This window comes from Streptosporangium vulgare, assembly GCF_042428775.1.
GTDB classification, from domain to species: Bacteria; Actinomycetota; Actinomycetes; order Streptosporangiales; family Streptosporangiaceae; genus Streptosporangium; species Streptosporangium vulgare.
In genome coordinates, this window is sequence record NZ_JBHMBS010000002.1 from 227,352 (window position 1) to 337,761 (window position 110,410).

Sequence of the window (110,410 nt, forward strand, 5' to 3'; positions counted from 1 at the left end):
GACCTCCTGCTGGACGTGGCGGGGGGCCGCCCGGTGTCGGCCTGCCGCCGGGTGCTGACTCCCAAGGGGGCCTACGTCATCGTCGGCGGACCGGGCGGCCGATGGCTGCGGCCCGTCGGTCACATGATCTCGGCTCTCGCGACCGCGCCGCTCGTGTCCCAGCGGACGGTCAGGACGGACGTGGTCCAGTGCACGGAGAACACGAGGAACCTGATGACGCTGACCGAGCTCGTCGAGGCCGGGAAGGTCACCCCGATCATCGACCGGCTCTACCCGTTCGAGGAGATCCAGGCGGCCGTCAGATACCAGGAGGAGGGGCACGTACCGGGAAAGGTCGTCATCACGCTCTGAGACGACGGGCCCGCCACCCGTACGGCGAACGGCCCGCCTCCCCGGGGAGTCCGCGTCGGACGGTTCACGGTCGGACGGTTCACGGTCGGACGGTTCACGGGGAGGAGCCGCTGGGACAGCGCTCCTCCCCGCTCTCCGGTCAGCCGCAGGCGGGCGAGACCGCGCCGGTGAGCGCCCGGTTGGCGTCGCGCACCCGCTTGGCGTCGGGCTTGGTCACGGCCCTGTCGTAGGTCATCAGCCCGTTGATCTCGGTCTCGACGTCGGTGGTCTGGGTGTAGATCGCCGCGCTGAGCCCGTTACAGGCGTGCAGCCTCTCCAGTTCCCTGTTCATCGCGACGTACCGCGCGGTGAGGGCCTCGGAGTCGGGCTCGGTCGCGTAGCCCCAGCCACCGCCGGTCCAGGTGTGGCCGATCACCGGCAGGGCGAGCCCGCCGTACTCGCCGAGAACGGAGGCCCTGGTGGCGCTCGGCTGTCCGGGACTCCCGGGGCCCGGGTAGATGTGGTAGTCGGCCACGTCGCCGTTGCCGCCGTCGACCGCGCCGCAGCAGTTGACACCGCTCATGTTGTTCACCAGCCGGGAGGGGTCCCAGCCCTTGACCTGGTCGGCGAGCCTCGCCTGGTCGTACTGGCCCCAGCCCTCGTTGAGCGTCACCCACATCACGATCGACGGGCTGCCGCGGTGCTGGTCGACCATCTCGCGCAGCTCGGCCTCGAACTGGGCGCGCTCGGCCGCGTTCGAGGTGCCGAACATCGACGGCATGTCCTGCCAGACGAGCAGCCCGAGCCGGTCGGCGTGGTGGTACCAGCGATCGGGCTCGACCTTCACGTGCTTGCGCACGGCGTTGAAGCCGAGCCTCTTGGTCTCCTCCAGGTCGTACTTCAGCGCCCTGTCGGTCGGCGCGGTGTAGATGCCGTCGGGCCAGAACCCCTGGTCGAGCGGGCCGATCTGGAAGACCGGCTCGCCGTTGAGCAGGATCCTGGTCCTGCCGCCAACCTGGCCCGTCGAGATGGTGCGCATCCCGAAGTAGCTCCGCACCCGGTCGGCGCCCTTGAGCTCGACGGTGAGGTCGTAGAGGAACGGGTCGTCCGGCGACCACAGCCTCGGGTTCGGGACGGGGAGCCGCAGCTCCGTGCCGACGGGTCCCGAGACCGTGCCGACCACCCGGTTCCGGTCGCGGGCGGTGACGACGGCCACCCGTCCGGCGGCACCGGACGCCGCCACCGTCACCTTGAGGGCCTGTCCGGCGACGTCGGGCGTGGTGTGCACCGCGTCGATGTGCGCCCTGGCGACGGGCTCGATCCACACCGTCTGCCAGATGCCGGAGGCGGGGGTGTAGAAGATGCCGCCGGGATTGAGCCGCTGCTTGCCGACCGGCTGGCGGCCGGTGTCGGTCCCGTCGGCGACGCCGACGACGAGTTCCTGCTCGCCCCCGGGCCTGAGCGCGTCGGTCACGTCGACCGTGAACCGGTCGTAGCCGCCCTTGTGCGTGCCGACCTGCCTGCCGTTGACGTAGACGGTCGACTCCCAGTCGACGGCGTCGAGGTGCAGCAGCAGCCGGTCCTTCTTCCAGGACCGCGGCACGGTGAAGGTGCGGCGGTACCACATCCGGTCCTCGTGCCTGCCGATCCCGGAGAGCGTCGACTCCACGGGAAACGGCACGACGATCCGCTCGGCCAGGTCACGGCCGGCCGGGACCGCCTCGCCCGCCTCGGCGGCGGCGAACTGCCAGACGCCGTTGAGGCTGCGCCACCTGTCCCTGGTCAGCTGCGGGCGAGGGTACTCGGGCAGCGGGTTACGCGCATCGACGTCCTTCGCCCAGCGCGTCCGCAGGGTGTACGTCGAGTCGTTGACCACCGGCGCGTGGGCGAAGGCCTCCAGCGGGGTGCCGTCGGCCCGGACGATGCCGCCCTGCCCGTCGTAGGAGGCGCGTACGGTGTTGCCCGCCCGGCCGGGCACCGCGAATCCGAGCTTCAGCCTGATCTTCGTCTCACCGTCGAGCGCGGCCGACGTGACCGGCCATCGGGTCCCCGCGACGGTCAGTCCCAGATGCTCGTACGCCCCGGCGGGCAGCGGCTTCAGCCGGACGTCGCCGAAGTCGAGCGTGACGGTGTCGCCCCCGGCGCCGACCGCGGCCGCGGCCGGTCCCGGCGGGTCGAAGCCCTCGGGCAGGAAGAACGCCCCGGCGGGCACGATCTCCTTGGCCTGGCTCGGGCTCTGCCAGCGCAACCGCAGATGGGCGCCGCCGAAGTGCTCGAAATACTCGATCCTGATGTCGTACCGTCTCCCGGCCTCCAGGGCGACGGGGGTGCCGACCTGCTCGACGTCCCAGTCGTCCACCCAGTGGTCGATCACCACCTGACCGTCCACCCAGAGCCGGAAGCCGTTGTCACCGATCATCGAGAACGTGTACGTCTCGGAGTACTCGGGCTCGATCTGACCCGTCCAGCGGACGGCGACGTCGTCCTCCCTTCCGGTGAGGTCCCTGAGCACCGGGTTGAGGTCGGCCAGCTCGATGGCCGGATCGACGACCGTGGCCTTGAGCTCGGCGAAGTCGAACGTTCCCGGAGCGGAGGTGAGGTAGTAGTCGCCGCGCAGACCCTGCCCGCCGGCACGGGCCCACGCCGTCGGCGTCACGACGACCTGCCAGGCCAGGGCGAGGATCATGGTCAACAGGAGGGGGGTTCGTCCGCGCATACGGTGATGCCTTCCCGGTCACAGTCGAGCAGATGGCGATCCGTTGTGACCCAAAAGAAACATCCCTGATGATCCCCGGTCAAGATATCTGATCAAACTCGTTCATATTCGGTCAGAGACAACCTCGCCCTCACAGACCGCCCGTGAACCGCGCAAACCGCCGGGTCCGCCACCCTCGCCGTCCCCACCGGCGCGGGCATCGCGACGATGACGGCCCAGGATCCGGGGGCAGGAGACCCCGATGCCACCGAGACTGGAACATCCATCGGAGCTCCACAGGCCGCCGCGGGCCGAGCGGGAGATCACTGATCGGATTCCGGCCTTCGGCTTCAGACCTCGGTGTCCTTCGGATGACGAGGTGATGCGTGGACGACCCAGACGGTTCGGGTGGCGTCATCGATGACATAGCGGACGCGTCCGCCGCTGGTGACCTCGAATTCCCATTGCTCCAGTTCCTGGCCATTGTGGCGATGAGTCGCGAGATCGCCGCGCAGGCGATGTTGGCGCTCATGATCCGCCCGAGAGCGTGGATCAGCGCGCAGCGCCTCGAAACACCGGCGTGTGTTGCCCAGGGCGTGACGGCACAGTTCCTCCCATCCCTTGACCGCGTCGCCAGTACCGAACCGGATATCCCATTCGCCGTCCGGAGGCGGGACCGTGACCCGGTCACCACGCTTCGGACTCACGCTGAGACCCCTACCGGTCCGAAGTCGCCGCTTGTGGCCTCGCGAGCCTGGGCGTAGCGCGCGGGGTCGGCCTTGATCCGAGCGGTCGCCCGCCAGCCCGCGATGACCTCCTGGGTGGTGACATCGACATCCAGCTCCGCGGCGTCGGAGAGCGCCTCCACCAGTTCCAGGGTGAAGGCACGCAGTTCGGCGGAGGTGAGGTGGCGAACCCAGGGGAAAACCTCGGGCATGGCGATGACCAGCGTGCGGGCGGTCGGATCGTGCTTGATGAGGGCGAGGAACAGGCGGGACGCGGTGGCCAGCGTCTGCCCGCGCTGATCCTCACGATCGGCGGCGGTCAGGTAGAAGTCGGGGGCGTCTCGGTGAGTGATGCGCACTCGACCGAGGCGTGCGGCGCGCTCGGCGACAGCCCGAGGGTTTCTCGACAGGTCCGAGAAGGTGACGGCGTCGGCGTTACTGGTGCTCACCCAACCATCGTAAGTCAGAACACATTCTGATAGACGGTGAACCACGGACAGGACGACCTGCCGTCGCCTGCCGTCGAACCGGGCAGGCCGAACCGTCAGACGACTCACCCCTCCGGCTCTGATCCTGCGTCAAGACGGGTCACAGGGCTTGGCGCCGGTGCCGCCACGGCCACGGTGGCCGGCGTGCCTTCGTCGATCCCGTACTCAGAGCCGCTCGGGCGAGAGGGGCGAAGCGCCTGCGCGAAAGCCGTACGACGGGAAGACGAGGGGAAGACGACGACCTTCGCAGGCCGTGCGCCTGGCAGGCGCCTTCGCTCCGCCGGGCTGGTCGCCTGTCCGCACCCTGTGTCAGGGTGACCAGCCTTTCGGTGGAGTGGGACGGCGCCCCCTCGCGGGCCGTCACCGTCGTCCCCCCGACTGGCGCGAACGCTCCGTCGGCTGAGCACGAACCCGGCCACACCCTGTTCGCCCGGCGGCACCGGCCGTCAGGGGCGCGCCTTCACGGGCCTTTGCCCCTGGCGCGGAAGGCCGCCGTCTTGACGCGGTTCTGGCAGGTGGTGCCGCAGAACCGGCGGGTGCCGTTACGGGAGACGTCCACGTAGACCCGGTCGCAGTGCGGCGCCGTGCACACGCCGAGACGGTCGTGGTAGTCGCTCCCCAGCACGATCGCGAGACCGGTGGCACAGCTCGCCGCCCAGTCGCCCGCCATCGTGCCACCCGGGCCGTGGAAGTGCAGGTGCCACGGCTCCCCGTCGTGACGTTCGAGCATCGGCCGGGCCCGGGTCTCCTCAAGGAGGTCGTTGACTCGCCGGGCGGCGGCGTCGACGTCCCCCGCCGTGACGGCGTCGAAGACCGCGCGCAGCCGGGCCGCGATCCCGTCGAGCTCACCGGCCTCCGCCTCGGTGACCTCCCGATGGTCCGGATAGCCGGTGCGCAGGCCCTCCGTGGCGGCGGCGGCGAGATCGCGCGGCGGCGGGAAGTCGCGGCCCCGCCTCTCTCCCGGGGTCAGCTCGTTGACCAACCCCACCGCCACCCGGACGATCGCATCAGCGTGACTGTTGAAATCCACTTGACCGGTTACATCCTCGCGTTCTAGTGTGTAACTGTCATAAGCTTATACGACAGTCACAAGGAGACGATGGTGCTCACCCACGATGCCGCACTCCGGTGGATCGCACGATGGGACCGCCAGCAGGAGGGCTACCTGCCCGACCGCGAGGAGCGCTTCACCGCGCTGATCGACGCCGTCGAGGCGGCGGGCCGCCCCGATCCGCTGGTCATCGACCTCGGCTGCGGGCCGGGCTCGCTGTCCGCCCGCCTCCTGGAGCGACTGCCCGAGGCGAGGGTGATCTCGGTCGACGCGGACCCGCTGCTGCTCGGCCTCGGCCGGGCCGCCTACCCGCACCTCACCTTCGTCTCCCTCGACCTGCGCACCCCCGGATGGACGGAGTCCCTGGGCCTGGACGGACCGGCCGACGCCGCGGTGAGCACCACCGCGCTGCACTGGATCTCCGGACCGGACCTCAGGAAGATGTACGCCGAGCTGGCGACCGTGCTGCGTCCGGGCGGGCTCCTGCTCAACGGCGACCACCTGGAGACCGACGACACCACCCCGGCCGTCGCCCGCCTCGAACGCGCCGTGCACGACCGGGAGGCCCGGCGCGCGTTCGCCGGCGGCCGTCCCGAGGACTGGCGCCAGTGGTGGGAGGCGGTCGCCGCGGACCCCGCCTTCGCCGAGCTCCACACCGCACGCACCACCGCGGGCGCCGACCATCACGGCTCGGAGTCCTCCCTGCTCTCCGAGCACGTCGAGGCCCTCCGCGACGCCGGGTTCGCCGAGACCGGCACCCTCTGGCAGCGCGGCCACAACCGTCTCCTCTGCGCCGTCCGCGACTGATCCGGCGACCCCGCGACCCGTCGGCCGGTCATCGTCCGGCACCGCCGGCCGGCTGATCGGCGTGGTGAGGAACCGGCCGAAACGGACGCGGTACCGCCCGCCCTCGTCATCGTCCTCATCACCTGCTTCATCACCGCCCGCATTACCAGGACCGGTCCGGACTCCTCCCTTCGCGCCCCGGCCGTTGAACTATCCAGCCCCATTTTCGGCATGAAGTACGCATATCCCCACAAAAGCCGGGATTTATGATTCCTTAGTAAGGTTCGCTGGATGCGTACCCTTTTCATAGCGTTGGCGACCGGCGCGCTCGTGAGCACGTCCCTCACCGGGACCGCGAGCGCGAACTCGGCGGGACCCGTACCGACCGGCGCCGCCGCCTTGACCGGAAACCCGATTTACAAAACCGGCAGGTTCGCCCCCCGGACCTGCGAGGAGCCGTCCGTCCGGGGCGGCGATATCGAATCCGTCCGGATTTATGCCGACACCATGGCCGCCTGCCTCGGTAAGGCATGGCAGGCGCAGTTGAGAAAGGCCGGAATCCCGTTCAGCGCTCCGAAGGTGAGAGTCGCCTACGGAGACCGGATCAAGACCGCCTGCGGCGTCTACCGTCCGGGCGACACGTTCGGCCTGTACTGCCAGAAGAACAGGACCGTCTACCTGATGGTCACCGAGTACGGCATAACGGGTGAGGTCGATTCGCCGCAGATGCTCGAAAGCCTGTCCATCGGATACGGCTACCACGTCCAGCGGCTGATCGGTGTTCTCGCCCAGGAGGCCAGGGTCGCCAAGAAGCTGTCCAAGGCCAAGGCCCTCGCCCTGAGCAGCAGGGTCTCGCTGCAGAACATCTGCTTCGTCGGCGCCTTCGTCGGCAGCGTCTGGGACTCCCTGGACAACAGCAAGAAGAGCGGTCACAAGTCCTTCGTCAACCGGCACACCATGGAGAGCGACGTCGAGGGGAACGGTACGACGAAGAACCGGATCTACTGGCTGGGGCGCGGTTTCGACGCCCAGTCCCCCGGCGCCTGCAACACCTTCGAAGCCCCGGCGTCCAGGGTGGCCTGACCCGGCGGCGGCGAGTCCCCGGGCCTAACCCCGGCCGCCGCCCCGGACGGTCGGCTCACGGTTTCCCATGTTCTCCACCTTGCCCGCCGGGGGCGCCTTGACGGTCACCCGGCTCCCCCACCCGGTGTAACGGGTCTCGACGCTGAGCCGCCTGTCCTCTCCCACCGCCGCGCTGACGTGGGTGCTTCCCGGATAGACGGTGACCAGTCGCCGGGGGAGCCGGTCGGCGCCCAGGGTGAGGGTGAAGCGCAGCACCGCGGTCTTGTCGTTCCCGGACAGCCTGCTCAGGCTGACGTTCCGCATCCAGGGGGAGATCTTCTCAAGCGCGCCGAAACTGATCGCGCCCGAGTAGGTGAGGCCCGTTCGCTTCCCCTTCGCGATCAGGGCCTTCAGGGTCGCGGGCTCGGCCACGTTCACCAACTGCCCGTACCAGCCGGTGAAGCCGGCGTTCATGCCGTTCGGGTGCTTGATCCAGGTCTTGCCCTTCGACGGCGCCCAGGGACCGCCGGAGTAGTAGCTGGTGGTGCCGATCCTGATCGTCCGCTCCGGCTTGGTCAGCCTCCAGATCATGTTGATGGGCATGTCGGCCTCGGCGACGGTGCGCCGCGCACTGGTGTCCGAGGCGACGATCCCGGCCTTGCCGAACTGGAAGGAACCGGTGCGCTTGAGGAAGGACGTGTTTCCCTCGAAGGCCAGCAGGGTGGTGACGTCGGTGAACTTCACCCCCTTGCCCGCGGCGAACCGGCTCTTCAACGCCGCGACCGGATCCGCCGGGGCGGCCTGAGCAGGCGTCACGGCGACGAATGTGGTGGCTCCGGCCGCGGCAGCCACGGCGACGCACGCGATCGCTCGCTTCATCATGATCTCCTTTTGACCTGATACGGGAAGGAGATCCTGTCGAACCTTGATCACGAGCACGTCTCAGAACCAGGACTCCGGCGTAGTCGGGATTCGTTGTGAGGACGGCCCACCGGGGCGGCCCACCGGGAGCGTGCCGGAACCCGCCGGACGCCGCATGCCACCGTCACCGGTCCACGAGACCGCCCGCGGAGGGACGGCTCCGGCCGGTCGGCCGCTTACGGATGAACCATTCGGCCACGGCGAGGTTGATCACCCAGCCGGCGGCCACGAGCAGCGCCCTGGGGAACTCGCCGGGCGTCCCGAAGATCAGGAACCAGGGCAGGTGGGTCAGCGCCTGCGTGCCCGCGCCCAGGCCGATGGCGTAACCGCGAATCATCCAAGCACGATGCCGGGCCACGTCCCGCCGCCGGATCGCGGCGAAGCCGAGAACGATGGACAGGAGCATGGCCGAGCCGAACACGAGCCGGAAGCCGGCGAGGAGATCACCGTCACCGACGGGCCGGGGATAGAACAGGGTCATCCACAGGCCCGAAAGCGCCGCGACGATCCCGCAGAGGACCAGGACCCGCCCGGCGGCGCGGTGCCAGCCCGGCCTCCGGCGGCGGAAACGGGGGGCGAACTGGAAGGCGCCCAGGATGCTGTACACACCGACGCTGAGAATGTGCAGCACCACGGGCAGGGGCATCGCGAAGAACCGCGCGTTCTCCGGTGTGATCTCCGCACCGCCCGCCAGTTCGGTCAGGCGGACGGCTCCGGCGATCATCGGAACGGCGCCGAGCGCGATCAGGCCGGTGCACAGGAGCCAACCCGGCCTGACGGAGGGGGCCGTGGCGACTTCGGCACGGCCACGGACGGCGAAGGTCTCCGCTGTCTTCCGGTCATCCGCCGGTCGGCCGCTTCGCCGCGGCCGCGAGGACGGGGGGCGTCCCGTCGGGCTCTCATCGGTCATGGTCCGATCGTGACGGCCGGGACGGCGGCGGCTCATCGGGAGAACGGCCTGACCCGAGCCGGCCGATCGTCCACTGACAGGGCGTACTTTCGGCCGAAGCCCCGTGAGGTCGCCGGTCCCGTGAGGTCGTCAGTCCCGTAAGGTCACCGGTCCCGTAAGGTCACCGGTCCCGTAAGGTCACCGGTCCCGTGAGGTCACCGGTCCCGTTGGGCACCGCACGGACGGGTCACCCGGCTTGACGCCGGTGACATCGGTGCCGCGCCGGTCGCCCGGGTTCCGTGTCGCGTACCGCCGGTGACGGCGGTTCACTTCACGCGATCACGTCGGCGGACGGAGTGAGCGGGGCCAGCCGTTTGCTGAGCCCGAGGACGGCCTGGGCGGTCCGTGGGTCGGCGGCGGGGGCGAAGGGGGTGACGGGACGGGCCCTGGGGCCGATGACCAGGCCGGTCCGCCCGTCGAGCGAGGCGTCGGACGCGGCGAGGATCGACGGCCGTGCCGCCACCGCCGCGGAGCCGGACGTGGCGTGTTCGAAGACTCGCCGGAGCAGCGGCCAGAGCGGTCGCAGCCCCGGCGAGACGATTCTGGACGACCGCATGGTGCCGTCGGTCATATCGGTGGCCGCGCCACCCGGATCGGCCGCGAAGACCGAGATGCCGGTACCTCGCAGCCGCTCCGCCAGATCCAGCGTGTAAGCGAGGTTGGCGAGCTTCGCCCGGCCGTACCAGTGGAAGCCGTAGTAGCCGCCCGGCGGCTCGACGGCGTCGAAGGAGCGTTTGGCGCCCCGGATCGAACCCGAGGTGACGTTCACGATCCGGCTCGGCCCTCCGGCCCGGAGCGTCTCCAGCAGCGACTCGGTCAGCAGGTACGGAGAGAGGTGGTTCACGGCGAACGACGCCTCGATCCCGTCCACCGTCTGTTGCCGGTCGGCGAACATCGCCCCGACGTTGTTGACCAGGACGTTCAACGGCCCCTCCTCGGCCAGGTGGGCCGCGAGCGCCCGTACGGCATCGAGCGACGCGAGATCCGCGGCGACGAACCTCGCCTTCGGACCGGTCGCGACCGCGTCGATCCGCTCGACCGCGCGGGCGCCCCGCTCGGCGTTCCGGCCCACCACGGTCACCGCGTGACCGCTCGCCGCCAGCCCCATCGCGGTCTCCAGGCCGATTCCCCCGGTCCCCGCCGTCACCACAACCCGTTTGCTCATGGTCTCACCCCTCGCCGGCCACCAACGGATAGCTATCCACTTTCCGAGCCGTACCGTAGCACAAGCGGATGACTATCCGATTGAAAGGGTCGGGCGTGCGGCGGGCGGACTTTCGAACCGGGAGTCCCGGACCGCCGTCAACGCGAGGGGCGCGGATCCCGGGGAGACGCCAACGGAGGGAAGCGCAGCCCCCAGGGGATTCCGGACCACCGTCAACGCGAAGGCGCGGCCCCCGAGGAGATCCCGGAGCACCGTCAAGGTGGAGAGCGCGGACCCTCGAAGAGGTTCCGGATCGCCGTCAGCGGGGAGGGCGCAGCCCCTCAAGGAGAACGCCGAGGTAGACCTCGGCGTACTTGGCGTCGTTGTCGCCGGAGCGGACCGCGTGCTCGATGCCGCAGAGGAGGCGGCGGACGTCGTCCGCCTCGATGTCGTGCCGGATGGCCCCCGCACGGCGGGCGCGGTCGAGCAGCCGCGCGACGGCACCGTCAAGCTCGGCCTTCATCGTCGAGGTCTGCGCGTCGGCGTCACTGGCCGATCCGAGCACCGCCGCGAACCCGGCATCGTCCAGCGCGCGTCCGAGGGTGAAGCGCAGGAGGCGGTGCAGACCAGCGAGCGGATCCTCATCGGCCGCCGCAGCCTGCGCCTCACGGACAAGCTGCTGAAAGCGTTCCGCCAGCAGCACTTCCAGCAGCGCGTGCCGGTTGGGGAAATGCCGGTACACGGTCCCGACGCCCACTCCCGCGAGCCGGGCGATGGTGTTCAGCATGAGCGAGTCGTCGCCTTTGGCCATCTGCTCCCTGGCGACCTGCAACACCCGTGCGCGGTTGCGCGCGGCGTCCGCGCGCAACGTCGGCCCTCGCTCGGCACTTGGTGTCACAGGCTCAGCCTAATGGTTCGCAAACCAGCGGTGGCCTGCGAGGTTCGCGTGGCCGAACGGGAAAACCCGAGGCCGGGACGGGCGAGCCGGGCCTGCCCCCGGAGGCCGCCGGGCCGGCGACCGTCAGGGACACCCCGGACGGGACGGCGTTCGTCGCCGTGCCGTCGGGTCGGGAATCGGCAGGTACGACCACCTCCCGAATGTCGCGACCTCTGGATGGCCGGGCATCGCACCGGGAGGATCGAGGAACGACGGCGACCGTCACAACGGCCGCCGACCCCGCGGCCGACGGCCTCAGCCGGGCAGCGGCCCCAGATCACGCACGACCCGGGCGAAGGCGCGGATGAGGTCGTTCTCCGCTTCGCTGAGCCACACCAGCCCGAACGGCAGCGCGTCCATGTCCCTGACGGGCAGGTAGACGATGTCGGGACGGGAGTAGTAACGGCTCACGTGGACCGGGAAGAGGGAGACCGCGTTCCCCATGGCCGTGTGCATGAAGATGTCCTCGATGTTGCTCACCGGCTCCGTGCGGTCGATCGGCCGGCCCTTCGGGGTGAGCTCGGGAATGTAGCGGTCGAACCAGTAACCGGGCACCGACTCCGCGACCACGTGCTGGTAGTCGCTGATCGCCTCCAGGGATACCGAAGATCGCTTGGCGAGGGGGTGGTCGGCGGCCACGGCCAGCACTCTCGGCTCGGCGAAGAGCAGGGGGCCCACGGTCAGGTCGGGCTCCTCCACGGGGAACCAGGTGACCAGGACGTCGGCCTCCCCGCCACGCAACTGGGCGAACGGATCCGCGTAACCCGACATCCGCAGGCGGAGCTCCCACTGCGGGTGGCGGGTGTGGAACGTCTCCCAGTACCGGCGCAGTTCCTGGAGGTTGGTGGGGAACAGGCTGATCCGGAGCGTCCCCGTCTTGCCCCGGCCGGCCAGCCGGGCCCGCTCCAGGCTCCGCGCCAGGCCCGAGTGCAACTGGCTCAGGTCGTCCCGGAGCTGCTCACCCACCGGCGTCAGCCGTACGTTGCGGCTGTTGCGCACGAAGAGCTCGACGCCGATGGCCCGTTCCTGTTTCTTGATCGCCTGGCTGACGCGGGGCACGGAGACGTGCAGCCGCTCAGCGGTCCGGCCGAAGTGCAGCTCCTCGGCCAGGGTCAGGAAGATCTCGATGTCCCGTAGCTCCACGTGGCTCCCGTCCGTCGCCCCTCCGCCGAGATCGTTCGCTGGGTGCGTAAGTACGACATGTCGGGCTATTGGAGATTATCGAGCTCCAAGCACCCTCGCGAGAAACGGCCACATCGGCCACGGAACCAGGCCGGGCCGAGAGCACCAGCCGAGGCGATCCCCCGATGAAGGCCCGCCCGGCCACGGCGGCCCACCGGCACCGCCTGACCGCCTCCCGGCACGCGTGTTCAAGGGTGCGCCCCCGGCTCACGGGAAAGAAAAATCAGGGGTTAACAGATCGCATGGCAGCCGTCACACTGACGATGTCGTCGCGAACGACACCCTTTCGACGTGAACCGTATTTCCTTGTTCCTTGGTTTCGAGCCGAGACGTGGGAGTTCACTCATGCGCTCATCGTTGTTGCGCGTGTTGACCACGGTGGTCATCACGGCCGCGGCGGTCCTCGTGCCGGCGGAGCCCGCGTCCGCGGGAATCTGGCAGCTCACCGACGGGTTCGAGCCCTCGACGAATCCGGCGTCCAGCTGGACGTTGACCGCGAACGGGCATTGCGGCGGGCCCACGTTCGGCGGCCCGTCGAGCACGCCGCGTACGGGGAGCGGCTGGGCCCACATGACGGCCTTCACGGCGCACGGCTGGTGCGCGCTCGGGCGGACCGTTCATCTCACGCCGGTGAGCATCCACCCGGGGGCACGCTGTACCGCCGGAGTCTGGACGGAGCTGTGGGGGAACGAGGCCTCGTTCAACCTTGAGGTGATCGACCCCGACACGTGGACGTACATCGCGCTGAGGTCGATCACCCAGGACTGGGTCCACGGCTGGGAACTCCAGACGGTGAGCTGGACCGCGCAACGCTCCGACGTCGTGCTGCGACTCACCGTGGGACAGCAGCACCCGTACTGGCACGCCGCGGAGGTCGATCTCGACGACGTCGTGGTGCAGTGCGCCTACTGATCGGCTGGGCCGTCCGGCTCGGCCGGCACGCCGAGGACGTCGCGGCGGCGTTCGTCGCCGACGCCCCGGCCGCGCGCGGTACATGATCACCGGACATGGAGGAGACCCCCGAACGGCCGAGGCCGCCGGGGGTCTCATCCGTCGGACCACCCGTCCGAAGAGGTCACCGGCCCGTCAGGACCCCGGGCGGCAGGGGCACCCGCGTTGACACCGGCCCCGACGGGCGTTCGTCCGTGTGACCCATCAGCGCGTGACCCGTCAGCCTGCCGGAGGTCGGGGACGGGTCAGCGTTCGTCTGGTGGGGGTCAGCTCACAGTAGTACCAGTCCCCGGAGTGCCCTTCCCGCCCGGCTCGATGGCGGCAACCTGGGGGTGCCGGGGGTGTAGCGAAACCCGCAGGTGTCGCTGTCGACGAGGCTCCTGGCCGCGCCCCGGCCGCCCGTCGGCGGTGTGACCGACGGCTTGAGGCGCCACTTCCGCCGTTGCGCATCCGCGCACCAGCGATCAGACGGCACAGGGCCGTTCCGGCCGTCAGGTGCTCTCGGTCGGATCGGCCGGACCGGAGTCCTGCCCGCCGTTCTCCTCGGGCGAGGTCTTGTGTCGTGAGGCCGGCACCACGATCTGTTCGGTGTCCTTGTCACGGGTCACCCAGAGATAGACCAGCGCGCCGACGAACAGCACGATCGAGGTCCACTGGTTGATCCGCAGCCCCAGGAGCGTCACCGCGTGGTCCACGCCGCCCACCGGGTCGATCCGCAGCCCCTCGATCCAGAACCGGCCGAACGTGTAGCCGGCGACGTAGAGGGCGAACAGGCGGCCGTGGCGCAGTGTGAACCGCCTGCCGGCCAGGATCAGCGCGAAACCGAGCGCCGCGTCCCACAGCGACTCGTACAGGAACGTCGGGTGGTAGAGCACGCCTGGCTCGCCGCCGTGCGCCTGGTCGATCTCCAGGCCCCACGGCAACGTGGTCGGACTGCCGTACAGCTCCTGGTTGAACCAGTTGCCCCAGCGGGCGATCGCCTGCCCGAACGCGATGCCGGGCGCGACCGTGTCGGCCACGGCGCCCAGGGACAGCCCCCGGCGGCGGCAGGCCAGCCACACGCCCACGCCTCCCAGGGCGACCGCGCCCCAGATGCTGAGCCCGCCCTCCCAGATGAACAGTGCCCGGTAGGGCTCCTTGATCGCGCGCGGGCCGAAGTAGGTCTGCCAGTCGGTGATGACGTGGTAGAGGCGGGCGCCGATCAGGCCGAAGATCACTCCAGGGATCGCGATGTCGCTGATCGCGCCCTTCTCGCCGCCGCGGGCGCGCCAGCGGCGCTCGCTGAGCCAGACACCGAAGACGATCGCGACGATGAAGCACAATGCGTAGGCCCGGATCGGGATGAATCCGAGATACCAGACCCCTTCGGAAGGGCTGGGAATCGAGGCAAGGGGCATGCCGGTGAGGCTAGTCAACGTGAGACCACTTGGCCGTCTTCGCGACCTGATCGCAAGCCTTCCGCGACCGAACAGTGCGCGACGCGGGCTTTCGTGCTCGAAGCGACAGTTCAGGCCCCTTTGAGCGGCTCCCGGCGTCAGACCGAAAACCGGCCTCGGCCAGGTACCAGGCGGTCTCGACATCGGCGGGCGACCACCCCCGGTTCTCACGCCCGCAGAGCGTGCGCGCCCCCTCGCCCACGGCACCTTCACCCCGCGATGAGCGAATCGCTGGACTCAGGCGAAAGCGGCGCGGTGATCGTGTACCCAGGTGGAGAACGTACGGGGTGGACGGCCGAGCACCTGTTCGACCTGCTGGGTGATCCTGGCGTTACCGCCGCGCGCGACCGTTCTGGAGCCGTTGACCACGATCTCGGCGAAGGCTGGATCCAGGCCCGCGGCCAGCAACTGCTCACGGTAGGCCTCCAGCGGCACGTCCGTCGTGAGGGCGCGGCCGAGCCCCTCGCCCAGGATCGCGGCCTGGTCGGGAACGCTCGGCGGTTCGGGCCCGGTCAGCGTGAGCACGCTGCCCGCGTGATCGTCTGACGTCAACGCCCGGCGGCTGGCCGTCAGCGAACGTCATCTGCGTGATCTCATCCGCGACGGCATCGGCGTACCGCCCAAACGCATCGAGCGCATCGCACGCGTGCGCAGGGTGCTGGCCCACGGCGGGACCCACGCCGAGCCCTGGTCGCACCTGGCCGCGACGACCGGCTACTACGACCAGTCCCATATGGGCGCCGAGTTCCGCACCCTGAGGGGAGTGCCCCCCACGGCCTTCTTCGCAGGCCGCCTCCCGTCGCTCCGTCCCTGCTGAGGGGGCCGGCAGGTCCCCGGTCGAGTCCGGACCCCGCCCCCTGACCCGATGATGCGGCCGGCGGAATGCCGTAGGCACGCAAGGGGCCCACGAGGGGAGTCCGGCCGCCCGCCGCACGGCGAGCGGCAGCCACGTGAGCCGCAGCCACGCGAGCCGGAAAGAGCTCGGGCCTCGATGCGCGTCAGGTGTCCCGGTCTCCGTTGAGGACGCGGGTCACCCACTCCAGCGACCCCGTGCGAAGCGCCTCGTCCGCGAGGCGCTTCGCGGACGCCGTCTTCAGCGCGGCGAGTGAGCTGTCGATCCACGGCTGGACGTTCTGGTGCCCCTGCTCGCGGTACTCGACGGCCTGGATCAGGCATTCGAGCTTGTCGGCGTCCCGGGCGCAGACCGCTTCGAGACTGGTCTTCTCCTCGTACTCGCCGACCGCGCCGCTCACCATCTCCGCCACCGGCTCCGGAACCCCGCGCACCTGGTCGGCGGTGACCTCCTCGTTCGGCGCCGCCTTCAGGTACCGCTTGCCGATGTAGGGGATATCGGTGACGCGGGTCTCCTGCGTGTCGTGGAACAGGCTCATGAACGCCGCCCGCTCCGGGTTGCCGCCCTCCAACGCGGTGATCACACTCGCGATGACCGCCGTCCGGAAGGAGTGGTCGGCGATGCTCTCGGGATCCCGTACCCCCGCGACCAGCCAGCCCGTGCGCTTGTAGCGCTTGAGCAGCCCGATCTCGTACAGCAGGCCCGTCAGCCTCGGCAGTTCCTCCGCCATGGAAGTCCCCTCTCCCCCTCGGTGGATCATGCGCCGAGCGTAGATGACCGCCTCCGGTTCTCGTCGGAACCGCGGCGACACGGTGGCCCCGCCGCGCCGGCGGGCTCAACGGCTGAGATCCGCCACCTCGCGGGCCTCGTCGGCCGGATGAGCTCGGTGGTCCACGGCGATCCACCGTCATTCCGCCTTGTCCGGGGCCGTTGTCACCCGGTTGGTCACCCGGTGGTCACCCGGCCCGGAGCGCTTGGCCGTGCTCCAGGTAGACGGTCTCGCCCAGCTCACGAGCGGTCACGGCGGCCTTCACCCTGCGCGCCAAACGTTCGACCAGGAGACCGTCCACATCCTCGATCGGGTGGAAGCCGAATGCGGTCAGCTCGTCGTCAGCGAAGGTGATCAGGCCGAGCGTTTCGGCGTCGAGCACCCCGCCGTCGAAGACGAAGAGGATTTTGTCCCCCTCGTCCGGATGAGGCGCCCAGTCGGCCACCAGGAGACGCCCGATCGGTGGCCGGATGCCCAGCTCCTCGCCGACCTCCCGCTCACACGCCGCGTACGGTGTCTCCCCCGGTTCGACATGGCCTCCCGGGATCTCCAGCTGTTCCCGGTAGGACGGCTGGACCAGCAGGATCCGCCCGGCCTCGTCGAAGAAGAGTGCCCCGGCGGCGGCGCGGGCCTGGGCGAAGGGCGGCTTCTCCTGGTCGCTCATGATCTCGACCATACGGGAATCGGTGCCGTCACACGGCGTGCGGGCGGCGGGTCGGGCCGGTGAACCAAAGCGGCGACCAGGGAAGCGGTGACATCCGTGCTGAGCTGGACGGCGGTGCCGTGGCGACCGTTCGGTGCCTGGCACCGTGACGCAACGCTCCGAGAGCCCTTGGCCGCGAACCGTGCCGGGTGGCCGACGACCTCCGGTAGCGGTTCGCTTCAGGCGACAAATCACGCTCGCCATGGTGACCGGCTAACGACCGTCGTGACCACCTGATCGTTCTCCCCGTCACTCCCCCAAGGGGCGGCAACTCACGATCTTGCGCACGGTTCACCCCCGCTGATCCATTCACCAGCAGGCGCGACGTCCATCTCGGAGCCCCGGCGCCGATGCTGCATGAGGTTCCCCCTGCGGGACGGACGCCTCATTCGGTGGGCGGTCAGCCGACGGATAGAGCGGGCTGAGGCTGGTCGAGCCATTGCTTGTCGAGGCGTACTCCGGTGTGGTGTTCCACCATCGCCATCACCTTGGTCTTGTACCTGGTCGGCGGCCTGTACCGGCCGATACCACGGAGAATCGCGGCCTCTTCTCGCAAGGAGCCGGGGTCGATGCCATGCAGCCAGTCGGGGTTGAAATCGAGCATCTCGGCCAGCACCTTCCCCTGAGCGGCGTAACTGAGCATGCGTCTGCCGGTGAGGTTCCAGGACACATGCCACACGCGGGCGCTCTCGCTGAGCCGCTCCAGGACATGGGGATCTCCGGCATGGCTGAAACCGTCTGCCTCGAAGAGCATCATCGCCGCCCCTGACCGGCCGAGGGAGACGACACCGGAGAAACCCGGTTCGAGTTCGCTGAGTTCGGGATGGCTGTCACCGGTCAGGCGTGTCGCGGCTTCCCGCACAGAAAGTCTCCCCGAGACGGGCAGGATGACGGTCCATGCCATCCCCTCCTCCAGCCATCCGACTTCTTTGATCAAGCGCCTGTAGTGCGTTACCGCGTGCTGGAGATCCATGGGCTCATTGTCGGCCTGTTCACGTCCCCGGTGCGACGGACCGAGTCGGCACGCAGGACTCCGCCAGAGAGGTGCTTTCCACGTGGCCTACCGTGGCTGGTGATGTCCTTGTCGCGTCTGAGATCGTTCACATGGGGACGTTGGCGCGTGGGCGGTGCGCCCGCGACCGGTCGAAGAGACGCAGCGCGGCCGGCGACCGCCCGACGCGCGGCGAGACGCCGCAGGCGGACTGCCTTGCTCCTGTGGTGATACTTGTCGCCGAAAACGGCTCTGGCCCATGTCCTACTTCGGTTGATGCTTGACAGTGCGGCTTCGGTTGATGCTTTACACCCCTTCGGCTGACCTGCCTTCCTGGTGATCGGTGACGATCGCGTGGGGAGGCCCGGGTTGGCGCTGGTGGAGTTGAGCGTCATGGAGCAGCGGTATCGCGCTGTGTTGGAAGTAGAGGCGGGCTGTCCGGTGACCGAGGTCGCGCAGCGCTATGGGGTCTCGCGCCAGTCGGTGCATGCGTGGGTGCGCCGGTATCGGGCCGGTGGGCTGGCGGGGCTGGCTGATCGCTCGCATCGGCCGCGGGAGTGCCCGCATCAGACGAGCGCCTCGGTGGAGGCGCTGGTGTGTGAGCTGCGCCGTTCTCATCCGCGGTGGGGTCCGCAGCGGCTGGCCTATGAGCTGGGGCGACGTGACATCGATCCGGTGCCGTCGCTGGCCACGGTGTATCGGATTTTGGTGCGTAACACGCTGATCGTTCCGGGGCAGCGGCGGCGTCCCAGGTCGTCGTATGTGCGCTGGGAGCGTGAGGCGCCGATGGAGTTGTGGCAGCTGGATGTGATGGGCGGGGTGATGCTGGCTGATGGCCGGGAGTGCAAGTTGATCACCGGTATCGATGATCACTCCCGGTTCGTCGTGATCGCGCAGCTGGTGGTGCGGGCCTCGGGGCGCGCGGTGTGTGCGGCGTTCGCGAACGCGATGCACATCTTCGGAGTGCCAAGTGAGGTGCTGACCGATAACGGTAAGCAGTTCACCGGCCGGTTCACCAAGCCGCGGGCCACCGAGGTGTTGTTCGAGCGGATCTGCCGGGAGAACGGCATCACCGCGCGCAATACCCAGGTGCGCTCACCGACCACGACCGGGAAGATCGAGCGCTGGCATAAGACGGTGCGCGAGGAGTTCCTGGCCGCCCATGAGCCGTTCGCCAGCGTGCGGGCCGCTCAGGATGCGTTGGATGCGTGGGTCGCCGATTACAACACCGTCCGGCCGCATCAGGCGTTGGACATGGCTTCGCCGGCCGGCCGTTTTGCCGCTCGGGTGCGGGGTGGTGAGGCTGCGGTGCAAGAGCTGGCGTTGCGGCTTCCGGCGGATCTGGCCGCGCTGCCGGGCCTTTGTGCGCCGACTGGTGAGGCGTCGGACGCGCTGGTGGCCGAGGCGGTGCCGGTGGCCGTGGAGGTCGACCGTGTGGTGCCGCCGAGCGGCAACCTGACCGCCTGCGGACGACAGGTCTGGCTCGGGCGGGCGCGGGCCGGGCAGCAGGTCACCATCTGGGCCAGCACCACCACCATGTGCGTGTTCCTCGGCGAGGACCTGCTCAAGACGCATCCGGTGACGCTGACCGGCACCGATCTGGGCCGGTTGATGGCCGTCGGCGGGCGAGCGGGCCGACCGGCCCCGGCCATCGCGCTGCCGTCGGGACCTCTGGCGGCTGATGCGGTGGTGGAGGTCGATCGGATGGTCAACAACGCCGGGTGCGTGGGCCTGGCGGGCAAGCTGCTCAGCGTCGGGGTGCCGCTCGCCGGTCAGCGGGTGACATTACGCATCGACGCGCAGACGGTTCAGGTGATCGCTGAGGGGGTGCTGGTGCGCACTAGGCCGAGCCCGTTGACACCCTCGCAGCGAGGCCGGTTGCACGGCGCCCGCCTGGCCCAACGTCCCAACGCCGCCGTCGGCCGCTTCCCGACGGTGGAGCGGGTGGTGGCCGGCAACGGCACCCTCATGGTCGCCGGTTGCAAGGTCCAGGTCGGCCAGGTCCACCGCGGCAAGGTCGTCACCGTCGTCCTTGAAGAGACCCGATTTCGGGTGCTGTTCGAAGGCGAGGAGTTGTCGGAGCACCCTCGAACCATCGTCAAGGAGGTCAACCGGCTGCGAGCAAGCGGCCACATCGACTACAGGATCTAGGCCAGGTGGAAAGCATCACCCGACATCGATCCGTCAATCATCAACTGAAGCTTTACAAACGGCTCTGGCCCAAGACCACCACCGGACACACCGGGTGATCAAGGGCCAGGATCTGGCTGAACCCGCAGTGCTACGCCTCGCCGGAGGTCAGGCCGACCGGGCACGAGACCCCGGTCCCGGCCACCGTGCACTGCCAAGTGGCCGGTGGGCCTCAGACTCCGATGACCTTGACGGTTTTTCCGCAGAGCTTGTACATGTCGTCCTCGTCGGAGGTGAGGACGATCACCGGCTTGACCGCACGCAAGGCGGTGGCAGCCACCACGGCATCGATGGCGTACTTGTGACCGTGCAGCCGAGCCTCGCGAAGAAGCTCGATCGCCCGCACACAGATGTCCTCGGTCACCGGCTCGACCTTCAGCCGGGACAGATGCCATGTGAGGCGATCATTCTTCACTCGGACGTCCTGAGCCTCGATCGGCGTCATCGCGCTGACGACGACTCGGAAGTCGTTGTCCTGGGCCTCGCGCACGATCGCGGTCACCCTCTGATCGGCCTCGCACCACCTGACGAGGCTTTCGCAGTCGAGGACCACGGTGCCCGCGCTCAGCTTGCTTCGTGTGCGCGCCATCCGCCCTCTTCCTGGAGCTCGGGTGCGGATTTCACGCTGCGAAACAGCTCCGCCGCCTCATCGCGCAATCCTTGCGGAATCGGCCCACAGGCGGCCTCGTTCGCCTGAAGTGCCTCCTCCAGGAGATCCCGCTCGATCTGACGTTCAACCGCGGCATCGACATAGGCGGAGAACCCGCGCGCTCCAACGCGTTCCCTGACCGCCCGGATGTTCCCCGCGCGCAAGGAGACACTCACCTTGGCCGCCGGGCCGTCCCCCGGGGCGAACTCCCGCTCAGGCACACTCATGCAGTCAGTTTACTACTTCAAGTAGCAAATGGCTGGGAAGTTCACCACTCACTTGGATCGAGCGGTCGAGCTCTACTCCTCTGCGGGAACCAAGCCCCTCCGGCAAACGCCCCACTCGGATGGATCACCTGGATTGACGTTGGTGCCGCAGTAACGTTCAGTGCATTTGCACCATGAGGGAACCCTCCGCGAGAGTCTCCGGTCACGAACCGACGCCGGGTAGCCGACGACCTTCGCAAATTGTGTGCCCGGCAGGCGCTTCCACCCCCTGGGCTGGTCACCTGTCCGCGCCCTGTGTCAGAGTGACCGGCATGCTCGCGATCACCGTACTGACAGAGGACGGTCACCGGCACGTCCGGGCAAGCGCTGGGAAACTCGCCGAACTGGTCAACCGGCTGGGCGGTCAGAACGATAGGTTCCTGGTCATCCAGCGGATTCCCGACCTACCCGAAGTCTTCATCCAGGTATGGCACGAGGATGAAGGCGACTATGAGCTGGAACACCGCGACGGGGCATCCGACCGGCACTTCCAGGCGGTAGTCGACAGGCCCGAGTCGGTGATCGCGGCCATGACCCGCTGGGCTCGCCTTGAAGACGAATGGGGCTCCGGCCTGAATTGGACCCCGCTGGACCTGGGCCTCCCCGAACCTCCACCGTCTCTCGAACTTGACGAGGACGAGCGCAAGGAGCTCGATGCGCGCATCCGTGAAGTGATCGTGGGCGGTTACGCGACACGGGCACAACTGGCCGAGATCGCACAGGACTATCTCGTGTCAGGAGACCGCCGACCGGTCTCTCCCGAACAGGCACGCCGGTTAGTGGACCGAATGTGGCTGGAGCGCGTCGATGCGCAGCGTGACCCGCTGCGCATCGACGCGCAGACGGTCCGGGTGATCGCCGAGGGGGTGCTGGTGCGCACCAGGCCGAGCCCGTTGACGCCCTCGCAGCGGGGCCGGTTGCATGGCGCCCGCCTGGCCCAAAGCCCCAACGCCGCCGTCGGCCGCTTCCCGAAGGTGCAGCGGGTGGTGGCCGGCAACGGCACCCTCATGGTCGCCGGCTGCAAGGTCCAGGTCGGCCAGGTCCACCGCGGCAAGGTCGTCACCGTCGCCCTTGAAGAGACCCGATTCCGGGTGCTGTTCGAAGGCGAGGAGCTGTCGGAGCGCCCTCGAACCGTCATCAAGGAGGTCAACCGGCTGCGAGCAAGCGGCCACATCGACTACAGGATCTAGGCCAGGTGGAAAGCATCACCCGACACCAATCCGTCAATCATCAACTGAAGCTTTACAAACGGCTCTGACCCAAGATCGACACCGGATGTTCCGGGTGATCAAGGGCCAGGATCTGGTTAAATCCGCAGGTCTACGCCTCGCCGGAGGTCAGGCCGACCGGGCACGAGACTCCGGTGCCGCCGATCCCGCAGTAGCCGTTAACGTTGCGGTGAAGGTACTGCTGGTGATACTCCTCGGCGAAGTAGTACTCCCCCGCCGGGGCGATCTCGGTGGTGATGGGGGCGTAGCCCGACTCGGTGAGCACCTTCTGGTAGGCGTCACGCGAGGTGAGGGCCGACTTCTCCTGCTCGGGTGAGTGGAAGTAGATCGCCGAGCGGTACTGCGTGCCGACATCGTTGCCCTGGCGCATGCCCTGGGTGGGGTTGTGGGCCTCCCAGAAGACGCGCAGCAGCTCCTCGTACGACACCTTGGCGGGGTCGAAGACGACGCGGACGAGCTCGGTGTGACCGGTCTGGCCGGTGCAGACCTCCTCGTAGGTCGGGTTCTGGGTGTAGCCACCCGCGTAGCCGACCGAGGTGGTGATCACGCCCGGGGTCTGCCAGAAGATGCGCTCGGCGCCCCAGAAACAGCCGAGGCCGAAGTCGGCGATCTCGCTTCCCTCGGGGTACGGCGGAGCGAGCGGGGCGTCGAGGACCGCGTGGCGGCCGGGTGTCGTGATCCGCGTGGGGCGGCCCGGGAGCGCGTTCTCCGGGGACACCATCGTCGTCTTGTCCTTGCCGAACAACCAGCCCATTGTGAACCTCCTCCTGACACGTTCTCACCAGGAGGCAACCGTCGGCGACCTTCCCGTGTTCCCGTAAGCTCCGCTTAACAGAGTGGAAAGTACTACTAAATTGTATTAAATCAAGTAAGCAGCGAAGATAGGCATCATGCCTGAAACGCGCCGTGGAGTCCTGTACGGCATCGCCGCCTACAGCATGTGGGGCCTGTTCCCGCTGTACTGGCCGCTCCTGAAGCCCTCGGCCGCCCTGGAGATCCTGGCGCACCGGATCGCGTGGTCCCTGGTCGCCGTCGTCGCCATCCTGGCGGTACGGCGCCACTGGTCCTGGTTCCGTGAGCTCCTGCGCACCCCCCGGAAGCTCGGCCTCCTCGTCCTGGCGGCGGTGATCATCACGGTCAACTGGGGCGTCTACATCTACGCCGTCAACAGCGGGCACGTGGTCGAGGGCGCGCTCGGCTACTTCATCAACCCGCTGGTCAGCGTGCTCTTCGGGGTGCTCCTGCTGAAGGAGCGGCTGCGGCGGTGGCAGTGGGCCGCGGTGGGGCTGGGCGCGGTGGCGGTGGTCATCCTGGCCGTCGACTACGGGCGTCCGCCGTGGATCGCGCTGGTGCTGGCCGTCAGCTTCGGCACGTACGGGCTGGTCAAGAAGATCGCCGGGGTGGGCTCGGTGGAGAGCATGACGGTCGAGACGCTGGTGCTGCTGCCGCCCGCGCTGGCCTACCTGCTCTATCTGGGGCAGCAGGGGACGAGCACGTTCGGCAACGCGGGGGCGGGCCACGCGTTCCTGCTGGCCGGGGCCGGTGTGGTCACCGCCGTCCCGCTGCTCTGCTTCACCGCCTCCGCGATCCGGATACCGCTCACCACGATCGGCCTGCTGCAGTACATCGCCCCGATACTGCAGTTCCTGTGCGGGGTGTTCGTCATGCGGGAGGTCATGCCGCCCAGCCGCTGGCTGGGGTTCGGCGTCATCTGGCTGGCATTGTCGGTCTTCACCTGGGACAGCCTCCGGACGGCCGCCCAGGCCCGCCGGGCGGCTCCCGAACCCGTTCCAGTGCGAGAACCCGCATAAGCCCATACAAACCTGCGTAAGCCACGTAGGAGGCCGTGGCGCCAGGACGAGCCGGGAGGGTCAGGAGCCGCGTACGGCGAGGACCAGCGGGGTGAGATCCGGGTCGACGCCGGCCTGCTCCAGGGCGGCGGCGAGGGAGCGCTCGTAGGTGGGGGTGGCCCCGGCCAGGCGGGCCCGTCCCTCGTCGGTGATCACCGAGTAGACGCCGCGGCGGTCGTCCGAGCAGAGGTCGCGGCGGGTCATCCCGGCCTCCTCGAGGCGGGCGACGAGACGGGTCACCGAGCTCTGGTTGAGCCCCACGGCCTCGGCGAGCTCCTGCATGCGCATGCAGCCGCCGGGAACGGTGGCGAGCCGCCCCAGCGCGCGGTACTCCGACAGGCCGAGGCCGTGTCCGCGCTGGAGTGCCTTGGCCAACTCCGCCTCCACGCGCGCGTGCAAGAGGGCGAAACGGTCCCACGACATGGTGATTCCTCCTGGAGTGTTCTGTCGGCAGGAGTCTACATGCACGTACAATATTTGCTTGGACATGCAAGGAACATCGTGGAAGACGTACGAAAAAACCCGGCCCGGCCGGGTGGGCGAGCCGGCTGACGACCGTGCACGGGCGAGGTGACGACCGTGCCCGCGGTGGCCGGCCCGAACGCTTCACGACGTGGTCGCACAGTGTCAGGTTAACGGGACCAGGTCAACGGGACCGGTTCGGGCCGGCGGGACAGGCCGGACCACTCCGCGAGGTGAGCACCTCCGAAAGCCACCGAACCGCCCCACCACGTGGTCGCACCCACCCGGCGGGCCGAACCCCGCCGGGCACCGGGCAGGCGGTGGTCAGCCGGAACGCTCCACCACGTAGTCGCACAACGCCAGGTAGGCGGCGCGGGCCGGGATGTCGGGGAGGCCGGCCAGGGCCTCACGGGCACGGTCGGCCCAGGCGAGCAGCTCGGCGCGGGCGCGCTCCATGGCCGGGTCGGCACGGAGCAGGCGCAGGGTCTCCTCGACGTCCTCCTCCGCCACCGGACCGGCCAGCAGCTCGCGCAGGCGGGCGCCCTCGGGGGCGTCCGAGGCGAGGACGTAGAGCACCGGCAGCGTCCGGATGCCCTCGCGCAGGTCGGTTCCGGGGGTCTTGCCCGACTCGACGGCCTCGGAGGCGACGTCCAGCAGGTCGTCGCTGAGCTGCCACGCGACGCCGATCGCCTCGCAGGCCCGGGTCAGCCGCTCGACCACCTCGGGCGAGGCGCCGCTGAGCAGCGCGCCGAACCGGCCTGAGGTGGCGATCAGCGAACCGGTCTTGTCGGCCAGCACCCCGATGTAGTGGGCCACCGGGTCGTCGCCGGGGCGGGGGCCGATGGTCTCGCGGATCTGGCCGCGCACCAGGCGGGAGAACGTCTGGGCCTGGATCCTGATGATGTCGGAGCCGAGGTCCGCGAGGATCTCCGACGCCTGGGCGAACAGGTAGTCGCCGGTCAGGATGGCCACGGTGTTGTCCCAGCGGGCGTTCGCCGACTGGGAGCCCCGGCGGACCGGGGCCTCGTCCATCACGTCGTCGTGGTAGAGGGTCGCCAGGTGGGTCAGCTCGATCACCACGGCCCCGGGCACCACGCCCGCGGCCTCCGGCGCGCCGAACTGGGCGGCGAGCAGGACCAGCATCGCCCGGAACCGCTTGCCGCCGGCCTCGATGAGGTGCTTGGACGCCTCCGTGACGAAGGCGTCGTCGCTCTGCACCGAGGACCGCAGCAGCTTCTCGACCGCTGCCAGTCCGTTTGCGAGGTCCTGCGCCAGCCGCTCGTCGACGAAAGGAAGATCAACAACCGGTGGCGCAGCCATGAAACGTTACTCCTCTAGCGAATGAACAACGCGGACGCAGCCTGATCCGCGAGATCGAGCACCGGCTGCGGGAAAATCCCCAGCACTACCGTAGCCGCTGCCGCGAGGGCGACCACAGCCGAGGTGCCCACCGTGGGAGCCGCGATGGACGGCCCGTCGGCGGAGGGCTCGCTGAAGAACATCAGCACGATGACGCGGACGTAGAAGAACGCCGCGATCGCCGAGCTGACCACGCCCACGACGACGAGCGGCAGGGCGTCCCCGGCGACGGCCGCCGAGAAGACGGCGTATTTGCCGAAGAAGCCGCTCGTGAGCGGGATGCCGGCGAAGGCGAGCAGGAAGAGGGCGAAGATGCCCGCCAGGACCGGGGAGCGCTTGCCCAGGCCGGCCCACCGGGACAGGTGCCCGGCCTCGCCTCCGGCGTCGCGGACCATGGTGACGACCGCGAAGGCGCCGACCGTGGTGAAGCCGTACGCGGCCAGGTAGAACAGGATGGCCGACAGGGCCTGGGCGTTCTGCTCGGCGGCGCCGACCGCGACGATGCCGGTGAGCAGGAAGCCCGCGTGCGCGATCGAGGAGTAGGCGAGCATGCGCTTGATCTCGGTCTGGGTGATGGCCAGGATCGCGCCGACGATCATCGTCAGGATCGCGACGCCCCACATGACCGGCTTCCAGTTCCATTCGAGTCCGCCCAGAGCCACCCAAAAGACCCTGAGGACGGCTCCGAAGGCCGCGACGAGCACGGTGGAGGCCATCAGGGCGGTGACCGCGGTGGGCGCGCCCTGGTAGACGTCAGGCTTCCACGCCTGGAACGGCGCGGCTCCGATCTTGAAGAGCAGGCCGATGCCGAGCATCGCGGTGCCGATCAGCAGCAGGGTCTCCTGGCCGCTGACCGCGCTGAGCGAGGCGCTGATGGCCCGCAGGTCCACCGACCCGGCGTAACCGTAGATCAGGGCCATCCCGTACAGGAAGAAGGCCGAGGAGAACGCGCCGAGCAGGAAGTACTTGACCGAGGCCTCCTGCGAGAGCAGGCGGCGACGGCGGGCCAGGCCGCAGAGCAGGTACAGCGGCAGGGACATGACCTCAAGGCCGACGAACATGATCAGCAGGTCGTTGGCGGAGGCGAAGAGCAACATGCCGCCGACCGAGAACAGCAGCAGCGGGTAGACCTCGGTCTGGGCGTACCCGCTGAGGATCGCCTCCTCCTCGTCGGGGCTTCCCGGCACCGCCGCCGCCTGCGCGACGAACTGCTCCTCGTCGTTGATCAGGAGCGTGCTGACCAGGGCGAGCACCAGGATGACGCCCCAGATGAACAGGGAGGGGCCGTCGACCGCGACCGAGCCCATCGCCGCCGGGGCGTCCGGCAGGCCGTTGACCGCGTTGAGCACGGTCATCAGGAACGCGCCGACCAGGGCCAGCAGCGTGAGCGGCATGTGGATCGACTTGCGCAGGTAACGGGGCGCGAACGCCTCGATCAGCACGCCGATGATGGCCGCGCCGAACACGAGCAGCATCGGCGAGAGCAGCGCGTACTCGATTGTCGGGGGTTGGATGATGGCGTCGTTCACTGCCCGGCCCCCTTCTGGTCCGCCACGGCGGGTTTGGGCTGTTCGAGGTTGATACTGCTGAGCGTCTTGTCCACCGCCGGATTGATCACGTCGAGCACCGGCTTGGGGTAGAAGCCCAGGACGAGGAGCACCGCGACCAGCGGGGCCACCACGAAGATCTCACGCAGGTTGAGGTCGGGCAGACCCAGCGCCGGCTTCTTCGAGGAGACGGGCTCCTTCGGGGAGTCGGGCAGCACGTGCGCCGCCTCCTCGGGAGAACCGGGCACGGCGTACGCCGGCTCCTTCGGGGCGCCGGTCATCATGCGCTGGTACATCCACAGGACGTAGACGGCCGCCAGGACGACGCCGCTGGTCGCGATGATCGCCGGGACCGGGTAGCGCTGGTAGGTGCCGAGCAGCACCATGAACTCACTGACGAACGTGGACAGACCCGGCAGGGAGAGCCCCGACAGGCCGGCGATCAGGAAGGTGCCCGCGAGCAGCGGGGCGACCTTCTGCACGCCTCCGTAGTCGGCGATCCGGCTGGAACCCCGGCGGTAGATCAGGAAGCCGGCGATCAGGAACAGCGCGCCGGTCGAGAAGCCGTGGTTGACCATGTAGAGGGTGGCGCCCGCGCCCGCGTTCGAGGTCATCGCGAAGACGCCCAGCGCGATGAAGCCGAAGTGCGAGATCGAGGTGTAGGCGATCAGGCGCTTCATGTCGGTCTGGCCGATGGCCACGATCGCGCCGTAGACGATGCCCACGACCGCCAGCACGATCACCAGCGGGGTGAAGAACTTCGACGCCTCGGGGAACAGCTCCAGGCAGAAGCGCAGCATCCCGTACGTGCCGACCTTGTCCAGCACGCCCACCAGCAGCACCGCGGCGCCGGCCGGGGCCTGCGCGGCGGCGTCGGGCAGCCAGGTGTGGAACGGCCACAGCGGCGCCTTCACCGCGAACGCGATGAAGAAGCCCGCGAAGAGCCACTTCTGCGTCGTCGGGTCCTGAACGGCCGCGATGAGCTCGGGGAACATGAAGGTGTTCTTCCCGGCGACCACGTAGAGCGCGATCACCGCGACCAGCATGAGCAGGCCGCCGAAGAGCGAGTACAGCAGGAACTTCACGGCCGCGTAGGACCGCTGCGCTCCGCCGTACGACCCGATCATGAAGTACATCGGGATGAGCATGGCTTCGAAGAAGACGTAGAAGAGGAAGACGTCGGTCGCCGCGAAGACGCCGATCATCATCGCTTCCAGCACCAGCAGCAGCGCGAAGTAGGTCTTCACCGACCGCTTGGGCGGGGCCGCGGCCCCGGAGCCGTCGGCGTCGTGCCAGGACGCGAGGATCACGATCGGCACGAGGACCGCCGACAGCGCGATCAGCACCAGGGCGATGCCGTCGACGCCGACGCCGTAGTGGACGCCGAAACGCGGGATCCAGTCGTAGACCTCGGCGAACTGGAAGCGCGTCCCGGAGGCCGGATCGAACTGGACCGCGAGAACGACGGTCAGCGCGAGCACGACCAGCGAGACCACCAGGGCCAGCTGCTTGGCGAGCTTGTCACTCTTGACAAGGGAGACACCCACCGCGCCCAGAACGGGCACGGCCATCAGGGTCGAGAGCCAGGGCATCACATGTTCCCTACGTAGAGCAGCGCGCCAACGACCACGGCGGCACCGAAGAGGATGGACAACGCGTAGGACCGCACGTAGCCGGTCTGGATGCGACGCAGCCGCCCGGAGGTCCCGCCGATCCCCGCCGCCAGGCCGTTGACCAGGCCGTCGATGCCGCGGTTGTCGAAGAACACCGCGATGCGGGCCAGCCACTGGCCGGGGCGCATGAACAGCGCCTCGTTCAGCGCGTCGCCGTACAGGTCACGGCGGGCGAAGGTGGTGAGGAACGAGCCGCGCGGGGCGACCGCGGGCACCTCGGCGGCACCGTAGCGGAACCAGGCGAGGACGACGCCGACGGCGACCAGCGCGAGCGTGGCCAGGCCGGGGACGCTGAAGGGGTGGAAGCCGGGGAGCTCCTCGGGCAGGCCGACCGCCGGGGCGAGGAACTTCATGAACCGGTTGTCCAGGACCAGGAAGGCGCCCAGGCCGATCGAGCCGATCGAGAGCAGGATGAGCGGCACGGTCATCACCGAGGGCGACTCGTGCGGGTGCGCGTCGTCGGCCCAGCGCTTCTTGCCGAAGAAGGTCATGAAGACCATCCGCGACATGTAGAAGCCGGTGATTCCGGCGCCCACGACCGCGAGCCAGCCCAGGATCTGGTTGTGCTCCATCGCCGTCTCGATGATGCCGTCCTTGGTGAAGTAACCGGACAGCAGCGGGAAGCCGATGATCGCGAGGTAGCCGACGATGAAGGTGGCCGCGGTGACCTTCATCACCGAGAACAGCCCGCCGTACTTGCGCATGTCGACCTCGTCGTTCATGGCGTGCATGACCGAGCCCGCCCCGAGGAACATGTTGGCCTTGAAGAAGCCGTGCCCGATCAGGTGCGCGATGGCGAAGGCGTAGCCGACCGGGCCGAGGCCCGCGCCGAGCATCATGTAGCCGATCTGCGACATCGTCGAGCCCGCGAGGCCCTTCTTGATGTCGTCCTTGGCGCAACCGATGATCGCACCGGCGAGCAGCGTGGCCACGCCGACGATCGTCACGACGAGCTGCGCGGTCGGGGCCGCCTCGAAGAACGCGCCCGAGCGGACGACCAGGTAGACGCCCGCGGTGACCATGGTCGCGGCGTGGATGAGGGCCGAGACCGGGGTCGGGCCCTCCATCGCGTCCAGCAGCCACGACTGCAGCGGCAGCTGGGCAGACTTGCCGCAGGCGCCCAGGAGCAGCAGCAGGCCGATCGCGGTGATCGTGCCCTGCGAGGCGCCGCCGGAGGAGATCGCGCCGCTCACGGTCTCGCCGGACAGCTCGCCGAAGGCGACCGTGCCGAACGTCGTGAAGACCGTGAAGATCGCGATCAGCAGGCCGAAGTCACCGACGCGGTTGACGATGAAGGCCTTCTTCGCCGCGGCCGCCGCCGAGGGCTTGAACTGCCAGAACCCGATGAGCAGGTACGAGGCCAGGCCCACGCCCTCCCAGCCGATGAACAGGGCGACGTAGTTGTCGGCCAGCACCAGCAGGAGCATCGCCGCGACGAACAGGTTCAGGTACGCGAAGAACCTGCGCCGGTCGACGTCGTGCGACATGTAGCCGATCGAGTAGATGTGGATCAGCGATCCCACACCGGTGATCAGCAGGGCGAAGCTGATCGACAGCGGGTCGATCAGCAGCCCCATGTCGGCGACGCCGGGGATGAACTGGTAGAGCGCGACACCCTGCCGGCGCTGGGCCTCGGGCAGGCCGAGGATCTCGGCGAAGGCCGCGACCGCCACCACGAAGGCGCCCAGCGACATCGCGACGCCGAGGAGGTGACCCCAGCGGTCGGTGCGGCGCCCGCCCAGCAGCAGGACCGCGGCGCCGAGCAGCGGGAGTGCGATCATGAGCCAGGAGACTCCGATCACGCCCCCGGAATGCTGGATGATCTCAGCGGGTTCCACGGCCACCTCTTAGTACTTCAGCAGGTTGGCGTCGTCCACCGACGCGGACCTGCGGGTTCGGAAGATCATCACGATGATGGCGAGGCCGATCACGACCTCGGCCGCGGCCACCACCATCACGAAGAACGCGATGATCTGGCCGTCCAGGTTGCCCTGCTGCCTGGCGAAGGTGACGAACGCGAGGTTGCAGGCGTTGAGCATGAGCTCGACGCACATGAACACCACGATCGCGTTGCGCCGCACCAGCACACCGACGGCGCCGATCGCGAACAGCAGCGCGGAGAGCACCAGGTAGTGAGTGGTCACTTGCCGTCCTCCTGCTGGAGTGCCGCGTCCCTCACATGGACGGGCTCGTCGTCCGGGTCGGAGTCGCGGCCCTGTGCCGCGTCCTTCTCCAGGACCTGCTTGATGAGCGCCGCCTTCGCCGGGTCGGTCGGCGCGAAGCCGTCCTCGATCTCGTGCCGGGCGAGCACCCGGTTGATGGACTTCTCCGCGACCGTGCCGTCGGGCAGCAGGGCCGGCATGTCGATCGCGTTGTGCAGCGCGTAGGTGCCGGGCCCCGGCAGCGGCGAGGGCTGCGGGCCGGTGAAGCGGGCGCGGGACAGGTCACGCTGGGTGGCCTTGGGCCGGACGCGCTCGCGGTGCGCCAGCACCATCGCGCCGAGCGCGGCGGTGATCAGCAGCGCCGAGGTGACCTCGAAGGCGAAGACGTACCTGGTGAAGATGAGCTGCGCCAGGGAGGGCACGTTGCCGCCGGCGGTCTTCACGGCCTCGGTGAGGCCGGTGGGCGCGGCGTAGGCGGCGTTGCCGACGCCCAGGGCGAGCAGCGCCGCGAAGGACAGGCCAGCGACGGCCGCCCAGAGACGCTGTCCCTTGATCGTCTCGACCAGCGAGTCGGCGGAGTCGACGCCGACGAGCATCAGGACGAACAGGAAGAGCATCATGACCGCGCCGGTGTAGACGATGATCTGCACCGCGGCGAGGAAGGGGGCGTCCTGGACGGCGTACAGCACGGCCAGCGACAGCATGACGACGCCCAGCATCAGCGCCGAGTAGACCGCCTTGCGGCTGAAGACGAGCCCGAAGGCCGCCCCCACCGAGACGACCGCCAGAACCCAGAACGTGATGGTCTCACCCATTGTTGCGTCCCAGCCGGTAGTAGTCCTCTTCGGTCTCGCCGAGACGCATGGGGTGCGGCGGGACCTCCATGCCGGGGCCCAGCGGCGCGAGCAGCATCTCCTTGGTGTAGATGAGGCTCTCACGGCTGCTGTCGGCGAGGTCGTACTCGTTGGTCATCGTGAGTGCCCGTGTCGGGCACGCCTCGATGCACAGGCCGCACAGGATGCACCGCAGATAGTTGATCTGGTAGGTGCGCCCGTAGCGCTCACCCGGCGAGAACCGCTCCTCGTCGGTGTTGTCCGCGCCCTCGACGAAGATCGCGTCGGCCGGGCAGGCCCAGGCGCACAGCTCGCAGCCGACGCACTTCTCCAGGCCGTCGGGCCAGCGGTTGAGCTGGTGCCGGCCGTGGAAGCGCGGAGCCGTGGGCCGCTGTTCCTCGGGGTAGTTGACCGTCTCGACCTTCTTGAACATCGTGTGGAAGGTCACGCCGAATCCCTTGATGGGATTCAGCCAATCAGTTGCTCCCACTGGGAACCTCCTTGCGCGCTACACCGTGGTAGTGCGGCAGGTCGAGCGGCGGCACCGGGAAGCCACCGGCGGACGGCTCGGCTTGGAGTTGCTCGAACTCGGCCTGGACCTGGGCGGCCCTGGTCTCCTTGCGCTTCTGCAGCACGCTGTCGAAGCGCCACCAGATCCCGAGGCAGCCGATCACCACGACCGCGAGCACGATGAGCACGAGCGAGCGGTCGACGCTCTCCAGCCGCATGGCCTTGACCGTGGCGACGAGCATGATCCAGGCCAGGTTGACCGGGATGAGGATCTTCCAGCCGAGAGCCATCAGCTGGTCGTACCTGACGCGCGGCAGCGAGGCGCGGCACCAGACGAAGAAGGAGAAGACCAGCACCATCTTGAGGAAGAACCACAGCAGCGGCCACCAGCCGGTGTTGGCCCCGTCCCACATGGAGATCGGCCACGGGGCCTGCCAGCCGCCCATGAACAGGGTGATGGAGACCGCGGAGACCACGAAGACGTTGACGTACTCGGCGAGCATGATGACCGCGAACTTCAGCGAGTTGGAGTACTCGGTCTGGAAGCCGCCGACCAGCTCGCCCTCGCCCTCGGGCAGGTCGAAGGGGACCCGGTTGGTCTCGCCCAGCATCGTGATGATGTAGATCAGGAAGGACGGGATCAGCAGGATCATGTACCAGGAGGGCAACGGGATCTGCAGGCCGCCCAGCGTGAGCGCCCCGCCCTGGGCCTGGGCCGCGACGATCTCCGAGGTGGAGAGGGTCCCGGCGAACAGGAAGACCCCGACGAACGACAGGCCCATCGCGATCTCGTACGAGACCACCTGGGCACTGGCCCGCAGGCCGCCGAGCACCGAGTAGGGGGAGCGCGAGCCCCAGCCGGCCAGCACGATGCCGTACACGCCGATCGAGGCCATCGCCAGCACCAGCAGCACCGCGACCGGCAGGTCGGTGAGCTGCAGCGGCGTCTCGACCCCGAACATCCAGACCTTCGGGCCCATCGGGATGACGGAGAAGGCGAGGAAGGCCGGGACCGCGAGGACGACCGGGGCGATGAAGTAGATCACCTTGTCGACGGTCCGGGGCATCAGGTCTTCCTTCAGCCCCATCTTGAGACCGTCGGCCACCGACTGGAGCAACCCGAACTTGCCCGCCCGGTTGGGGCCGTACCGGTTCTGCATGCGGGAGATGAGCTTGCGCTCGAACCACACGCCGAACAGCACGCCCAGCATCAGGACGATGAAGATGACGGCGGCCTTGATGATGCTGATCCAGAGCGGGTCCTTGCCGAAGTCGGCGAGGCCCGGGAAGTTCGGATCGGCCGCTAGAAGAGTCCGGGCATTCATTACCGCTCCTCGTTGGCTTCGCCGGCGGCACGTGCCTCGCCGGCCGTCGTGCCGGTGGCACGCTCGTCGGACCCGGTCGCAGTGGCCGTGCCCGTGACAGTGCCCGTTACGGTGCCCGCGACGGTGCTCGCCGGGCCCGGCGTGACCGGGCCGGCGGCGGCGGGCGCGACAGGAGCGGCTCCGCTGGAGGCCCCGATCGTGACCACGTCACCGGCGACGGCGCGCAGGTCCCGGGTGACCGAGCGGCCCGCGGAGTTGGCGGGCAGCCACACCACCCGGTCGGGCAGGTCGGCGATCCGCACGGGCAGGCTCAGCGAGCCGCGCTCGGTGCCGACGACGACCTCGCCGCCGTCGACCAGGCCGTTCTCGGCCGCGGTGGACTCCGACACCAGCGCCACGGCCGCGCGGGCGGTGCCCGCCAGGTACGGCTCCCCGGCCTGCAGGCGGCCGTCGTCGAGCAGCAGGTGCCAGCTGGCCAGGACGGCCTCTCCCGCCTCGGGCCTGGCGGCGGCCCGGCCGGCGGCCTCGGGGGCGGCGGCCCTGGGTCCGCGCCACGCGCCGATCGCGCTGAGCTCGCGGCGGGCGGCGGCGGGGTCGGGCAGGCCGAGGTGGACGTCCATCGCGTCGGCGATCGCGGAGACGACCCGCAGGTCGCTCATGATCCCCGGAACCGGGAGCGCCTCGGCGAAGGTGCGGCCGCGTCCCTCCCAGTCGACGAAGGTGCCCGACTTCTCGGCCACCACGGCGACGGGGAGCACCACGTCGGCGCGGTCGGTGACCGCGCTGGCGCGCTGCTCCAGGCTCACGATGAACGGGGTGTTCTCCAGGGCGAGCAGCGCGGCCTGCGGCGCCGGCAGGTCGTAGGGGTCGACACCGGCGACGACGAGGGCGTCCAGCTCGCCGTCGAGCGCCGCCGCCAGCATGGCGGTGGTGTCGCGGCCCTCGCCCTCGGGCAGCGAGGCGACGTCCCACGCCCTCGCCACCTCGGCGCGGGCGGTCTCGTCGCCGACCGGGCGGCCGATCGGCAGCAGGTTCGGCAGCGCCCCGGCCTCGACGGCCCCGCGCTCACCGGCTCGGCGCGGGATCCAGGCGAGGCGGGCGCCGGTGGAGTCGGCGAGGCGCAGCAGCGCCGACAGCGCGCCCGGCACGGTGGCGAGCCGCTCACCGGCCAGGATGATCGCGCCCGGCTGCCTGATCGCCTCGGCGGCGAGGGCGTCCACGGCGGCCAGGTCGTCGAGGACGGCGGTCTCCGAGCCCGGCACCGCCGGGATCAGGGTGCCGCGCATCTTGGCGAGCCCGGGGCCGGCGAACGGCGCGACCGAGAAGACCTTCAGGCCCTTCTTGCGCGCCGCCTTGCGCAGGCGCAGGAAGACGATCGGCGACTCCTCGTCGGGCTCGAAGCCCGCCAGGAGCACCGCGGGCGCCTTCTCCAGGTCGGCGTAGCGGACCTCGATGCCCTTGCCCGCGACGGCGTGCGCCAGGAACCGCGCCTCCTCCTCGGAGTGCGGCCTGGCGCGGAAGTCGATGTCGTTCGTGCCGAGGGCGATCCGGGCGAACTTCGCGTACCCGTACGCCTCCTCGACGGTGAGGCGACCGCCGACCAGCACGCCCGCGCGCCCGCGGGCGGCGGACAGGCCCCTGGCGGCCGCGGCGAACGCCTCGGGCCAGGAGGCCGGGACGAGGCGGCCCTCCTCGTCACGGACGAGGGGGGTCCTCAGCCGGTCCGGCTGGGTCGCGTAGGTGAAGGCCCAGCGGCCCTTGTCGCAGTTCCACTCCTCGTTGACCTCGGGGTCGTCCCCGGCCAGGCGGCGGGTGACCTTGCCGCGCCGGTGGTCGGTGCGCAGGGAGCAGCCGCTCGCGCAGTGCTCGCAGGCGCTGGGCGTGGAGACCAGGTCGAACGGGCGGGCCTGGAAGCGGTACGCGGCACCGGTGAGCGCGCCCACCGGGCAGATCTGCACGGTGTTGCCGGAGAAGTAGGACTCGAACGGGCGTCCGTCGGCGGTGGCGACCTGCTCCTTGGCCCCGCGCTCGAAGAAGTCGATGAGCGGGTCTCCGGCGATCTCGTCGGAGAAGCGGATGCAGCGCGCGCACTGGACGCAGCGCTCACGGTCGAGCAGCACCTCGGAGGAGAGCGCGACCGGCTTGTCGAAGGTCCGCTTCTTCTCCACGAAGCGGCTCTCGCCCTGGCCGTTGGACATGGCCTGGTTCTGCAGCGGGCACTCGCCGCCCTTGTCGCAGACCGGGCAGTCGAGCGGGTGGTTCAGGAGCAGCAGCTCCATCACGCCGCGCTGCGCCTTCTCGGCGACCGGGGAGGTGAGCTGGGTCTGCACGACCATGCCCTCGGCGACCTCGATCGCGCAGGAGGGCTGCGGCTTGGGGAAGCCCCGGCCGTTGCCGGCGTCGGGGATGTCCACCAGGCACTGGCGGCAGTTGGCGGCCGGCTCCAGCAGCGGGTGGTCGCAGAACCGGGGGATCTGGATGCCGAGCAGCTCGGCCGCCCGGATGATCAGAGTGCCCTTCGGGACGCTCACCTGGAAGCCGTCGATGGTGACGGTGACCAGGTCCACCGGCACCTGCTGCGCCGGGGTGGTGGCTTCGACGGTCATGGCGTCTCCTCCGTCGGCCTCATGACCGAGACGGTGCTGTGCTTGCCGGTTGCCTGGGTCCGCGCGCTCACTGGGCACCCCACACCGTGGACGGGGCGTGATCGAACGGGCAGCCGCCGATCTCGAAGTGCTTGAGGTATTCGTCGCGGAAGTATTTCACCGACGAGTGGATGGGGCTGGTGGCCCCGTCGCCCAGGGCGCAGAAGGAGCGTCCCAGGATGTTGTCGGCGATGTCGGTGATCGTGGTCAGGTCCTCTTCGGTGCCCTGGCCCTTCTCCAGCCGCTTGAGCACCTGCTTGAGCCAGTAGGTGCCCTCCCGGCAGGGGGTGCACTTGCCACACGACTCGTGCGCGTAGAACTCGGTCCAGCGCAGCACGGCCCGCACCACGCAGGTGGTCTCGTCGAAGATCTGCAGGGCCCGGGTGCCGAGCATCGAGCCCTTCGCGCCGACGGACTCGAAGTCCAGCGGGACGTCGAGGTGCTCGTCGGTGAAGATCGGGGTGCTCGACCCGCCGGGGGTCCAGAACTTGAGCCGGTGGCCCTCGCGGATGCCGCCGGACATCTCCAGCAGCTCGCGCAGCGTGATGCCGAGCGGGGCCTCGTACTGGCCGGGCCTGGTCACGTGGCCGCTCAGCGAGAAGATGCCGAAGCCCTTGGACTTCTCGGTGCCCATCCCGGCGAACCAGTCGGCGCCGTTGGCGATGATGGAGGGAACACTCGCGACCGACTCGACGTTGTTGACGACGGTCGGCGAGGCGTACAGGCCCGCCACGGCGGGGAAGGGGGGCTTGAGCCGAGGTTGGCCGCGATAGCCCTCCAGCGAGTCGAGCAGCGCCGTCTCCTCGCCACAGATGTAGGCGCCCGCCCCGCTGTGCACGACCAGCTCCAGGTCGAAGCCGGAGCCGAACAGGCCGGTGCCGAGATAGCCCTTGGCGTACGCCTCGGCCACGGCGGCCTGCAGGCGGCGCACGACGTGCAGCACCTCGCCGCGCACGTAGATGAAGGCGTGGTTGGCCCGGATCGCGTACGCGGTGATGATGACGCCCTCGACCAGCGAGTGCGGGTTCGCCATCATCAGCGGGATGTCCTTGCACGTGCCGGGCTCGGACTCGTCGGCGTTGACCACCAGATAGTGCGGCTTGCCGTCCCCCTGGGGGATGAAGCCCCACTTCATGCCGGTGGGGAAGCCCGCGCCGCCTCGGCCGCGCAGTCCGGAGTCCTTGACGGCCTGGATGACGGCGTCGGGGTCCATGCCCAGCGCCTTCTTGGCCGCCGAGTAGTCGCCGTAGCCCTCCAGGGTGAAGGAGTTGGGCTGGTCCCAGTTCGCGGTCAGAACCGGGGTGAGAGTGGTCACTTCGTCTCCTCGCCTGGCAGCCCGTCGCTCCGTGACGAGGCCGCGCCGTGCCTGCCGGCACGCTCGTTACACCCGCACGCGCCGGTCTGACCGGCGCGCCCGCTCGTGGTGGCTCCGCTCCGTGGCACGCTCACGCCTCCGGAGCCTTCCATCCCTTGGCCTTGGCGATCTTCAGGCCCTCCAGGGAGGCCCCGTTCGCCGAGGGGCCGTCGCCGGCCAGGCCGTCGGGCAGGCCCGCGAGCACCCGCGAGGCCTCCTTGAACGTGCAGAGCTTCTTCGGTCCCCGGGTCGGGGAGAGCTCCTTGCCGTCCCTGAGGTCGTCGACGAGCTGCTTGGCCGAGGCCGGGGTCTGGTTGTCGAAGAACTCCCAGTTGACCATCATCACCGGGGCGAAGTCGCAGGCGGCGTTGCACTCCAGCCGCTCCAGCGAGACCTTGCCGTCGGGGGTCGTCTCGTCGTGGCCGACGCCGGCGTGCTCGGACAGCTCGTCCCAGATCTGGTCGCCGCCCATGACCGCGCAGAGCGTGTTGATGCACACGCCCACGTGATACTGGCCCATCGGCTTGCGCTTGTACATCGTGTAGAAGGTGGAGACGCCCACGACCTCGGCCTTGCTCAGGCCGAGCATCTCGGCGCAGAACTCGTGGCCGTCGTCGGAGACGTAGCCGTCCTCCGACTGCACCAGGTGCAGCAGGGGCAGCAGGGCCGACCGCGGCTTCGGGTAGCGACCGATGATCTCCTTGGCGTCGCGCTCCAGGCGCTCCCGCACTTCCGGCGCGTACCCCTTGGTCACGGTCGCGCTCACCTCCTCGTTCGAGGGCTCGCCGCCCAGGGCGGTGCTCGTCCCGAGGGCGCTCCCGCCCGTCAGGCCGGTGCCCGTGCTCGCGTCGAGCCCCTCGTCCGCCGCGTTCGCCGACCGGCCCGCCGGGCCCTTGCTGGAACTCATCGGTCGACACCTCCCATCACCGGGTCGATCGAGGCCACCGCCGAGATGACGTCGGCGACCATGCCGCCCTCACACGTCGCGGGCATGGCCTGCAGGTTCGTGAAGGACGGGTCGCGGAAGTGTACGCGGTAGGGGCGGGTCCCGCCGTCGCTGACCACGTGGGCGCCGAGCTCGCCGCGGGGCGACTCGACCGAGGCGTACGCCTGCCCCGCCGGGACCCGGAAGCCCTCGGTCACCAGCTTGAAGTGGTGGATCAGCGCCTCCATGGAGCCGCTCATGATGTGCGCGATGTGGTCGGGCGAGTTGCCCAGGCCGTCGGGGCCGAGCGCGAGCTGCGCGGGCCAGCCGATCTTCTTGTCGTCGACCATCACCCGGTCGTTCTTGAGCGGCCCGGAGAGGCGGTCGAGCGCCTGCTCAATGATCTTGAGCGACTCCTCCATCTCGGCCACCCGTACCAGGTAGCGGCCGTAGACGTCGGCGGTCTTCTCCGTCGGGACGTCGAACTCGTAGGTCTCGTAGCCGCAGTAGGGCTGCGACTTGCGCAGGTCCCACGGCAGGCCGGCGGCCCGCAGCATCGGGCCGGTGACGCCCAGCGCCATGCAGCCGGTGAGGTCGAGGTAGGCGACGTCCTTGGTGCGGGCCAGGTACACCGGGTTCGCGTCGAGCATCTTGCGCATGTCCTTGATGCGCCCCGGCATGACCTTGAGCAGCTCGCCGACCTTGTCGACGGCGCCGGCGGGCAGGTCGACGGAGACGCCTCCGGGCCGGACGTAGGCCATGTTCATCCGCAGGCCGGTGATGTACTCCATCACGTCGAGCACCATCTCGCGCTCGCGGGACCCGAAGAGGAACGGCGTGGTCGCGCCCAGCTCCATGCCGAAGGTGCCGATCGCCACCATGTGCGAGGAGATCCGGGTGAGCTCCATCATCATCACGCGGATGGCCTGGGCCCGCTCGGGGATCCGGTCGGTGATGCCCAGCAGCCGCTCGACGCCCATGCAGTAGGCGGTCTCGTTGAAGATCGGCGCCAGGTAGTCCATCCGGGTGACGAACGTCGTGCCCTGGGTCCACGTCCGGTACTCGAGGTTCTTCTCGATGCCGGTGTGCAGGTAGCCGATGACCGTGCGGGCCTCGGTGACCGTCTCGCCGTCGAGGTTCAGGACCAGGCGGAGCACGCCGTGCGTGGACGGGTGCTGGGGGCCCATGTTGATGACGAGCTGCTGGTCCTGCTGGCCGGAGAGGGTCTCGACGAGCTCGCTCCAGTCGTTGCCCGAGACGGTGTAGACCTTGCCCTCGGTGGCCTCGTCGTACGTGTCGTCGTACGAGGACCCGATGGTCTCCTTCGTCTCCTGGTAGGGGACGCTCATGTGTAGGACCTCCTCTGGTCCGGCGCGGGGATCTCGGCGCCGCGGTACTCGACCGGGATGCCGCCGAGCGGGTAGTCCTTGCGCTGGGGGTGGCCGTCCCAGTCGTCGGGCATCATGATGCGGGTCAGCGCCGGGTGCCCGTCGAAGACGATGCCGAAGAAGTCCCAGGTCTCGCGCTCGTGCCAGTCGTGCGTCGGGTAGACCGAGACCGTGGAGGGGATGTGCCGGTCGTCGTCGGGGCAGGAGACCTCGACGCGCAGGCGGCGGTTGTGCGTGATCGAGCACAGGTGGATCACCGCGTGCAACTCCTGGCCCGCCAGGTGGGGATAGTGCACCCCCGAGACGCCGAGCGAGAGCTCGAAGCGCAGGGCGGGGTCGTCGCGCAGGATCTTGACCACGTCGAGCAGGCGCTCGCGCCTGACGTGGAAGGTGAGCTCGCCGCGGTCGACCACCACGCGCTCGACGGCGTCGCCGAGGTCGCCGCCGAGGGCGCGCTCCAGCTCGTCGGCGACGGTGTCGAAGTAGCCGCCGTACGGGCGGGCGCTGGACAGCTCGGGCTTGCGCCGCACGACGAGGCGGCCGTAGCCGGAGGTGTCGCCGGTGCCCGAGGCGCCGAACATGCCCAGGTGCGCGACCGGCTCCTCCGGCACCTTGGGGAGGTTGTCGGTGGGTTCGCTCGTCATTTGGCGGTCCCCTGGTCGATCAGCGGCAGCGTCCGCAGGGCCTGCAGTTCGAGCTCGTCGATCTGCTTGGCGCGGTGCGCGCCGAACTTCGTGTTCTGGATCTTGTCGTGCAGCTTGACGATCGCGTCGATGAGCATCTCGGGCCGCGGCGGGCAGCCGGGGAGGTAGATGTCGACGGGGACGACGTGGTCGACGCCCTGCACGATCGCGTAGTTGTTGAACATGCCGCCGCTGGAGGCGCAGACGCCCATCGCGATGACCCACTTGGGCTCGGCCATCTGGTCGTAGATCTGGCGCAGCACCGGGGCCATCTTCTGCGACAGCCGTCCCGCGACGATCATCAGGTCGGCCTGGCGCGGAGACGCCGAGGCGCGCTCCATGCCGAAGCGCGCCAGGTCGTGCTTGGGACCGCCGGTGGACATCAGCTCGATGGCGCAGCAGGCGAGGCCGAACGTCGCCGGCCAGACGGAGTTCTTGCGCGCCCAGCCCGCGACCTGCTCGACCGTGCTGAGCATGAACCCGCTCGGAAGTTTCTCTTCAAGACCCATATCTAGTCCCAGTCCAGACCCTTGCGGCGCCACACGTACGCGTAGGCCACGAGCACGGTGACGATGAACAGCAGCATCTCGACCAACCCGAACATCCCGAGCTGGTCGAACGCGACCGCCCACGGGTAGAGGAAGATGATCTCGATGTCGAACACGATGAACAGCATCGCGGTGACCATGTACTTCAGCGGGAAGCGGCCTCCGCCCACGGGCTGGGGCGTCGGCTCGATACCGCACTCATAGGCGTCGAGTTTCGCGCGGTTCCAGCGCTTGGGACCGGTGAAAGGGGCGATCGTCACCGAGAAGATCGCAAATCCCGCCGCGAGAACGGCGAGCACCAGAATGGGTGCGTACACGTCCAGTGTCATTGCTTCGCCTCCTCTCCCATCTCCACGCGCGCCGGCGCGTAGCTCTGCGTTTTGGTGTATTTCGAAAGTCTAGGCAGGGCGATCATCGCCCCCGGTTCCAGGTGTCCGGCCCTCGTCGCTCTCATGCCGGTGGCGCCACCTTCGACAGGGCGTTGATGATGCGGTCGGACGCGTCTCCCCGCCGGTCGGTGAGATTAGCAAGGAGCTTGAGGGCGAACCGCATCAGGTGGGGGTGTGGCAGCGCGTGACGCGTCGCGAAGTTCATCACACCGCGGTGCCCGATCAGCTCCACGAATCCCCTGCCGAGGGTGAAGTAACCACCGTATGCGTCTTTCAACGTCTGAGGGTAGGCGCGCAGTACGCGCTCCCGCTGCGCGGGGGTGACCCTGCCGAGCGCCTGGACGATCGTCTCGGCGGCGATGTGGCCGGTCTCCATCGCGTACGCGATGCCCTCGCCGTTGAACGGGTTGATCATCCCACCGGCGTCGCCCACCAGCACCAGGCCCCGCGTGTAGTGCGGCTGGCGGTTGAAGGCCATCGGCAGCGCGGCCCCCCTGATGGGGGTGGTCATGTTCTCCTCGACGTAGCCCCACTCGGGGGGCATGCCCTTCACCCAGCGCTTGAGCAGGTCACGGTAGTCCATGCCCTTGAAGGACTCGCTGGTGTTCAGCAGCCCCAGGCCCACGTTGGAGGTGCCGTCGCCGACGCCGAAGATCCAGCCGTAGCCGGGCAGCAGGGTGTCGCCGTCCCACAGCTCCAGCCAGGTCTCCAGGTAGTCGTCGTCGTGGCGGGGGCTCTCGAAGTAGGTCCGCACCGCGACACCCATCGGGCGGTCCTCGCGCTTGTGCAGGCCCATCGCCAGGGAGATACGGGTGGAGTTGCCGTCGGCGGCGACCACCAGCCGGGAGCGGTAGGTGACCTCCTCGCCGTCGCGCTTGGCGGTCACGCCGACGATGTGCCCGCTGCGGTCGTCGAGGACCGGGGCGGTGACGTTCACCCCCTGCAGCAGGCGGACGCCCGCCTTGACCGCGTTGGCGGCCAGGATCTCGTCGAAGTCCTGGCGGGTGCGCACCAGGCCGAAGTCGGGGAAGCTCGACAGCTCCGGCCAGTCGAGCTCGAAGCGCATCCCGCCGCCGACCACGCGCAGGCCCTTGTTGCGGACCCAGCCGGGGGCGTCGATGTCGATCCCCATCGCGATGAGCTGCTTGACCGCTCGGGGCGTGAGCCCGTCGCCGCAGACCTTCTCGCGGGGGAAGGTGGTCTTCTCGAGCAGCAGGACGTCGAGCCCGGCCTGCGCGAGGTGGAATGCGGTTGTCGAACCGGCGGGCCCGGCGCCGACGACGATGACGTCGGCGTCAGCCTCAGCGACTTTCCGCTGTGTGGCGGCTGGCACGGTCACGGGACCTGTCCTGTCCTACACGCTGTGGGGGCCTCGGGGTAAGGGGCCTTTCGTTCCTTTGTGAAGAGCTTCACAAACTTGTCGGGCCGAAGTCTAACGCCTTTGCGGGGCAAAGTGTCAGGCGGGTGTTGCCCTTGTCGCCAATCTTCCACGGGGGGCGCTACGCGGGCTTGTACGCGCGGTGCAGGGCCACGATCCCGAGGCTCAGGTTGCGCCAGGCGACCCGCTCCCAGCCCGCTCCCTGAATGATCTTCGCCAACCCCGCCTGGTCCGGCCAGGCCCTGATCGACTCCGCCAGGTACTCGTAGGAGTCGTCGTTGGAACCGAAGAGCTTCGCGGCCTGCGGCATCAGCTTCATCAGGTACTGCGAGTATACGAGGTCGAAGGACCTGGGCGTCGGGTGCGAGAACTCCAGGATCACCAGCCGCGCGCCCGGCCTGGCCACCCGGTACATCTCACGCAGCGCCTGCCCGGTGTCGTGCACGTTGCGCAGCGCGGTGGAGATCGTCACCGCGTCGAAGACTCCGTCGGCGAAGGGCAGCCGCAGCGCGTCGCCCGCGACGAAGCTCACCCCCCGCACCCCGCCCCCGGAGATCCCCGAGCCGCCCCTGCGCCTCACCCCGGTGCTCAGCATGCCGAGCGAGAAGTCGGAGGCGATGGCGCGGGCGCCCAGCGTGGTGAACGCGTCGGTCGACGTACCGGTGCCCGCGCCGAGGTCGAGGACCAGCTCCCCGGGGCCCGCGTCGACGGCCGCGGCGGCGGCCTTTCGCCACAGCCGGACCTGGCCCAGGGAGATAACGTCGTTGACAAGGTCGTACCGCCTGGCCGTGCGATCGAACATCGCGGCGACCTCGTGCGGCTGCTTGTCCAGAGAAGCGCGCGTCATGACTCCCACCCTAGGCCCGCCCCGACAATCCACGGAAAGTAGTCATTCCATTACTCAGAGCATGCTAAAAATTGTCGAATGTTTGCCAGAGCCACTTACGCGCTGGTCGCGGTCCTGACCCTGGTTCCCCCCGGGATCGCCGCCGCCGGCACCACGAAGCACAGCAGGGTCGTCTCGGCCGATCCGGTGAACACCACTCCCCACGTGCTCGACGGGATCGTCAACGCCATCGCGCTGGTGGACGGCACGGTGGTGGTCGGCGGCTCGTTCGGCGAGGTGCGCGAGGCCGGGAGCTCGAGGGTGCTTCCACGAGCCAACCTCTTCGCCTACGACCTGGCCACCGGCCGGATCCTGCCCGGCTTCGCGCCGCGCCTCGACCGCCCGGTCCAGGCCCTGGCCGCGGGGGTTCACGGCACCGTCTACGCCGGCGGGCGGTTCACCAAGACCGGCGGCGCGCGGACCCGGGGCCTGGCCCTGCTCCGGCTCTCCGACGGCTCCCCGGTCCCCCGCTTCGGCGCCCAGGTCAGTGGCGGCGCGGTCACCAGCCTGGCCAGGCTCGGCCGGCACCTCTACGCGGGCGGCGACTTCACCTATGTCGGCTCCGCCGCCCGTACGGCGCTGGCGAGGCTCGACGCCGTCACCGGCGAGGCCGACCCGTCCTTCACGATCGAGCCGGGCGCGCCCAGGGGAGGCAGGACCAGGGTCCACGCGCTCTCCCTCGGTCGCGGCAGGCTGGCGGTCGGCGGCGACTTCACCACCCTCGGCGGCCTGCCGCGGGCCCAGCTCGGCCTGATCACCGTCACCGCCCCGGCCGCCTCCGCCGCGGGCCTCGCCGCCTCACCGGCCACGGTCGCGCCGTGGCGGACCGACGCCTACCGGGGCCGGTGCATGGCCGACTTCCCCGGTTACGTGCGGGGCCTGGACTTCGCCCCGGACGGGAGTTATCTCGCCGTCGTCACGACCGGCGGGCCCGGGGGGCAGGAAAGGATGTGCGACACCGCGGCCCGGTTCGAGACCGGCGCCCCGTCCGGGACCGGCGCGGTGCGGCCGACGTGGGTGAACCACACCGGGGGTGACTCCCTGTACGCGGTGGCGGCGACGGGCGCGGCCGTCTACGTCGGCGGGCACCAGCGCTGGCTGGACAATCCGTCCGGCCACGACTCGGCGGGTCCCGGGGCGGTGGCGCGGCCGGGGATAGGCGCGATCGATCCGCGTACCGGCAGGGCCCTGGCGTGGAACCCCACACGGGACCGCGGAATCGGGATCAAGGCATTCCTCGCGTACCCCGGCGGATTACTGGTTGGTAGTGACACAACTCGCCTTGGTCACGAGTACCATGCCCGAGTCGGCATGTTCCCGTTGCCGATCACTCCCGATTCTTAGTGATTCGCTCGCTCATCGCGTCTCTCTGCTTCGAGAGCAGGACGTAACTGGCCACACCGCTGATCAGGAATGCGACGATCAGCAGGCCCAGCGGCTCACGCAGGCCGAGGATATAGAGCACTCCCAGAGTCACGGCCAGCAGACCGGCCCGGGACGCGGTGTAAACGATGACGGGACGCACGGTGTCAAGGCTACGTCACCCTGTCCCGACGATCGCGATCGCGGTGGTTGCACGGGTAACTCTTCGCATCTACTGCGAGCGCTGCTAGTCTTCCCAAGAGATCTGTTTCGTAAAGAAACACCCACGAGAGTCCCAAAAAGGCTCTATCATATAACAATCGGGCAGGCAGTAGATAACAACCCGTGATCTTTGTTGAAAACCACGGATAAATCAGGCTTCGCTCGGCACACTGGTTACCTGTCCGCCCGCTGGCAGGAAGCGGGATGCGAGGGGGAGAGATTGTGGAGAGTAGCAGCGAGCGTCTGCTGACGCCCGGAGAGGTTGCCGCCCTCTTCCGGGTCGACCCAAAGACGGTTACACGCTGGGCCGCGGCAGGCCGCATCAGCAGCATCCGTACCCCCGGAGGGCACCGGCGTTTCCGCGAGTCGGAAGTGCACGCCCTTCTGCGTGGAGAGGACGTTTTGACGGCCGAACGGCCGACAGGCGAGTCCCCGCGCGTCTGACGACTTAGGACGTCACACCATCGGTGATCCTGCGCGCCTTACCCGGAAGCCGCAGGGTCACCGTGGAGTCGTGTGAAGTACGACACGACACGGACGGTGACCTCCCCCGTCACCGGGCCACCCGCCCCGCCGGGCCCGCCGCCGCGTTCCGCACCCGGAACCACCCGGCGCGCTCCGGCCCCCGATCCCCCCGGCACCGCCCCCCGCCCGGCCTCGAAGCCGGCCCGGGTCTCCCGTTCGGCGGCTCGCGCGAAGGAGCCGAGGACCACGCGGCCTTCCGGGGCCCCTAAGTCTCCTGCTCGGCCTTGAAGGCCAGGAACTCCCGCTCCAGCTCGTCGTTCTCCTCCAGCCACCGCCGCCGCCGCTCGGCCCACTCCTCCTCGGTGAGCGACTCGGCCAGCCAGCGGTCGTAGTCGGGATCCCCCGGAGAGACCTCCACGTAGGCATTGCCGATCAGGCGCCCGTCATCGCTGGCCAGGGTCTGCGGCACGCGCAGGGTCCCGTCAGCGAGTCTGATGACGTACATCCCAGATCACCTAGATTCCGTAGCGCCGGTTGAAGAACAACATGACGTTGAGCGCCATCCGCGTGTCGCCGCCCAGCATGTCGACCAGCGCGGGGCGCTGCCGGGAGACGATCGCGGCGAAGGCGTCGGCGAAGAACTCCTTGCGGCCCAGGTCGCCCGGCTGGAGATGGAACCCCGAGGCCAGCGCGGGAACGCACTGGGCGTAGAGGGCGGCGAACTCCGGGGAGTCGGAGACCCAGTCGCCGTGGGGGGCGTCCACGTCGTCCAGGGCGTGCCCGACCTCGTGCATCATCACGTCGGGGGTGGGCGAGGGCCGGTCTCCCACCACGATCTTGCGGTCGCCGTACGCCCCCGCGCAGACGTCCCAGGTCGCCCGGCCCGAGGGGAGCGGCGCGCCGCGCAGGTAGCCCATGTCGTCGAGGTCGGGCACCCCGCCCGCGCCGACGTAGATGCCGTCGAGGCCCTCGGCCAACTTGTTCTTCAGCACGTCGGGCAGCCTCGCGAGGCTCTCCACCGCCCGTACGACCTCGGGGGGCGGCGTCTCCTTCCGCGAGTCCCACTGGCGGTGCAGGATGCGCTCCAGGCGCCCGCAGTGGCGCAGGCCGTCACCCAGGTCCGGGGTGTCGGGGGAGTTGGGCTGGGCCCGGGGATTCTCGTCGTCGAGCTCGAAGTCCTTCCAGGTGTACTGCGGCCGGTCGGCCACCGGGGCCGTGACCGTCCCGACCCGGCGCTCGGCCTCGCGGGGGACCTCACGCGGAGCCTCCCTGAGGGCACTCTCCGCACGCGTGGCCGGACCCCGCTGCCACCACCGCCGTCGATGGCGGCCCTTGTCGCCCGAATGTGCCATCACACCCCCTGGGGAAGTGGCAACGGGTCCACGGTAAGGGGTGGGGGCCCTGCCAGTCATCCGTAACGTGGAGCCGGACCGCAGCAGGTCCCACGATGGCTTACAGTTCGGGCATGCCCCTGCTTGTCGGTCTGGCGATTCTCGCCTTCTGGCTCTACTGCCTGTTCGACGTCATCACCACGCCGGACGAGGAGTCCAGGAACCTGCCCAAGCTCCTCTGGGTGCTCATCGTGGTGCTGATGCCGATCGCCGGAGGAGCCTTCTGGCTGCTGCTCGGCCGGCCGACCGGCCCCAGGGCGCCCCGCTCGCTCCTGGCCGAGGAGCGGCCTCGCGGCGAGGCTCCCAAGGGTCCCGACGACGACCCCGACTTCCTCAAGGACCTCGAACGCCGCCTGCGCGACGACGACTGATCCCTCCGGTCCCTCCCGACGCCGATCGGCCGGCCGGCCGCCACGGCCGACCGGCCTGGAATTCCGCGCGGAAACCCGCCGGGAATCCGGGGTGAAATCAGCGTGAACCCCGGCGTGGAAATGCGCCGGAAAATTCCGGCGCGAAAATTCGGCCCGGGGAAATCTCGGCATCGAGAATCATCTCGGTGCCGAGAATCACCGGGGAACTCAGGGAACCTCGGCGTAGGAGTGCAGCCCGCCGAGGAAAATGTTCACCCCGACCAGGTTGAACAGCAGGCAGGCGAAGGCGACGAGCTGCACGATCATGGCCGCCTTTCCCTTCCAGCCCGCGGTGGCCCTGGCGTGCAGGTAGGCGGCGTAGGCGATCCAGGTGATGAACGCCCAGATCTCCTTGGGGTCCCAGCCCCAGTAACGGCCCCACGCCTTGTCGGCCCAGAGCGCCCCGGCGATGACGGCGAAGGTCCAGATCGGGAAGCCGATCACGATGGCCCGGTGCGCGACCCGCTCCAGGTCCCGCCGGGACGGCAGCCGGACCGCGGTGTCCTTCCTGACCAGGTAGAGGATGCCGGAGACCCCGGCCACGATGAACAGCCCGCTGGCGACGATCGCCGCCGACACGTGGATCGCGACCCAGTACGAGTTCAGGGCGGGCACCACGGGACCGGCCTGCACGTGCAGGTACCGTACGGCGAAACCGAGCCCCAGCGCGGCGGCGACCGTGACGAACGCGCCCAGGAAGCGGACCGGGTAGCGGAGCTGCATGAACAGGAACGCGCTCACCGCCGCGAAGCACATCGCGACCACGAACTCGTACATGTTGCCCCACGGCCACCGGTCCACGGCGAGGCCGCGGGTGAGGAGGGAGACGAGGTTGGCGGCCCAGCCGAGCCAGCTCAGCCCGACGGCCACCGGGCCCGCCCACACCGTCCAGGCGGGCGGCGCCTTCTCCGCGGGACCGCCCTCGGCGAGGGCTGTGTCGGCGTCGGCCGGGGCGGCGCCCCCGCCGACGGTGGCCGGAACGGGCCGGGCCACGCGGGCCGGCGCCCCCGCGGACCGGCCGAAGGCCAGGTCGAGGGCGTAAGCGATCATTGCGGAGACGTAGAGCAGCACCGTCGCCAGGATGAGCTGGTCGCTCAACGTGGCGAGGCCGGCGTCGACCTCAGCGGACATCCTTCACTCCTGAATCGGGAACTCCCGGGTTCAAAACTCCTGGGTTCAAAGCGGAGACGATCTCGGTGAACTCCTCGCTGAAATCGCCGCCCTCGGTACGCGTGAGGCCGCCCGCCTCGACCGTGCGGTCATCGTGGATCCGCACCCACACCCTGCGGCGGCGGACGGTCAGGGTGAGCACGAGACCGAGGACGGCGAGGACCGAGGCCACGAGCGCGGGCATCCGGCCCGGGTCGTGGGTGATCTGCAGGGCGATCCACTCCCTGACGCCGGTGAACTCGATCGAGCCCGCGCCGTTCGGGAGCGTGAGCTTCTTGCCGACCGCGAGCGGGTCGGCCTTCATGACCAGCGGCTTCATCTTCTTCAGGCTCGCCGGGTCGAGCTCGTAGACCGACTGCGGCCGGCCGTCCTTCAGGCCCAGGTCACCGGCGAAGGCGCCGTACACCTGGGCGGTGGGGTTGGCGGCGCCGGGGAAGACCGAGACCCACTCGGCGCCCATCGGGACGGTCGTCGGCAGGAAGCCGACGAGGATGCCGAGCTGCTCGGGCTTCGCGTCCGGAACCTTGATCACGCACTCGGAGGTGAAGGTGGCGGGCTGGACGACCAGGCAGGGCACCGGGCCGTCGAAGGCGACCTGGCCCTTGCCGTCGGTGATCCTGAAGGTCGGCGCGTAGCCGTGGTCGATCAGGTAGCTCAGCGTGCCGTTGACGTCCAGCGGCTCGTTGACCTTCAGGACGTAGTCGCGCGGGGCGGCGCCCGGGGCGTCCTCGACCTTGAGCCTGGCCTCGTAGTCGAGGGCCTGGCCCGCCTTCTCGCCCTTCGCGATGTAGGTCGCCTGGAAGTCGTCGACGGTGAAGGAGAACGGCTCCAGCGACTCGGCGTTCACCTGGGGGCCGGGCATGTAGCGGTCGTAGGCGGCGACCGTGTTGGCGAACCCCTCGCCCTCCACGACCAGCACGTTGCCCCGGTAGCCGTACAGCGACCCGGCCCCGACCGCGACCAGCAGGCCGAGCAGGGCCACGTGGAAGAGCAGGTTGCCGGTCTCGCGCAGGTAGCCCTTCTCCCCGGCGACCCAGCCGGGACCCGTGGCCACCCGGAACCGCCTGGCGCGCAGCCTCGCGGCGACCTCCTCCACACCGAGGTCGGCCTCGAAGGCGGCGTGCTGCGGCAGCCTGCTCAGGTTGCGCGGCGCCGCGGGCGGCTTCTTGCGCAGCTCCCGCAGGTGGGTCGCGGTGCGGGGGAGCACGCAGCCGATCAGGGACACGAACAGCAGAAGGTAGATCGCGGCGAACCAGGGCGCCCTGAACACGTCGAACAGCCAGAACCGGTCGAGCCACTCGGCGAGCCGGGGGCTGTCCTCGAAGTACTGGAAGACCTTGGCGTCGGAGACGCCGCGCTGCGGCCAGATCGAGCCGGGGATGGAGCCCAGGGCGAACAGGAACAGCAGGATCAGCGCGGTCCGCATCGAGGTGAGCGTCCGCCAGAACCAGCGCGCCCACCCCACGACCCCGAGGCCCGTGGGCCGCTGCGCCTCGCTCACCTTTCGCTCCCCCGTCCTCGGGTCGACGGACACCATCAGATCACCGGCTCGAATCCGCCGACCCAGCCCTGGGTCATCGCGACGAGCTGCTCCCACAGCCCGGTGACGAGCAGCACGCCGACGACGACGAGCATGACGCCGCCCACCCGCGTGATCAGCCGCGAGTGCCGGCGCACCGCCTTGAACGTCCTCAGCGCCCTGCTGTACGCCAGCCCGGCCGCCACGAACGGCAGGCCGAGGCCGAGCGCGTACGCGAAGGCGAGGATCGCGCCGCGACCGGCGCTGCCCTCGTTCAGGCCGAGGGTGAGCACGACCCCGAGGGTGGGGCCGATGCAGGGGGTCCAGCCCAGGCCGAACACCAGGCCGAGCAGGGGCGCCCCGGCCAGGCCGGCGGCCGGGACCCGGTGGATGCGGAAATCACGCTGCAGCCCCGGCACGACCCCCATGAAGGCCAGGCCGAGCACGATCGTGAGGGCGCCCAGCACCCGCGTGATGATCCCGGCGTTGCCGAACAGGGCCGCGCCGAGGCCGCCGAAGAGCGCTCCCCCGGCCACGAACACGAAGGAGAAGCCCAGGACGAACAGCACGATGCCCGCGACCATGCGCCCCCGCCTGGGGTCGGCGCTCATGCCGGTCACGTACGACAGGTAGCCGGGGACCAGCGGCAGCACGCAGGGCGACAGGAACGACACCAGCCCGGCCGCGACCGCGATCGGCAGCGCGAGCGCGAGCGAGCCGCTCGCGACGGTGCCCACGAGGTCGGCGCTCACCGCGGGCCCGGCCGTCGCCCGGAGCCGTTATCGCTCATCGCCGACCTTGGTCACCGCGGCGAGGAGGTCGGTGTACTTGACCGCGCCGAGGGCCCTGGCGGCGATCCGGCCCTGGCGGTCGATGATCAGGGTGGAGGGGATGGCCGCGGGCGGGACCGTGCCCTGGAAGGAGAGCGCGACCTTGCCCGGCTGGTCGAAGATGCTGGGGTAACCGGACTGGTGGCTGCGTTCGAACGCGAGCGCGTCGGCCTTGCGGTCCTTGAAGTCGATGCCGAGGAACTCCACGCCGTCGGCCTTCGTCTTGGCGGAGATGTCCTTGAGCACCGGCGCCTCGGCCCGGCAGGGCGCGCACCAGGAGGCCCAGAAGTTGAGCACCACGATCTTGCCCTTGTGGGCCGCGAGGCTCGCGGTGCCCCCGTCGAGCGTCTCCCCCTGGACCTGCGGGGCGACCTTGCGGTCGGCGGCCTCGAACAGGGTGATCTTGCCGTCACCGGCCACGAAGCGGGTGTCGCCGGTCTGCGGCTGCGATCCCTGGTTTCCGGCGCATCCGGCCACGGCGATCAGCAGCGCGACGGCGGCGAAGGATTGTGCGCGCATGGGTGACGGAGGCTCCCTGTACTACAACCGGTAGAGCAATCACTGTACCGGCGAGGTCAGGCGCCCGGCACAGTGGGGCGTTTGACGAGCGACGCCGCGGGCTCGCTGTATCCGACGCCGATCAGACGGTCTCCCTCGAAGGAGAAGCTCGTGAGGCTGGCGAGACCGCACTGCCTGCGGCGCGGGTCGTGCGGCAGGCGCCTGCCCTCGGCGGCGAGTCTGATGGTCCAGATCGGGAGCTGGTGGCTGACCATGATCGCCTCATGGCCGCGCGCCGCTTCGCGGGCGGCGTCGATCGCGGCCCTCATCCGGCTGACCAGGTGGGTGTAGCGCTCCCCCCAGGAGGGGCGGAGCGGGTTCCACAGGTAGCGGTAGAAGCGCGGGTTGCGGAAGAGGGTGTCGCCCCTGCCGAGGGAGAGGCCCTCGAAGATGTTCTCGGCCTCGATGAGGCGCTCGTCGACCGTGACCTCCAGGTGGAAGGTCTCGGCGAACGGGGCCGCCGTCTCCTGGGCACGCTCCAGCGGCGAGGAGAACAGCGCGGTGACGTCACGTCCGGCGACCGTCTTCGCCACCGTCTCGGCCATCTGGCGGCCGTTGTCGGAGAGGTGGTAGTCGGGAAGCCTGCCGTACAGGACGTTAGCGGGATTGTGCACCTCACCGTGGCGCAGGAGGTGAACGACGGTGGTCTCAGCCATGGTGCCGCCAGCCTACCGACAGGTATGGGTTGGTGGCCGGGCAGGTGGGCCCCGCGGGTCGGATGGGACGGGATGGAACTGGATATAAGGGGATAGGGTCACCTGGGTGAGCCCCCTCGCGCTCGCCCTCGTCCTCTCCTCCGCCGTCGCCCACGCCTGCTGGAACCTGATGAGCAAGCAGGCGGCCGAGGCCGACGGCGTCGTCTTCGTCTGGATGGTGGCCGCCGCCTCCACGCTGGTCTGGACCCCGGTCGCGGCGGGCTATCTCCTCCTCGGCGGCACCGGCCCCTCCTGGACCGACCTCGGGGTGATCGCCGCGAGCACCACGCTGCACCTGGGCTACTTCATGCTGCTGCAGCGCGGCTACCGGCACGGCGACCTGTCGATGGTCTACCCGATCGCCCGCGGCACCGGCCCGCTGCTGGCCAGCCTGGTCGCCGTCTCGTTCCTGGGCGAGCGGCCGGGACCCGTCGGCATCGCCGGGATCCTGCTGGTCGGGGTGGGCGTCCTGCTGCTCGGCGCGGCGCGCAGGCCCAGCCGCCAGGACCTGAGCGGGATCGGGTTCGGGCTGGCCACCGGGGTGTTCATCGCGGCGTACACCGTCTGGGACAAGCAGGTCGTGAGCGCCTTCGCGGTCGCGCCGATCCTGCTCAACTACGGCGGCGACCTCGGCCGCACCCTGGTCCTGACCGCTCCGGCGCTCGGCTCCCGCCGCAGGGGCCTGGTCCTGCCCGTCTGGCACGAGCACCGCACCCGGGTGCTGGGCGCGGCGGTGCTGATGCCCCTCTCCTACCTCCTGGCGCTGACCGCGTACACGTTCTCACCGATCAGCTCGGTGGCGCCGGTACGGGAGGTCAGCGTGCTCGTGGCGGTGGTGCTCGGCGGCAGGCTGCTGGCCGAGGGCGACCTGACCCGGCGGCTGCTGGCGGCCTGCGTCATCGTCGGCGGCGTGGTGACGATCGCCCTCAGCTAGCGGCGCCGGACACCGAGGACCGTCGGAGAGCACCGGAGGCCGGAAGCCGCCGGGGACGTCACCCGGAACCAGCGGGACCACTCGGAGCCATCGGGGGAACCGTCGGGGCCGTCACGGGGACCGCCATGGGCTCGGCGGCCCCGGCGGACTCGGACACGGGGCCGCGGAAGTCGGCGGAGACGGCCTTCAGCGCCTCGACCGCGGCCCGGATGGCCGGTCGGCGGGCGGCGTCGCTCCGCCAGAGCGCGTAGATCCTGCGCGTCGGGCGCGACCGGATCGGGACGACCCGCACCCCCGGCGGGACGAAGTCGCGGCCCAGCCGGGGGATGATCGCGCACCCCTGCTCCGCCGCGACGAGGGCCATCTGGGTCGGATACTCGTCCGTCATGCAGGTGATGTCCGGCTCCAGCTCGGCCGAGCGCAGCGTGTGGACGAGCCAGTCGTGGCAGACCGTGCCGGGCGAGGAACTGATCCACTGCTCCCCGGACAGCTCGGCGAGCTCGATCTCGGGACGGTCCGCCAGCGGGTGGGACCCGGGCAGGATCGCGTCGGCGATGTCGTCGAAGAGCGTGGCCCTGGACAACCCCTCGGGGATCGCGACCGGGCGGTTCATCCAGTCCTGGATCACCGCGAGGTCGAGCTCGCCCCTGGCCACCTCGCGGATCTGCCGCTCCGGCTCGCGTTCCATGAGCTGGAGGCGCAGGTCGGGGTGGCGCGTGCGCAGCAGGACGAGCGCGGCGGGCATCAGGCCCCGGGCCGCCGTGGGGAAGGCGCCGATGCTGAGCCGCCCCACGACCGCGCCGCGCAGCGCCTCGAAGTCGGCCTCCGCCGTCTCGACCAGCGCGAGGATGCGCTCGGCGTGGTCGGCGAGCAGCCCGGCCGCGTCGGTCAGCCGCACCCCGCGCCCGTTGCGCTCCAGCAGGGTCGCGCCGGTCTCCCGCTCCAGCTTGGCCAACTGCTGGGAGACCGCGGAGGGAGTCACCATGAGCGCCTCGGCCGCGGCGCCCACGGAGCCGTAGACGGAGACCGCGTGCAGGGCCTTGAGCCGGTTGAGATCCAACATGTAAGCAATCCTAAACGGCACCCGCCAGAAAGTCTCACTTGTGCTGAAATATCGTTGGAAACGACGATTGTGGAATGCGTACCCGGCACCTCCTCCTCGCCATCGGCCTCGCCGCCATGTGGGGTTTCAACTTCGTGGTCATGGAAGCGGGACTCCGGCACTTCCCCCCGCTGTTCTACGTGGCGCTGCGCTTCCTGCTGGCCGCCTTCCCCGCCGTACTGCTCGTCGGCGGCCCCGGAGTGCCCTGGCGGAAGGTGCTCGTGGCCGGGGCCACCCTCGGCATCGGCCAGTACACCCTGCTGCTGACGGGCATGCGGGCGGGCATGCCCGCCGGGCTGACCTCGCTCGTCGTCCAGGTCCAGGCGGTGTTCACCGCGGTCCTGGCGGTCCTCCTGCTGGGGGAGCGGCTCACCCGGCGGCGGATCATCGGCATGGCGGTCGCGTTCGCCGGTCTGGCACTGATCGCCACCGACCTGGGCACCGGCGGCCCCATCGGCGCGTTCCTGCTGGTCGTCGGCGCGGCGTTCTTCTGGAGCGCGGGCAACATCGCGATCAGGAAGGCCGCGCCGCCCGACTCGTTCCGCTTCATGGTCTGGATCTGCGGGGTCGCGGCCATCCCCATGATGATCCTCGCCCTGCTGGTGGAGGGGGTTCCCCGGCTGGAGTTCTCGGTGGAGGGCAGCCTCTCGGTGCTCTACGTGTCGATGATCGCCACCCTCGGCGGCTTCGCCATCTGGGGCTTCCTGCTCCAGCGCTACGACGCCTCGGTGGTCGCCCCGACCGCCCTGCTCGTCCCGGTCTTCGGCATGTCCTCCGCCGCCCTGTTCGCCGGGGAGTCGATCTCCCCCACCAAACTCGCCGCCGCCGCCCTGATCATCTCCGGCGTCCTCTACGCCGGCACCCGCGCCCGTTCCCTCCCTTCTTCGGCGTCCGCTCCTTCCGTTCCCTCAGGAACGGGAGAGAATAGAGCGAGGGCAACGGAGATGAGCTGAATGAACACACCGAGTGACGGAGACGATGTTACGGTGACCGACGTGAGTGCCGCACTCGACTACTGGCCCTCCCCGCCCCCATGGGGATGGACCGCCGACGACCTCGACAACCTTCCGGCGGAGGGACCGAACGGCGAGCCCGACTTCTTCAAGCACGTCGAACTCATCGATGGAGCCCTCGTCTTCACGTCCCCCCAGAAACGCTTCCACGAGCGTGTGCTGTTCGGTCTTCGCGTGGTCCTGAACGCCCAGGCTCCCAAGCACGTCGCGGCCGTGCTCCAGATGGACGTCAAGCTCGGCCACCGGACGCGTCCTTGCCCTGATGTCGTGGTCGTCGACACGAAGGCGGCCGATGACGACGACCGGACGTTCTACATCCCTGACGAGGTGCACCTCGCCATCGAGGTGGTCTCCCCCGAGTCCGAGGACCGCGACCGCAAGACCAAGCCGTCCCGCTACGCCGAAGCGGGCATCGCGCACTTCTGGCGGGTGGAGAACAACGGCGGCTCCCCCGTGGTCTACGTCTACGAGCTCGACCCCGCCACCCACGCGTACGCCCTCACCGGCATCCACCACGACCGGCTGACCGTCCCCGTGCCCTTCCCGATCACCATCGACCTCGGCGACCTGCCCAGATAGGCACCCAGCTCAGCCCAGGCCGTCGAACCCGCCACCCTTGACGCCTCCGACGAAGGCTCGCCAACCGTCAGGGGAGAAGATCAGCGCCGGACCATCAGCGTCCTTGCTGTCCCGGACAGCCACGATCCCGGGCATATTGTGTGCCACCTCAACGCAGTTGTCCGTCGTCCCCTGACTACGCGAACTCTTCCGCCAAGTGGCATTGGCGAGGTGGTGCTGGGGCATCGGTGTTCTCCTCCCTTACAACTGGAGATTCCCTCCCGCCGGTCTCGCGGTCAGGGGCGCGTGTCGAAGTCCCCAGTCTTCAGGCAGCCGAGGAAAGCAGCCCAGTCACTCGGCGAGAAGACGAGCGTGGCGCCGCTGGGATCCTTGGAGTCGCGGACGGCGATCGAGTTCGAGAGGGAAGCGACTTCGACGCAGTTGTTGCCGCTGCCGCTCAGGCTGCTCTTGTGCCAGAGGGCGTTCGTCAGATCAGTCATGGGATAACTGTTCCTTCGCCTCGGTGATCAGTCCCATGGATGCCTCCGGGGACAGAGCCGCATCGCAGATGCGTGCGAATGTCATTTTATAGCGATCTACCTGATCTGAGCTCTCGATATAGACGTCACCGGCCGTGCCTTCGACGTAGGCGACGGCGGGATCGACCTCTTCCGCGAAGGACAGGACGGTGAACGCCCCTTCCAGTCCAGCGTGTGCCCCGACGCTGTAGGGAAGGACACGAATCGTCACGTTGGAACGTCGTGCAGCGATCAGTATCGCTTCCAGTTGGTCGCGCATCAGCGCAGGACTTCCGATGGGGCGGCGGATGACGCCTTCGTCCATTACCGCGTGGAGTTCCGGTGCGTCGGGTCGGCTGAGCAGTGTGCGTCGTGCCATGCGGGCCATGACCCGCCGATGAATGTCTTCGCCGTCATATGATCCGGGTCTTCCGGCGCCGATCACCACGCGGGCGTAGTCCTCGGTCTGTAGAAGGCCTGGGATGAGTTGCACCTCCCATTGGTGGATCGAAGTGGCTTCGTCTTCCAAGCCGATGTAGGAGCCGGTGAACACATCGGCATAAGCGGTCCACCAGCCTCTTTGGCGGACCTCCTTCGCAAGCTGTATCAATCCGGCGCGGGTTGGTGAATCGGCGCCGTAAAGATCGCAGACAGCGGCCACATCGGTGGCACTCGCACGAGTACGGCCTGTTTCGATACGGCTCACCTTGCTACGGCTCCATCCGAGCCGAGCTGCGGCATCCTCGGGCCCCAGGCCGCTCTCTTCGCGCATCTTGCGCAGTTCGCGGGCAAGACGCCGAAGCCGGACAGTGGGGCTGTAGGTCGGTGACATGCGCTCAGTGTGACGGAGTGACCACGAAGCCGTCTCGGATACACAGATTAATTTGAAACTGCACAGTGCATTGACAGGCTGCACCGACCGAACCCATCATGGCGAGGTCATCACTTTACGTTGCCATCGATAACTGAAAGTGAGCATCGAAACGCCGCAAGACAGCTCCCTGTACGCCATCCGGATGGGCGCATCTGTCCAGCATTCGCCACGCGGAACGACTCCGCAGCAGGAGGTCGGCACCATGAGCACACACGATCCGCAAGAGCAGTTCACTCACCTGGTACGACTCGGCTGGAACCTGCGAGTCCTGGGCTTGTGCACCTCGCTGGTGCTGCCACAGGTGGGGCAGCCGATCCTAGAGGTCATGTCCGAGGGCGAGACCCGCGTCCGCATCACCGTCGTACGCCGCGCCTGCGGGTGGATGTTCGTCTGGCGACCGTGGTGGGCCAGGATGTGGCGGCCCGGCGAAGCGGTGTGGGCCGAGGCTGACAACGCGGCCGACGTCATTGTCTCGGCGGCGATCGCGTGAACGCGTACAAGCAGGCGGCCTGTCGGTACGAGCGGCAGCGGACGGCCTCGGAACGCTGGGCCGTGCTGCACCCGCTGGGGCACGCCGAGTTCGCGGGGACCCCCGGCTCGGTCGCGACCGTACGCACCTGGGCACGGCACCTCCTGAACGGGAGAATCGCCACCGCCGCTCTCGACGATGTGGTGCTGCTGCTCAGCGAGGTCGTGACGAACGCCGTCGTCCACTCCGACTCCGGGCGCACGGCCGGAGGGTCGGTAACCGTCTGCCTGGGGCTGGGCGCCGACATGGTGCACGCCGAGGTGATCGACGACGGTTCGGCGACCAGCCTGCCGTTCGTCCGCGCGGCCGGACCCGACAGCGACGGCGGACGCGGGCTGCTCCTGGTGGAAGCCATAGCCACCGGATGGGCGTCCACCAGGACACCGAGGCGGGCACCGCCGTCTGGTTCCATCTGTCGGCAAACGACGTACTCCTCGACAGAACCCCATGAGCCTCGCACGGCGAGCGAGCCCCCGGCGAGCGCCCCCTGCGCCCCTTTCCGCACCGGCGCTTCAGCTACGGCGAACCACCCCGAACGACCCCGTACGAATCGCTTCAGCGTCGAAGAGCCCCATGGGCGGCCCGCGAGGAAGCGACTACGGTCCGCACCGGACACGACGAGACAGGAAGTGCGCGGAGGTGGGTGGGTGTTCCGGGCGGCTTACAAGAATCCGCGACCAGCGCGCCCGCCAGGCCGGAGGCCTGACGCACCGGAGCCGCCACCAACGACGGCCGCCCGGAGCACCCACCCACCGGAGCGCGAACTCACTCGGCCCCCAGCGCCCACCCGGCCAGACACCCGGCGAAACGCGAACGAACCGCCCCGCTAAACGGAAGCCTGCGCGGCGGCCTTCGCCGCGACCGGAAGAGCCTCGGCGATGCGGGAGAGGGCCTCGTCGTCATGGGCGGAGGACAGGAACCACGCCTCGTACGCCGACGGCGGCAGGTAGATCCCCTGGTCGAGCATCGCGTGGAAGAACGCCCGGTAGGCGGCGGTGTCCTGCTTCTGGGCGGTGGCGAAGTCGGTGACCCGCTCGTCGGTGAAGAAGATGGAGAACAGGCTCCCGGCGCGCTGCAGGCGGTGCGGCACCCCGGCCGCGGACAGGGCGTCGGCGGCGGCGCGGCCGATGACCAGCGCGGCGGCGTCGACCCGGTCGTAGACCCCCTCGTCGCAGGCGCGCAGGGTCGCCAGACCGGCCGCGCAGGCCAGCGGGTTTCCCGACAGGGTGCCCGCCTGGTAGACCGGCCCCTCCGGCGCGAGGTGGGCCATCACGTCGGCGCGCCCGCCGAACGCGGCGGCGGGCAGGCCGCCGCCCATGACCTTGCCGAAGGTCATGAGGTCGGCGTCGACCGGGTCGAGCCCGTACCAGCCGGACTCCGACACCCGGAAACCGGTGAGCACCTCGTCGACGATCAGCAGCGCGCCGTGCGCGGTGCACAGCTCGCGCAGCGTGGCGTTGAACCCGTCGAGCGGCGGGACGACGCCCATGTTGGCCGGGCACGCCTCGGTGATCACACACGCGATGTCGGAGCCGAAGGTCTGGAAGGCCTCCGTGACCGCCTCGACCGAGTTGTACGGCAGCACCACGGTGTCGGCGGCCGAGGCGCCGGTCACGCCGGGGGTGTCGGGCAGGCCGAAGGTCACCACTCCGGAACCGGCCGAGGCGAGGAGGGCGTCGACGTGGCCGTGGTAGCAGCCCGCGAACTTCACGATCTTGGACCGGCCGGTGAACCCGCGGGCCAGCCGCACGGCGGACATGGTCGCCTCGGTACCGGAGCTGACCAGGCGGACCTTCTCCACCGGCTCCACCCGATCGACGATCTCCTCGGCGAGCTCGACCTCGCCGGGGGTCGCCGTGCCGAACGAGGTGCCGTCGCGCAGCGCCTCCTGCAGGGCCTCGATCACGGCGGGGTGCCGGTGGCCGAGGATCATCGGCCCCCACGAGCAGACCAGGTCGACGTAGCGGTTGCCGTCGACGTCGGTGATGTAGGGACCCTGCCCCGAGGTCATGAAGCGCGGCGTCCCGCCGACGGCGCCGAAGGCTCGGACCGGGGAGTTGACGCCCCCGGGGACGATCTCGCGTGCGCGGGCGAACAGGGCCTCGGAGTTCTCAGTACGGCTCACGCCCTCAAGGGTAGTCACCCGAGGACGGGCCTCCGCCGCCCCGCCCGAGCACACCCTGTCCTCCCGGAACGGGACATCCGCCCCGGGACAGCGGGACATCCCATGAGGGATCCTTCGAGCATGGCAGTGACGACACCCCCTGCCGGGCGGCCGGAAGCCCAGCCGCCCGGCGTTCACGCCGTGCTCAACCGCGCCCTGGTCTACGGCTCCCTGGCGGTGATCGCCGGCGGCCTCTACTCCGGCCTGACCTGGCTGACCGGCACGCTGTCCGGCGGCCAGGACCCGTTGGCCGGACTCGTCGCGGCACTCGCCGTGGGCGCGGTCTTCCACCCGGCGCGGCTCCGCCTACAGCGGGCGGTGGACCGGCTGCTGCGGGTCGAGCGCGACCCCTACCGGGTGGCCGACCGGCTGAGCCGCACCCTGCAGGAGGCCGTCGATCCCGCCGAGGGGCTGGCCACCGCCGCGATGCTGGTCCGCCAGGCCCTCCGCGCCGACGGCGTGGCCGTCGAGGCGCACGGCGGGACCGTACGGGACGGCGAGCTCGGGGAACGGCCGGTCGAGACCCCGCTGGTCTGGCACGGCGAACCGGTCGGGCGGCTGCTCAGCAGCGGCCCCTCCCCCTCACCGGACCTGCTGAACGTGCTGGCCAGGCACCTGGCCGAGCTGGCGCACGCCGTACGGCTCACCGCCGACCTGCGACGCTCCAGGGAGCACATCCTCACCAGCCGGGAGGAGGAGCGGCGCAGGCTCCGCCGCGACCTGCACGACGGGCTGGGGCCGACGCTGGCCAGCCTGGCGATGACCGTGGACGAGGCCAGGCTCCGGCTGGAGCGGGACCCCGAGGCCGTGGAGGAACTGCTGGTCCGCGTACGCGACCAGATGGGCACCGCGATCATCGACGTCAGGGACCTGATATACGGCCTGCGCCCGCCCGCGCTGAACCATCTCGGCCTGGCCGACGCGCTGCGCTCGCTGGCCGACGCGCCGGGGCCGCGGGTGGACGTCGCGCCGGCCGGCCCGCTGGGCGACATCCCGCCGGCGGTAGAGGTGGCGGCCTACCGGATCGCCCAGGAGGCGCTCACCAACGTCCGCCGCCACGCCCAGGCCACCACCGCCCTGGTACGGGTCGAGGTGGTCCGGCCAGGAGAGGGGCACGCCGGACTCGCGGTCACCGGGGCCGAGCTGCGACTCTCGGTCGCCGACGACGGGATCGGCCTGCCGGAACGGGTCCGCGGCGGCGTGGGCCTGCTCTCCATGCGCGAGCGGGCGGCCGAGGCGGGCGGCTCGTGCACGATCGGGCCGCGTCCCGGCGGCGGCACGGAGGTCGTCGCCAGGCTCCCCCTCGGAACGGAGACGGCATGACCTCCCCGGTGAACGCGGACACCATGAACGTGACTCCCATGAACGCGGACACGACCACCTCGCCCACCCCCAAGCCCCCCACGACCCCCGCGCACGGAAACGCCGTGGAAGGCCGCCGAAGAGCGGCGCTCGCCGTCCTCGTCTGGACCGGCGTGGTGCTGGCGCCCGCGTGCAACCTCCTGGCGATCCGGCTGGCCGAGCTGAGCGCCTCGACCTGGACCGAACGCTTCATCACCCTGGACCCGACCGTCGTCCTGTTCCCGGCCGCCGGCGCGTTCCTCATCACCCGCCGGCCGGGACTGCTCGTCCCCTGGCTGCTGTGGGCCTGCGGGATCGTCGGCGGTCTCTACTACCTGGCCTACAGCGGCGCCCACTGGCTCTACCTCACCGACCCCGGAGGGATCACCCCCTACCTCGCGTGGCTGGCGCTGTGGCTGTGGTTGTGGCACGTTCCCGTGTTCATCTCGCTGCTGCCGCTGCTGTTCCCCGACGGCCGGCTGCCCTCCCGGCGCTGGCGGCCGGTCCTGTACGCCAACCTGCTCCTCATGGTCGGGCACTCGCTGTTCCTCGGCCTCGCCCCCGATCCAGGGTTCGAGAGCCAGCTCCCGATCCCGAACCCCTTCGGCGTCGAGGCGCTGCGCGAGACCTCACCGGCCGTGGAGTCGTACATCGGCGGCCCGATGATGGTGCTCACCGCGCTCGGCGTGCTGTCGCTGGCCTTCCGTTACCGGGCGGGCGACATCGAGCTACGGCGCCAGATCGCCTGGTATGTGGGCGCGCTCGCGACGTACCTGGCCTTCTGGATCGCCAGGGTGGCGACCGGTTCCTGGCTGCTGATGGCCCTTGAGACCGTCTTCATGGCCGGGTTGCCCCTGTCGATCATCGCGGCGGTGTTGCGCTACCGCCTCTACGGCATCGACGTCGTGCTCAACCGCGCGCTGGTCTACGGCTCCCTCGTCGCGGTCACCGGAGGGGTCTACTTCGGGCTGATCTGGATGGCCGGCGCCCTCGCCAGCGACCTGGGCCAGGGCGTCGGGCCGGTCGCGGCGCTGGCCGTGGGCGGGGTCTTCCACCCGTTGCGGCTCCGCCTGCAGGGGATGGTGGACCGGGTGTTCGCCGTCGAGCGCGACCCCTACCGGGTCGTCGGCCTGCTGGGCCGTACCGGACAGGGGGCGCGGGACCCTGCGGCGGCCCTCGACGAGGCAGTGGCCGTGATCCGGGAGGCGCTGGGAGCCACCGGGGTCGGCGTCGAGGTCCGCGCCGGCCGGGCGGGGGCGGAGCGCGTGTTCACGTACGGGGAGCCGCGGCCCGGGGCGCGGGAGGTGCCGTTGTTCTGGCACGCGGAGCGGGTCGGCACCCTGCTCGTGTCGGGGGTCCGGCCCGGCCGCGAGCCGATGGCGGTGCTCGCCAGGCACCTCGCCGAGCTGGCGCACGCCGTACGGCTCACCGCCGACCTGCACCGCTCCCGGGAGCGCATCCGGTCCACCCGCGACGAGGAGCGCCGCAGGCTGGGCAGGGAACTGCACGACGGGCTCGGCCCGGCGCTGACCAACGTCACGTTCACCCTCGACAGGGCGCGCAGGCACCTCGGCACCGACCCTCGGGCCGCGGAGAAACTGCTGGTCCAGATCCGCGAGGAGATGATCGCCACGATCGCGTCGGTCCGCGAGCTGGTGTACGGCCTGCGCCCGCCCGCGCTGGACGACCTGGGCCTGGAGGGCGCGCTGCGGGCCACCGCGGGGGAGACGGCGGTGACGGCGGACGGCCCGCTGGGCGACCTGCCCGCGGCCGTCGAGGTCGCCGCCTACCGCATCGCCCAGGAGGCGCTCACCAACGCCCGGCGGCACGCGGGCGCGGCCACCATCCTCATCCGGCTGCGCCGCCTGCCGGGCGAGCTGCGCGTGGAGGTCACCGACGACGGGATCGGCCTGCCGCAGGAGCCGGTCGTGGGCGTCGGGCTGACCTCGATGCGCGAGCGGGCCGCCGAGGTGGGAGGCTCGTGCGTGATCGGCCGCGGGCCGGGCGGCGGTACGGAGGTGACCGCGAGGTTGCCGGTGGAGGAGACCAAGTGATCACCGTGCTGATCGTGGACGACCACCCGATCTTCCGGCAGGGTCTCCGCGGCCTGCTCGCGGCCATGGACATCGAGGTCGTCGGGGAGGCGTCCGGCGGCCGTGAGGCCGTGGCGCTGGCCGCCGAGCTCCAGCCCGACGTGGTCGTGATGGATCTGCAGATGCCCGGCGGCAACGGCATCGAGTCGACCAGGACGATCATCAGGACCAGCCCGCGGATCGGGGTGCTGGTGCTGACCATGTTCCGCGACGACGACTCGGTGTTCGCCGCCATGCGCGCCGGGGCGCGCGGCTACCTGCTCAAGGAGGCCGGCGCCGAGGAGATCGGCCGCGCCGTGCGTGCCGTCGCCGCCGGGGAGGCCATCTACGGCCCCGAGATCGCCCGCCGTGTCCTGGCCTACTTCACCGGCATGCCCGATCCGTCACGGGCCGCCTTCCCCGAACTCACCGAGCGGGAGCGGGAGGTGCTCGAACTGGTCGCCCAAGGCCGGGGCAACGGCGAGATCGCCGGGATCCTCTTCCTGTCGGGCAAGACCGTGCGCAACCACGTCTCCAACATCTTCATGAAGCTCCAGGTGGCCGACCGCGCCCAGGCGATCGTCCGGGCCCGCGAGGCCGGCCTGGGCGGCTCCTCGTAACGGACGGATGGCGTTCCGTCGACTCCGGGCGACTCCCGGTGACCGGCTCTGAGCTGCTCCAGGTGACCCCGGCTCCAGGACCGGCCGCTCGCGAGGAGTGGCGTTCCCCCCGACACGGCCGGGACGCCCCTGGACACGGCCGGGACGGCTCACTCGCAGGTGTCGGCGAGCCAGTCGAGGACGCGGAGCGGGTCGGGCAGCGGGCGCCCGTCGGGCGGACGCAGCCACGAGCCGGTCCCGCCGGTCGGCAGCAGCGAGGGCGGGGCGAGGACGTAGCTGTCGCGGCAGTGCCAGCGCAGGCCGGGCATCTCGTCGATGGTGGACGGGCCGAAGTCGAGGGCGCAGGTCCACCACTCGTCCTCGTCGTCGGAGGCGTTCCTGGTGGCCACATAGAACAGGGCCCGGTCGCCGTTGACGGCGACCGGGCCCGAGGTGGCTCCGGCGGAGTCCATGTTCGCGAGGGTGGTGCGCCCCGCGGCGAGCGGTACGTCGAAGACGTCGAACACCCGCCCCGTGGGCAGGACCACGTTCGCCTCGGGCTCGTAGCGCCACCAGTTGGTGAGCAGGGTGGGGTCGGTGGTGGCCTGCATCTGCCAGGCCCGCGAGAGCGGGTGGGCTCCCGGGTCGGGACAGCCGACCCGGTCGCAGGAACAGGAGCGCGAACCGCCCTTCAGCGGCCTCGCGCCGGGACAGCTCGCCCAGCCGAGGGCGGCGTACTCCAGCACGGAGTTGATCATCTGCTTCGGATGAGCATGCCGTCTACTTCGACGAACCATCGGTACCCCGACCATTGTGTCCTCCGTCGTCCGCGCATCCCGCGTGCCACCCGGATGCGATCGACCTGTCCCACTCTGGTCAGTGAAGAACGTCAAATACCCAGGGTCTACGCCACCTGGGACACATCCGCACCGGTTATCGCACTCTAACGCACACGCTTCTCCACCAAGCGACGAACCTCCAGTTCTCGGCACGTGCCGCCGGTCTCATCTCAGTTTCGCGGCCACCTCGGTCGCCCAGTAGGTGAGGATCATGTCGGCCCCGGCCCTGCGGATCGCGACCAGCGACTCCATGATCACCCGGTCCCGGTCGATCCAGCCGTTCGCCGCCGCGGCCTCGACCATCGCGTACTCGCCGCTGACCTGGTACGCCGCCACCGGGACGTCCACGGCGTCGCGCACCTGACGCAGGATGTCGAGGTAGGCCAGCGCGGGCTTGACCATGACGGCGTCGGCGCCCTCGTCGAGGTCCAGCCGCACCTCGCGCAGCGCCTCGCCGACCGGTCCCGCCGCGTCCTGCTGGTAGGCGTTGCGGTCGCCGAACCGGGGAGCGCACTCGGCCGCCTCGCGGAACGGGCCGTAGAACGCCGAGGCGTACTTGGCCGAGTACGCGAGGATCGGGATCTGCTCGAAGCCGTCGCCGTCCAGGGCCGCCCTGATCGCCGCGACCTGGCCGTCCATCATGCCGCTCGGCGCGATGACCTGCGACCCGGCCCGCGCCTGGGCCACCGCCGAGGCGGCGTAGCGCTCCAGGGTGGCGTCGTTGTCGACCTCCCCCTCCGGGGTGAGGATGCCGCAGTGCCCGTGGTCGGTGAACTCGTCCAGGCAGGTGTCGGTCATCACCACCAGCGTGTCGCCCACGTCGGCGACCAGGTCGGCGACGGCGAGCTGGACGATCCCCTCCGGGTCGTCGGCGGCCGATCCCCGGCCGTCCTTCACCGCGGGGACGCCGAACAGGATCAGTCCGCCGACCCCGGCCTCGGCGGCCTCGTGGGCGGCCTTGCGCAGCGAGTCGCGGGTGTGCTGGAACACCCCGGGCATCGAGCCGATCGGGTTCGGCTCGGTGATGCCCTCCTTCACGAACATCGGCAGCACCAGCTCCGCCGGGTGCAGCCGGGTCCCGGCCACCATCCTGCGCATCGGTGCCGTACGACGGAGCCTGCGCGGTCGCGCGACAGGGAACTGGGCCGTCATGCTGTCTCCCCCTCTCCCCGGCCGGTAGGGGATCCGCGGGCCGGAGGAGCTCGGTGTGTGTTCCTGGCTCGCCGCTCGGCGCGGCGCGGTGCCGATCGACGTGACGCGGCGCCGGCCGCGACGCCGATCCTCTCGGCGCGAGACGACACCGATCCTCTCGACGTGACGCGACACCGGCCCTCTCGGCGTGACGCGACGCCGATCCTTCCAGCGCCACGCGACGCCGATCCTCTCGGCGCGACACGGTGCCGGCCGCGAAGCCGACCCTCGCGGCGACGATCACGCCCCGCGGCGCTCGCCCGGGGCCGTCGAACGCGGCCTGCCCGCCCGTCGTGCGCGGGCGGGTGCCACTTCCAAGGTTACTCGGCGCGTCTCAAGGTTACTTCGCGCGGCGCCGGGCCCCTCGCCGGGTCTGCGAGGGCCTGCGGGGGGTGTCCCCCGCCACGACGGCGGCATGACGCTGCTTGGCACCATACTCCGCCAGCGCCGCCGCGAGGGCGGAAGCCGAGGGCTTGTCGGCCATCACGTCGACGCGCAGCCCGAACTCCTCGGCGGTCTTGGCGGTCTGCGGGCCGATCACCGCGATGACCGTGACGTTGTGCGGCTTGCCCGCGATGCCCACCAGGTTGCGGACGGTGCTCGACGAGGTGAACAGCACCGCGTCGAACCCGCCGCCCTTGATGGCCTCGCGGGTCGGGGCGGGCGGCGGCGCGGCGCGGACGGTCCGGTAGGCGGTCACGTCGTCGCACTCCCAGCCCAGCTCGGTCAGCCCGGCCACGAGCGTCTCGGTCGCGATGTCGGCGCGGGGCAGCAGCACCCGGTTGATCGGGTCGAGCATCGAGTCGTACGGGGGCCACTCGGCCAGCAGGCCCTCCGACGACTGCTCGCCGGACGGCATCAGGTCGGGCTTGACGCCGAAGCTCACCAGCGCCCGCGCCGTGCTGTCGCCCACGGCCGCGACCTTGAGCCCGGCGAACGCGCGGGCGTCCAGGCCGTACTCCTCGAACTTCTCGCGCACGGCCTTGACCGCGTTCGCGCTGGTGAAGGCGACCCACTCGTAGCGTCCGGTGACCAGGCCCTTGATCGCGCGGTCCATCTGCTGCGGGGTGCGCGGCGGCTCGACGGAGATCGTGGGGACCTCCTCTGGCACCGCGCCGTAGGAGCGAAGCTGCTCGACCAGGCTGGCCGACTGCTCCTTGGTCCTGGGCACGAGCACCCGCCAGCCGAACAGCGGCTTGGTCTCGAACCACGACAGCCGGTCGCGCATGCCGACGGCCTCGCCGACCACGATCAGCGCGGGCTCGGTCATCCCCGCGTGCTTGAGGTCGGGCGCGAGCCTGCCCAGCGTGGTCACCACGGTGTGCTGCTCGGTGGTGGTACCCGCGCTGCTCACCGCCACGGGCGTCGAGTCGGGACGGCCCGCCGAGATCAGCGCCTTGCCGATCGGGACGGCCTCGGCGACGCCGTTGTAGATCACCAGGGTGCCCGCCCCGGTGGCGTACGCGGACCAGTCGTCGATCTGGGTCGCGTCCACGACCCGGAACTCGGGCACCGACACGGCGGCGGGGATCCCCGCGTAGGTGAGCACCGCCGTCGCCGGCGGCACGCCGGGCACGATCTCGAAGTCCACCTCCGCCTTGGCGCAGGCCGCGACCTCCTCGGTGATCGAGGAGAAGAACATCGGGTCGCCCGCGCACAGCCGCACGACGCCGCTGCCGCCCTTGGCGGTCTTGACGGCCTTCAGTGAGACGGCGCCGTCCTCGGCCACGTCGACGATCTCGACGCCCTCGCGGCAGTGGCGCAACAGCGGGCCGTACGCCTCCCGGTCGAGGATGACGACGTCCGCCTTGGAAAGCAGGTCGGCGCCACGCAGCGTGAGCAGGCCCTCATCCCCGGGACCGGCGCCGACGAAGGCGACGAACCCGGACGGGCGCTCGAAGGTGGTACTTCCGGAGCTCAATGTGCTCGCTCCCCTATCAACGTGCCGGCCCCTTCCGCGATCATCTCGGCCGCGAGGTCGCGGCCGAGATCCATGGGCGCGGAAGGGCTTCCGGCGGTGGACTTGCGCACCGCGCGCCTGCCGTCGACGGCGACGACGGCGGCGGTAAGGATCAGATCAGGCCCGTTCTCGGCGGAGTACGCGCCCACCGGGGCGGCGCACCCCGCCTCCAGGGCGTTGAGCACCGCGCGCTCGGCGGTGACCGCGGCCCGGGTGCGGGCGTCGTCGAGCACGCTCAGCAGCTCGGCCAGCTCGGAACGGTCGGAGCGGCACTCCACGGCCAGCGCTCCCTGGCCGGGGGCGGGCAGCATCTCCTCGACCTCGAAGATCTGGGAGATCTCGGAGTCGCGGCCCAGACGGCCGAGCCCGGCCGCGGCGAGCACGACGCCCTGCAGCTGGCCGGAGGTCACCTTGCCGATACGGGTGTCGGCGTTGCCGCGGATCGGCACGTAGTCAAGATCAGGACGGATCATCCGGAGCTGGGCGATCCGGCGCGGGGAGCCCGTGCCGATCTTCGCCCCGGGCGGCAGGTCGGCCAGCTTGGCGACGCTCACCAGGGCGTCCCTGGGGTCGTCGCGCGGCGGGATCGCCGCGATGACCACGCGAGGGTCGGGCGTGGTGGGCAGGTCCTTCAGCGAGTGCACCGCGAGGTCGATCTCGCCCTCGATCAGCTTGTCGCGCAGGGCGCTGACGAAGACCCCCGTACCGCCGAGCTGGGTGAGGTCGGCCTTGGTCACGTCGCCGAAGGTGGTGACGCCGACCAGCTCGACGGCCGCGCCGGTCAGCTCGGTGAGGCGAGCGGCGACCAGGCCCGACTGCGTCGTCGCCATGACGCTCCGCCTGGTCCCCAGCCGGAGCGGAGGAGAAACGCTGCTCACAGGCCTGCCTCCTTCTTGCTCGGCTCGGTGTTCTTACCCGGCTCGGCGTCGATCGTCTCGACGCGCCTCACCGCTTCGGGCACCTTCGGGTCAAGATTGAACAGCTCACGCAGCGCTTCGGCGTAATGATCACCTGCCGGGGACTCCGCCAGCTGCTTCACACGCACGGTGGGCTCGTGGAGCAGCTTGTCGACCACGCGCCTGACGGTCTGGCCGACCTCGTCCCTGACGCGCCCCTCAAGATCGGGAACCCGTGCGACGAGCCGCCCGAGCTCCGCCTCGACCACCTGGGCCGCCTTGCTCCGCAGCGCCACCACGGTCGGCGTGACGCGCGCCGCGCGCTCGGCCGACAGGTAGGCGGTGACCTCCTCGGCCACGATGCCGCGCACGGCGGTGACCGCCTCGGCGCGGCCGCCGTCGTCGGTGCCGGCGTCGGCCTCGCCCTCCTGCATGGACTCCAGGTCGACCAGCGTCACCCCGGGCAGCCGCCGTACGGCGGGGTCGATGTCGTGCGGCAGGGCCAGGTCCAGCAGGAACGTCTCGCGGGGGGTCACCATGTCGGCCGTGATGACCACGTCGGTGGCGCCGGTGCAGGAGATGACCAGGTCGGCCTCCGCCAGCTCGGCCGCCAGGTCGCCGAACCCGGCGGCCCTGCCGCCGACCGTCTGCGCCAGCCGTACGGCGCGGTCGTGGGTCCGGTTGACCACCACGATGTCGGTGACGCCCGCCCGCTGCAGGGTCGCGGCCGACAGGGCGCTCATCGAGCCCGCGCCCACCACCAGGGCCCGCTTCCCCAGGAGGGGGCCGAGGGCGCGCTCGGCGAGGGTGAGCCCCACCCCGACGAGGGAGGCGCCCGCCCGGTCGATGCCGGTCTCGGTGTGCGAGCGCTTGCCCACCCGCAGTGACTGCTGGACGAGCTCGTTGAGCGTCGGGCCGAGGGTGCCCTCCTCCTGGGCGAGCCTGAGCGCCGAGCGCACCTGGCCGAGGATCTGCCCCTCTCCCACGACCATCGAGTCGAGGCCGGAGCCGACCGAGAACAGGTGCTCGACGGCGCGGTCCTCGTAGTGCACGTAGAGGTGGGAGGCCAGCTGCTCCATGGGAACGCCGGAGTGGGTGCTGAGCAGCCGGGAGAGCGAGGCCACCGCGGCGTGGAACCGGTCGACCTCGGCGTAGATCTCGACCCGGTTGCACGTCGAGACGACCATGGTCTCGGCGACGTGGACGTCCTGCTGGATGTCCTGGAGCAGCTTCACCAGCGAGTCACCGGAGACGGAGACCCGCTCCAGCAGGGCCACCGGTGCCGTCCGGTGGCTCAGGCCGACGACGAGAACGCTCATCGGCCCTCTCCCGCCTTCCGGTCGCCGTGGGAGATGCCGTGCCCGTCAGCGTGCCCGTCGGCTCGTGCGCCGTGCCTCTTCACAAGTCCACCGCCTCGGGCCACTCCTCGGCCATCGCGGGCCCCCCACTCATCCGATCCGCCTTGCGTTGCTCGTGGAACGCCAGGATCTGCAATTCAATCGACAGGTCGACCTTACGTATATCCACGCCTTCCGGCACGGAAAGGACGACGGGGGCGAAGTTCAGGATGCTGGTGACTCCCGCGGCGACGACCCGGTCGGCCACCTGCTGGGCCGCCACGGCCGGTGTCGCGAGCACCACGATCGACACTCCCCGCCGCCTTATCACGGCTTCCAACTCGTCGATGTGCTCCACATTCAATCCCGCGATGTGATCGCCCACCACCTCGGGGTCGGCGTCGAGCAGCGCCGCGACCCTGAACCCGCGGGAGACGAACCCGCCGTAGTTGGCGAGCGCACGCCCGAGGTTACCCACTCCGACGATGGCGACGGCCCAGTCCTGGGTGAGACCCAGCTCGCGGGAGATCTGGTAGATGAGGTATTCGACGTCGTAACCGACCCCGCGGGTGCCGTACGACCCCAGGTGGGAGAGATCCTTGCGGAGCTTGGCCGAGTTGACGCCCGCCGCGACGGCGAGATCCTCCGAGCTCACGGTCGCCAGGCCACGCTCGGCCATGCCGTTCAGCGCTCGCAGATAGAGCGGCAGCCGGGCGACGGTCGCCTCGGGGATGCCGCGTTCGCGGGCTTGGGACAGACGGCGGATCACGTGCCGGAACTCCAGGGGGACAGGCGGCCGGCGCGGCCCGGACGCGACGGATGACGAGGTGAAACCACTGTCATTCAGGTTAGTCCTTTTGTGAACCGGTGCACAAAGTGAGTGTTCACAATCTTGGCCGCGCCCCCCGCCGGTCCGTCGTCCGGCCCCCTCACCAGGCCCTGGACCTGCGCCTTCGTCGGGTGCGAGCCCCGTCGCCACCGGGCCTTTCCGGCCGTCGGACCGGATCTTCGCCCCTCGCCGCGAGGACCGGCGCGTCGCCGCGATTCGGCTACCGTGGCGGTCATGTCACCGCGAGACCATCGCATCACCCTGCTCGGCAGACCCGGTTGCCACCTGTGCGACGACGCGCGGGCGGTGATCGAGCGGGTCGCCGCGGACCTCGGCGTCCCGTGGGAGGAGCGCGACATCACGGCCTCCGAGGAGGACCAGGCCCGCTACTGGGAGATGATCCCGGTCACCCTCGTCGACGGGGTGCAGCACGACTTCTGGCGCGTCGACGAGAACCGCCTGCGCGCCGCCCTCGGCGCTCCCGGCGCCTGAGGACGCTTCCCGCCCCTTGCCCCGCGACGCCTGAGGACGCCCCGGTCCGTGCCCGGCGCCTGAGGACGCTCTCCGTCCGTGCCCGACGCCTGAGTACGTCCTCGTCCGCGCTCGACGCCTGAGGACGTCCCCGCCCGTGGCTGCCTCACGGGTGGCCACCCGAGGCCACCCGCGCCGCGCTCACGGCCTGAAGGCGGTCGGGAGCGGCATCACCTTCGCGGCGTTCACCGTGAGTTCGATCACATTGGTGGCGAGCACCATCGCCTGGCGCTCGGTGACGAAGCGCTGGGTGTGGGGCTGGCGCTGGTGGTCGCCGTAGGCGACCTCGTCCCGGTAGAGCTCGTAGACGATGCGCTGGAGGGGCGCCGACTTCACCGAGTGGCAGGTGTAGACGAGCGTGTCCGGCTCGGAGCGGCGCACCGCCTCGACGGTCTCGTCCGCGAGCCGGTCGAACCTCTCGCCGGTGCCGTCGAGCAGGGTGAAGACGGTCAGCAGGCCGAAGATGCTCGGCGAGGGACGGTTCGAGCCGCCCAGCGGATCACCGGCCCCGCCCGGCATCCCCGGCCCGCCCGGATACATGGCGCCGGTCGAGGGGGCGGAGCCGAACGCCTGGTCGTAGCCCTGGGGGCCTCCCCGGTCGTAGCCCCGGGAGCCTCCGCGCCCCTGCTCGGAGCCCGGGGAGGGCGCGCCGCCGAAGGCCTGGTCGGCGGGCATCGGCTGGAGGCTGCCCGACCTGCCGGGACCGGGTACGCCCGGCATGCCGAACTCGCCGGTGCCCGGCCCCGCGGGCCTGCCGAACTCACCGGACCTGCCGAACTCACCGGTGCCGGGTCCCGCCGGTCTGCCGAACTCCCCCGTGCCTCCCGTCCGGCCGAACTCGCCGGTGCCCGGTCCCGGGCCCGGCGGCCTGCCGGACCCCGGGGCGCCGTGCCTGCCGAACTCGTGGGCCGGGATGTTGTACTCACCGGTCGCGGGGCCGGGCACGCCCTGCATGCCGAACTGGCCGGTGACCGGCGGCGGCTGCCTGCCGGGGTCGCCGCCGCGCCTGCCGGGGTCACCGCCGGGCGGCTGGTCGGCGGGCGGCATGCCGTACTCGCCCGCCATGAACATCCCCGTGGCGGGGCCGCCGAACCTGTCGTCGGGGGGTGGGGGTTGCTGCTGCCGCATGCGCGCAGCGTAGTCGACGTCCTGCTCACCCGCCCGGTACTCGGCCACGAGGTCACCGAGACCTGAACGTCGGGGCGTCTCCTCGGCCAGGGCACGCGCGGGGGGACCCTCCTGGGTCACGCGGCGTCCGGCGACCTGCACGTCGCGGGGCTGGTACTCGGGGCGACGCGGTCGCGGGGGGCTGTCCTCCCACTCGTCGTCCCCGTCGGCGGCGTCCTCGTCGTCGTCCTCGTAGGGCGCGAGCGGGCGCAGCATGGCGTACCAGACCGCGGCGGCGGTGACGAAGAGCAGCAGCGCGGTGAACATGCCGGGCACCGCGAAGCTGACGGCCCCGACGAGGGCGAGGCCGGTGGGGCCGAGCACCAGGAGGGCGTGCATGTTGTCGGCGTCGTAGTCGTCGCCGCCGCGCCAGCGGAGGACCGCGAGCAGCAGCCCGCCCAGCAGCACGAGCACGACGATCACATGGACGGCCACGAGCAGGAAGGCGGGGGGCAGGTTCCAGTGGTGACTGCCCAGCGGGAGGACCTTGGAGAAGTCCTTCTCCTGCAGGACCGGGTCGACCGCCAGGATCACCGTGGCGATGACGGTGAGGGCGATCCCCAGGAGCCAGGAGGAGAACTTGGCCGTGCTCTTTCGGGCCAGCAACTGGATGACCCCGACGGCGAGCCACAGGGGCGCCAGCATGGATCCGGTCAGTTGATAAATACGGAACGTGCCTGTCCCGAATCCGATCAAATAACCGGTGGCGATTACTCCGAGTGAAACGGAGAGAGACGCCGTCGTGATGCTCCAGGCGATCAGCCAGCCCTTGGGCTCACTGCGGAGGCGAGTGACGAGAGCACCGGTGGCGATGGCTGCGAGCAATGCACCGGCGAAGGCGATGACAGCGACGAGGACTTCCATGGTGTCTCCAATGCTGCCGGACATTACCCCCCAACCGGTAGCCGAACCCTCGGTTGGCTCCCGGCGCCGGTCTGAAACAACCGACCCCACACCGTATCTGGCGATTACCCCCAGTCACGACGCTTCAAAGTGGATTGTGGAATTACCCGTTCATTTCTAGAGTGATCGAGCACGCCGTACCCCCTCCCCTCAGGGATACCGGATGCCTGAAACGTGGCCGCTCGCCGGGCCCCTCCCCACGACAGCCGGGGTAGCCCAGCCCGTCCGCAGTAGTGACCTCACCGTGCGTGAGGATGCCTCCGAAGAACTCCGGAGGCTCGTTTTGCGTGCCAAAACCGGAGACACGGATGCTTTTGGCACGCTCTATGATCGTTACCTCACCCTGGTGTATCGCTACGTCTACTTCCGGGTCGGCTCACACCCGCTGGCCGAGGATCTCACGAGCGAGACCTTTCTCCGCGCGCTCCGCCGGATCACGGACTTCACGTGGCAAGGGCGTGATTTCGGGGCCTGGCTCGTGACCATCGCGAGGAACCTGATCACCGATCACTTCAAGTCCGGCAGGTACCGCCTTGAGGTCACGACGGCCGAGGTGATCGACACGCCGCTCGACGGCCCGCACATCCCGGAGAACGCCGTCGTCACCGCGATGATCAGCGACCGGGTGCTCACCGCCGTCCGCGACCTCGGCCCCGAGCAGCAGGAGTGCGTGGTGCTGCGCTTCCTGCACGGCATGTCGCTGGCGGAGACCGCGCTCATCATGGGCAAGAAGAGCGGCGCCATCAAGGCGCTCCAGTTTCGCGCGATCCGCGCCCTGGCCCGCGCGCTGCCCTCGGACCTCAGCTGAGACCGGCGGCGTCGGCCGCCCTCGGACCTCAGCTGAGACCGGCGGCGTCGGCCGCCCTCGGACCTCACCGGGACCTGCGACGTCGGCCGCCTTCCGCCCCCACCGGGACCTGCGGCGTCGGCCGCCCTCGGTCCGCCGGCTCCCGGCCGCGGCCGCCATGCCCGAAACAATGTTCCCATGCCGATGTGGCGAAGCGCGTAACCTGCCGTGCCGAGTCGTCGTTAGGCAAGTGACACCGATGGATCATGAGCTGGGGGCGGCAGGGAGCGTTCATGGGGAAGTGGCTGCCCGGATTCTCGCGGAGGTCGCAGGCGCGCATTCAGGACCGCGTGTCACGGCTCGGCGCCCGCATGACGGCCACCCCCAGACCCGAGTTCAACGCCAGGCTCCGCGAGCAGCTCACGCAGTCACCTCCCGGGGAGGACGTCCCCGAGCAGCGACCTGCGGGCCCCCGCCACTCCCGCCGGAGGTCCCGGCCGGGGCTGCTCCCGCGGTTGCTGAGCATCGCCATGGTGGCCGCGATGGTGGCATCCGGCATGTGGACCTACCGGTCGATGCCCGGTGACACCTTCTACCCGCTCAAGCGCGCCGCCGAGAGGACGCTGTTCCACCTGAGCAGCGACGACGCCGAGCGGGCCGACCGCTCCTTCGGCTACGCCGAGACCCGCGCCCGCGAGGTCAAGGAACTCCTGGGCTCCGGCGAGGGCGAGGGCGAGGGGGAAGGAGAGCGCGAGGAGGTGATCGGGGAGACCCTCCAGGCCATGGCGGACACCACGCGCTCCGCGGTGACCTCGCTGCGGCAGATGCGGCGCCGCGACTCGGCGAGCGCCAAGGAGCTCAAGCGCTTCGTCCAGAAACAGCGCACCCAGATCGCCGGGATGATCCCCAAGATGGGCGCGGAGAACCAGCGCAAGGCCCACGTCTACCTCAACTACATCGAGGGCCTGGCCCCACCCGGGTGACCGGTCCGGTACGGGACTCCTCCCGCCGCCTCGAACCGCCGGGCCGCCCTCCCGCCCTGGACCGCGACAACGGACCAGAACCCCGGCCCCGCCGGGCTCGCGGGATGGCGTACGACACCAAGACGTCACATCCGACTCATACCAACGTTACCGATCTCATCCCCCCGCCCCGGTTAAGCTGAGGTGCTATGAGGCGGCTACTACGACGGCGGGACGAAGCGGAGACGGCCAGGCGGGCGACGGTCGGGGAGGTCGCGGCGGGCGAGGTCGCCGCCGCGGCCGCCGTGGCGATGCCGATGGCCGAGCCCGACCTGGTGGCCGCCGCCTTCTTCGACGTCGACAACACCATGATGCGCGGCGCCTCCATCTACCACTTCGCCCGCGGCCTCGCCTCCAGGGGCCTGTTCACCAGCAAGGATCTGTTCAGGTTCGCGATCGGCCAGGTGGTCTTCCGGATCCGCGGCGACGAGAACCCCGCGCACATCGACGAGGCCAGGGAGACGGCGCTGGCGTTCGTCGCGGGCAACAAGGTCGAGGAGATCGTCCGGCTCGGTGAGGAGATCTACGACGAGGTGATGGCGGACCGCATCTGGGCGGGCACCCGCGCCATCGCGCAGGCACACCTCGACGCGGGCCAGCGGGTCTGGCTGGTCACCGCGACCCCGGTGGAGCTGGCCCGGGTGATCGCCCAGCGCCTCGGCCTCACCGGCGCGCTCGGCACCGTCGCCGAGACCGAGAACGGCGTCTACACCGGCCGTCTGGTCGGCGACCTGCTCCACGGCCCCGCCAAGGCGGAGGCCGTCAGGGCCCTGGCCCGCAGGGAGGGGCTCGACCTGTCCCGCTGCTCCGCCTACAGCGACTCGGCCAACGACCTGCCCCTGCTCTCCCTCGTCGGCCGCGCCACCGCGATCAACCCGGACGCCGAGCTGCGCGAGTTCGCCCGGCAGAACAGCTGGGACATCAAGGACTTCCGTACGGGGCGCAAGGCGACCATGATCGGCCTGCCCATCGCGGCGGGTGCCGGAGCCGTCGCGGGCGGCATCGCCGCCGCCGTCGCCCTGCGCCGCCACTACCGCTCCGGCCGCTGACCCCCGCTCTCAGTGCCCCCGGCACTCTCAATGCTCCTCCGGCCCTTCTCGCGGTACGCCGAAGGACCGCGAGAAGCCTCGAAGCTCTGGAGAAAGCCCTGGAAAGCCCTAGAAAAAGGGCGGGAAGGCGTGGCCGCGCCTGAGGCGGAGCTCGTCGAGCTGCTGCTGGACGACCTCCCTGACCTGGTCGGTGAGGTTGAAGACCAGCATGGGGTCGTCGGCGTCGGCGGGGTCGAGCTCGTCGGTGCGGATCGGCTCGCCGAAGCCGATCATCCACTTGGACGGGAGCGGGACCAGCCCGAGGGGCCCGAGCCAGGGGAACAGCGGCGTGACCGGCAGGTAGGGCAGACCGAGCACCCTGGCCAGGATCCGCAGGTCACCGATCTTGGGGTAGATCTCCTCCGCGCCCACGATGGCGCAGGGCACGATCGGCACGCCCGCGCGGATGGCGGAGGCGACGAAGCCGCCCCGGCCGAAGCGCTGCAGCCGGTAGCGGTCGGAGAACGGCTTGCCGACCCCCTTGAAACCCTCGGGGAAGACGCCGACGACCTCGCCCTTACGGAGCAGCCGGTCGGCGTCCTCGCGGCAGGCGAGGGTGTGGCCGGTCTTGCGGGACAGGTGGCCGAGCACCGGGAGCCGGTAGACCAGGTCGGCCCCCAGAAGGCGGAGCGCGCGACGTGCGGGGTGGTCGTCGTACAGGGCCACCTGCAGCATGAGCCCGTCGAGCGGGAGGGTGCCGGAGTGGTTGGCCACGATCAGGGCTCCGGAGTCGCCGGGCACGTTGTGCACGCCCACGGTCTCGGTACGGAACCAGTGGCGGTACAGCGGGCGGATCAGCTCCAGCAGCACCCTGTCGGTGAGCTCCGGGTCGAACCCGAACTCGTCGACCTCGTAGGCTCCGGTCACCCGGCGGCGCAGGAAGGCGAGCAGCCCGGCCAGCCGGTGATCGTCGCCTTTCTCACCGGCCGGCGGCCCGGGGAAAGGCCACCCGGCGTCGGGGTCGGGCCCACCGGACTCCTCCGAGAAGCCGGACGTCTCCGGGAGGGGGTCTCCGGACGTGCCGGACGTCTCCGGGAAGGGACCACCGGGCGCGCCGGGAGAGGCGTCGGACGTGCCGGGGAGGTGTTCGCGGGAGGCGCGGGCCCTGGTGATGGGAATCACCTCGGCGTCCTCGCTCCCCGCGGCCCTCTCGCTCATCCGGTCACCGGCCGCGACACCAGGTCCATCAGGGCGGCGGGAAGGCCCCCGGCCAGGTCACGCGCGCGGATGAAGTCCTCGAAGGCGGCCGCGGTGGAGAACTTCGGCCTCCGGCCGAGCGCGGTGGACAGCGCGGTGCCGTCGACCACGCGGCCGTGGCACATCAGGCGGAGCTGCTCGGGGGAGAATCCGACGAGTCCCGCGCTCCGGGCGAGGTCGCCCATGAAGCGGAAGACGGGAGAGGGGACGGGCATCGGGAGCAGGCCCGCCCTGCGCGCGCACTGCGACAGGAGCAGCACGCCGTCTCCGGCCACGTTGAACGTGCCGGGGTGGTCCTCCATCGCCATCCGCCGCAGCACCTCGACCGCGTCGTCCTCGTGGACGAACTGCAGCCGCGGGTCGAACCCGAGCACGGTCGGCAGGACGGGCTGGGTGAAGTAACGCGTCAGCGGTGAGTCGACCCCGGGTCCCATGAAGTTGGCGAACCTGAGCGTCGACACGGTCACGTCGCGGCGCCGCCTGGCGAAGCCCCGGACATAGCCCTCCACCTCGGAGGCGTCCTTGGCGTAGCCACGGCTCGGCGGCTCTCCCGGCTCGGCGTCCTCGGTGAAGACCGCGGGGTCGTGCGGGGAGGAACCGTAGACGGCGGTGGTCGAGCGCATGACGACCCGGCGGACCGTCGCGGACCGCTGACAGGCACCGAGCAGTTGCATGGTGCCGATGACGTTGTGCTCCTTCATGAGCGCGCGGCCGCCGCTCCTGGGAGGAGCGCTCACCAGACTCATGTGAACGACTGTGTCGATGTCGGCGGCCGCGATCACCTGGGCGATGTCGGGGCTGCGCAGGTCGACGCGGACGAACTCCGTCCGGCCGAGAGGTACGCCGCCATCACGTGAGAGCGAGGGCGGCGGCACCGTATCCACTCCGATGACCCGGTCGACGTCCGGGTCATCCGCGAGAACGCTCGCCACTCGGGCGCCGATGTGGCGCGAGACCCCGGTGACAAGCACGGTGTGGGTCATCGGCGCCTCGCAGATCCGCGCTACTTCTTGTTACGCCGCTGGATGCGGGTCTTCTTGAGAAGCTTGCGGTGCTTCTTCTTCGCCATGCGCTTACGGCGCTTCTTGATCACAGAGCCCACGGGACCCCCAGGTAGCTGGTAGCCGAGAATGTCGAACCGGTGCGCGAGAGCACACCGGCACAACAGACTACCGGCGATCCACGGTAGATCGCCCCTGGGGGGACCCCGGGCGCATGAACTCACGACGTGGCGACCACGTCGCTACCCCGACGAGACAGGGGCCGGCCCCCCAACGGTCAAACCGGAAATTGTGCCCCGGTCAGACCGGAAGGAGCAGGACCACGAACGCCCGGCGCGTCTGGCTCACCTCACGGCCGGATCGTTCCCCCCGGCCGCTCGGCTCGACGCGTCGAGCCCATCCCTGCCTCAACCTGCCTCGATGTAGGCATCCCTCAGATAATCGTGGACCGCCTGCTCCGGCACCCGGAAGGATCGACCGACCCGGATGGCCGGCAGCTCGCCCGAATGCACGAGTCGGTACACAGTCATCTTGGACACCCTCATGACAGTGGCCACTTCTGCCACCGTCAGGAACTTCACCTCACTGAGAGGTCTTTCGCCTGCACCCATCGGACGCCTCTTCCGCACGTGTATCCGGGTTATCCCCACTGGTGCCATTGCTCACGCACGTGTACTGCCGTCAGCGTAAGTCGGGACCCCTGTCACGCAAACCCCCTATTTTCTCAGCCTCCGGAGTCCCACGTCAGCGAAACAGCTGAAATCGCTGGCCAGCAGCCGGACCGTGCCCCTCGCATTGATCTTGGAACGGACCAACTGTCTCCCATTAGAGTCGCCCACAATCGCCAAAAAGTTGGCAAACGGTCGGCGAGCTGCGTGGAATGCAGGCGCGAAATGCCCGTATAGGGATGTCCTAATTTGCGCATCCCCCGTCTCAGAGGGCTCGCACGACCCTCTCGACCAGGTGGTTCGTCAGCGGTTCGTAATACCTCGGTAGCACGTTGTCATCGAGGGGGACGGTGACCGCGATCTTGCCCTCGGCCTCGCCGACGAAGAGGGCGGGGTCGTTGCTGTCGGCGAACCCGACCGTGAGGATGCCCGCCTCGCCCGCCGCCCCGGCCCAGCCGTGGTCGGCGATCACCAGATCGGGACGGTCCGCGTCCAGCTCGGCGATCATGGCGCGCATCGGGGCGGGGTCGTGGGTGTGCACGAAGGCACCCTTGTCGTCGAGCATCGCGACGTCGTCCAGATAGCGGATCTTGCGCCTGCGGCCGAACCCGCTGCCCCAGTACGACCAGCCCTCGGCCGGGGCCATCAGGGTCACGCCGCGCGCCCTGAGCATCCGGCCCACGGCCATGTGGATGGTGAGCAGGCCGGTGGGGTGCCCGGTGGCGATCAGGATCTTGGGACTCTCCCCCCGGAGCACCCCCGCGATCGTGTCGCCCATCTTCTCGACCGCCTCGATCGTGCGGTCGGGGTCGATGGTGTCCTGTCCCTCCCGGTGACCGGGATCGGCCACGACCCCCGCGGACTTGGCCATCAGCTCCAGCACGTCCCGGTAGGACCAGGCTCCGTCCATGGTCAACCCGAACATGTAGTGCGGATCGCGGTTGGAAAGCGACCGGTAGTGGTCCAGGTTGTTCTCCCGGCTGGTCGCCACGTCACCGGCGATCCGGGTACGGACCAGGTGCTCACGAAGCTCAGCGCGGGTCATCGGCGACGCCTCGCGTCGCGGCTCGGGTGCTGAGATCCGGTGGCTTCCCTCGTCACTCATCCGCTCGTCCACCGCCAAACGCGACGCCTCGCGTCGCGGCTCGGGTGCTGGAATCCGGTGACTTCCCTCGTCACTCATCCGCTCGTTCCTCGCTGTTTCGTTCCTCGGTCCAGTTCACCGGCGCACCCTCGTGGGTCGCTTCGTTCCTCAGTCCGGTTCACCGGCGGACCGGGTGTCACGGGAGGGGGTCGAGCCCGTGGAAGGGGAAGACGGCATTCCTCGTCGCCATGATGGCCCGGTCGATCGGGTCTGCTGGGTCATAACCAGCGGAGAAATCGCGAAATTCCGGATCCCGACCATCGGTCATCGTCAGCGGCGCCGTCTGGTTGGTCCGTTCCTTGACGAACGTACGCCACGCTTCGGGAGTGGCGGTCCCGGGATCGAGAGGGTGGCCCGCCACCTCCGCGATCAGGTGGGTCCACGCCCGGGGGACGACCTGCACCAGCTCGTACCCCCCGCCGCCGGTCACGACCCACCGCCCGCCCGCGGTCTCGTGGGCCAGCCGGTGCAGGGCCGCGTACGCGGTCCGCTGGCCGTCCAGGCTGAGCATGAGGTTGGCCAGCGGATCGAGGGCGTGGCTGTCGCAGCCGTGCTGGGTGACCATGACGTCGGGGGCGAACTCCCGCAGCAGCGGCGGGACCACCGCGTGGAAGGCCCTGAGCCAGCCGCTGTCGCCACATCCGGCGGGCAGGGCCACATTCACCGCGGTGCCCTCCGCGCCGCGCTCCTCGGGGAATCCGGTGCCGGGGAAGAGGGTGCGGGGGCTCTCGTGCAGGCTGATGGTGAGAACCCTGGGGTCGTTGTAGAAGAGCGCCTGCACGCCGTCACCGTGGTGCACGTCCACGTCCACGTAGGCGATCTTGGACGCGCCCTGGGCCAGCAGCCACGCGATCGCCGCGCCCGGGTCGTTGTAGATGCAGAACCCGCTCGCCCTGGCGGCCATCGCGTGGTGCAGGCCGCCCGCGACGTTGACCGCGTGCTCGGCCTCTCCGCTCCACACCGCGCGAGCCGCGGCCAGGCTGGCGCCGGTGATCAGCGCGGACGCCTCGTGGACCCCGGGGAAGGCGGGGTTGTCCGTGGTGCCGATCCCGTAGGCCACCTCGGCCCGTCCGGTGGCGGAGACCCGTTTGACGGCCTCGATGTAGTCGCGCTCGTGGACGAGCGCCAGCTCGTCGTCGGTGGCGGGCGCGCAACCGCCCATCTCCACCTGGTCCAGCACGCCGAGCTCCCTGGCCAGCGCCATGGTCAGCTCGACCCGCACGGGCGCGAGAGGGTGACCGGGGCCGAAGTCGTACGAGGTGAGCGCATCGTCCCAGACAACCCGCACGGACCGGCTCATGCGCACTCCCTGTCTGGTCGCGACGCCGCGCGTCACGGCCGATCTTCCTGCTCCCGGCTCGACGTTACCGCACGTGTACGGAATGGCGTTTACGCGACCGCCTCGGAGAACGAACCCGTTTTCATCTAAGTGAAATATCCCGATTTATTGCTATTAACAGGCATGTTTAGCTGCGCAGAGGCTCCGGCACTCTTCTCCGGCCCCCTTCTGGAGTCCCGGACGTCCCTGGAATGGCCGTACCCCCGCCGGGGAGGTCAAACAGATCAGGCGGATCAGGCGGAGGAGGAGACTCTGCGCAGTCCCCTGACGGCGGGGACCAGCAGGAGGGCGGCACACCCGGCGACCGCCACGATCGAGGAACCGGTGAGCAGCTGCGGCGCGCCCACCGCCCCGGCCACCGGACCGGCGAGCACCTGCCCGATCGGGATGAACAGGGTCGAGCCGGCGACCTCGTACGCCGTGACCCGGTTGAGCGCCTCCGCCGGGACCTGGGTCTGGATGCTCGTGGCCCACATGACCGACCAGAACGCCCATCCGGCGCCGCCGATCACGTGCGCGGCCATGAGGACCGCGGGCGGCGACGCCACGGCGATGGAGAGCGGCTCCAGGGCGAAGCCGAACAGGCCGATCGCGCCGGCCATCAGCGGCCGTCCCGGGCGGACCCGCATCGCGACCAGGCCGCCGACGATGGTGCCCGCGCCGGAGGCGGACATGACCAGGCCATAGGCGGTCTCGCCGAGCCGCTCGCTGACCAGTACCGAGCCCAGCGGGATCATCGGGCCGAACAGGGTGACCCCGAAGACCGCCCAGACCAGGATCACCGACCACATCCAGGTCCTGGACCGGAACTCCTGCCAGCCCTCGAGCAGGTTGCGCCACATCGACCGCTCGGCGACCGGCCCCGCGACCACCGGCAGGCGCAGGAGGAGCAGGCACACCGCGCTGACGGTGAACCCCGCGGCGTCGATCGCGAAGACGACGCCGACCCCGGAGAAGCCGACGATGGCGCCCGCGACGCCGGGACCGGCCAGCAGCATGATCGACTCGGAGACGCGCAGGGTGGCGTTGGCCCTCTGCACGTCCCGCGCCACGCGCGGGACCGTGCTGGAGACGCCCGGCTGGTACATCGCGGCGGCGACACCGTTGATCGCGGAGATGACGAGGATCTGCCAGAGGTCCGGCCTGCCGAAGACGAACAGCGCCGCGGCGGTCCCCTGGCTCAGCACCCTGACCGTGTCGGCGCCGATCATCATGCGGCGCGGCGTGAACCTGTCGGCGAAGACCCCGCCGAACAGGATGAGCACCGCGAAGGGCGCCATCCACGCGGCCAGCGCCAGCCCCACGCCCGTGGAGCCGTAGCCGAGCCCGCCCACGCCCACCGCCGTCGCGAACGGGACCATCGCGGCCCCGAGCATGGAGACGGACCTGGCGGTGAAGAAGAGCAGGAAGCTCCGCGTCCAGACAGCGGGTTCGGTCTGTTCGCCCTGCTCATCCGCCGATACGGCCTGCCCCACGATCGCCTCTTTCCCCCGGAGTCCCGCGGGAAATGATGCCGTATGTAGGAAAGTTTCCTAATAGAGGGGTGGGCTAAGCCTCCAGCTCAGCCCTCGCCCCGGCCGGCTCGGCCCTCGCCTCAGCCCTCGGCGAGCTGGCGTCCCCGGTCCCTGGCGGCCTCGATGGCGGCCAGGAAGGCGGCGCGGACGCTGTGCCGCTCCAGCTCGGCGATGGCCGCGATGGTGGTGCCGCCCGGCGAGGTGACCGCCTCGCGGAGGATCACCGGGTGCTCCCCCGAGTCGCGGAGCATGATCGCCGCCCCGACGATCGACTGGGTGACCATGTCGAGGGCTGCCGCGCGGGGCATGCCCAGCAGGATGCCGGCGTCGACCATGGCCTCGACCAGGTAGAAGAAGTAGGCGGGACCGCTGCCCGACAGGGCCGTGGCCGCGTCCTGCTGCGACTCGGGGATGCGCAGCACCTTGCCGACCGGGCTGAACAGGTCCTCGGCCCGCTTGAGGTGCTCCTCGGAGGCGTGCGCGCCCGCGGAGATCACGCTCATCGCCTCGTCGACCAGCACCGGCGTGTTGGACATGACCCGGACCACCGGGACCTCGGCACCGAGCCGCGACTCGACGAACGAGGTCGTGATGCCCGCCGCCGCCGAGACGACCAGGCGGTCGGCCGGGATGTGCCCCGCGATCTCGGCGAGCAGGGCCCCCATGTCCTGCGGCTTGACCGCGAGGATGATCGTGTCGGCGTCCTTGGCCGCCTCGGCGTTGGAGGCCACCCGCACGCCGTACCGCTCCGCGAGGGCCCGGCCCCGCTCGGCACGCCGCGCCGTCGCGATCACGTCACCCGGCTTGAACCCGGCCCTGAGCAGCCCGGACAGCAGGGCCTCACCCATCTTGCCGGTGCCAAGAATCGCGATCATGTGAGCACCTCGAAATCGTGGATCGGAACTCCCCGCAGCCTATCGGCCCCGCCACCGGGGGAATCCTCCCTCGTGACGCTGTTGGCGATGTATGCCACATACATATGACACCAACATAGGAGGGGTGAATGAGCGTTACTCAAATCGACCTCGACGATGAAGCTCTCGCCGAGGCGATGCGGATGCTGGGCACCACCACGAAGAAGGACACGGTGAACGCCGCCCTGCGGGAATACGTGACGCGCGTCAGGCGCATCGAGGCACTGGAGGCCCTCTCCGCCCGAGCGGCCCGAGGAGAGTTCGACGACGCGGCGAAGGCGCGTCAGTCGGCGAAGCAGGCCCGGGACGACACCTTCTCGTGATCTCCTACCTGGCGGACACATCCGCCCTGTGGCATCTCTTCCGCACCCCGGAAACGCAGGAGGCGTGGGCCGACCGGATCGCCTCTGGAGCGCTGAGCATCTGCGAGCCCACGCGAACCGAGTTCCTGCACTCCGCGACCGGCCCGGCTCACCGCGACGAACTGGAAGCGGAGCTCAATGCCCTCTGCCGCTTGGCGGCCGTACCCAAGTCCGCCTGGCGTTGGGTGGAGAACGCGCAGTACAAGCTCACCCAGAAGGGCCGGCACCGTTCCGCCGGGCCGATCGACCTGCCGTTGTGCGCGACCGCCGTACACCACGGGTTGACCGTTTTGCACGTCGATCAGGACTTCGTCACTGTGTCGGCGGTCATGACCGAGGTCCGGCAGCGCGATGTCAGAGTCTTCTGAACCTCTCCGGAGCCCGATCCGTCTTAGGGGTATGCGTATGATCGCGACCTCTTTCCTGGCCGGAAGCCTCCTGCTGGCGCTGGGCTGCGGCACCGACCCCAGCGCCACGGTCACCGCCGTCTCTCCCACACGACCCGCGAGCCAGGCCACCACCGTCCCCGGCGCCCCCTCCGCGCCGGCGAGCCACGGCGTGGCCCCCCGGGAGGAGCCCACGAGCGGCGCCCCCAAACCGACGAAACCCGAGGGCCACACCGAGAACCCCCGCAAGGTCAGGTGGCTGAAGGCCAAGCCGTCGAAGGACGGCCGGAGCCTGCGGATCACCTGGTGGTCCGGGGTCGAGCCGTGCAACGTACTCGACCGGGTCACCGTGCGCGAGACCTCCAAGCGGGTGACCGTCACCCTCTGGGAGGGCCCGAGCAGCAAGGCCCAGAACGTCGCCTGCATCGAGATCGCCATCCAGAAGGTGACGACCGTCAAGCTCAAGAAGCCCCTCGGCGCCCGCAAGGTCGTCGACGGCGCCCGCTGACGCGGCACCCCGACACGAGGGAAACCCGGGAGAAGGCGGGAGAAGACCGCGGCGACAGACCGCGGGAGAAGGCCGCGCCGGGGCGGGAGCCGGAGTACGAGTACGCCCTCGACGGGCGGTGACCGTCCTCCGGGGTACGCCCCCGGCGGGCGGCCGAGACGCCCCGCCCGCTCCGGAGCCCCGTTCCCGAAAGCCGTTCAGCCCCGTTCCCGAAAGCCGTTCAGGAACGGCCCTCGGAACTCGTCCCCAAGCCGGGCGAGGCGTCGCACGCCCCCGTGGACGGTGACCGGGCGGCCCCGCTCACCTCCGGGGAACGATCCCGCGTGTTCCCTCGTCAGAGGGATGACGGACACCGATGACGGACCTCACAACGTTTCTCGGGAAACCAGGAATGCCGCAGCGCGTCCGAGGGTTGAGCCCAGTAGACTCAAGTCGTTTGACAAACGTCACACGAGGTTCCACTATGAGTCTCATCGACTCAACTTTGACTACAAGGACGTACTCATGGCACGTGCGGTAGGTATCGACCTGGGGACGACCAACTCCGTCGTCTCGATTCTTGAGGGCGGTGAGCCCACCGTCATCGCCAACGCTCAGGGTTCGCGGACCACGCCGTCCGTGGTCGCGTTCGCGAAGAACGGCGAGGTCCTCGTCGGTGAGGTCGCCAAGCGGCAGGCCGTCACCAACGTCGACCGGACGATTCGCTCGGTCAAGCGCGAGATGGGCACCAACTGGTCCGTCGAGATCGACGGCAAGAAGTCCAACCCGCAGCAGATCAGCGCCTTCGTGCTGCAGAAGCTGAAGCAGGACGCCGAAGCCTACCTGGGCGAGAAGATCACCGACGCGGTGATCACCGTTCCCGCCTACTTCAACGACGCCCAGCGCCAGGCCACCCAGGAGGCCGGCACCATCGCCGGCCTGAACGTGCTGCGCATCATCAACGAGCCCACCGCCGCCGCGCTGGCGTACGGCCTCGACAAGGAGAAGGACGAGACCATCCTCGTCTTCGACCTCGGCGGCGGCACCTTCGACGTGTCCCTGCTCGACGTCGGCCAGGAGGACGGCCACGGCTTCGTCGAGGTCAAGGCCACCAGCGGCGACAACCACCTCGGTGGCGACGACTGGGACCAGCGCGTCGTGGACGAGCTGGCCAACCGGTTCAAGAACGCGCACGGCGTCGACCTGACCAAGGACAAGATGGCGCTGCAGCGCCTGCGCGAGGCCGCGGAGAAGGCCAAGATCGAGCTCTCCAGCCAGTCGGAGACCTCCATCAACCTCCCCTACATCACCGCCTCGGCCGAGGGCCCCCTCCACCTGGAGGAGAAGCTCACCCGCGCCGAGTTCCAGCGGATCACCGCCGACCTCCTCGAGCGCTGCAAGGGCCCGTTCAACCAGGTCGTCAAGGACGCCGGGATCAAGGTCTCCGACATCGCCCACGTGGTGCTCGTCGGCGGCTCGACCCGCATGCCCGCCGTGGCCGAGCTCGTCAAGGAGCTGACCGCGGGCCAGGAGCCCAACAAGGGCGTCAACCCGGACGAGGTCGTGGCCATCGGCGCCGCCCTCCAGGCCGGCGTGCTCAAGGGCGAGGTCAAGGACGTCCTGCTGCTCGACGTGACCCCGCTGAGCCTGGGCATCGAGACCAAGGGCGGGATCTTCACCAAGATCATCGAGCGCAACACCACGATCCCGACCAAGCGCTCCGAGGTCTTCACCACGGCCGAGGACAACCAGCCGTCGGTGCAGATCCAGGTCTACCAGGGCGAGCGCGAGATCGCCGCGTACAACAAGAAGCTGGCCACCTTCGAGCTGACCGGTATCGCCCCGGCGCCGCGCGGCATCCCGCAGATCGAGGTCACCTTCGACATCGACGCCAACGGCATCGTCAACGTCTCCGCCAAGGACCTCGGCACCGGCAAGGAGCAGACGATGACGATCACCGGCGGCTCCGCGCTGCCGAAGGACGACATCGAGCGCATGATGCGCGAGGCCGAGTCCTACGCCGAGGAGGACAAGAACCGCCGCGAAGAGGCCGAGACGCGCAACAACGCCGACTCGCTCGTCTACCAGACCGAGAAGTTCCTCGGCGAGAACGCCGAGAAGGTCCCCGACGACATCAAGAACGAGGTCAACGAGGCCGTCAGCGAGCTCAAGAAGGCTCTGGAGGGCACCGACTCGTCCGTGATCCGCGCCTCCGCGGAGAAGCTCGCCACGGTCAGCCAGAAGATGGGATCCGCCATCTACGCCCAGGCGCAGGGGTCGGAGACCCCGGCCGGCGCTCCCGACGCGGACGCCACCACCGGCGGCGGGCAGAAGGCCGACGACGACGTGGTCGAGGCCGAGATCGTGGACGACGAGCCGAAGCGCGACAGCGGCGCCAAGTGACGGGCGGAAAGCCGAGGGGAGCACCAGCGTGAGCACGCGCGAGAACGGTTCCGAGGAGGAGCCGGTGATCCGCGACAACCGGAAGATAGACCCGGAGACAGGGCAGGTACGCGAGACGGGCCCGGCCGAGACCACGGGCCAGAACGACAAGGAGCAGGCGGCCGACAGGTCGTCCTCCCTCGCTGCCGACCTGGCCTCGATCGAGCTGGCCACCCAGCTCGCCGAGCGCACCGCGGACCTGCAGCGCCTCCAGGCCGAGTATTCCAACTACCGCAAGCGGGTCGAGCGGGACCGGGTCGCGGTCAAGGAGCAGGCGGTGGCCGGCGTGCTGGCCGAGCTGCTGCCGGTCCTCGACGACATCGGCCGGGCCCGTGACCACGGGGAGCTGACCGGCGGCTTCGCCAAGGTGAGCGAATCACTGGAGACGGCCACCGGGAAACTGGGGCTGAGCACGTTCGGTGCCAAGGGCGAGCCGTTCGATCCGACGGTGCACGAGGCTCTGATGCACAGCTACTCCCCCGACGTCACGGAGCCGACCTGCGTGGAGATCCTGCAGCCCGGTTACCGGATCGGCGAGCGAGTGCTCCGCCCCGCGCGCGTCGCGGTCGCGGAGCCAGAAGAGCCCGCCGCGGACGACAACTGACACCCCCACATCTGATCTCTGAGAAGGAACGTAGATGAGCACCAAGGACTACCTGGAGAAGGACTACTACGCCGTCCTTGGTGTGCCGAAGACCGCTACGGCCGATGAGATCAAGAAGGCGTACCGGAAGCTGGCCAGGCGGTATCACCCGGACGCCAACCCAGGAAGCTCGGCGACCTCCGAGAGCACCGCCAAGTTCAAGGAGGTCTCGGAGGCGTACGACATCCTCTCCGACACCAAGCGCCGCAAGGAGTACGACGAGGCGCGGGCGCTGTTCGGCTCGGGCGTCGGCGGCTTCCCGGGGGCGGGTGGCGCCCAGCGCGGGGGTGGCTTCCCGTTCGACCTGGGAGACCTGTTCGGGGGGACCGGCCAGCAACAGCAGCAGAGCGGCGCCGGAGAGCGCATCGGCGACATCTTCGGCGGGCTCTTCAACCGGGGCGGCGCGAGCCGCCCCGGGGGGGCGACGACGAGGGCGCGGCGCGGCCAGGACATCGAGTCCGAGGTCACGCTCTCCTTCTCCCAGGCGGTGGAGGGCACCACGGTGTCGCTCCGCCTGACCAGTTCCTCCGCGTGCACCGGATGCGGAGGCACCGGCGCCAAGGCCGGAACGACCCCGCGGGTCTGCCCGACCTGCGAGGGCACCGGGGCGGCCAGCCGTAACCTCGGCAACTTCGCCTTCTCCGAGCCGTGCCGCGACTGCAAGGGCCGCGGCCTGCTGGTGGACGACCCGTGCCCGGTGTGCGACGGGAGCGGGCGGGGCAAGAGCACCCGCACGATCCAGGCCCGCATCCCGGCGGGGGTCGGCGACAACCAGCGCATCAAGCTCAAGGCCAAGGGTGCGCCCGGCGAGAACGGCGGTCCCGCCGGTGACCTCTACGTCCTGATCCACGTCAAGCCGCACCCCGTGTTCGGCAGGACGGGGGAGAACCTGACGGTCACCGTCCCGGTGACCTTCACCGAGGCCGCGCTGGGCGCCGAGATCAAGGTGCCGATCCTGAAGGGGCTGCCGGTCACGCTGCGCATCCCCGAGGGCACCCCGAACGGCCGCACCTTCCGGGTGCGCGGCAGGGGCGTGGCCCGCAAGGACGGCACCAAGGGCGACCTGCTCGCCACGATCGAGGTCCTGGTGCCGCAGCAGCTGGAGGACAAGGCGAGGGGCGCCCTTGAGGAGTTCCGCGACGCCACCATGGGTGGTGACCCGCGGGCGGACCTGATCGAACAGGCCAGGAGCGAGTAGCCGTGGAAGCCAACTACTTCGATCTGTCGGACGACACACCCGTCTACGTGATCTCAGTGGCCGCCCAGCTGTCGGGCCTGCACCCGCAGACCCTGCGCCAGTACGACCGTCTCGGCCTGGTCAGTCCGGGCCGGACGGCCGGTCGTGGACGCCTGTACTCCACCCGCGACATCGTGATGCTCCGCGAGGTCCAGCGGCTCTCCCAGGAGGAGGGCATCAACCTCGCGGGCATCAAGCGAATCCTGGTCCTCGAGACGGAGGCGCTGCGCCTGCGTGACGAGAACCACCGCCTGCGCGCGGAGATGAACATGATCCGCGCGCTCATCCAGTACCAGCTGCCCCCCGCCTGAGACTCCGTCCCACGCCTTCAAGGACACGTCCGTGACCGGCCCGTGAGAACGCGCCGGTGTCACGGCCGACCCGTGAGGACCCCGCCGGGCCGGCGTCGCCATCTGACACAGCACTTTCGAGTGAGGCCTGACAAGCATGGACTACAAGCTCACCCAGAAGAGCCAGGCGGCGGTCTCCTCCGCCATCAGGCGGGCGGCCGCCGAGGGTAATCCCGAGGTCGCCCCGGCCCATCTGTTCACCGCGCTGCTCGCCCAGACCGGCGGCACCGCCGTACCCCTGCTCGAAGCGGTGGGGGCCGACTGGAAGCAGTTGCGCGTCGAGGCGGAGAAGCAGCTCGCGGCCCTGCCCAAGGCGCAGGGTTCCACGGTCAGCGCCCCGTCGAGCTCCCGGCAGCTCCTCACCGTGATGAACACCGCGGCCCAGCGGGCCCGCGGGCTTGAGGACGACTACGTCTCGACCGAGCACCTGCTGGTCGGTCTCGCCACCGACGGCGGTCCCGTCGCCGCGCTGCTCAAGGCGAACGGCGCGAGCCCGAACGCGCTGCTCGACGCCTTCGAGAAGGTGCGCGGGCACGCCAGGGTGACCAGCGAGACGCCGGAGGACACCTACCAGGCGCTGGAGAAGTACGGGATCGACCTGACCGAGCGGGCCAGGGCGGGCAAGCTCGACCCGGTGATCGGCCGCGACTCGGAGATCCGGCGCGTCATCCAGGTGCTCAGCCGCCGTACCAAGAACAACCCGGTGCTCATCGGCGAGCCCGGCGTCGGCAAGACCGCGGTGGTCGAGGGGCTGGCCCAGCGGATCGTCGCGGGCGACGTCCCCTCCAGCCTGCGCGACAAGCGCCTGATCGCGCTCGACCTCAGCGCGATGGTCGCCGGCGCCAAGTTCCGCGGCGAGTTCGAGGAGCGCCTCAAGGCGGTGCTCGGGGAGATCAAGGAGAGTGACGGCCAGGTCGTCACCTTCATCGACGAGCTGCACACCATGGTCGGCGCGGGTGCCGCCGAGGGCTCGATGGACGCGGGCAACATGCTCAAGCCCATGCTGGCCCGCGGCGAGCTGCGGATGATCGGCGCGACCACGCTGGACGAGTACCGCGAGCGCATCGAGAAGGACCCGGCGCTGGAGCGGCGGTTCCAGCAGGTGTACGTGGGCGAGCCCACCGTCGAGGACACCATCGCCATCCTGCGCGGCCTCAAGGGCCGCTACGAGGCGCACCACCAGGTCCAGATCTCCGACGGCGCGCTCGTCGCCGCCGCCGCGCTCTCCGACCGCTACATCACCTCCCGCTTCCTGCCCGACAAGGCGATCGACCTCGTCGACGAGGCGGCCTCCCGGCTCCGCATGGAGATCGACTCCCGGCCGGTGGAGATCGACCAGCTCCAGCGGAACGTCGACCGGATGAAGATGGAGGAGCTGGCGCTCGCCAAGGAGACCGACGAGGGCAGCCTGCAGCGGCTGGAGCGGCTCCGCAAGGAGCTCGCCGACCGCCAGGAGGACCTCAACGCCCTGGTCGGCCGCTGGGAGCGGGAGAAGGCCGGGCTCAACCGGGTCGGCGACCTGAAGAAGCAGATCGACGAGGTGCGCGGCGCCGCCGAGCGCGCGCAGCGCGACGGCGACTTCGAGGCCGCCTCGCGGCTGATGTACGCCGAGGTGCCCAAGCTGGAGGCCGAGCTCGCCGAGGCCAGCAAGGCCGCCCAGCCCGAGGACGCCATGGTCAAGGAGGAGGTCGGCTCCGACGACATCGCCCAGGTGATCTCCTCGTGGACCGGCATCCCCGCGGGCCGGCTGCTGGAGGGCGAGACCAGCAAGCTGCTGCGTATGGAGGAGGAGCTCGGCAGGCGGCTGATCGGCCAGCGTCAGGCGGTCGAGGCGGTCTCCGACGCCGTACGGCGGGCGCGGGCGGGCATCTCCGACCCGGACCGGCCGACCGGCAGCTTCCTCTTCCTCGGCCCGACGGGCGTTGGCAAGACGGAGCTGGCCAAGGCGCTCGCGGACTTCCTGTTCGACGACGAGCGGGCGATGGTCCGCATCGACATGAGCGAGTACGGCGAGAAGCACAGCGTCGCGCGCCTGGTGGGCGCACCTCCCGGCTACATCGGCTACGAGGAGGGCGGCCAGCTCACCGAGGCCGTGCGGCGCAGGCCCTACGGCGTGGTGCTGCTGGACGAGGTCGAGAAGGCCCACCCCGAGGTCTTCGACATCCTGCTCCAGGTGCTCGACGACGGGCGGCTCACCGACGGACAGGGCCGGACGGTCGACTTCCGCAACGTGATCCTGATCCTCACCTCCAACATCGGCTCGCAGTTCCTGGTGGACCCGGGCATGGCGAAGGAGGCCCAGCGGACCGCCGTGATGGCCGCGGTCAGGAACGCGTTCAAGCCGGAGTTCCTGAACCGGCTCGACGACGTCATCCAGTTCGACGCGCTCGGCACCGAGGAGCTGTCCAGGATCGTGGACCTGCAGGTCGTCCACCTGGCCAGGCGCCTGGCGGACCGGCGGCTCACGCTGACCGTGACCCCGGCGGCGCGCGACTGGCTGGCGCTGACGGGCTACGACCCGCTGTACGGCGCGCGCCCACTCCGCCGCCTCGTCCAGTCGGCCATCGGCGACAAGCTGGCCAAGGAGGTCCTCTCCGGCGAGGTCCAGGACGGCGACGAGGTGCTGGTCGACCTCGACGAGGCGAGCGACTCCCTGGTGATCGGCCCGGTAAGGACCTGACAGCGGGCCGGGCGGGGCCCGGTAAGGCCCGGTAACGGCCTGACCTCGGGCAGGCGGGGCCGGTAATGGCTTGACCACCATTGCGCTAAGCCCGCCCCTCTGCGGGACCCCCCTGTTACGTTCGGTTTTCATCGGATTACCGAACGCAACAGGGGGATGCGCATGTCGAACTCATCACGGAACATCCGAGGGATCCTCGCGATGGCGGTGCTCACGGTCGGCGCCGGTCTCACGATGGTCTCTCCGGCGTCGGCGGAGGTCGCGCCCTGCCCTGAGCAGGGCACGGCGGCCGCGCTGGGGGCTCCCGGGCCGGTGGATCCCACGTGCGAGGAGACCGGCACCGCCGGGACCGCCGTGACACCCGAGGGGTCGCAGGCCGCGAGCGGCGCCGTGACGCCGCCGGCCGTCACCGCCGAGACGCCGGTGACGGCGGGCGGCACGGGTACGACCACCGGCGCGAGTTCGGCCACCGGCACGGAGACGACCACCGGCACGGAAGCGCCGCCGGTCGTGGACGGCGCCCAGGCACCGGTGGCCGGAACGGAGACGCCGGCGACCGCGGAGGCGCCGACGACGGAGACGCCCGCGACGGTGAGCGGCGCGGAGACGCCCGCGGCCGTGGAGGGCGCCCAGGCACCGGTGGCCGCGAACGTCGGCGAGACGTCCGTGACCGCTAACCGGCTCGCCCACGTCACCGACCTGCCCCAGCTCGCCCAGCCCGCCGCCGTGCTCAGCTTCACCGACGCCGGGGGCGTCGCCGCGGGCACCGGATTCCACGCGCTGCCCTTCGGGCAGTCGAGCCTTCCCGGTCACGAGTGGACGACCTCGTGGGTGAGCGTCATGGCCGAGGCTCCGGACCTGCCCGGCCTGCCGGGCGCGCCGAGCGCTCCCGGCGACGGCATCAGCTGGCTGCGGGCACCGGCGCCTCCGGCTCCGGCCCCGGCCCCGGCCCCGGCTCAGGGTGAGCTCGCCGAGGCGGCCGCGCCGGAGGCGCCGGTCACCGAGCCCGCGCCCCCGCTGCCCGTTCCCGCCCCGGCGGACGCGGCCGCCGAGAACCTGCCGTCGGCCGACCTGCCCAACGTCGACCTGCCCGCGGCGGAGCTGCCCACTGCGGACATGTCCACCGCGGACATGCCCACGGAGGAGTCGCCTGCCGCCGTACGCCCGGAGACCCCCGCGCTGCCTGACGCCCCCACCGTCGGCACCGCGACGGAGGGCACCGCGAGCGACACCACCACCGAAGGCGCCACGAGCGGCACCGCGACGGAGAACACCGCGAGCGACACCACCACCGAGGGCACCGCGAGCGACACCACCACGAGCGGCACCACCACCGAAGGCGCCACGAGCGGCACCGCGACGGAGAACACCGCCCCCGAGGGCACCACGGGCGGCACCGCGACGGAGAACACCGCGAGCGACACCACCACCGAAGGCACCGCGGCGGCTCCCCTTCCGGCACTGGAGGGGACGCAGCCCGACCTCGACGTGGAGTAAATCTCCGTACGGAGTGAACCTCGACGTGGAGTAGGACGCGCAGGAAACGGTGGATCGGCCACCGGTCCGCGGACCGGAACGGATCCACCGGGAAACCATCGCAGGGGAGGGCCGTGCCTCACAGGGCACGTCCCTCCCCTTCCGCGTGCGGGACCGACGAGAGCCGACGAGGGCACCGTCAGTGCGAGGGGCGTCCGGCCCTCAGTGCGAGGCGTCCAGGAGGGCGTCGAGTTCGTCCTCGGGAAGCCCGAGGTCGACGCGGATCCGGTAGCGGGTTCTGAGCAGGGCGATGTGCTCGCCGCTGCCCTCCACCGCCCGGTGCGCCCCCTCGGTGGCCCACTGATGGGCCTCCCCGAGATCGCCGTAGGCGACGAGAGTCTCGGCGACCGTGAGGGCGGTGGCCGCGGTGACGTCACCGGCGGCGCGGATCGCCGCGATCACCTCCCTCGCCTCGGCCGGCCGTTCGAGCTCGAAGAGGGTGTCGGCGATCCCGGCCCGGGGGTCGACGCTCACCTCGCCGCCGTCGTCCACCGCCCGCTGGAAGCAGTCGAAGGCACGGGCGGGCTGCCCGGCCTGTCTCCACTCCTCGGCGGCGAGCACGAGGATCGCCGCCCGTGATATGTCGCCGGACGCGTACGCCTCGACCAGGGCTTCTAGTCGCCGGGCCAGGTCTTCGTGATCGTCGGCCAGAAGTGCCTGCTCAAGCAATCGATCAAGTTGCTCACGTGTCACATGCGCCACATCGCGAGAGTACCGAGCGACGCTCGACCGCGTACGGCCAACGGCAGGTATTGGCCACCTTACCTTAGGCAAACCTACGACTACGCTGCGCGTTTTTCTCCAGCAAAACGGGCATATGAGCGACGAGTCCTGCTAGAGGAGCGTGTCACGGGGAGGAGCCGCGATGGGCATGTCCAAGCAGACATCGTTCACGTTGATGCTCCTCCTGGCCTTCTCGGTGGTCGTTCCGGGGTCCGCCGGATACCTGTCGGTCAAGATGGAGGCGATCGGTCAGGCCCACCGGGAGTTGCTCACCCTGGAGAGCCGGATCCGCGCCGAGAGGCTCGCCGCCCGCATCAGGAAGATGGAACGAGCCTACCGGGACCGGCGTCTCCAGCCGATCATCTCGTCCGGCCGCGAGCCGTGCGCCCCCTCCCTGAGATCCCGTGACGAGCCGGGACCGCGGCCGTCCGGACCCGCCGCGGTCGTGCCCGTGCCAGTGGCGGACGGGGAGCCGGTGGCGGGCGGGGAACGGTCACGCGAGGGGCGGTTGCGCGCGCGGAGACACGTCGAGAGACAAGTCGCCCAGGGGCAGGGCACCCGGGAACGGCGCACGCGAGGACCGGACACGCGGCCGCCGGACACGGGAGTGCCGGGAACACCGAGGCAGGACGTGCGGGAGCCCGAAGCGCAGAGGCTGACGGCGCAGGGGCGCCCCGGGTCCGGGACGACCGCTGAGGCCGCCCCCGTGGAGCGGTGGCCCCAGCTCGAACGCCGGGGCAGGCCGTATCGGGAAGGGGAGGCGCGAGAGGAGGACGCGTCCACCGCGCCGGACGCGATCGGCGCCGAGAGGGCTCCGGAGGGCACCGGCGCGTCCCCTGGCGCGTTCCCCGGCGAGGATCTCCCTCCCGGCCCCCCGCGGACCGCCCCACGGGCGAACTGACGGCCCACGCCCTCGCGCCTCGCTCTTCCCGGGTACGCCGGAAGCCTTCAGGCCGAGACACACGCGACTCGCCCCGCCCACGTCCCTCAAACCGAGACATGCGCGGTTCGGCCTTCGCGCGACTCGCCCCCCTGCGTCCCTCGAACCGAGACACGCGCGACTCGCCCCGCCCACGTCTATCAAGACGAGAGACGAGCGGGTCGGCCTGCCGCGCGGCTCGCCCCACCCGGGTCTCTCAGGCCGAGACGCGGGCGAACTGACGGTTCAGGTAGCCGCGGATCAGGCGCTTGGCCTCGGCCACGATCTCCGGGGCGCCGTTCGGGTCGCGCCGGAAGGCGAGCTTGAGCACGGCGTCACCGGCCTCCACCGCGACGAGGATGGCCAGGTCGAACTCCTCGCTGTCGGCCAGCCCGTACTCCTGCAGGAGGAGGCCGCGCAGCCGTCCGGCGATCACCGTGTTGTTCTCGGACCCGGGGTCGAGCAGGTTGAGGTCGACGACGTCACCGAAGTGCAGGGACCGGAAACCCGGCACGGTCCTGTGCATCTCCACGTACTCGTCGATGATCGCGTCGACCGCGTCCCACCAGCCCGCGTAGTCCTCCAGCAGGAAGCGCCGGCCGATCCGGGAGACGAACCCCTCCACGTGGCGCCGGGTCACCGCCTGGGTGAGGGCACGCTTGTCGGGGAAGAACTGGTAGACCGAACCGATCGCGACTCCCGCGCGCTCGGCGATCCTCGTGGTGGAGAGCGCGTCGTAGCCGATCTCGTCCAGCAGGTCGGCACACGCGTCGAGCATCCGCTCGACCCGTCGCGCGCTTCGTCGTTGGGTGGGTTGACGCCGTAGTGGAGCCTCACCCGGCTCCTCGCAGGAGATGGTGGACACCACCCCATCTTGCCCCTCTGACAGAGCGGGGTCAGTGCTTATTCGTCAATCGCGAGATTTCTCCACCCGCGGTGAGCCGGGCGAGCCTGGCCAGGCGGCGGGTGAGCGCCGGGGAGAGCCGCGAGAGCGCGTAGCCGATCCTGCCTTCGGCGTTCACCGCGACGACGGGCAGGTCGCGGTGAACGGCGCGCAGGATGTGCGCGGCCACCCGCTCGGGCGGGTACCCGCGCGCGGCCAGCGCCCTCCCCGCCGGCTCCCCGGCGACCTCGGCGAACTCGCCGACGTAGGTCGCGTTCCGCGCGATCGCGGTGGAGACGAACCCCGGGCAGATCGTGGAGACCCCGATCCCCTGCTCGGCGAGCTCGGCGCGCAGGCAGTCGCCGAGCATCTTCACCGCCGCCTTCGACGTCGAGTACGCGGGCAGCAGCCTGCTGGGGAGGAAGGCGGCGAGCGAGGCCACGTTCACGATGTGACCGCCCTGGCCGCGCTCGGCCATCTGGGCGGCGAACAGACGGCAGCCGTGGATGACGCCCCACAGGTTCACGTCCAGGGTGCGCCGCCAGTCGTCGGCCGAGTGGTCGAGGAAGGGACCCGCCACCGCGATCCCCGCGTTGTTGACCACGATGTCGGGCACGCCGTACCGGTCCCTGACCAGCCGGGCGAACTCCTCCATCCCCGCGGCGTCCGCGACGTCCACCCGGTGGGCGTGCGCCGCACCCCTGCCTCCGCCCCTGCCCCCGCCCCTGCTCCCGCCTCCGCCTCCGCCTCCGGCGACGTTGATGCCCTCGGCGGTGCGGCGCGCGGCGTCGAGGTCGATGTCCGCGCAGACCACCTCGGCGCCGTGCGCGGCGAAGGCGCGGGCGGTGGCCCGCCCGATCCCGCCGCCCGCGCCGGTGACCACCACCAGGCGGCCGTCGTACGGCCCGCGCTCGCCGGGCCGGTCCCTGCGCAGCTCCCGGGAGGGCGGCGCCCCCTCGACGTGCTCGGCGAACTCGGCGATCATGCGGGCGAGCACCTCGGGATGGCTGCGCTGCACCCAGTGGCCGGCGGGGACGCGACGGTGCCACAGGCCGGGCGCCCAGCGGTGCGCCGAGGCGAGCAGCGCGGGGGAGACGAACGGATCCTTGGTGGCCTCGACGAGCTGGACGGGCGTCCGCGGCACGGGCGCGACGGGAGACGCGCCGCGTCCGGTCAGCATGTTGGCCCGGTAGAGGCCGAGACCGTTCAGGGCGTCCCTGACGAGGGTCTCCGCCGGGTGCCCCGGACGTTCCGGCGCCCGCACCGACCGGTTCAGCACGCGCGGCAGCACGGCGCGCAGCACGAGCTCGGGGACGACGGGGATCTGGAAGGCACCGATGTACCAGCTCCGCAGGAGCTGCCCGGCGACCTCGCGCGGCCTGCCGTGCCGTACGAAGCGCGCGGCCTGGTCCAGGTGCGGGCCGCCGACGGAGGTGAAGGAGAGGATCCGCTCCTCGATGCCCGGCCTGCCGATCACCTGCCAGCCCTGGATGGACCCCCAGTCGTGCCCCACGAGGTGCACCCCCGGCTTGCCCACCGCGTCGAGGACCGCGGCCAGGTCGGCGGCCAGGTGGTCGTAGCCGTAGCCCTCGGTGGCGCGCGGGGCGCCGGAGAGCCCGGCGCCGCGGACGTCGTAGCGGACCACGTGGAAGCGGTCCTCCAGCAGCGCGGCGACCTCGTCCCAGACCCGATGGGTGTCGGGGTAGCCGTGCACGAGCAGGACGGTCGGGGCCGCGGGGTCCCCCTGTTCGAACAGTGCGAGCCGGACGTCGCCCGACTCCACCCACCGCATCACGACCCCTGCCCGGACAGCACCGGCCGGACGTGGCCGAACCTCACCCACCGCATCACGACCCCCGTCCCGACAGCACCGGCCGGACGTCGCCGGACCTCATCCACCGCATCACGGCCTCCTTCGCACGAGGTGCCCGGAACGTTTCTCTCGGCCCCTCCGGCCTTTCCGCCCCCCGACTCCTCCGGCGGCTCCGGCGGGCTATCCGAACTGGCCGGGCCTGGCGGTCAGGCCGGTGCAGCCGCGCAGCGCCTTCCAGCCCGTGACGGCCTGCTGCCGCCCGGTCCCGGTGAGCGGGATCGGCACCCCGCCCTGGATGGTCGCCGGGGTCCACTGGTCCTTGAGCACCTTGCGGCCGTTGATCGTCAGGGTGAGCACGCCGGTCCTGCCGGTGTCCGGGCCCCAGTTGTAGAAGACGAAGTTGCCGAGGCCGTAGCTGACGTAGCTGTTCTTCAGGTATCCGGCGCCGAGCAGGATGTGCGCGTGGCCGCCGACGACGACGTCCGCCCCGGCCGCGACCAGTTTGGGCGCCAGGCCGCGCTGCGCCTCGTTGGGGCACTTCTGCAGCTCGGTCCCCCAGTGCAGGTGGACGATCACGGTGTCGGAGTTCTTGCGCGCCCTGCGCACCTCCTGGATCAGCCGCGCCTCGTTCTTGGCCGAGGCGAGGCCGCCCTGGTCTCCGGTGGCCGTCCACGCCTGGACGAACTCCGCGTCCAGCACCTGGGTCGCGCCGATGATGGCGACGCGGTTGCCGTTCACGGTCGTCCGCCACGGCTTGTAGGCCTCGGCCTCGTTCCTGCCCACGCCCACGACGGGGAACTTGGACCGTTTGATGGCGGCGAGGGAGTCCTTCAGCCCGCTCTGCATGTAGTCCATGCCGTGGTTGTTCGCCAGCGAGGCGACGTCCACCCCGGACGCCTTCAGCGCGGTGAGCGCCGCCGCGGGGGCACGGAAGGTGAACTGCTTGCCGGGGGCGGGGGTGCCGCCGGTCGTGATCGCGGTCTCCAGGTTGACCATCGCCAGGTCAGAGCGCTTGAGCACCTTGGCGATCGGGCCGAGCGCGGTCTTCGGGTCGGTGTTCAGCCGGGTCCGCAACACGCCCTCGAAGTGCACGTCCCCGCCGAAGGAGATGGTGTACGGTCTGCGCTCGGGCGTGGGGGTGGCCTCGGCCGGTTCGGTGGGCTTCTCCACCACGTCGGGGGACGATTCGGGGGCGGCCGACTCGGCCGCGGAGCAGGCCGCGAGGAGCACGGCTGAGGCGGTGATCGCGGCGGCCAGGGCGAGGCGGCGAGCTGTGTACGTGTCCATCGGTATTCGAGGATGCCATCTCCCCCACCCCCTGTGTCACAACTCGCCCTACCGGATTCGTTTCCTCGGAACTCCCGGAACTCTCGAAACTTGAGTCAGTCGCAAAGTTGGATCATTCAGGTTTAGGTCGTGCGGTGGGGGCACGTAGGACCACGTAGGACAAGGACCGGCTTCGGCGGGCGGTCCCGCGGGTGACCGCGGCCCGGCCGGCGATCATGCGGGCCGCGCGGGAGGGCGACCACCTCGACGTGGACGCCGCCCATCACGGTGTGCGCGGCCACGTCGGCCAGGTCCCCGACGCCGGACACCTGGCCGACGTGGCGGACGTGATCTTCTGGGGCCTGTGCCCCGGCTGTCGTTCCGAAGACACTCGACGAAGAGAACCCCCGGAGGAACCTCTATGAGCACCAGGCCCATCACCACCACCGACGCGGGAATCGCCGCGCCGAGCGACGAGCACTCCCAGTCGGTGGGCCCGAACGGGCCCCTGCTGCTGCAGGACCACTATCTGATCCAGAAGATGGCCCACTTCAACCGGGAGCGCGTGCCCGAGCGGGTGGTCCACGCCAAGGGCGGCGGCGCGCACGGGATTCTCCAGATCACCGAGGACGTCAGCCAGTTCACCAAGGCGGGCCTGTTCGCCAAGGGCAAGGAGACCCCGCTCTTCATCCGCTTCTCCTCGGTCGCCGGTGAGCTCGGCAGCCCCGACACCCAGCGCGACCCGCGCGGCTTCGCGCTGAAGTTCTACACCGAGGAGGGCAACTACGACCTCGTCGGCAACAACACGCCCATCTTCTTCATCCGCGACCCGCAGAAGTTCTCCGACTTCATCCACAGCCAGAAGCGCCGCGCCGACACCAACCTGCGCGACCACGACATGCAGTGGGACTTCTGGACGCTCTCGCCGGAGAGCGCCCACCAGGTGACGTTCCTGATGACCGACCGCGGCACCCCGGCGTCCTGGCGCCACATGCACGGCTTCGGCTCGCACACCTTCCTCTGGTACAACGCCGCGGGCGAGAAGTTCTGGGTGAAGTACCACTTCAGGACCGACCAGGGCATCAAGAACTTCACCGACGCCGAGGCCGGCGCGGTCATCGCCCAGGACGCCGACTTCCACATCCGCGACCTGCACACCGCGATCGCGAACGGCGACCACCCGTCCTGGACGGTGAACGTCCAGATCATGCCGTTCGAGGCCGCCGCCGACTACCGGTTCAACCCGTTCGACCTGACCAAGGTGTGGCCGCACTCCGACTACCCCGAGATCACGATCGGCAGGTTCGTGCTGAACCGCAACCCGGCGAACTACTTCGCCGAGGTCGAGCAGTCGAGCTTCGAGCCGGCCAACCTGGTGCCGGGCATCGGCCCGTCGCCGGACAAGATGCTCCAGGGCCGGCTGTTCTCCTACCCGGACGCCCACCGCTACCGCATCGGCGTCAACTACCAGCAGCTGCCGATCAACGCGCCGAAGGCTCCCGTCCACAGCTACAACAAGGACGGCCACATGCGCTTCGACAACCCGGGCGACCCGGTCTACGCCCCCAACAGCGTCGGCGGCCCCGCGGCCGACCCGGCACTGTACGAGGGCGAGCACTATCAGGTGACCGGTGAGATCATCCGCTCCGCCTACACCCTGCACCGCGAGGACGACGACTTCGTCCAGCCCCGCGCCCTGTGGGAGAACGTGCTGTCCGAGACCGACCGCTCCCACCTGGTGAGCAACGTCGTCGGCCACGCCTCCGCCCCGGAGGTCACCGCCGAGACGAAGAAGCGCGTCGTCGAATACTGGACGAACGTCCACAAGGACCTCGGCCAGGGCGTCGCCCAGGGCCTCGGCATCGCCGCCGACTAGTCACGGTCCTTCCCTCGTACGGCCCGCGCCCCCTCGGAGACGCGGGCCGTACGGCTTTCTCCCGACATACGAAAGGGGGCCTCCCGCCGTTGGGCAAGCCCCCTGTCCCGGTCCCGGGAGGACGTCCGCTCAGAGGCCGAGGGCCCCGCCCTTCACCGCCGCGACGAAGGCGATCCACCCCGGACCGCCGAAGACCAGCACCGGTCCGCCCCTGTCCTTGCTGTCCCTCACCGCGAATCCCCGTCCGGGCAGGTGAGCCACCTCGACACAGTTACCGTTGGTTCCACTCTGCCGACTTTTCCGCCATATTGCTCTGGAGAGGTCAATATCAGACACAACTCACCCCTTCTCCCACGGGGGACCATAAGGCACCTTAAGGATGAAGGTGTGACGAAGAAGTTGCAAGGTATTAAGCATGTCTGGATAGAACACCGTATCCTGAACGCTCTCCCGGTGTGCGATGATTCTTCCTGTTCGACCGGTGGGGCCAATCCATCCGGTGGGGCGGAAGCGATGAAAACGCGTTAACCACAGTGGGGCGGCTCTTGTTCTCTTGGGTGAGTGCCAGGGCCGCTTCCCGCTAGATGTCGAACTCCCCGCTCTTCACCCCCCCGACGAAGGAGTCCCACGCGCCGGGAGCGAAGGTGAGGACGGGACCGGAGCGGTCCTTGCTGTCACGCACTCCCACTCGCCCCTCGCCCAGCCTCGCCACCTCGACACAATTGCCGCTGGCGGCGCTCAGGGCGCTCTTCTTCCAGATCACATCGTTGTGATTATTCGCGCTCATCATTCTTCCCGGAAATAACGGAATAGGCAGCAGAGAAACCGTCACTACCTGTCCCAGTACTTGATTGTTTTTTTGATGATCTCCTGTGATGCCGTCTCGTCGAGGGCTCGTTCCATCAGGTACCCAAAGGCGCGCTCGTACTGGTAGACCTTTTCCACGTCCTCGACGAACCGTCCGCCGGGGAGCAGCTCCTCGTAGACGACGTCCTGGAAGTCGGGAAAGGTCAGGTGCAGGAACGCGCCGGTGGACACCGGCGGCGGAACGTCCTGGGGAAGAACTCTCATATCCACGTGCTCCAGCTCCGAGACCTCGATCAAGTGCACGAGCTGGTCCCGCATGACGCGAGGGTCGTCGCCGTACTGGTTCTTCAGCACGGATTCGTGCAATACGCTCACGTGGGTCAGCGGATCGGCTTCGTGCAGCAGCGTGCGCTGCCGCGCCAGCCGTATCTCGACCCGGTCCTGGATCCAGCTCGGCGGAAGCAGGCTGGACTCCTGGTTCGCGTTGTGAACGCCCAGGACGTAACCCTCCGTCTGGAGAAGACCGGGCACGATCTGGGGTTCCCAGTTTCGCGCCACGGTGGCCTCCGCCTCCATCCCGATGAGCGTGATGTAGTCATCGGGCACGGAACCGCGATATCTCTCCCACCACCCCTTCCGAGCGGCGTCGCGCCGCAGGGTGACCAGAACCTCCCGCAGGGACCCGTCGACCCCGTAGAGATCGGCGAGCACCTCGACGTCGGCCTCGCTGGCCAGCGTCTTGGCGGTCTCGATCCTGCTGACCTTCGCGGTCGACCACCGCAGGCGCTCGGACACCTCGTCGCCGGTCAGGTGAAGGCCCTCGCGAAGCCTGCGTAACTCCAGACCCAGCCGACGCCGGCGGAGCGCTGGACTGCCACGTTGCGGCATCACGACCTCCTCACCATGACGGACGGGTGCGCGTCACGGCCTCAACAGGAACCCGTCGAATGATAGTGCAAATTACACAGTCACTTGCAGTGCATGTGCGGAAGTTTATTGCTTTTTTCCTTACGGCAAGTCTTGCAGCCAAATCTATGCTGAGCGACTATCAGAACAGGAAGCTTCTCGAAAGACCGGGGGAGCCACCGGCGATCATCCGGGGGAGCGTCTTCGAGGGCATTCGCGAGCCACGCGGTACGGGAGGGGCGCGCGGTTGTCCGGCAACGGCGCCGTCTTCGAAGAAACGGAGTTGACGCGGGGAGGCCAGCAGGGGGAGCACGAGAATCGGCCGGCGACGGCCCAGCGTCGCACGCATCAAAGAAAGCGCCCTTTGTCGGGCCCAAAGAACACCGGGCCGGCGGCCACCGACCCGGTTGGCACAAGAACTCCGCGTCAAAGCCACGAAGGGAGTCTCCTATGTCCTTCCACCGTACCAACAGAACCCACGGAATCAAGACCTTCATCCTCGATCTGATCTATGTGACCGACCGAGAGCTCTATATGGACCAGGACGAGTGGGCTTATCGGCTCGGCTGGACCGTGACCAGGGTCGGATTCGGGGTCAGGCGCTACCGCGAGCCCCGTTTCGACCTCCTCAAGGCCGAGCGGACCGCCGCTCCCGCGCTCGCCCTGGCGCCCGTCCTCGACGAGGGGGTGGGCGGTGACGTCGCGGCGGCGTGACCTCCGTCACGGCCGCCACGGCGACCGGCCTCCCCGCCGGGCAGGTCTCCTCGTCCGGCTGTGGCGCTGGCGGACGGAGATCGTCCTGCTCGCCGGCGCCCTGTCCCTCACGGTCACCGTGGTCCTCTCGCTCCGGGAGGGCGACTGGTGGCCGTTTCTCGTTCTGGCCGGCACCTCCGGTGTCCTCGTCACCTCCGGCTTCTGGAGGAGCTGGGTGACGGCACACGTGTGGTGCCTGGTCTCCCGGCACCGCATCCAGCGGGCGTGCGCGGAGACCGGGATACACACCCGTTCGGGCCGGCTGCCGCTGGTCCTGTGGATCACCCCCTCCGCCGCGGGGGAGAAGGCGCTCGTCCTCGCCAGGGCCGGGACCTGCGCCGAGGACTTCGACGCCTTCTCCGCCGAGATCGCGGCGGCGTGCTATGCCCGCGACGCCGTGGTCCTCCGGCACGGCAGGTGGGCGAACCTGCTCACCGTCGAGATCGTCCGCGGGGGCAGGGCCACCGGCCTCCCGGTGGGTCTCGACCGGTTCTACGGGCGGACGGACTGGGTGAGCCCGCGGCGGGCCGGCCGGGCCACGGAGGAGGAGCCCGGCACCCGCTTCACCGCCGTCCCGCTCCCCGGGCCGGACGAGTTCCCAGGGTTGGAGGAGTTCCCAGGGCTGGGCGAGTTCCAGAGGCCAGAGGAGTCCCGGGCGCTGGACGAGTTCCAGAAGCCAGAGGAGTCCCGGCCGCTGGACGAGTTCCCGGGACCGGAGGAGTTCCCCGGGCGGCGACGACAGGCCGCGTGAGCCAAGGGGCCGCACGACGGGAAGCCCCGGAGTTCGCACTCCGGGGCTTCCCCATGGACCGGGCGGCGGCCATGATGAGTCCACTCGCCGAACTCAGGAGTGCCGATGAGAACAGCGCACCGGACCTGCCCCCTCTGCGAGGCCGTCTGCGGCCTCCGGCTCACCCTCGACGACGCCGGGCACGTCACCTCGGTCAAGGGCGACCGCGACGACCCCTTCTCCAAGGGGTTCATCTGCCCCAAGGGCGCGACCCTGGGCCACCTCGACGAGGACCCGGACCGGCTGCGCGTCCCGATGATCCGGACGGGCGGCGAGTGGCGCGAGGCGTCCTGGGACGAGGCGTTCCGCACGGTCGCGGAGGGCCTCACGGGCGTGATCGACGCTCACGGCCGCCAGTCGCTCGCCGTCTACCTCGGCAATCCGAACGCCCACTCCATGGCCGGCGCCCTGTACGGCGGGGCACTGATCCGCGCCCTCGGCACCCGCAACGTCTTCTCCGCGAGCACCGCCGACCAGATGCCCAAGCACGTCTCCTGCGGCCTGATGCTCGGTGACCCGCTCGCCATCGCGGTGCCCGACCTCGACCGCACCGACTACCTGCTGATGCTCGGCGCCAATCCGCTGGAGTCCAACGGCTCGCTCTGCACCGCCCCCGACTTCCCCGGCCGCCTCAAGGCGCTGCGCGGGCGCGGCGGCAAACTCGTGGTCGTCGACCCGCGCCGCACCCGCACCGCCGCCCTCGCCGACGAGCACCTGTTCGTCCGCCCGGGGACGGACGCCTACCTGCTGTTCGGCATCGTCCACACCCTTCTCGCCGAGGACCTCACCTCGGCCGACATCGGCGCCGGCATCGACGGTGTCGGGGTCAACGGGCTGGAGGAGGTCAGGCGGCTGGCGGAGGACTTCGCCCCCGAGGCGGTGGCCCCGATGTGCGGGGTGCCCGCCGAGGAGATCGTACGGCTGGCGCGCGAACTGGCCGCGGCCCCGACGGCCGCCGTCTACGCCCGCATCGGCACCTGCACCGCGGAGTTCGGCACCGTCGCGCAGTGGCTGGTCGACGTCGTCAACGTCCTGACCGGCAACTTCGACCGTCCCGGCGGGGTCATGTTCGCCAAACCCGCCGTGGAGAACGGCCGCCGGAGCAAGCCGTACGTCACGGGACGCTGGCACAGCCGCGTCCGGGGGCTGCCGGAGGCGAACGGCGAGCTCCCGGTGGCCACCCTCGCCGACGAGATCGAGACGCCGGGCGAGGGACAGGTCAGGGGGCTGGTCACGGTGGCCGGCAACCCGGTGCTGTCGGCGCCGGGCGGGCCCCGGCTGGACCGGGCCTTCCGTGACCTGGAGTTCATGGTCTGCGTGGACCCGTACCTGAACGAGACCACCCGGCACGCGAACGTCATCCTGCCGCCGCCGCGCGTGACGCAGTCGCCGCACTACGACCTGTCGCTGCTGGCCTTCGCGGTCCGCAACTACGCGAGGTTCTCCCCTCCGATCCTGCCGCTGGAGCCGGGACGCCCCTCGGAGGCCGAGATCATGGCGCGGCTGGCGATGATCGCCTCGGGGCAGGGCGCGGACGCCGATCCTGCCCCGCTCGACGAGCTGATCCTCGACCGGATGCTCCGCAGGGCCGTCGAGACACCCGGCTCCCCGGTGGAGGGCGCGGATCCGGCCGAGCTGCGCGCCTCCCTGGACGGCGACAGCGGAGCCGAGAGGCGGCTGGACGCCATGCTCAAGCTCGGCCCGTACGGGCTCTCCCTGGCCACCCTGCTGGCGAACCCGCACGGCATCGACCTGGGCCCGTTGGAGCCCCGGCTCGCGGAGATCGTCCGTACGGCCTCGGGGCGGGTGGAGCTGGCCCCGCCCCGGCTCGTCGAGGACGCCGCGCGGCTGCGCGAGCGGCTCGCCGTACCGCCCGCGGAGATCGTGCTCATCGGGCGGCGCCACCTGCGTTCCAACAACAGCTGGCTGCACAACGTGGAACCGCTGGTCGGCGGGACCAACCGGTGCACCCTGCAGATCAACCCGGACGACGTGAGCAGGCTCGGGCTGGGCGAGCGCGCCGTGGTGCGCTCGGCCGCGGGCGAGCTGGTCGTCCCGCTGGAGCCGACCGACACGATCATGCCGGGGGTGGTGAGCCTGCCCCACGGGTGGGGGCACTCCGGCACCTCGCAACCGGTGGCCGCCAAGCACGCGGGGGTGAACGCGAACACGCTCACAGACGATTCCGTCGTGGACGCGCCCTCGGGAAACGCCGTGTTCAACGGGGTTCCGGTCACCCTCGGCCGGGCGTGATCCCATGATCGCTCGGAAAAGCGGGATCGACGCGCATTAGGCTTGCGCGCGTGACCACCCCTCCAGCACAGGACCGTCTGCGCGCTCAGCTCACCTTCGCCATGGAGATCGACAAGCTCAGACGCATCGTCCGCCGCAACACCCTCATGGACGGGTCGCGGCGGGAGAACGACGCCGAGCACTCCTGGTACGTGGGCATGCTGGCGATGGTCTTGGCCGAGCACGCACCACCGGGCACCGACCTCGACCGGGTCGTCGCGATGCTGCTCGTCCACGACATCGTCGAGATCGACGCGGGAGACACGTTCATCTACGACGCCTCGGCCGTCGAGGCCCAGCTGGGCATCGAGCGTAAGGCCGCCGACCGGATCTTCGGGCTGCTCCCCTGCGACCAGGCCACCCGGCTGCGCGAGCTCTGGGACGAGTTCGAGGAACGCAAGACACCGGAGGCCAGGTTCGCCAAGGCCCTCGACCGGATCGCGCCCATCATGGCGAACCACCACAACGAGGGCGGCACCTGGTCGCTGTACAAGGTGACGGCCGAACAGGTGCTGGAGAAGGTGAAGATCATCGAGGAGGGATCGGCGACACTGGGCGCCTATGCCACCGAGATCATCGCCCTCTCCGTCAGCCGGGGGCATTTGGCGCGTGCGTAACGCCGTTCTCGGGTAGGTCCCTATGGGTTGAGAAGGGGGCGATGGTGAAGGAAACCGTCAAAACAGGGCGCCGGACCTTCAGACGTCTGGTGCCCGGGGTCGAGCTCACCGATCGGATCGAGCGCTCACCCAGGGCCGACAGACCGATCCGCATACTCGCCAAGGCCGTACGTCAGCGGATCGGTCCCGGACCGCTCCGCGACCTGCTGCACGGGGTGCCGATCGGCAAGCCGCTCCATCCGCCGCTCGCCAACCTCAGCCTGGGACTCTGGGCGGCGACGGCGGTGCTGGACGTGACCCGCCACGACCCCCGGGCGTCACGGGTACTGGTCGCCGGCGGGCTCGCCACCGCGATGCCCGCGGTGGCGGCGGGCGTCACCGACTGGTCCGCGCTCCACCGCGAGCAGCAGCGGGTGGGGTTCGTGCACGCGATCGCCAACCTGGCCGCCCTCGGGCTCTACGCCGGTTCGCTGGTGTTCCGGATGGCCGGACGCGACCGGACCGGGCGGGTGCTGTCGTTCGCCGGGCTGGGAGCCGCGAGCCTGGGCGGCTACCTCGGCGGCCACCTGGCCTACCGGCAGGCGGCCGGGGCCAACCACGCCGAGTCCGTCGCCCACCTGGTCCCGCTGGGCTGGCACGACCTGTGCGAGCTCGGCGACCTGCCCGACGGGCGCCCGGTGACGCGACGGCTCGGCTACATCGACCTGTTCGTGCTGCGTGTCGGCACCGGGGTCACGGTGCTCGCCGACCAGTGCGCCCATCTGGCGGGCCCGCTCCACCAGGGGCGCCTGATCTCGGAGGAGGGGACCGCCTGCGTGGTCTGCCCGTGGCACGGGAGCACCTTCAGGCTCTCCGACGGGGCCGTCGTGCACGGCCCGGCGACCGCTCCCCAGCCGTCCTTCGAGACGCGGGTCCGCCGTGACGGCGTGCTCCAGGTCCGCCCCGCGCAGATGTGACCGGGTTCCGCGACGGGCCCCTCACGCGGGGGGCCGGCGTCCCTCCGGTGACCTGAGCGGCGACATGGCGACTTGGGCGGTGCCCTGAGCGGCGGCCTGGACGGTGAGCCGGTGCCCCGGTGACCTGGGCGGCGGCTGGACGGTGACCCGGTGACCTGGGTGCGACGCGAACTCCGCGCCCCGCCCAGGCGTGAGCGCCCCGTCCAGGTGTGGACGGGTGTGTCCGTGACGAGCGCGCCCCCAGGCATGACGGTACGTCCGTGACGGGTACGTCCCGTCCGGGCGTGACGGGCACGTCCGCGATCGGGCACGTCCGTGATCGAGCACGTCCCACCCGGGTGTGACGGGCGCGTCCCTGATCGGGCGCGTCCCACCCGGGCGTGACGAGAACCGGCCCGCCGCCGGGCCGGTCTATGCCGGCTTGCCGTCGGCGGGGTGTTCGACCAGGGCGAGAATACGGCTGGACATGAAGCGGGCGGTGCGCACGGCCGTTCCGCTCCGGGTGACCTCGCTCACCTCGACGACGCCGCCTCGGGCGTTCGCCACCTCGACGCGGCGACCCGCTCTGGTGGCGCTGACCTCGTAGGTACGGGAACTGTCTCCTGCGTCGATGACAACCTCGACTTTGTCACCTTTCATACCTATATAGGTACCCGTTAGGGGGCAGGTTCACCCGTACACCAGTTTGACTATCGCCACCACCCCGATGCAGACGATGAACCAGCGCAGCACCGGGGCGGGCAGTCTCCTGCCGATCTTCGCGCCGAGGAAACCGCCGATCGCGGCGCCCAGCGCCACCATCAGGACCG

The 110,410-nt window shown here is 70.1% G+C and carries 111 protein-coding genes and 1 pseudogene (2 of these 112 only partly in view); 40 read left to right on the forward strand and 72 right to left on the reverse strand.

Features of this window, described 5'->3' with window-relative positions; translation table 11 throughout:
* Positions 1-351, forward strand: partial view of an NAD(P)-dependent alcohol dehydrogenase gene (locus ACFFRH_RS05010; RefSeq protein ID WP_344748929.1) — the 3' end only. The gene continues 636 nt to the left of window position 1, outside the view; the window shows 351 of its 987 coding nt (coding positions 637-987); its start codon lies beyond the left edge, outside the window; it ends in the stop codon at positions 349-351.
* A gap of 139 nt (positions 352-490) precedes the next feature.
* Here the strand turns inward: ACFFRH_RS05010 and ACFFRH_RS05015 are convergent, their stop codons facing one another.
* The 4 genes from ACFFRH_RS05015 to ACFFRH_RS05030 form a co-directional block, all read right to left on the reverse strand.
* Entirely contained in the window at positions 491-3,046 is a 2,556-nt protein-coding gene (locus ACFFRH_RS05015) for a PA14 domain-containing protein (protein ID WP_344748930.1), read from the reverse strand.
* A gap of 329 nt (positions 3,047-3,375) precedes the next feature.
* Entirely contained in the window at positions 3,376-3,732 is a 357-nt protein-coding gene (locus tag ACFFRH_RS05020; RefSeq protein WP_344748931.1) for a hypothetical protein, read from the reverse strand.
* Positions 3,729-4,199, reverse strand: coding sequence for a hypothetical protein (locus tag ACFFRH_RS05025; protein ID WP_386154582.1), 471 nt, complete (start codon positions 4,197-4,199; stop codon positions 3,729-3,731). Before ACFFRH_RS05025 ends, ACFFRH_RS05020 begins: the two co-directional genes overlap by 4 nt.
* A gap of 499 nt (positions 4,200-4,698) precedes the next feature.
* Positions 4,699-5,268, reverse strand: a complete 570-nt coding sequence (locus tag ACFFRH_RS05030; protein ID WP_344748933.1) for a CGNR zinc finger domain-containing protein — start codon at positions 5,266-5,268, stop codon at positions 4,699-4,701.
* 72 nt (positions 5,269-5,340) lie between these two features.
* Between ACFFRH_RS05030 and ACFFRH_RS05035 the strand changes: the two genes are divergently transcribed.
* Positions 5,341-6,096, forward strand: a complete 756-nt coding sequence (locus tag ACFFRH_RS05035) for a class I SAM-dependent methyltransferase (RefSeq protein WP_344748934.1) — start codon at positions 5,341-5,343, stop codon at positions 6,094-6,096.
* Between the two features lie 486 nt (positions 6,097-6,582).
* Positions 6,583-7,158, forward strand: coding sequence for a neutral zinc metallopeptidase (locus ACFFRH_RS05040; protein ID WP_386155053.1), 576 nt, complete (start codon positions 6,583-6,585; stop codon positions 7,156-7,158).
* 24 nt (positions 7,159-7,182) lie between these two features.
* Here ACFFRH_RS05040 and ACFFRH_RS05045 read toward each other — a convergent pair whose 3' ends face one another.
* The 5 genes from ACFFRH_RS05045 to ACFFRH_RS05065 all read right to left on the reverse strand — a co-directional run bounded on the left by ACFFRH_RS05045 (position 7,183) and on the right by ACFFRH_RS05065 (position 12,231).
* Positions 7,183-8,016: a hypothetical protein gene (locus ACFFRH_RS05045; protein ID WP_344748936.1), complete on the reverse strand. Its 834-nt coding sequence runs from the start codon at positions 8,014-8,016 to the stop codon at positions 7,183-7,185.
* A gap of 166 nt (positions 8,017-8,182) precedes the next feature.
* Entirely contained in the window at positions 8,183-8,782 is a 600-nt protein-coding gene (locus tag ACFFRH_RS05050) for a DUF2306 domain-containing protein (protein WP_386154586.1), read from the reverse strand.
* A gap of 496 nt (positions 8,783-9,278) precedes the next feature.
* On the reverse strand, positions 9,279-10,172 hold the full coding sequence (locus ACFFRH_RS05055; protein ID WP_386154589.1) for an SDR family NAD(P)-dependent oxidoreductase: 894 nt from the start codon (positions 10,170-10,172) through the stop codon (positions 9,279-9,281).
* A 298-nt stretch (positions 10,173-10,470) separates the two neighbouring features.
* On the reverse strand, positions 10,471-11,049 hold the full coding sequence (locus ACFFRH_RS05060) for a TetR/AcrR family transcriptional regulator (RefSeq protein WP_386154592.1): 579 nt from the start codon (positions 11,047-11,049) through the stop codon (positions 10,471-10,473).
* A gap of 294 nt (positions 11,050-11,343) precedes the next feature.
* Positions 11,344-12,231: a LysR family transcriptional regulator gene (locus tag ACFFRH_RS05065; protein WP_344748939.1), complete on the reverse strand. Its 888-nt coding sequence runs from the start codon at positions 12,229-12,231 to the stop codon at positions 11,344-11,346.
* Between the two features lie 384 nt (positions 12,232-12,615).
* On the opposite strand from ACFFRH_RS05065, the gene ACFFRH_RS05070 reads away from it, so the two are divergent.
* Positions 12,616-13,182 (forward strand): hypothetical protein, encoded by a 567-nt coding sequence (locus tag ACFFRH_RS05070; RefSeq protein WP_344748940.1) that lies wholly within the window; start codon positions 12,616-12,618, stop codon positions 13,180-13,182.
* 530 nt (positions 13,183-13,712) lie between these two features.
* On the opposite strand, the gene lgt is transcribed toward ACFFRH_RS05070, so the two are convergent.
* Positions 13,713-14,618 (reverse strand): prolipoprotein diacylglyceryl transferase, encoded by a 906-nt coding sequence (gene lgt / locus ACFFRH_RS05075; RefSeq protein ID WP_386154596.1) that lies wholly within the window; start codon positions 14,616-14,618, stop codon positions 13,713-13,715.
* Positions 14,619-14,894: 276 nt separating this feature from the next.
* Complete coding sequence (locus ACFFRH_RS05080) at positions 14,895-15,209, reverse strand: Rossmann-fold NAD(P)-binding domain-containing protein (protein ID WP_386154599.1); 315 nt, start codon at positions 15,207-15,209, stop codon at positions 14,895-14,897.
* Between the two features lie 10 nt (positions 15,210-15,219).
* Here ACFFRH_RS05080 and ACFFRH_RS05085 point away from each other — a divergent pair, with 10 nt between their 5' ends.
* The gene (locus ACFFRH_RS05085; RefSeq protein ID WP_344748951.1) at positions 15,220-15,474 is read left to right on the forward strand and encodes a helix-turn-helix domain-containing protein; all 255 of its coding nucleotides are present in this window, start codon (positions 15,220-15,222) and stop codon (positions 15,472-15,474) included.
* Positions 15,475-15,655: 181 nt separating this feature from the next.
* On the opposite strand, the gene ACFFRH_RS05090 is transcribed toward ACFFRH_RS05085, so the two are convergent.
* The 3 genes from ACFFRH_RS05090 to ACFFRH_RS05100 all read right to left on the reverse strand — a co-directional run bounded on the left by ACFFRH_RS05090 (position 15,656) and on the right by ACFFRH_RS05100 (position 17,955).
* Positions 15,656-16,240 carry an HD domain-containing protein gene (locus ACFFRH_RS05090; protein ID WP_344748943.1) on the reverse strand — a complete coding sequence of 195 codons (585 nt, stop codon included), beginning with the start codon at positions 16,238-16,240 and terminating at the stop codon, positions 15,656-15,658.
* A gap of 226 nt (positions 16,241-16,466) precedes the next feature.
* Positions 16,467-16,943, reverse strand: a complete 477-nt coding sequence (locus ACFFRH_RS05095; protein ID WP_386154602.1) for an NUDIX domain-containing protein — start codon at positions 16,941-16,943, stop codon at positions 16,467-16,469.
* 439 nt (positions 16,944-17,382) lie between these two features.
* Positions 17,383-17,955: a hypothetical protein gene (locus ACFFRH_RS05100; protein ID WP_344748946.1), complete on the reverse strand. Its 573-nt coding sequence runs from the start codon at positions 17,953-17,955 to the stop codon at positions 17,383-17,385.
* 402 nt (positions 17,956-18,357) lie between these two features.
* Here ACFFRH_RS05100 and ACFFRH_RS05105 point away from each other — a divergent pair, with 402 nt between their 5' ends.
* The gene (locus tag ACFFRH_RS05105; RefSeq protein WP_386155056.1) at positions 18,358-20,124 is read left to right on the forward strand and encodes an IS481 family transposase; all 1,767 of its coding nucleotides are present in this window, start codon (positions 18,358-18,360) and stop codon (positions 20,122-20,124) included.
* A 211-nt stretch (positions 20,125-20,335) separates the two neighbouring features.
* Here the strand turns inward: ACFFRH_RS05105 and ACFFRH_RS05110 are convergent, their stop codons facing one another.
* Both ACFFRH_RS05110 and ACFFRH_RS05115 read right to left on the reverse strand, forming a co-directional pair.
* Positions 20,336-20,752 (reverse strand): PIN domain-containing protein, encoded by a 417-nt coding sequence (locus ACFFRH_RS05110; protein WP_344748947.1) that lies wholly within the window; start codon positions 20,750-20,752, stop codon positions 20,336-20,338.
* Positions 20,728-21,039, reverse strand: a complete 312-nt coding sequence (locus tag ACFFRH_RS05115; RefSeq protein ID WP_344748948.1) for a hypothetical protein — start codon at positions 21,037-21,039, stop codon at positions 20,728-20,730. Before ACFFRH_RS05115 ends, ACFFRH_RS05110 begins: the two co-directional genes overlap by 25 nt.
* A 311-nt stretch (positions 21,040-21,350) precedes the next feature.
* Between ACFFRH_RS05115 and ACFFRH_RS05120 the strand changes: the two genes are divergently transcribed.
* Positions 21,351-22,268 (forward strand): hypothetical protein, encoded by a 918-nt coding sequence (locus ACFFRH_RS05120; RefSeq protein ID WP_344748949.1) that lies wholly within the window; start codon positions 21,351-21,353, stop codon positions 22,266-22,268.
* 130 nt (positions 22,269-22,398) lie between these two features.
* Here the strand turns inward: ACFFRH_RS05120 and msrA are convergent, their stop codons facing one another.
* Positions 22,399-23,061, reverse strand: a complete 663-nt coding sequence (gene msrA, locus ACFFRH_RS05125) for a peptide-methionine (S)-S-oxide reductase MsrA (RefSeq protein ID WP_344747299.1) — start codon at positions 23,059-23,061, stop codon at positions 22,399-22,401.
* A gap of 136 nt (positions 23,062-23,197) precedes the next feature.
* On the opposite strand from msrA, the gene rarD reads away from it, so the two are divergent.
* Positions 23,198-24,118 carry an EamA family transporter RarD gene (rarD, locus tag ACFFRH_RS05130; protein WP_344747301.1) on the forward strand — a complete coding sequence of 307 codons (921 nt, stop codon included), beginning with the start codon at positions 23,198-23,200 and terminating at the stop codon, positions 24,116-24,118.
* A gap of 60 nt (positions 24,119-24,178) precedes the next feature.
* Here the strand turns inward: rarD and ACFFRH_RS05135 are convergent, their stop codons facing one another.
* The 18 genes from ACFFRH_RS05135 to ACFFRH_RS05220 form a co-directional block, all read right to left on the reverse strand.
* Positions 24,179-24,580, reverse strand: a complete 402-nt coding sequence (locus tag ACFFRH_RS05135; RefSeq protein ID WP_344747302.1) for a MarR family winged helix-turn-helix transcriptional regulator — start codon at positions 24,578-24,580, stop codon at positions 24,179-24,181.
* A 363-nt stretch (positions 24,581-24,943) separates the two neighbouring features.
* Positions 24,944-25,939 carry a polyprenyl synthetase family protein gene (locus ACFFRH_RS05140; RefSeq protein ID WP_344747303.1) on the reverse strand — a complete coding sequence of 332 codons (996 nt, stop codon included), beginning with the start codon at positions 25,937-25,939 and terminating at the stop codon, positions 24,944-24,946.
* A gap of 14 nt (positions 25,940-25,953) precedes the next feature.
* Positions 25,954-27,507, reverse strand: coding sequence for an NADH-quinone oxidoreductase subunit NuoN (nuoN, locus tag ACFFRH_RS05145; RefSeq protein WP_344747304.1), 1,554 nt, complete (start codon positions 27,505-27,507; stop codon positions 25,954-25,956).
* The gene (locus tag ACFFRH_RS05150; RefSeq protein WP_344747305.1) at positions 27,504-29,117 is read right to left on the reverse strand and encodes an NADH-quinone oxidoreductase subunit M; all 1,614 of its coding nucleotides are present in this window, start codon (positions 29,115-29,117) and stop codon (positions 27,504-27,506) included. The genes nuoN and ACFFRH_RS05150 overlap by 4 nt, the downstream gene beginning before the upstream one ends.
* Positions 29,117-30,979, reverse strand: a complete 1,863-nt coding sequence (nuoL, locus tag ACFFRH_RS05155) for an NADH-quinone oxidoreductase subunit L (protein ID WP_344747361.1) — start codon at positions 30,977-30,979, stop codon at positions 29,117-29,119. Before nuoL ends, ACFFRH_RS05150 begins: the two co-directional genes overlap by 1 nt.
* Before the next feature lie 66 nt (positions 30,980-31,045).
* Positions 31,046-31,342 carry an NADH-quinone oxidoreductase subunit NuoK gene (gene nuoK / locus ACFFRH_RS05160; RefSeq protein WP_329089089.1) on the reverse strand — a complete coding sequence of 99 codons (297 nt, stop codon included), beginning with the start codon at positions 31,340-31,342 and terminating at the stop codon, positions 31,046-31,048.
* Positions 31,339-32,175: an NADH-quinone oxidoreductase subunit J gene (locus ACFFRH_RS05165; RefSeq protein ID WP_344747306.1), complete on the reverse strand. Its 837-nt coding sequence runs from the start codon at positions 32,173-32,175 to the stop codon at positions 31,339-31,341. Before ACFFRH_RS05165 ends, nuoK begins: the two co-directional genes overlap by 4 nt.
* Positions 32,168-32,683 (reverse strand): NADH-quinone oxidoreductase subunit NuoI, encoded by a 516-nt coding sequence (nuoI, locus tag ACFFRH_RS05170; RefSeq protein ID WP_344747308.1) that lies wholly within the window; start codon positions 32,681-32,683, stop codon positions 32,168-32,170. Before nuoI ends, ACFFRH_RS05165 begins: the two co-directional genes overlap by 8 nt.
* Positions 32,670-34,028: an NADH-quinone oxidoreductase subunit NuoH gene (gene nuoH / locus ACFFRH_RS05175; protein WP_344747309.1), complete on the reverse strand. Its 1,359-nt coding sequence runs from the start codon at positions 34,026-34,028 to the stop codon at positions 32,670-32,672. The genes nuoI and nuoH overlap by 14 nt, the downstream gene beginning before the upstream one ends.
* A complete protein-coding gene (locus ACFFRH_RS05180; protein WP_386154612.1) occupies positions 34,028-36,634 on the reverse strand; it encodes an NADH-quinone oxidoreductase subunit G in 2,607 nt (868 codons plus the stop codon). The genes nuoH and ACFFRH_RS05180 overlap by 1 nt, the downstream gene beginning before the upstream one ends.
* 67 nt (positions 36,635-36,701) lie before the next feature.
* Positions 36,702-37,988 carry an NADH-quinone oxidoreductase subunit NuoF gene (gene nuoF / locus ACFFRH_RS05185; protein ID WP_344747310.1) on the reverse strand — a complete coding sequence of 429 codons (1,287 nt, stop codon included), beginning with the start codon at positions 37,986-37,988 and terminating at the stop codon, positions 36,702-36,704.
* Between the two features lie 130 nt (positions 37,989-38,118).
* Positions 38,119-38,934 (reverse strand): NADH-quinone oxidoreductase subunit NuoE, encoded by an 816-nt coding sequence (gene nuoE / locus ACFFRH_RS05190; RefSeq protein ID WP_386154615.1) that lies wholly within the window; start codon positions 38,932-38,934, stop codon positions 38,119-38,121.
* The gene (locus tag ACFFRH_RS05195; RefSeq protein ID WP_344747311.1) at positions 38,931-40,301 is read right to left on the reverse strand and encodes an NADH-quinone oxidoreductase subunit D; all 1,371 of its coding nucleotides are present in this window, start codon (positions 40,299-40,301) and stop codon (positions 38,931-38,933) included. The genes nuoE and ACFFRH_RS05195 overlap by 4 nt, the downstream gene beginning before the upstream one ends.
* Positions 40,298-40,984 (reverse strand): NADH-quinone oxidoreductase subunit C, encoded by a 687-nt coding sequence (locus tag ACFFRH_RS05200; protein ID WP_344747313.1) that lies wholly within the window; start codon positions 40,982-40,984, stop codon positions 40,298-40,300. Before ACFFRH_RS05200 ends, ACFFRH_RS05195 begins: the two co-directional genes overlap by 4 nt.
* A complete protein-coding gene (locus ACFFRH_RS05205) occupies positions 40,981-41,532 on the reverse strand; it encodes a NuoB/complex I 20 kDa subunit family protein (protein ID WP_030916695.1) in 552 nt (183 codons plus the stop codon). Before ACFFRH_RS05205 ends, ACFFRH_RS05200 begins: the two co-directional genes overlap by 4 nt.
* Before the next feature lie 2 nt (positions 41,533-41,534).
* Complete coding sequence (locus tag ACFFRH_RS05210; RefSeq protein WP_344747364.1) at positions 41,535-41,894, reverse strand: NADH-quinone oxidoreductase subunit A; 360 nt, start codon at positions 41,892-41,894, stop codon at positions 41,535-41,537.
* 127 nt (positions 41,895-42,021) lie between these two features.
* Complete coding sequence (locus ACFFRH_RS05215) at positions 42,022-43,299, reverse strand: geranylgeranyl reductase family protein (RefSeq protein ID WP_386154620.1); 1,278 nt, start codon at positions 43,297-43,299, stop codon at positions 42,022-42,024.
* 160 nt (positions 43,300-43,459) lie between these two features.
* Positions 43,460-44,185, reverse strand: coding sequence for a demethylmenaquinone methyltransferase (locus tag ACFFRH_RS05220; protein WP_344747315.1), 726 nt, complete (start codon positions 44,183-44,185; stop codon positions 43,460-43,462).
* A 78-nt stretch (positions 44,186-44,263) separates the two neighbouring features.
* Between ACFFRH_RS05220 and ACFFRH_RS05225 the strand changes: the two genes are divergently transcribed.
* On the forward strand, positions 44,264-45,568 hold the full coding sequence (locus ACFFRH_RS05225) for a hypothetical protein (protein WP_344747317.1): 1,305 nt from the start codon (positions 44,264-44,266) through the stop codon (positions 45,566-45,568).
* On the opposite strand, the gene ACFFRH_RS05230 is transcribed toward ACFFRH_RS05225, so the two are convergent.
* Positions 45,552-45,749, reverse strand: coding sequence for a DUF4229 domain-containing protein (locus ACFFRH_RS05230; protein WP_344747318.1), 198 nt, complete (start codon positions 45,747-45,749; stop codon positions 45,552-45,554). The genes ACFFRH_RS05225 and ACFFRH_RS05230 overlap by 17 nt on opposite strands.
* Before the next feature lie 263 nt (positions 45,750-46,012).
* Between ACFFRH_RS05230 and ACFFRH_RS05235 the strand changes: the two genes are divergently transcribed.
* Complete coding sequence (locus tag ACFFRH_RS05235; protein WP_344747320.1) at positions 46,013-46,252, forward strand: BldC family transcriptional regulator; 240 nt, start codon at positions 46,013-46,015, stop codon at positions 46,250-46,252.
* A 286-nt stretch (positions 46,253-46,538) separates the two neighbouring features.
* On the opposite strand, the gene ACFFRH_RS05240 is transcribed toward ACFFRH_RS05235, so the two are convergent.
* Together ACFFRH_RS05240 and ACFFRH_RS05245 are read right to left on the reverse strand one after the other, a co-directional pair.
* Positions 46,539-46,778 carry a hypothetical protein gene (locus tag ACFFRH_RS05240; RefSeq protein WP_344747321.1) on the reverse strand — a complete coding sequence of 80 codons (240 nt, stop codon included), beginning with the start codon at positions 46,776-46,778 and terminating at the stop codon, positions 46,539-46,541.
* A gap of 10 nt (positions 46,779-46,788) precedes the next feature.
* Complete coding sequence (locus tag ACFFRH_RS05245; RefSeq protein ID WP_344747322.1) at positions 46,789-47,625, reverse strand: hypothetical protein; 837 nt, start codon at positions 47,623-47,625, stop codon at positions 46,789-46,791.
* Positions 47,626-47,738: 113 nt separating this feature from the next.
* Here ACFFRH_RS05245 and ACFFRH_RS05250 point away from each other — a divergent pair, with 113 nt between their 5' ends.
* Positions 47,739-48,035, forward strand: coding sequence for a PLDc N-terminal domain-containing protein (locus tag ACFFRH_RS05250; RefSeq protein WP_344747323.1), 297 nt, complete (start codon positions 47,739-47,741; stop codon positions 48,033-48,035).
* 207 nt (positions 48,036-48,242) lie between these two features.
* Here the strand turns inward: ACFFRH_RS05250 and ccsA are convergent, their stop codons facing one another.
* From ccsA to ACFFRH_RS05275, 5 genes are read right to left on the reverse strand one after another with little or no spacing between them, the layout of a single operon-like run.
* A complete protein-coding gene (ccsA, locus tag ACFFRH_RS05255) occupies positions 48,243-49,205 on the reverse strand; it encodes a cytochrome c biogenesis protein CcsA (RefSeq protein ID WP_344747324.1) in 963 nt (320 codons plus the stop codon).
* Positions 49,195-50,745 (reverse strand): cytochrome c biogenesis protein ResB, encoded by a 1,551-nt coding sequence (gene resB / locus ACFFRH_RS05260; RefSeq protein WP_344747325.1) that lies wholly within the window; start codon positions 50,743-50,745, stop codon positions 49,195-49,197. Before resB ends, ccsA begins: the two co-directional genes overlap by 11 nt.
* Positions 50,746-50,780: 35 nt before the next feature.
* Positions 50,781-51,515, reverse strand: a complete 735-nt coding sequence (locus ACFFRH_RS05265; RefSeq protein WP_344747326.1) for a cytochrome c biogenesis CcdA family protein — start codon at positions 51,513-51,515, stop codon at positions 50,781-50,783.
* A gap of 27 nt (positions 51,516-51,542) precedes the next feature.
* Positions 51,543-52,112, reverse strand: a complete 570-nt coding sequence (locus ACFFRH_RS05270; RefSeq protein ID WP_344747327.1) for a TlpA family protein disulfide reductase — start codon at positions 52,110-52,112, stop codon at positions 51,543-51,545.
* Positions 52,113-52,168: 56 nt separating this feature from the next.
* Complete coding sequence (locus ACFFRH_RS05275) at positions 52,169-52,807, reverse strand: histidine phosphatase family protein (protein ID WP_344747328.1); 639 nt, start codon at positions 52,805-52,807, stop codon at positions 52,169-52,171.
* Positions 52,808-52,913: 106 nt separating this feature from the next.
* Here ACFFRH_RS05275 and ACFFRH_RS05280 point away from each other — a divergent pair, with 106 nt between their 5' ends.
* Entirely contained in the window at positions 52,914-53,780 is an 867-nt protein-coding gene (locus ACFFRH_RS05280; RefSeq protein WP_344747329.1) for an EamA family transporter, read from the forward strand.
* A 58-nt stretch (positions 53,781-53,838) separates the two neighbouring features.
* On the opposite strand, the gene ACFFRH_RS05285 is transcribed toward ACFFRH_RS05280, so the two are convergent.
* The gene (locus ACFFRH_RS05285; RefSeq protein WP_344747330.1) at positions 53,839-54,843 is read right to left on the reverse strand and encodes a LysR family transcriptional regulator; all 1,005 of its coding nucleotides are present in this window, start codon (positions 54,841-54,843) and stop codon (positions 53,839-53,841) included.
* A 74-nt stretch (positions 54,844-54,917) separates the two neighbouring features.
* On the opposite strand from ACFFRH_RS05285, the gene ACFFRH_RS05290 reads away from it, so the two are divergent.
* Both ACFFRH_RS05290 and ACFFRH_RS05295 read left to right on the forward strand, forming a co-directional pair.
* The gene (locus tag ACFFRH_RS05290) at positions 54,918-55,835 is read left to right on the forward strand and encodes an EamA family transporter (protein WP_344747331.1); all 918 of its coding nucleotides are present in this window, start codon (positions 54,918-54,920) and stop codon (positions 55,833-55,835) included.
* A 42-nt stretch (positions 55,836-55,877) separates the two neighbouring features.
* Positions 55,878-56,474, forward strand: a complete 597-nt coding sequence (locus ACFFRH_RS05295; RefSeq protein ID WP_386154632.1) for a Uma2 family endonuclease — start codon at positions 55,878-55,880, stop codon at positions 56,472-56,474.
* Positions 56,475-56,483: 9 nt separating this feature from the next.
* Here the strand turns inward: ACFFRH_RS05295 and ACFFRH_RS05300 are convergent, their stop codons facing one another.
* From ACFFRH_RS05300 to ACFFRH_RS05310, 3 genes are read right to left on the reverse strand one after another with little or no spacing between them, the layout of a single operon-like run.
* Positions 56,484-56,699: a DUF397 domain-containing protein gene (locus ACFFRH_RS05300; RefSeq protein ID WP_344747333.1), complete on the reverse strand. Its 216-nt coding sequence runs from the start codon at positions 56,697-56,699 to the stop codon at positions 56,484-56,486.
* Between the two features lie 50 nt (positions 56,700-56,749).
* A complete protein-coding gene (locus ACFFRH_RS05305) occupies positions 56,750-56,953 on the reverse strand; it encodes a DUF397 domain-containing protein (protein ID WP_344747334.1) in 204 nt (67 codons plus the stop codon).
* A complete protein-coding gene (locus ACFFRH_RS05310; RefSeq protein WP_344747336.1) occupies positions 56,946-57,803 on the reverse strand; it encodes a helix-turn-helix domain-containing protein in 858 nt (285 codons plus the stop codon). The genes ACFFRH_RS05305 and ACFFRH_RS05310 overlap by 8 nt, the downstream gene beginning before the upstream one ends.
* A 244-nt stretch (positions 57,804-58,047) precedes the next feature.
* On the opposite strand from ACFFRH_RS05310, the gene ACFFRH_RS05315 reads away from it, so the two are divergent.
* Positions 58,048-58,335 carry a hypothetical protein gene (locus ACFFRH_RS05315; RefSeq protein WP_386154636.1) on the forward strand — a complete coding sequence of 96 codons (288 nt, stop codon included), beginning with the start codon at positions 58,048-58,050 and terminating at the stop codon, positions 58,333-58,335.
* A gap of 62 nt (positions 58,336-58,397) precedes the next feature.
* Entirely contained in the window at positions 58,398-59,204 is an 807-nt protein-coding gene (locus ACFFRH_RS05320; protein ID WP_344747366.1) for an ATP-binding protein, read from the forward strand.
* On the opposite strand, the gene hemL is transcribed toward ACFFRH_RS05320, so the two are convergent.
* A complete protein-coding gene (gene hemL, locus ACFFRH_RS05325; RefSeq protein ID WP_344747338.1) occupies positions 59,201-60,499 on the reverse strand; it encodes a glutamate-1-semialdehyde 2,1-aminomutase in 1,299 nt (432 codons plus the stop codon). The two genes, ACFFRH_RS05320 and hemL, sit on opposite strands and share 4 nt — an antisense overlap.
* Before the next feature lie 120 nt (positions 60,500-60,619).
* Between hemL and ACFFRH_RS05330 the strand changes: the two genes are divergently transcribed.
* From ACFFRH_RS05330 to ACFFRH_RS05340, 3 genes are read left to right on the forward strand one after another with little or no spacing between them, the layout of a single operon-like run.
* Positions 60,620-61,861 carry a sensor histidine kinase gene (locus tag ACFFRH_RS05330; protein WP_344747339.1) on the forward strand — a complete coding sequence of 414 codons (1,242 nt, stop codon included), beginning with the start codon at positions 60,620-60,622 and terminating at the stop codon, positions 61,859-61,861.
* A complete protein-coding gene (locus ACFFRH_RS05335; protein WP_344747340.1) occupies positions 61,858-63,933 on the forward strand; it encodes a sensor histidine kinase in 2,076 nt (691 codons plus the stop codon). The genes ACFFRH_RS05330 and ACFFRH_RS05335 overlap by 4 nt, the downstream gene beginning before the upstream one ends.
* Positions 63,930-64,571 carry a response regulator transcription factor gene (locus ACFFRH_RS05340; RefSeq protein WP_344747341.1) on the forward strand — a complete coding sequence of 214 codons (642 nt, stop codon included), beginning with the start codon at positions 63,930-63,932 and terminating at the stop codon, positions 64,569-64,571. Before ACFFRH_RS05335 ends, ACFFRH_RS05340 begins: the two co-directional genes overlap by 4 nt.
* Positions 64,572-64,720: 149 nt before the next feature.
* Here ACFFRH_RS05340 and ACFFRH_RS05345 read toward each other — a convergent pair whose 3' ends face one another.
* From ACFFRH_RS05345 to ACFFRH_RS05370, 6 genes are all read right to left on the reverse strand, one after another.
* Entirely contained in the window at positions 64,721-65,362 is a 642-nt protein-coding gene (locus ACFFRH_RS05345) for a bifunctional DNA primase/polymerase (protein ID WP_344747342.1), read from the reverse strand.
* A 192-nt stretch (positions 65,363-65,554) separates the two neighbouring features.
* Positions 65,555-66,541 carry a porphobilinogen synthase gene (gene hemB, locus ACFFRH_RS05350; RefSeq protein ID WP_344747343.1) on the reverse strand — a complete coding sequence of 329 codons (987 nt, stop codon included), beginning with the start codon at positions 66,539-66,541 and terminating at the stop codon, positions 65,555-65,557.
* A 379-nt stretch (positions 66,542-66,920) separates the two neighbouring features.
* Complete coding sequence (locus tag ACFFRH_RS05355; protein WP_344747344.1) at positions 66,921-68,501, reverse strand: bifunctional uroporphyrinogen-III C-methyltransferase/uroporphyrinogen-III synthase; 1,581 nt, start codon at positions 68,499-68,501, stop codon at positions 66,921-66,923.
* Positions 68,498-69,418, reverse strand: coding sequence for a hydroxymethylbilane synthase (hemC, locus tag ACFFRH_RS05360; protein WP_344747345.1), 921 nt, complete (start codon positions 69,416-69,418; stop codon positions 68,498-68,500). The genes ACFFRH_RS05355 and hemC overlap by 4 nt, the downstream gene beginning before the upstream one ends.
* Positions 69,415-70,755 (reverse strand): glutamyl-tRNA reductase, encoded by a 1,341-nt coding sequence (locus tag ACFFRH_RS05365; protein ID WP_344747346.1) that lies wholly within the window; start codon positions 70,753-70,755, stop codon positions 69,415-69,417. The genes hemC and ACFFRH_RS05365 overlap by 4 nt, the downstream gene beginning before the upstream one ends.
* 79 nt (positions 70,756-70,834) lie before the next feature.
* A complete protein-coding gene (locus tag ACFFRH_RS05370; RefSeq protein WP_344747347.1) occupies positions 70,835-71,542 on the reverse strand; it encodes a redox-sensing transcriptional repressor Rex in 708 nt (235 codons plus the stop codon).
* 294 nt (positions 71,543-71,836) lie between these two features.
* On the opposite strand from ACFFRH_RS05370, the gene ACFFRH_RS05375 reads away from it, so the two are divergent.
* The gene (locus ACFFRH_RS05375; protein ID WP_344747348.1) at positions 71,837-72,094 is read left to right on the forward strand and encodes a glutaredoxin family protein; all 258 of its coding nucleotides are present in this window, start codon (positions 71,837-71,839) and stop codon (positions 72,092-72,094) included.
* A 180-nt stretch (positions 72,095-72,274) separates the two neighbouring features.
* On the opposite strand, the gene ACFFRH_RS05380 is transcribed toward ACFFRH_RS05375, so the two are convergent.
* The gene (locus tag ACFFRH_RS05380; RefSeq protein ID WP_344747349.1) at positions 72,275-73,945 is read right to left on the reverse strand and encodes a putative quinol monooxygenase; all 1,671 of its coding nucleotides are present in this window, start codon (positions 73,943-73,945) and stop codon (positions 72,275-72,277) included.
* Positions 73,946-74,366: 421 nt separating this feature from the next.
* Here ACFFRH_RS05380 and ACFFRH_RS05385 point away from each other — a divergent pair, with 421 nt between their 5' ends.
* The 3 genes from ACFFRH_RS05385 to ACFFRH_RS05395 all read left to right on the forward strand — a co-directional run bounded on the left by ACFFRH_RS05385 (position 74,367) and on the right by ACFFRH_RS05395 (position 77,061).
* On the forward strand, positions 74,367-75,011 hold the full coding sequence (locus tag ACFFRH_RS05385) for a sigma-70 family RNA polymerase sigma factor (protein ID WP_386154645.1): 645 nt from the start codon (positions 74,367-74,369) through the stop codon (positions 75,009-75,011).
* Between the two features lie 272 nt (positions 75,012-75,283).
* Positions 75,284-75,973 (forward strand): DUF5667 domain-containing protein, encoded by a 690-nt coding sequence (locus ACFFRH_RS05390; RefSeq protein ID WP_344747351.1) that lies wholly within the window; start codon positions 75,284-75,286, stop codon positions 75,971-75,973.
* 188 nt (positions 75,974-76,161) lie between these two features.
* The gene (locus ACFFRH_RS05395) at positions 76,162-77,061 is read left to right on the forward strand and encodes an HAD family hydrolase (protein ID WP_386154648.1); all 900 of its coding nucleotides are present in this window, start codon (positions 76,162-76,164) and stop codon (positions 77,059-77,061) included.
* Positions 77,062-77,169: 108 nt separating this feature from the next.
* Here ACFFRH_RS05395 and ACFFRH_RS05400 read toward each other — a convergent pair whose 3' ends face one another.
* The 8 genes from ACFFRH_RS05400 to proC form a co-directional block, all read right to left on the reverse strand.
* Positions 77,170-78,258: a lysophospholipid acyltransferase family protein gene (locus ACFFRH_RS05400; RefSeq protein WP_344747352.1), complete on the reverse strand. Its 1,089-nt coding sequence runs from the start codon at positions 78,256-78,258 to the stop codon at positions 77,170-77,172.
* Positions 78,255-79,280: an NAD-dependent epimerase/dehydratase family protein gene (locus tag ACFFRH_RS05405; protein WP_344747353.1), complete on the reverse strand. Its 1,026-nt coding sequence runs from the start codon at positions 79,278-79,280 to the stop codon at positions 78,255-78,257. Before ACFFRH_RS05405 ends, ACFFRH_RS05400 begins: the two co-directional genes overlap by 4 nt.
* A gap of 20 nt (positions 79,281-79,300) precedes the next feature.
* Entirely contained in the window at positions 79,301-79,399 is a 99-nt protein-coding gene (locus tag ACFFRH_RS05410) for a 30S ribosomal protein bS22 (RefSeq protein ID WP_018654693.1), read from the reverse strand.
* Positions 79,400-79,705: 306 nt separating this feature from the next.
* Entirely contained in the window at positions 79,706-79,909 is a 204-nt protein-coding gene (locus ACFFRH_RS05415) for a helix-turn-helix domain-containing protein (RefSeq protein WP_012887307.1), read from the reverse strand.
* Between the two features lie 322 nt (positions 79,910-80,231).
* Positions 80,232-81,011, reverse strand: coding sequence for a phosphatase (locus tag ACFFRH_RS05420; RefSeq protein ID WP_344747354.1), 780 nt, complete (start codon positions 81,009-81,011; stop codon positions 80,232-80,234).
* A 235-nt stretch (positions 81,012-81,246) separates the two neighbouring features.
* Positions 81,247-82,410, reverse strand: a complete 1,164-nt coding sequence (locus ACFFRH_RS05425) for an acetoin utilization protein AcuC (protein ID WP_344747355.1) — start codon at positions 82,408-82,410, stop codon at positions 81,247-81,249.
* Positions 82,411-82,682: 272 nt separating this feature from the next.
* Positions 82,683-83,924, reverse strand: coding sequence for an MFS transporter (locus tag ACFFRH_RS05430; protein ID WP_386154653.1), 1,242 nt, complete (start codon positions 83,922-83,924; stop codon positions 82,683-82,685).
* Positions 83,925-84,043: 119 nt separating this feature from the next.
* Positions 84,044-84,838: a pyrroline-5-carboxylate reductase gene (gene proC / locus ACFFRH_RS05435; RefSeq protein WP_386154656.1), complete on the reverse strand. Its 795-nt coding sequence runs from the start codon at positions 84,836-84,838 to the stop codon at positions 84,044-84,046.
* A 128-nt stretch (positions 84,839-84,966) separates the two neighbouring features.
* Here proC and ACFFRH_RS05440 point away from each other — a divergent pair, with 128 nt between their 5' ends.
* From ACFFRH_RS05440 to ACFFRH_RS05480, 9 genes and pseudogenes are all read left to right on the forward strand, one after another.
* A complete protein-coding gene (locus ACFFRH_RS05440) occupies positions 84,967-85,200 on the forward strand; it encodes a type II toxin-antitoxin system VapB family antitoxin (protein WP_386154658.1) in 234 nt (77 codons plus the stop codon).
* Positions 85,197-85,607 (forward strand): PIN domain nuclease, encoded by a 411-nt coding sequence (locus ACFFRH_RS05445; RefSeq protein ID WP_386154660.1) that lies wholly within the window; start codon positions 85,197-85,199, stop codon positions 85,605-85,607. Before ACFFRH_RS05440 ends, ACFFRH_RS05445 begins: the two co-directional genes overlap by 4 nt.
* A gap of 37 nt (positions 85,608-85,644) precedes the next feature.
* Positions 85,645-86,133, forward strand: a complete 489-nt coding sequence (locus ACFFRH_RS05450) for a hypothetical protein (RefSeq protein ID WP_386154663.1) — start codon at positions 85,645-85,647, stop codon at positions 86,131-86,133.
* Between the two features lie 504 nt (positions 86,134-86,637).
* Positions 86,638-88,515: a molecular chaperone DnaK gene (dnaK, locus tag ACFFRH_RS05455; RefSeq protein ID WP_386154666.1), complete on the forward strand. Its 1,878-nt coding sequence runs from the start codon at positions 86,638-86,640 to the stop codon at positions 88,513-88,515.
* 28 nt (positions 88,516-88,543) lie between these two features.
* Complete coding sequence (gene grpE / locus ACFFRH_RS05460; RefSeq protein ID WP_386154669.1) at positions 88,544-89,158, forward strand: nucleotide exchange factor GrpE; 615 nt, start codon at positions 88,544-88,546, stop codon at positions 89,156-89,158.
* A 34-nt stretch (positions 89,159-89,192) separates the two neighbouring features.
* Entirely contained in the window at positions 89,193-90,395 is a 1,203-nt protein-coding gene (dnaJ, locus tag ACFFRH_RS05465; protein WP_386154672.1) for a molecular chaperone DnaJ, read from the forward strand.
* A 2-nt stretch (positions 90,396-90,397) separates the two neighbouring features.
* A pseudogene (locus ACFFRH_RS05470) lies at positions 90,398-90,650 on the forward strand (heat shock protein transcriptional repressor HspR); the annotation flags it as partial.
* A 231-nt stretch (positions 90,651-90,881) separates the two neighbouring features.
* Positions 90,882-93,464, forward strand: coding sequence for an ATP-dependent chaperone ClpB (clpB, locus tag ACFFRH_RS05475; RefSeq protein ID WP_386154675.1), 2,583 nt, complete (start codon positions 90,882-90,884; stop codon positions 93,462-93,464).
* A gap of 201 nt (positions 93,465-93,665) precedes the next feature.
* Positions 93,666-94,961: a hypothetical protein gene (locus ACFFRH_RS05480; protein ID WP_386154678.1), complete on the forward strand. Its 1,296-nt coding sequence runs from the start codon at positions 93,666-93,668 to the stop codon at positions 94,959-94,961.
* A 201-nt stretch (positions 94,962-95,162) separates the two neighbouring features.
* Here the strand turns inward: ACFFRH_RS05480 and ACFFRH_RS05485 are convergent, their stop codons facing one another.
* On the reverse strand, positions 95,163-95,669 hold the full coding sequence (locus ACFFRH_RS05485) for a hypothetical protein (protein ID WP_386154681.1): 507 nt from the start codon (positions 95,667-95,669) through the stop codon (positions 95,163-95,165).
* Between the two features lie 202 nt (positions 95,670-95,871).
* On the opposite strand from ACFFRH_RS05485, the gene ACFFRH_RS05490 reads away from it, so the two are divergent.
* Positions 95,872-96,624, forward strand: a complete 753-nt coding sequence (locus ACFFRH_RS05490) for a hypothetical protein (RefSeq protein ID WP_386154684.1) — start codon at positions 95,872-95,874, stop codon at positions 96,622-96,624.
* Positions 96,625-96,859: 235 nt separating this feature from the next.
* On the opposite strand, the gene ACFFRH_RS05495 is transcribed toward ACFFRH_RS05490, so the two are convergent.
* The 3 genes from ACFFRH_RS05495 to ACFFRH_RS05505 all read right to left on the reverse strand — a co-directional run bounded on the left by ACFFRH_RS05495 (position 96,860) and on the right by ACFFRH_RS05505 (position 100,625).
* On the reverse strand, positions 96,860-97,507 hold the full coding sequence (locus ACFFRH_RS05495) for a TetR/AcrR family transcriptional regulator (protein ID WP_386154687.1): 648 nt from the start codon (positions 97,505-97,507) through the stop codon (positions 96,860-96,862).
* 31 nt (positions 97,508-97,538) lie between these two features.
* Positions 97,539-99,317: an SDR family oxidoreductase gene (locus ACFFRH_RS05500; RefSeq protein WP_386154690.1), complete on the reverse strand. Its 1,779-nt coding sequence runs from the start codon at positions 99,315-99,317 to the stop codon at positions 97,539-97,541.
* 201 nt (positions 99,318-99,518) lie between these two features.
* Positions 99,519-100,625: a CapA family protein gene (locus ACFFRH_RS05505; protein WP_386154693.1), complete on the reverse strand. Its 1,107-nt coding sequence runs from the start codon at positions 100,623-100,625 to the stop codon at positions 99,519-99,521.
* Positions 100,626-100,816: 191 nt separating this feature from the next.
* Between ACFFRH_RS05505 and ACFFRH_RS05510 the strand changes: the two genes are divergently transcribed.
* Positions 100,817-101,029, forward strand: coding sequence for a hypothetical protein (locus tag ACFFRH_RS05510; RefSeq protein ID WP_386154696.1), 213 nt, complete (start codon positions 100,817-100,819; stop codon positions 101,027-101,029).
* Positions 101,026-102,480, forward strand: a complete 1,455-nt coding sequence (locus ACFFRH_RS05515; protein WP_386154698.1) for a catalase — start codon at positions 101,026-101,028, stop codon at positions 102,478-102,480. Before ACFFRH_RS05510 ends, ACFFRH_RS05515 begins: the two co-directional genes overlap by 4 nt.
* A 129-nt stretch (positions 102,481-102,609) precedes the next feature.
* Here ACFFRH_RS05515 and ACFFRH_RS05520 read toward each other — a convergent pair whose 3' ends face one another.
* From ACFFRH_RS05520 to ACFFRH_RS05530, 3 genes are all read right to left on the reverse strand, one after another.
* Positions 102,610-102,816 carry a DUF397 domain-containing protein gene (locus ACFFRH_RS05520; RefSeq protein WP_386154701.1) on the reverse strand — a complete coding sequence of 69 codons (207 nt, stop codon included), beginning with the start codon at positions 102,814-102,816 and terminating at the stop codon, positions 102,610-102,612.
* A 244-nt stretch (positions 102,817-103,060) separates the two neighbouring features.
* Positions 103,061-103,267, reverse strand: coding sequence for a DUF397 domain-containing protein (locus ACFFRH_RS05525; RefSeq protein ID WP_386154704.1), 207 nt, complete (start codon positions 103,265-103,267; stop codon positions 103,061-103,063).
* A 44-nt stretch (positions 103,268-103,311) separates the two neighbouring features.
* Positions 103,312-104,175: a helix-turn-helix domain-containing protein gene (locus tag ACFFRH_RS05530; RefSeq protein ID WP_386154707.1), complete on the reverse strand. Its 864-nt coding sequence runs from the start codon at positions 104,173-104,175 to the stop codon at positions 103,312-103,314.
* Positions 104,176-104,643: 468 nt separating this feature from the next.
* On the opposite strand from ACFFRH_RS05530, the gene ACFFRH_RS05535 reads away from it, so the two are divergent.
* From ACFFRH_RS05535 to ACFFRH_RS05555, 5 genes are all read left to right on the forward strand, one after another.
* The gene (locus ACFFRH_RS05535) at positions 104,644-104,907 is read left to right on the forward strand and encodes a hypothetical protein (protein WP_344747019.1); all 264 of its coding nucleotides are present in this window, start codon (positions 104,644-104,646) and stop codon (positions 104,905-104,907) included.
* A complete protein-coding gene (locus ACFFRH_RS05540; protein ID WP_344747018.1) occupies positions 104,888-105,697 on the forward strand; it encodes a hypothetical protein in 810 nt (269 codons plus the stop codon). The genes ACFFRH_RS05535 and ACFFRH_RS05540 overlap by 20 nt, the downstream gene beginning before the upstream one ends.
* Before the next feature lie 105 nt (positions 105,698-105,802).
* Positions 105,803-107,989 carry a molybdopterin-dependent oxidoreductase gene (locus tag ACFFRH_RS05545; protein WP_386154710.1) on the forward strand — a complete coding sequence of 729 codons (2,187 nt, stop codon included), beginning with the start codon at positions 105,803-105,805 and terminating at the stop codon, positions 107,987-107,989.
* 101 nt (positions 107,990-108,090) lie between these two features.
* The gene (locus ACFFRH_RS05550; RefSeq protein WP_386155061.1) at positions 108,091-108,645 is read left to right on the forward strand and encodes an HD domain-containing protein; all 555 of its coding nucleotides are present in this window, start codon (positions 108,091-108,093) and stop codon (positions 108,643-108,645) included.
* 41 nt (positions 108,646-108,686) lie between these two features.
* Positions 108,687-109,601 (forward strand): Rieske (2Fe-2S) protein, encoded by a 915-nt coding sequence (locus tag ACFFRH_RS05555; protein WP_386154713.1) that lies wholly within the window; start codon positions 108,687-108,689, stop codon positions 109,599-109,601.
* A gap of 411 nt (positions 109,602-110,012) precedes the next feature.
* Here the strand turns inward: ACFFRH_RS05555 and ACFFRH_RS05560 are convergent, their stop codons facing one another.
* Both ACFFRH_RS05560 and ACFFRH_RS05565 read right to left on the reverse strand, forming a co-directional pair.
* Positions 110,013-110,240: a DUF8836 family protein gene (locus tag ACFFRH_RS05560; protein WP_329088968.1), complete on the reverse strand. Its 228-nt coding sequence runs from the start codon at positions 110,238-110,240 to the stop codon at positions 110,013-110,015.
* Positions 110,241-110,270: 30 nt separating this feature from the next.
* Positions 110,271-110,410 carry the 3' end of a sulfite exporter TauE/SafE family protein gene (locus ACFFRH_RS05565; protein ID WP_344747015.1) on the reverse strand. Its footprint extends 616 nt past the window's final position, so the window shows 140 of its 756 coding nt (coding positions 617-756); the start codon falls outside the window, past its right edge; its stop codon occupies positions 110,271-110,273.

What these genes read in the sequence shown, in the direction of transcription:
- ACFFRH_RS05240 (WP_344747321.1), bottom strand. Translation starts at nt 46,778, where the DNA reads ATGTACGTCATCAGACTCGCTGACGGGACCCTGCGCGTGCCGCAGACC.
- ACFFRH_RS05375 (WP_344747348.1), top strand. Translation starts at nt 71,837, where the DNA reads ATGTCACCGCGAGACCATCGCATCACCCTGCTCGGCAGACCCGGTTGC.
- ACFFRH_RS05425 (WP_344747355.1), bottom strand. Translation starts at nt 82,410, where the DNA reads ATGAGCCGGTCCGTGCGGGTTGTCTGGGACGATGCGCTCACCTCGTAC.
- ACFFRH_RS05225 (WP_344747317.1), top strand. Translation starts at nt 44,264, where the DNA reads ATGTTTGCCAGAGCCACTTACGCGCTGGTCGCGGTCCTGACCCTGGTT.
- ACFFRH_RS05345 (WP_344747342.1), bottom strand. Translation starts at nt 65,362, where the DNA reads ATGGTCGGGGTACCGATGGTTCGTCGAAGTAGACGGCATGCTCATCCG.
- ccsA (WP_344747324.1), bottom strand. Translation starts at nt 49,205, where the DNA reads ATGTCCGCTGAGGTCGACGCCGGCCTCGCCACGTTGAGCGACCAGCTC.
- ACFFRH_RS05235 (WP_344747320.1), top strand. Translation starts at nt 46,013, where the DNA reads ATGCGAGGGGGAGAGATTGTGGAGAGTAGCAGCGAGCGTCTGCTGACG.
- ACFFRH_RS05200 (WP_344747313.1), bottom strand. Translation starts at nt 40,984, where the DNA reads ATGACGAGCGAACCCACCGACAACCTCCCCAAGGTGCCGGAGGAGCCG.
- ACFFRH_RS05245 (WP_344747322.1), bottom strand. Translation starts at nt 47,625, where the DNA reads ATGGCACATTCGGGCGACAAGGGCCGCCATCGACGGCGGTGGTGGCAG.
- dnaK (WP_386154666.1), top strand. Translation starts at nt 86,638, where the DNA reads ATGGCACGTGCGGTAGGTATCGACCTGGGGACGACCAACTCCGTCGTC.
- ACFFRH_RS05555 (WP_386154713.1), top strand. Translation starts at nt 108,687, where the DNA reads ATGGTGAAGGAAACCGTCAAAACAGGGCGCCGGACCTTCAGACGTCTG.
- proC (WP_386154656.1), bottom strand. Translation starts at nt 84,838, where the DNA reads ATGATCGCGATTCTTGGCACCGGCAAGATGGGTGAGGCCCTGCTGTCC.
- ACFFRH_RS05165 (WP_344747306.1), bottom strand. Translation starts at nt 32,175, where the DNA reads ATGGGTGAGACCATCACGTTCTGGGTTCTGGCGGTCGTCTCGGTGGGG.
- ACFFRH_RS05550 (WP_386155061.1), top strand. Translation starts at nt 108,091, where the DNA reads ATGGAGATCGACAAGCTCAGACGCATCGTCCGCCGCAACACCCTCATG.
- ACFFRH_RS05270 (WP_344747327.1), bottom strand. Translation starts at nt 52,112, where the DNA reads ATGCGCGCACAATCCTTCGCCGCCGTCGCGCTGCTGATCGCCGTGGCC.
- ACFFRH_RS05515 (WP_386154698.1), top strand. Translation starts at nt 101,026, where the DNA reads ATGAGCACCAGGCCCATCACCACCACCGACGCGGGAATCGCCGCGCCG.
- ACFFRH_RS05110 (WP_344748947.1), bottom strand. Translation starts at nt 20,752, where the DNA reads ATGGCGCGCACACGAAGCAAGCTGAGCGCGGGCACCGTGGTCCTCGAC.
- ACFFRH_RS05040 (WP_386155053.1), top strand. Translation starts at nt 6,583, where the DNA reads ATGGCCGCCTGCCTCGGTAAGGCATGGCAGGCGCAGTTGAGAAAGGCC.
- ACFFRH_RS05450 (WP_386154663.1), top strand. Translation starts at nt 85,645, where the DNA reads ATGATCGCGACCTCTTTCCTGGCCGGAAGCCTCCTGCTGGCGCTGGGC.
- ACFFRH_RS05415 (WP_012887307.1), bottom strand. Translation starts at nt 79,909, where the DNA reads ATGGGTGCAGGCGAAAGACCTCTCAGTGAGGTGAAGTTCCTGACGGTG.
- ACFFRH_RS05525 (WP_386154704.1), bottom strand. Translation starts at nt 103,267, where the DNA reads ATGAGCGCGAATAATCACAACGATGTGATCTGGAAGAAGAGCGCCCTG.
- ACFFRH_RS05290 (WP_344747331.1), top strand. Translation starts at nt 54,918, where the DNA reads ATGCGTACCCGGCACCTCCTCCTCGCCATCGGCCTCGCCGCCATGTGG.
- ACFFRH_RS05050 (WP_386154586.1), bottom strand. Translation starts at nt 8,782, where the DNA reads ATGATCGCCGGAGCCGTCCGCCTGACCGAACTGGCGGGCGGTGCGGAG.
- ACFFRH_RS05385 (WP_386154645.1), top strand. Translation starts at nt 74,367, where the DNA reads ATGCCTGAAACGTGGCCGCTCGCCGGGCCCCTCCCCACGACAGCCGGG.
- ACFFRH_RS05150 (WP_344747305.1), bottom strand. Translation starts at nt 29,117, where the DNA reads ATGCCCTGGCTCTCGACCCTGATGGCCGTGCCCGTTCTGGGCGCGGTG.
- ACFFRH_RS05330 (WP_344747339.1), top strand. Translation starts at nt 60,620, where the DNA reads ATGGCAGTGACGACACCCCCTGCCGGGCGGCCGGAAGCCCAGCCGCCC.
- ACFFRH_RS05545 (WP_386154710.1), top strand. Translation starts at nt 105,803, where the DNA reads ATGAGAACAGCGCACCGGACCTGCCCCCTCTGCGAGGCCGTCTGCGGC.
- ACFFRH_RS05505 (WP_386154693.1), bottom strand. Translation starts at nt 100,625, where the DNA reads ATGGACACGTACACAGCTCGCCGCCTCGCCCTGGCCGCCGCGATCACC.
- ACFFRH_RS05115 (WP_344748948.1), bottom strand. Translation starts at nt 21,039, where the DNA reads ATGAGTGTGCCTGAGCGGGAGTTCGCCCCGGGGGACGGCCCGGCGGCC.
- nuoE (WP_386154615.1), bottom strand. Translation starts at nt 38,934, where the DNA reads ATGAGTTCCAGCAAGGGCCCGGCGGGCCGGTCGGCGAACGCGGCGGAC.
- ACFFRH_RS05095 (WP_386154602.1), bottom strand. Translation starts at nt 16,943, where the DNA reads ATGAGCGACCAGGAGAAGCCGCCCTTCGCCCAGGCCCGCGCCGCCGCC.
- ACFFRH_RS05045 (WP_344748936.1), bottom strand. Translation starts at nt 8,016, where the DNA reads ATGAAGCGAGCGATCGCGTGCGTCGCCGTGGCTGCCGCGGCCGGAGCC.
- hemB (WP_344747343.1), bottom strand. Translation starts at nt 66,541, where the DNA reads ATGACGGCCCAGTTCCCTGTCGCGCGACCGCGCAGGCTCCGTCGTACG.
- ACFFRH_RS05500 (WP_386154690.1), bottom strand. Translation starts at nt 99,317, where the DNA reads ATGCGGTGGGTGGAGTCGGGCGACGTCCGGCTCGCACTGTTCGAACAG.
- ACFFRH_RS05440 (WP_386154658.1), top strand. Translation starts at nt 84,967, where the DNA reads ATGAGCGTTACTCAAATCGACCTCGACGATGAAGCTCTCGCCGAGGCG.
- ACFFRH_RS05335 (WP_344747340.1), top strand. Translation starts at nt 61,858, where the DNA reads ATGACCTCCCCGGTGAACGCGGACACCATGAACGTGACTCCCATGAAC.
- ACFFRH_RS05480 (WP_386154678.1), top strand. Translation starts at nt 93,666, where the DNA reads ATGGCGGTGCTCACGGTCGGCGCCGGTCTCACGATGGTCTCTCCGGCG.
- ACFFRH_RS05090 (WP_344748943.1), bottom strand. Translation starts at nt 16,240, where the DNA reads ATGGCGGAGGAACTGCCGAGGCTGACGGGCCTGCTGTACGAGATCGGG.
- ACFFRH_RS05220 (WP_344747315.1), bottom strand. Translation starts at nt 44,185, where the DNA reads ATGACGCGCGCTTCTCTGGACAAGCAGCCGCACGAGGTCGCCGCGATG.
- ACFFRH_RS05535 (WP_344747019.1), top strand. Translation starts at nt 104,644, where the DNA reads ATGTCCTTCCACCGTACCAACAGAACCCACGGAATCAAGACCTTCATC.
- dnaJ (WP_386154672.1), top strand. Translation starts at nt 89,193, where the DNA reads ATGAGCACCAAGGACTACCTGGAGAAGGACTACTACGCCGTCCTTGGT.
- ACFFRH_RS05405 (WP_344747353.1), bottom strand. Translation starts at nt 79,280, where the DNA reads ATGACCCACACCGTGCTTGTCACCGGGGTCTCGCGCCACATCGGCGCC.
- ACFFRH_RS05310 (WP_344747336.1), bottom strand. Translation starts at nt 57,803, where the DNA reads ATGTCACCGACCTACAGCCCCACTGTCCGGCTTCGGCGTCTTGCCCGC.
- ACFFRH_RS05365 (WP_344747346.1), bottom strand. Translation starts at nt 70,755, where the DNA reads ATGAGCGTTCTCGTCGTCGGCCTGAGCCACCGGACGGCACCGGTGGCC.
- ACFFRH_RS05560 (WP_329088968.1), bottom strand. Translation starts at nt 110,240, where the DNA reads ATGAAAGGTGACAAAGTCGAGGTTGTCATCGACGCAGGAGACAGTTCC.
- ACFFRH_RS05055 (WP_386154589.1), bottom strand. Translation starts at nt 10,172, where the DNA reads ATGAGCAAACGGGTTGTGGTGACGGCGGGGACCGGGGGAATCGGCCTG.
- ACFFRH_RS05380 (WP_344747349.1), bottom strand. Translation starts at nt 73,945, where the DNA reads ATGCTGGCGCCCCTGTGGCTCGCCGTCGGGGTCATCCAGTTGCTGGCC.
- ACFFRH_RS05015 (WP_344748930.1), bottom strand. Translation starts at nt 3,046, where the DNA reads ATGCGCGGACGAACCCCCCTCCTGTTGACCATGATCCTCGCCCTGGCC.
- ACFFRH_RS05530 (WP_386154707.1), bottom strand. Translation starts at nt 104,175, where the DNA reads ATGCCGCAACGTGGCAGTCCAGCGCTCCGCCGGCGTCGGCTGGGTCTG.
- ACFFRH_RS05490 (WP_386154684.1), top strand. Translation starts at nt 95,872, where the DNA reads ATGTCCAAGCAGACATCGTTCACGTTGATGCTCCTCCTGGCCTTCTCG.
- ACFFRH_RS05140 (WP_344747303.1), bottom strand. Translation starts at nt 25,939, where the DNA reads ATGGCTGCGCCACCGGTTGTTGATCTTCCTTTCGTCGACGAGCGGCTG.
- ACFFRH_RS05300 (WP_344747333.1), bottom strand. Translation starts at nt 56,699, where the DNA reads ATGCCCCAGCACCACCTCGCCAATGCCACTTGGCGGAAGAGTTCGCGT.
- rarD (WP_344747301.1), top strand. Translation starts at nt 23,198, where the DNA reads ATGCCTGAAACGCGCCGTGGAGTCCTGTACGGCATCGCCGCCTACAGC.
- ACFFRH_RS05305 (WP_344747334.1), bottom strand. Translation starts at nt 56,953, where the DNA reads ATGACTGATCTGACGAACGCCCTCTGGCACAAGAGCAGCCTGAGCGGC.
- ACFFRH_RS05390 (WP_344747351.1), top strand. Translation starts at nt 75,284, where the DNA reads ATGGGGAAGTGGCTGCCCGGATTCTCGCGGAGGTCGCAGGCGCGCATT.
- ACFFRH_RS05315 (WP_386154636.1), top strand. Translation starts at nt 58,048, where the DNA reads ATGAGCACACACGATCCGCAAGAGCAGTTCACTCACCTGGTACGACTC.
- nuoH (WP_344747309.1), bottom strand. Translation starts at nt 34,028, where the DNA reads ATGAATGCCCGGACTCTTCTAGCGGCCGATCCGAACTTCCCGGGCCTC.
- ACFFRH_RS05070 (WP_344748940.1), top strand. Translation starts at nt 12,616, where the DNA reads ATGCGCTCATCGTTGTTGCGCGTGTTGACCACGGTGGTCATCACGGCC.
- lgt (WP_386154596.1), bottom strand. Translation starts at nt 14,618, where the DNA reads ATGCCCCTTGCCTCGATTCCCAGCCCTTCCGAAGGGGTCTGGTATCTC.
- ACFFRH_RS05400 (WP_344747352.1), bottom strand. Translation starts at nt 78,258, where the DNA reads ATGAGCGAGAGGGCCGCGGGGAGCGAGGACGCCGAGGTGATTCCCATC.
- ACFFRH_RS05420 (WP_344747354.1), bottom strand. Translation starts at nt 81,011, where the DNA reads ATGACCCGCGCTGAGCTTCGTGAGCACCTGGTCCGTACCCGGATCGCC.
- clpB (WP_386154675.1), top strand. Translation starts at nt 90,882, where the DNA reads ATGGACTACAAGCTCACCCAGAAGAGCCAGGCGGCGGTCTCCTCCGCC.
- ACFFRH_RS05100 (WP_344748946.1), bottom strand. Translation starts at nt 17,955, where the DNA reads ATGGATCTCCAGCACGCGGTAACGCACTACAGGCGCTTGATCAAAGAA.
- ACFFRH_RS05395 (WP_386154648.1), top strand. Translation starts at nt 76,162, where the DNA reads ATGAGGCGGCTACTACGACGGCGGGACGAAGCGGAGACGGCCAGGCGG.
- ACFFRH_RS05285 (WP_344747330.1), bottom strand. Translation starts at nt 54,843, where the DNA reads ATGTTGGATCTCAACCGGCTCAAGGCCCTGCACGCGGTCTCCGTCTAC.
- ACFFRH_RS05195 (WP_344747311.1), bottom strand. Translation starts at nt 40,301, where the DNA reads ATGAGCGTCCCCTACCAGGAGACGAAGGAGACCATCGGGTCCTCGTAC.
- msrA (WP_344747299.1), bottom strand. Translation starts at nt 23,061, where the DNA reads ATGGGCTGGTTGTTCGGCAAGGACAAGACGACGATGGTGTCCCCGGAG.
- ACFFRH_RS05180 (WP_386154612.1), bottom strand. Translation starts at nt 36,634, where the DNA reads ATGACCGTCGAAGCCACCACCCCGGCGCAGCAGGTGCCGGTGGACCTG.
- nuoL (WP_344747361.1), bottom strand. Translation starts at nt 30,979, where the DNA reads ATGATCGCACTCCCGCTGCTCGGCGCCGCGGTCCTGCTGCTGGGCGGG.
- ACFFRH_RS05275 (WP_344747328.1), bottom strand. Translation starts at nt 52,807, where the DNA reads ATGGCTGAGACCACCGTCGTTCACCTCCTGCGCCACGGTGAGGTGCAC.
- ACFFRH_RS05250 (WP_344747323.1), top strand. Translation starts at nt 47,739, where the DNA reads ATGCCCCTGCTTGTCGGTCTGGCGATTCTCGCCTTCTGGCTCTACTGC.
- ACFFRH_RS05205 (WP_030916695.1), bottom strand. Translation starts at nt 41,532, where the DNA reads ATGGGTCTTGAAGAGAAACTTCCGAGCGGGTTCATGCTCAGCACGGTC.
- ACFFRH_RS05135 (WP_344747302.1), bottom strand. Translation starts at nt 24,580, where the DNA reads ATGTCGTGGGACCGTTTCGCCCTCTTGCACGCGCGCGTGGAGGCGGAG.
- ACFFRH_RS05120 (WP_344748949.1), top strand. Translation starts at nt 21,351, where the DNA reads ATGCTCGCGATCACCGTACTGACAGAGGACGGTCACCGGCACGTCCGG.